Here is a 111,540-nt window from a genome sequence, read left to right on the forward strand (position 1 = left end):
CGCGGGCGGCTGCCGCGTCGATCGGCAGGAGTGCCGGGTACGAGGCGGGGCGCACCGCGGAGGCCGCGGGGAGCGGCACCCAGGGCTGGGCGCGCCAGAAGTCGCCGCGGGTCTCGGCGTCGTCGGCGACGATGACGTCGAGCAGTTCGAGGAGGTCGGCCATCGTGCGGGTGTGCGGCACGACGACGTCCATCGTCGGCACGAGCGGCCAGTTGCCGCGCACGGAGATGACCCCGCGCGAGGGCGTGTAGGCGCAGAGCGCGTTGTTCGTCGCGGGTCCCCGCCCGCTCGACCAGGTCTCCTCGCCGAGGCCGAAGGCGCCGAAGGACGCCGCGGTCGCGGTGCCGGAGCCGTTCGAGGAGCCCGAGGCGAACGCTGCGGTCAGGAAGTCGGCGTTGTACGGGCTCTCGGCGCGACCGTAGACGCCGCGCTGCATGCCGCCGTTCGCCATCGGCGGCATGTTCGTGAGGCCGATGAGCACGGCGCCGGCCTCGCGCAGCCGCTGGATCGTGAACGCGTCGCGCTGCGCGACGAGGTGCTCGAACGCGGGGCTGCCCGCCGCGGCGGTGAGCCCCTGGGCGAGGTAGCTGTCTTTCGCGGTGTACGGGATGCCGTCGAGCGGGCCGAGCGTCTCGCCGCGGGCGCGGCGGGCGTCGGATGCCTCGGCGTCGGCGCGTGCGCCGTCGTTCATCACGACGAGGGCGTTGAGCTCGGTCTCGGTGCCCGGCGCATCGTAGGCGGCGATGCGGGCGAGGTACGCGTCGAGGAGGCCGACCGCGGTGGTCTCGCCGGACTCGAGCGCGGCGCGGAGGCGCGCGATGGGCGCCTCGACGACGTCGAAGCCGCTCATCGGGCGACCCCCTCGACCGTCGGCTGCTGCTGGGTGATGCAGTGGATGCCGCCGCCGCGGGCGAAGATCGGCCGCGAGTCGACGGTGACGGCGCGGCGGCCGGGGTAGGCGGCCTCGAGGATCTCGCGGGCACGGGCATCCGCCGCCTCTTCACCGAAGCCGCAGGCGATGATGCCGTCGTTCACGACCAGGTGGTTGACGTAGCTGTAGTCGACGAAGCCCTCCTCGTCGCGCAGCGTCTCGGGGGCCGGGATGTCGACGACCTCGAAGCTGCGGCCCGCGGCATCCGTCGCCTGCTCGAGCACCGCGCGGATCTCGCGCGAGACGGCGAAGTCGGGGTGCTCGGGGTTCTGCTGCGCGTGCAGCAGCACCGTGCCGGGGGCGGTGATCGTCGCGACGATGTCGACGTGCCCGTTCGTGCCGAACTCGTCGTAGTCGCGGGTGAGGCCGCGGGGCAGCCAGACGACCTTGGTGGCACCGATCGTGCGGGCGAGCTCGGCCTCGACGCGGGCTTTGTCGGCGAAGGGGTTGCGGCGCGGGTCGAGCTGCACCGTCTCGGTGACGAGCACGGTGCCCTCGCCGTCGACGTGGATGCCGCCGCCCTCGTTCACGAGCACCGAGCTCACGAGCTCGGCGCCGGTGTGCGCGGCCGCGAAGCGCGCGATCTCGGCCGACTTGCGCCACTCGGCCCACTCGGGGGCGCCCCAGCCGTTGAAGATCCAGTCGACCGCGCCGAGCACGCCGGGGCGCTCGTCGTCGACGACGAAGGTGGGGCCGAAGTCGCGCATCCAGAACTCGTCGAGCGGCGCCTCGAGGAGCTCGATCTCGGAGCTCAGCATGCGGCGGGCCCGCTGCAGCTCGCTCGGGTCGACGACCATGGTCACCGGCTCGAACTCCGCGACGGCGTGGGCGACGGCCGTCCACGCGTCGTAGCCGGTCTGCTGGAACGCCTCGCCCTCGCCGAGCGTGAGGCCCTCGCGGGGGAACGCCATCCAGGTGCGGTCGTGCGGTGCGGTCTCAGAGGGCATGCGCCAGCTCATCGGGGAGCCTCCACTTCGAGGTCGGGATGCCGCGGGCATCACGTCAGCTTCTCAGATTCTATTGACCAAATGATCAATATCCAGGTCGAGAGTACCTAGAATGAGGGAACCATGTCAACGCCGATGCGCCAGCGCGCCCCCAGGATGTCGCCCGCCGAACGGGCGCTCTCCATCGCGAACGCCGCGCGCGAGCTCGCGCTTGAAGCCGGCCTCTCCGCGGTGACGCTGCGCGCGGTCGGGGCGCGCGCCGGCGTTGCCCCCGCGCTCGTCGCCCACTACGTGCCGAGCATGGACGTCCTCATCGCCCGCACCTTCGGCTCCGTCGTCACGGCGGAGATCTCCGAGATCGAGGCGCTGCTCGACGGCATGCCGGGACCGCGCGCGCAGCTCGGCGCGCTCGTGCGCACGATCCTCGACGGCAGCCGCGACGACGTGACGCTCGTCTGGGTCGAGGCCTGGGCGCTCGGCCGGCGCAACGAGACGCTCGCGGCCGAGGTGCGCGCGCAGATGGATGCCTGGCAGGGCGTCATCCAGGACGTCATCGAGGCCGGGGTCGCCGCCGGCGAGTTCGACACGGACGACCCGGCCGCGGTCGCATGGCAGCTGCTCGGCATGGTCGACGGCCTGAACGCGCAGGCGCTCGTGCGCTGGGGCGACACGAGCGATCGCGGCTCGCTCATCAGCCACGCCGTCGAGGGCATGCTCGGGCTGCCCCGTGGCGCCCTCGACGAGCCCGGCGCGTAGGCGCCGCGGGCGCCGCCCGCGGGCTCGCACCCGCCGCTCAGTCGGGGTGCGCGTCGAGCCACTCCCGCCCGAGCTTCGGCGGTGCCATCAGGAGCCAGGCCTCCTCGACGAGCTCCTCGAGCCGCCGCTCGGAGATGCGGTCGAGGCGCGCGAGGATCGCCGACCAGCCGTCGAAGTGGTGGATGGTGAGGAACACCGCCGGGTCCTCCTCGACGAGCGCCAGCTTCACCGCCTCGTCCTCCACCCGCGCGCCCATGATCGGCCCGGGCTGCTCGTCGAGCCCGAGCTCGGCGAGGTCGGTCTTGCGGAGCGGGCGCTCCCAGACGAAGCCCTTCCCGTGCACCCGCCAGTGCGCCGAGCCCCAGCTCGTGCCCTCGCTCGTGTCGGGCAGGGCGAGCGCGAGACGGCGCAGATCGTCCCAGTCGGCCATGGCGCACACCCTACGCCGATGACGTGTCGGACGCACCGGCTAGCGTGGAGGCATCCCGAACGAAGGAGCCCGATGTACCTGCTGAACGGCTCCGTCGTGACGAGCGCGAGCGACCTCAAGAAGGCGAGCGACTGCGAGTTCGCCTTCCTGCGGGAGCTCGACCAGAAGCTCGGCCGCGACGCGCTGTTCGCGCCACTCGACGACCCCATGCTGCGCCGCGCCGGCGAGCTGGGCGACGCGCACGAGCTGCGGGTGCTCGAGCGGTACCGGGCCGAGTTCGGCGAGGGCGTCGTCGAGATCGAGCGGCCCGACGTGCGCGACCTCGAGCAGGTGGCCGCCGCGGTCGCCGCCACGAACGCCGCGTTCGCCGCCGGTGCGCCCGTCGTGTTCCAGGCGACGTTCGCCGAGCCCGACTTCATCGGTTTCGCCGACTTCATCGTGCGCCAGCCCGACGGCGCCTACCGGGTGCAGGACTCCAAGCTCGCCCGGCACGCCCGCGTCACGGCGCTGCTCCAGCTCGGGGCCTACGCCGAGCAGCTCGCCCGCCTCGGCGTGCCCGTCGACGACACCGTCGAGCTGCTCCTCGGCGACGGCTCGGTGAGCGCGCACTCCCTCCGCGACATCCTGCCCGTGTACCGTGCACGGCTCGCCCGCCTGCGCCGCATCGTCGCCGAGCGCGAGGCCGACACCGCCGCGGTCGCCTGGGGCGACCCGCGCTACACGCACGACGGCCGCTGCCCCACGTGCGAGCTCGAGGTGCAGGCCACCCGCGACGTGCTCATGGTCGGCGGCATCCGCACGACGCAGCGCGAACCGCTCGCCGCGGCCGGCATCACGACCATCGACGAACTCGCCGCATCGGCCGGGACGGTGCCGCATCTCGCCGAGGCGACCCTCGACGCCCTGCGCGCCCAGGCGCGCCTGCAGCTGCGGGCCGAGTCCGAGCTGGCGGCGGCCGAGGCGTCCGGCGCCTGGCGCGAGGGCGATCCGCCGCTCGCGCCACCCGTGCAGCTCCGCGAGGCCCGCGCGATCGCCGCGATCCCCGAGCCGAGCCCCGGCGACCTGTTCTTCGACTTCGAGGGCGACCCGCTCTACACCGAGGGCGACGGCACGAAGTGGAACCTCGACTACCTCTGGGGCATGGTCGACAGCGGCGAGCAGTACACGGCGTTCTGGGCGCACTCCTTCGCCGAGGAGCGCGCGGCGCTGATCCGCTTCCTCGAGCTCGTGAAGCTGCGCCGGCAGGTGCACCCCGAGCTGCACATCTTCCACTACGCGAGCTACGAGCGCACGCACCTCACGGCCATCGCCGCCCGGCACGGCGTGGGCGAGGCCGAGGTCGACCAGCTGCTCGCCGACGGCGTGCTCGTCGACCTCTACTCCATCGTGAAGCGCGCGGTGCGGGTGGGCAGCCGCTCCTACTCCATCAAGAAGCTCGAGCCGCTCTACATGGGCGCCGAGCTGCGCGAGGCCGATGTGAAGTCCGGCGCCGACTCCATCACCGAGTACGTGCGGGCGAGCGAACTGCAGGCGGCGGCGCAGGTGAACGGCGACGCGGATGCCGCGGCCGAGGCGTCGCGCATCCTCGCCGACCTCGCCGACTACAACCGCTACGACTGCGTCTCCACCCTGCGGCTGCGCGACTGGCTGCTCGAGCTCGGCCGCGGCGCGGGGGTGGGTCCGGTGCCGGCGGCCCTCCTCGCCGACCGCACCCCGGGCCGCATCTACGAGGCGTCGCCGCTCGCGCTGCGCCTCCGGGCGATGGTGCAGCAGCGCGAGGCCGCGCAGCCGACGCTCGACGGGCTCCGCCGCGACGCCGACACCGAGGCCCTCGCCCTCGCCTCGGCGGCCATCGACTACCACGCCCGCGAGGCGAAGAGCTTCTGGTGGTCGCACTACCTGCGCTGCGACCAGCCCGTCGAGAGCTGGGAGGAGCACCGCGACGTGCTCGTCGTCGATCCGGCGCGTTCGCGCGAGCTGGGCAACTGGTACGAGGAGCCGCGCTGGCAGAGCGCCCGCCGCGAGCTGCTGCTCGACGGACGCATCGCTCCCGGGTCGCGGTTCAGCCCCGGGGCCGAGGTGTTCCTCCTCTACGACTGGCCGGCGCCGTTCGACGCGCAGTCGGCCCGACCGGGTCAGCGCGCCTGGTCCAACGCGGTCGTGGTCGAGGCCGGCGACGCCGGCGTGCGGGTCGAGGAGCGGGGCCAGCCCGGCCGCACCTGGCGCGACCTCCCCGTCGCGATCGCCCCGGGCGCCCCGCCGCGCGCCGACGCGCTGCGCGACGCCATCGCCGAGTGGGCCGCGACCATCCCGACGCTCGACCCGGCGCTCCCCCGCAACCCGGCGATGGACGTGCTGCGCCGGCGCCCGCCGCGCACCACGGGATCGCTCGCACCGCTCGGCGCCGAGCACGACTACCTCGGTGCCGTCGTCGACTCGGTGCGCCGCCTGGAGCACTCCTACCTCGCCGTGCAGGGCCCGCCCGGCACCGGCAAGACCTACCTCGCCGCCCACGCCATCGCGGCGCTCGTGCGCGAGCACGGCTGGCGCATCGGCGTCGTCGCGCAGTCGCACACGGTCGTCGAGCACCTGCTCGAGGCGATCGTGGGCGCCGGGCTCGATCCGGGACTCGTCGGCAAGGCCGTGAAAGACGCCGCCGAGGCCGGGCAGCGGGCGTTCACCGCCTTCGCCCGCAAAGACGAACTCACCGCCTTCGCGTCCGAGCGGCCCGACGGCTACGTCATCGGCGGCACCGCGTGGGACTTCTGCAACGTGCGCCGCGTCCCGCGGGGCTCGCTCGATCTCCTCGTCATCGACGAGGCCGGGCAGTTCTCGCTCGCCTCGACGATCGCGGTCTCGGTCGCGGCCCGCAATCTGCTGCTGCTCGGCGACCCGCAGCAGCTCCCGCAGGTGAGCCAGGCCCTGCACCCGGAGCCGGTGGATGCCTCGGCCCTCGGCTGGGTCGCCGACGGGCACGACGTGCTCCCGCCGGAGTTCGGCTACTTCCTCGCCGAGAGCCGCCGCATGCACCCGGCGGTCGCCGCCCCCGTCTCGCTCCTGTCGTACGAGGGCGAGCTGCAGTCGCATCCCGTCGCCGCGAGCCGCGCGCTCGACGGCGTCGCGCCGGGGCTCACGCCGATCCCGATCGAACACGAGGGCAACTCGACCCACTCGCCCGAAGAGGCCCGGGCCGTGGTCGAGCTCGCCCGCTCGCTGCTCGGCCGCGACTGGATCGACGCCGACGACTCCGCCGAGGGTCCGGTGCGCGCCGCGGCGCGGCCGCTCGCGGCGAGCGACCTCATCGTCGTCACGCCGTACAACGCGCAGCTCGGGGTCGTGCGCGAGGCGCTCGACGAAGCCGGGCTGCACGAGGTGCCCGTCGGCACGGTCGACAAGTTCCAGGGCCAGGAGGCGGTCGTCGCGATCGTCTCGCTCGCGGCATCCTCCGCGCGTTCGGCGCCGCGCGGGCTCGAGTTCCTCCTGCTGAAGAACCGGCTGAACGTCGCGATCTCGCGGGCGAAGTGGGCGGCGTACCTCGTCTACTCGCCTGGGCTGCTCGACGGGCTGCCGCACCGCGCCGAGGGCGTGGCGCAGCTCAGCGGGTTCATGCGCCTCGTCGGGCGGGCGTAGGCGGCGCGCGTCGGCGCCCCGGCGCGGCGCGCGGCGGCGCCCCAGCGCGGCGCACGGCGGCGTCGCCGGGCAGACGGCGGCAGCGCGCCTCGGCAGCGCCGGGCACACGTCGGCGCCGCGCGCCGGCACCGCACCTCGGCGGCGGGCGCCGGCGGCGTCAGCCCCCGAGGAGCTTCGCGACCGCGGCGTCGATCCGCCGCTGCCGCGTCTCGGCGGCCTTCGCCTGCTCGATCGCGGTGACGTGGGCCTTCTTGTGGCTCGGCGCCAGCGCCTCGAACGCGGCCGCCGCCCCGGGGGCCGCGTCCAGCGCGGCCCGGAAGTCGGCCGGCACCTCGACGGTGCGCGGCGCGGTGTCGAGTTCGAGCTCGACGACGATCGCGTCACCGCCGCCGATGCCGGTCTCCGCCCGCTTGTCGGAGCTGAACGGGATGAGCGAACGCCCGCCCATCACGCCGACCGTGCTGCGGTACTCGTAGCCGTTCACCCGCACGAGCACCGGCGGCCGTTTCCCGCCGCCGAGCGCCTCGATCACCTCGGGCGGCACCTCGATGCCGGTGTTGCTGCCCAGCTGGGACATCGTCGTCTCGAATCGCATGCCGCAAGTCTCCTCGTCCCACGGCGTTCGGGAATACCCCAGCCAGGTAATGCGTACAGTATCGATGTGACTGCTACTGCTGCGAACCCCGACCGGATCACCATGTACGGCGCCGCCTGGTGCGGCGACTGCCGCCGCTCGAAGGCGCTGCTCGACCGCCGCGGCGTCGACTACGAGTACGTCGACCTCGAGGTGCACGTCGAGGCCGCCGAGACGGCGAAGTCGATCTCCGGACGCACGAACATCCCGGTCGTCGTCTTCCCCGACGGCACCCACTTCACCGAGCCCACCGACGCGGAGCTCGGCGCGAAGCTCGACGCCGTCGGCGCCTAGCCACCGCACCTTTCCCCCGCCGACGGGGTCGGATCACGACATCCGCAGGGGCCCACTGCGCCCGCACCGTCGGAATCCGACCCCCTCGGCGGGGTGAACGCAGCGCGCGGCGCCGGCTCAGCGGAGCGCGGGGATGACCTCGCGCTCGAAGAGCTCCAGCCCGCTGCGGTCGTAGGCCGCCTCCGGGAAGTAGTGGATCGCGTAGCCGAGGCCGCGCTCGCGCATGTCCCGGAGCCGCTCCACGACGGCGTCGACCGTGCCGACGGCGATCGCGGCATCCGCCCGGAAGTCGGCGATGAACTTCTCGGCCGCCGCCTCGCCGGCCGAGCCCGCGAGGCGCGCGCGCACGGCCTCGAGCCGGCGCTCCACGTCGGCCTCGTCGACGCCGATGACGGTGTTGAAGTTCGCCGAGCGGGTGATCTCCTCGAAGGGCCGGCCGAGCCGTTCGCAGTGCCCGCGCAGCACCTCGCTCTTGTGGCTGAACTCCTCGGGGCTGCCGTAGAAGTTCGTCGCGCTCGCGTACTTCGCGGCGATGCGGAGCGTCACCTTCTCGCCGCCGCCGGCGATCCACATGGGGATGCCACCCTCCTGCAGTGGCTGCGGCTGCACGATAGCGCCCTGCACCTGGTAGTGCTCGCCGTCGAGCGTCGCGCTGCCCGTGGTCCACGCCTGGTGCATGATCTCGACGCCCTCGCGGAGCCGGGCCAGCCGCTCGGGCACCTCCGGGAAGCCGTAGCCGTACGCCCGCCACTCGTGCTCGTACCAGCCGGCGCCGATGCCCATCTCGACGCGCCCGCCGGAGACGACGTCGACCGTCGCCGCGACCTTCGCGAGGTACGCGGGAGTGCGGTAGCTCATGCAGGTGCACATCTGGCCGAGCCGCACCCGCGAGGTCGACGCCGCGAACGCGGCCATCAGCGACCACGCCTCGTGCGTCGCCTCGTGCGCCGAGGGCACCGGCACGGTGTGGAAGTGGTCGTAGACCCAGATCGACTCCCACGGCGAGCCCTCGCGGTCGGCGAACTCGGCGAGCGAGCGCATCACCGCCCACTGCTCGCGGGGATCGATGCCGACGAGGTCGTGACGCCAGCCCTGGGGGACGAACATTCCGAAGCGCATGGTCACGATCGTACGCGTGGACGCTCCGCGCACCCGTCGCGAGCGGCGCCTCGGGCGCGACCCGACCCGGGCTCCGTGTCGCCGGCCCGCTGCGTCGAGCGCCGCCGAGTCGACCAGCGCCTAGCCGAGCGCCCCCTGCGGCACGTGCACGAACTGCACCCCGCCCGCCGCGACCGCCTCGGCGATCGCCGGCCGCACGTCGACGAGCCGGTCGACCCGCCTGCCACTCGCGCCGAACGCGGCGGCGAGCGCGGCCCAGTCGGGCTGCACCAGGTCCACGCCGACCGGGCGGATGCCGCGATCGACCTCGTTCTGCTTGATCTCGGCGTAGCCGCCGTTGTCGACGCAGACGACGGTGAGGTCGAGCCGTTGCTCGATCGCCGTGACGAGCTCGTTGACGCAGAACATGAGGGCGCCGTCGCCGATCACGGTGACCACGGGCCGCTCGGTCTGCGCGACGCGGGCGCCGATCGCGGCGGGCAGGCCGTAGCCGAGGGTCGCATACGTCGGCGTGTAGAGGAGGGAGTGCGGGCGCGATTGGCGCAGGACGTTCGCGAGGGCGAGGTACACGATCTGCGAGGAGTCGCCGGCGACGATCGCATCCTCGGGCAGCGCGTCGGCGATGCGCTCGGCGAGCTCGACGGTCTCGGGGAGGATGCCGTGCACCTCCGCCGCGATCGCGGCGCGGCGCGCGTCGAGGTCCGGACGGACGCGCGGTTCGGCGTCGGTGTCCGCCGCCGAGCCGGTCCCCGCTGCGGCATCCACCGCGGGCAGCGCAGCGAGCAGCGCGCGGACGACGGCCGCCGTGTCGCCGACGATGCCGATGCTCGCCTCGAGGTTCTTGTGCAGCTGCGCCGCCGAGATGTCGACGCGCACGACCGCCCCGCCCGGTTCGAGCCGGGGCACCCACAGCTCGGCCTCGCCGAGCTTCGAGCCGAGCACGACGAGCACGTCGGCCGACTCGGCGACCTCGCGGGCGGCCGCGATCCGGAGGTTCGAGCCGAGCGACAGCGGATGCCGTTCGTCGAGCACGCCCTTGCCGTTCAGCGTCGTCAGCACGGGGCCGCCGAGCCGTTCGGCGAGCGCCGTCACCTCCGCCGCTGCGCGGGTCGATCCGCCGCCCGCGATGATGACGGGCGAACTCGCCTGCGCGATCACGGCGGCGGCCGCGCCGACCGCATCGGGATCGCCGGGCTCGGGTGCGGGGGCCGGGCGGGCGGTCCGGGCGGCGGCCGGCACCCCGGCCGGGCCCTCGAGGACATCGAGCGGGATCTCGATGTGCACGGGCCGCGGACGCCCGGTGCGGAACAGCGCGAACGCGTCGTGCACGGCATCCACCGCCTCCGCCCCGCTCGTGACGCGACGCGACCACTCGGCGATCGCCGCGACCATCGCCGTCGCGTCCTTCGTCTCGTGCAGGGTGCCGACGTCGCGGAACTCGGCGCCGAGCGCGACCCCCGGTGAGAGCACGATCAACGGCCGCGATTCGCAGAACGCGGTCCCGATGGCGCTCATCGCGTTCTGCAGCCCCGGCCCCGACGTCGTGATGACCACGCCGGGCAGCCCGGTCTGCTGCGCCCAGCCGTCGGCGCCGTAGCCGGCGCCCTGTTCGTGCCGGTTCGTCACCGCCCGCATGCCGAGTTCGGCGAGCGGGCGGTACAGCTCGAGGTTGTGCGTGCCCGGGATGCCGAAGACGGTCGCCACCCCGTACGCCCGGATCGTCTCGAGCACCGCCCGGCCCGCGGTGTCGGCGTACTGCTCCTCGCTCATGCCGTCCATCCTTCCGGCTGCGCGGCGCGGTGCCGGCGCTCCCCGCCGACCCACGTCTCGAGCACGGGGATCTCGGCGATCCGCTCGGCGTCGAACGTCAGCGGGTCGGCGCCGAGCACGACGAAGTCGGCGTACTTGCCGGCCTCGAGCGAGCCGAGGTCGTCCTCGCGCCCGAGCGACACGGCCGCCTCGTAGGTGTGGGCCCGGAGCGCTGCGGCGGCCGAGATCCGCAGGCCGTCCGAGCCGAGCCGGTGCCCGCGTCGGGTGACCCTGGTGACCGCGGTCTGGATCGCCTCGAGCGGGATCGGCTCCGCGACCGGCGCGTCGGAGGAGATCGTCATCGGCACCCCGGCGGCCTCGAACTCGCCGAGCGGGTTGAATCGCTCGCCCGGCGTGCCGATCGCCTCCTCGACGCCCTCCCCCCAGTTGTAGTAGTGCTGCGGCTGGTTCACCGGACGGATGCCGGCCGCCGCCATCCGCGCGATCTGCTCGGGCGTCGGCAAGCCGCAGTGCTCGATGCGGTGCCGGGCGTCGGCGTCGGGGCGCTCGGCGAGGGCGGCCTCGATCGCCGAGACCACCATCTCGATCGCGGTGGGCGACTGGGCGTGCGTCGCCGTCTGCAGTCCCGCGGCGTGCGCCTTCCGGATGAGCTCGGCGTAGTCGGCGGGCTCGTGATAGAGCTGCCCGGTGCGGCAGGGGTCGCCGACGTAGCCGTCGGGGAAGTAGGCCGTCCAGCCGCCGAGCGTGCCGTCGGCGTAGAACTTGATGCCCGCGAAGCTGAGGTGCGCGTTGCCGAACTGCCCGACGAGCCCCATCTCGAGGGCGTCGTCGAGGAGGTGGGAGAGGAGGTACATCGAGACCCGCAGCTCGAGCCGGCCGGCCTCGGCGAGCCGCAGGTACATGTCGAACTCGCGCCGCGAGACCTGCGCGTCGCCGATCGTCGTGACGCCGCCGGCGAGGAAGTGCCGCGTGGCGAGGTCGAGCTGGCGCAGGTGCTCCTCGGGCTCGTCGGCCAGGTGGAAGTTCGGGCCGTGGTGACCGATCTTCACGCCGTGCACGCCGGTGAGGATGTTGCACGCGGCGTCGGAGAGCTCACCGGTGAGTTCGCCGTCGGCGTCGCGGAAGAACTCGCCGCCCTCCGGGTTCGGGGTGTCGCGGTCGACGCCGTTGCGCTCGAAGGTGAAGGAATTGACGACGCCGCCGTGACCGGAGGCGTTCATCAGGTACACCTCGCGGTCGGTGGCGACCGCGTCGAGTTCGAATCGAGTGGGGTGGCGCTGCTCGGCGAGGTTCCGGTGCTCGTAGCCGTAGCCGCGCACCGGGCGGCCGGCGGGGAGCCGGCGGGCGGCCTCCTGCAGGAGGGCGACGATCTCGGGGATGCTGCCCGCCTTCGCCGGGCCGCAGTCGACCCAGGTCATCATCTGCCCGTACATGAGCGGGTGCGCGTGCGCGTCGATGAAGCCGGGGACGACGACCGCGTCGCCGAGGTCGACCCGGTCCGGGGCGAGGCCGGCGCGCTCGGCGGCGGCCTCGCACTCGGCGGGGGTGCCGATCGCGACGATCCGGCCGCGGTCGGTGAGCATCGCGGTCGCCTTGGTGCCGGCGTCGTCGACGAGGTGGATGGCCCGGGCCGTGACGAGTCGCGGGACGGTCTGGTTCGGCCGGTCGAAGGCGGTCAGCTTCCTCATGGCAGGGGCGTCTCCTTGGTGTCGAGGCGGGGGGTGAACGAGGCGGTGACGGGCGCCTCGTCGGAGTGCTGCGGTGCGAGCCGCGTGCAGATGCCGGCGAGCACGGCCATGCCGACGAACATCGCGATGACCGACCAGATGCTGCCCGTCCAGGCGATGAGCTGCGTCGCGAACCAGGGCGAGAACCCGGCCCAGATCGCCGCGCCGACGCCGTAGGAGAGGGCGATCGAGGTGTAGCGGGCCTGCGGGCGGAACATCTGCGCGAGGATCGCGGCGATGGGCGCGTAGGTGGCGCTCATGGCGATGCGGACGAGGGAGGCGAGCAGGAAGATGAGCGGCTCCACCTTGCCGGGCATCGCCAGCATGAAGGGGATGAACGTCGCCACGGAGGTGACGAGGCCGATGTACATGATGTTCTTCCTGCCCCACTTGTCGCCGAGCCAGGCGACGGGCAGGGTCACCACGAACTCGACGAAGGACGCGATCGTCATCGCGTCGAGGATGACCTGCTCGCTGAGCCCGATCGGGGCGCCGGTGGCGTAGGCGGTGGCGAAGGTCGTGGCGAGGTAGTACCCGCCGGTGGAGATCGGCAGGAGGCCGATGCCGAGGAGGATCGGCAGCCAGTTGCTGCGGAGCGCGAAGGCCAGCGGCATCGACTGCTTGCGCCCCTCCACCTTCTGCTCGAAGACGGGCGACTCCTCGACCCGGTAGCGCACCCAGAATCCGACGCCCACGAGCACGATCGAGAGCAGGAAGGGGATGCGCCATCCGCCGTTCAGGATGAAATCGTCGCCGCCGCGCGACATGATCGCGAAGATGCCGGAGGCGAGGAGGGCGCCGGCCGGGTTGCCGAGCTGGGTGAAGCCGCCGTAGAAGGTCTTCGACTTCTCGGGGGCGTGCTCGACGCTCATGAGCACGGCGCCGCCCCACTCGCCGCCGACGGCGAGGCCCTGCATCGCGCGCAGCAGGATCAGCAGCACCGGGGCGAGGAAGCCGATGTTCTCGTAGGTCGGCAGGCAGCCGACGAGCACGGTCGAGACGCCCATGAGCAGCAGCGTGATGACGAGCGAGGTGCGTCGGCCGAGCTTGTCGCCGATGTGGCCGAAGATGATGCCGCCGAGCGGGCGGACGAGGAACGCGACGGCGAAGGTCGCGAAGGCCGCGGCGGTCTCGGCGAGGGGGTCGCCGCTCGGGAAGAACAGCGGGCCGAAGACGAGCGCGGCCGCGGTCGCGTAGACGTAGAAGTCGTACCACTCGATGGTGGTGCCGACGAACGCGGCGATGCCCGCGCGGCGGGCTCTGCTGTGCGTGGTGGTCATGACCGCTCCTTCGCGGATGATTCAGGGGACAGCGATGGATGCTACGAGCCTCCGTCATCGCCAGCAAGCACAGAACTCCAGCGGGACGCCTGACCCACTGGAGTTCTGCTCGCCATCCGATGCAGAATCGTTCCGATCATCGGAGCGAGCGGGCCCTACACTGCTGTTGTGCAGGTGATCACTCGCGTTCAGCGGAATCTCAGACGGTCGGCGTAGCGCCGTGGACTTCGACGCCGAGCTCATCCGCGCGCTCCAGGAGGACGGACGCGCGAGCATCCACGCCCTCGCCGGCCGCCTCGGTCAGTCGCGCGCGGCCGTGTCCGCGCGGCTCCGCGCCATGCTCGGCGACGGCACCGTCCGCGTCGTCGCCGCAGTCGATCCGGTGTTCCTCGGCCAGCACGTGCTCGCCCATGTCTCGATCCGCACCGACGGCGCGGTCGAGCCCGTCGCCGAACAGCTCCGCGGCCTCGCCGAGACCGTGCTCGTCTCGGCCGTCGGCGGCGTCTACGATCTCGTCACCGAGCTGCGGCTCTCGTCGATGGCGGCCCTGCACCGGCTGCTCGCCCGCATCCGCGCGATGCCGAGCGTCGTCGAGATCAACACCCTCATCTATTCGAAGGTCATCCGGGGCTTCTTCGTCTCCGAGTACCACGGCGGGATCACCATCGACGCGATCGACACCGCCCTCATCGAGCAGCTGCAGCGCGACGGGCGGGCGAGCTTCCGCGCGCTCGGCGAGGCCGTGCGGCTCTCGCCCTCGGCCGTCGCCACCAGGGTGCAACGGCTCATCGACGGCGGCGTGATCAAGGTGAGCGCCGTCGAGGCGCGCGGGCTCGCGCACCGGCAGCTCTCAATGGGCGTCGGCCTGAACCTCGCCGGCGACGACGACTCCCTCATCGCCGCGCTGCACGGCTGGCGTGGCGTCGACTTCGCGGCGAAGACGCTCGGCCGATTCGACGCCATCATGACTCTCGTCGAGCCCTCGCCCGGCGCTCTCTACGCGAGCCTCGAACGCATCCGGGCCGTGCCCGGCGTCGTGCACACCGAGTCGTGGCTGCACCTCGCCGTGCTGAAGGAGCACTACGCGCGGACGCTCCGCGCACCCGTCGCGAGCGGCGCCTCGGGCGCGACCCGACCCTGAGGCCGGTTCAGCGCTCACCCTGAGGCCGGGGCGAGCGGGCCGGGGCTACCGTGTGCGGCATGACCCGGCCCATCTCCCCCGTGCTGTTCTGCGACTACCGCGCGGCCCGCTTCCGGGCGACCGCCGTGCGCTCCTGCGGTTCCCGACTGATCCGCATCGCCGGATCGGGGCTCTGCCCGAGCCCCGGCTGGACCCTCGAGCTCGTCCCCGTGAACGGCGGCGTCGTGCCGCACCCCGATGCGCTCTGGCTGGCGGTGCGCGAGACGCCGCCCGACGACGCGGTGCTCCGCGCCGACACCGCCACCGAGGTGGAGGCGATCGTCGAGGACTCCGCCGCCACCGAGATCGTCATCCATCTCCCCGGGCGGGAACCGCTCGTCGTGGCCGTCGCCGAGCCTGCACCCGACCAGGCGGCCGCGGGCGAGCTGGTGCGGGGCTGAGCCCGGGCGACGCGGACGGCGGGATGCCTCAGTCGAGGCATCCCGCCGTTCCGCGCGTGGGCGCGAGGTGACGCTCAGGCGAGGGCGAAGCGCAGCTCCGCCATCGCGGGTGCCGACCAGACGCCGTCGTCGAGTTCACTCGCCCGCACCGTGACGACCTTGCCGCCCTTCGCGACGACGAGCAGGGCGAGTTGCGGCAGCAGATCGCCGGCCGGCGTCCCGTCGGCGAGCGCGTCGCCGGCACCGTGGTCGGTGGCGTACTCGATCGCGCCCGACTCCCGGTCGAGGGTGCCGTTCACCGAGCTCGTGAAATCGAACCAGAACGTCTCCACCGCTCCGTCGGCCGCCTCGCGGGCGATCGCCGCGAGGTCGCGCTCGACCCGGCCCGCGCTGCCCTCGGCGAGCGCGCGCAGCGCACGCTCCGCCTCGCGCACGTTCAGCCGGCCGAGCTCGCGGCGGAGGATCTCGTCGAGCTCCGCCGCGCCGAGCCGGTCCGGCGAACCGGGCACCGCGACGACGCGGCGCGAGTTCCTGGTGTTCTGGAGGAAGAGGCTGAGCAGCGGCTCGGCGGCGAACACGAAGGCGGGCACCCGCTCGTCGGGGTCGCGTTCGAGCAGCTCCCGCCGGGCCACCTCGATGACGCGCTTCGAGTACTGGTCGAGGAGGGTCTTGCGGCCCTCGTCGCCGAGCAGGCGGCTGGCGCCGCCGAACTGGCTCGCGGTTCCGCGGTTCGAGCCGCGTGGCTTGTCCTCGCCGGGCTCGCGGTTCGTGGCCGCATCGAGGTTCTCGGTGCCGCGCTGATCGATCGGCAGCTTCGCGGCGCGGTCGGTCGGGGTGGCGTGCCAGAGCGCCCACTCGCTCGCCGAGATCGTGATCGCGTAGGCCTCCTGATCCTGGCTCGGCGCGCGCAGCAGCTGGCCGAGCGTGAAGTGGGAGCCGACGTGCACGGCGTCGTCGAGCCGGTTCGGCAGCACGAACACCTCGCTGACGTCGGGCGAGACGAACAGCGCGAGCGAGCGGGCGAGACCGCCCCAGAGCTGCTGGTCGCCGAGGATCCGGTCGCGTTCGGCCCGGATCGCGTCGAGCTCGGCCGCATCGGCGCCCGCGGCTTTCAGATGCTCGAGCGCCTCGTCGAAGCCGCTCTTCACCGCCACCTCGGCGCGCTCGCGCTCGCTCACCACGGGCGAGGTCGAGGCGTAGATCGTGACCGCCGGGTGATGCGCCCCCGCCAGGACCGTGAAATCCGCGGCCGTGGGCAGTTCGTAGTGGACCGTCATCCGTACCCCCTCGAGGATCGAGAGCGACGGCGATGTCGCTCCCTCCCCACCCTATGAAGGCGCGGGGTCCGCCGACACCCCCAGCTGCGGCATCCGGATGGCTTGCTCAGGATCGCCCGCTGGAATAGCCGCCGCCGCTCCCGGCGTTGGCACGAGTGATGACCACGACGCCGAAGCTCTCCGTCCTCGACCTCATTCCCGTCCGCGACGGCCAGACGAGCGCGGAGGCGGTGCGCGCGTCCATCGCGCTCGCCCGGCTCGCCGATCACGCCGGCTACGAGCGGTACTGGTTCGCGGAGCACCACAACATGCCCTCCGTCGCCTCGACGACGCCGCCCGTGCTGATCGCCGCGGCGGCGGCGAGCACCGAGCGCATCCGCGTCGGTTCCGGCGGGGTGATGCTGCCGAACCACGCCCCGCTCGTCGTCGCCGAGCAGTTCGCCGCGCTCGAGGCCCTCGCCCCGGGGCGCATCGACCTCGGCATCGGCCGGGCGCCGGGCAGCGACCCGGTGATCACGCAGTTGCTGCGCATCTCGGGTCCGACGGCCGACGTCGACCGCTTCCCCGACCACATCGCCGACATCCTGGCGCTGCTCTCCCCGGACGGCGCGACGCTCCGGCTCACGAGCGGTCGGGAGTACGCGATCCAGGCGACCCCGGCGGCGACCGAGGTGCCGACGCTGTGGCTGCTCGGCTCGAGCGACTACTCGGCGAAGCTCGCGGCCGAGCTCGGCCTGCCGTACGTGTTCGCGAACCACTTCTCGGGCGAGGGGCTGGAGCGGGCGCTCGAGCTCTACCGCAGCGGCTACCGGCCGAGCGAGGCGCACCCGGAGCCGGTGACGTTCCTCACGGCGAACGTCGTCGTCGCCCCGACCGCCCGGGAGGCCGAGGAGCGGGCCCTGCCGCAGCTGCGCGCGATGGCCCGGCTCCGACTGAACCGGCCGATGCGGCCGCTCGAGACCGTCGACCAGGCGCTCGCCGCGCCCCGCGACTCCGACGCCGAGCAGCTCATCGAGGCGATGCGGCACCGCTGGATCATCGGCGACGCGGATGCCGCGGCCGGCGAGCTGCGCGCCCTCGCGACGCGGCACGGGGTCGCCGAGATCATGGTCTCGCCCGTGGCCGGCGCCCGCGACGACGAGCCGCGCGACGCCGCCCCGGGGCGCGAGCAGTCGCTCACGCTGCTGGCCGAGGCGCTGGCGGGCTAGCCGCGGGAGGAGATTCGCGGCCGGGGAGGATGATTCGGCCGTCTCGGCCCTCCCCGCACGCGAATCTCCTCCGGCCACGCAGGAGCACCCGGCACCTGGCGCCCGGCACCCGGCACCTGGCACCCGGCACCCGGCACCGGCGCCCGCCGGCGCTCAGGCGGCGGGGAAGCGCAGCTCGACCTCGAGGCCGCCGCCGTCACGGGCGCGGAGCGCGAGCTCGGCGTCGTGGCGCTCGGCGATCGCGGCGACGATCGAGAGGCCGAGCCCGCGACCGGGCGCCCCGGCGGTCGCGACCCGCCCCGGGGCGCGGAAGAACGGCTCGACGAGGGCGTCCACCGCGTCGGCGGGCACGACCGGGCCCGTGTTCGCGACCCGCAGACGTCCGCCCGCGGCATCCGTCGCCGGGACCACCTCGACGACGACCTCGCCGCCGGGCGCGTTGTGCCGGATCCCGTTCTGCACGAGGTTCAGCACCAGCTGACGCAGGAGCGGCGCCGAGGCGGACACGGTGGCCGGGGCGAGCTCGCTGCGGACGCGGATGCCCCGCTCCGCCGCCTCGGCGCCGAGCTCCCCGAGCGCCTCGCCGACGAGCCGGTCGAGCCGCAGCCGCACCGTCTCGACCGGTCCGCCGCGCTCGATCTGGGAGAGGTCGAGCAGCGCCTCGACGGCCGCGATGCTCCGCTCGTTGACCAGGCGGAGCCGCTCGAGCAGCGCCCGCTGCTCGGCATCCGGCCGCGCCCCGATCGCGACGTCGAGCATCGTGCGGGTGGTCGCGAGGGGCGTCTGCAGCTCGTGCGAGGCGTTCGCGGCGAAGCGGCGGTGCGCGTGGAACGCGTCCTCCAGCCCGCCGAGCATCTCGTCGAACGCGTCGGCGAGGTCGGTGACCTCGTCGCGGGGGCCCGCGAGCGCGAGGCGGTGGTCGAAGCGGCCGCGCGCAGCCCGGCGCGCGGCGACGCCGATCCCGTGCAGCGGCTGCAGCACGCGTCCGGCGAGCGCCCAGCCCGCCCAGCTCCCGCCCGCGGCGAGCAGCACGAGCATCCCGGCGGCGACCCAGAGGTACAGCTGCTGCAGGTCGTCCCGGGACGCGACGACGATCCCCGGCGTCGAGGCGGTCGCGGCGAAGCCGGCGTCGTAGCTGACGCCGTCGGCGCGCACCCAGTCGGGCTCGAGCGGCATCGCGGTGGCGAGCTGGGTGGTCGACGCGTCGAGCACGGCGACGGCCGTCGTGGAGAACGCGTAGCTCGGCAGCACCCCGAGGGCGACGTAGATGAAGCCGAGCAGGAGGGCGCCCGAGCCGACGAGGAGCCCCGAGTAGGTGAGCGCGAGGCGGGCGCGGATGGTGAGGCGGAACGGGCGCACCTCAGCCATGCCGGGCGCCCTCCTCGTGCGCTGCTCCCGGCGCCGCGGCCGCCCGGGCCGTCGACGCTGCACCCGGCGCCGACGCTGCACCCGGCTCCGATGCGGGCGCCGAGGCGGGCTCGCCGATCACGTAGCCGACACCGGGCACCGTGCGGATCGCCCAGGGCTCGCCGAGCTTCCGGCGGAGCGTGCTGATCGTCACCTTCACCGAGTTCGTGAACGGGTTCGCGTGCTCGTCCCAGGCCTTCTCGAGGAGGTGCTCGGCGCTCCGCACCGTGCCGGGCTCCCGCAGCAGCACCTCGAGCACCGCGAACTCCTTCCGCGACAGGCGGATCACCCGCGGCCCGCGGAACACCTCGTGCCGCACCGGATCGAGCCGCACGTCCCCGGCGCTCAGCACCGGCGGCCGCGCCTCGAAGCGGCGCCGGGTGAGTGCCCGGAGCCGGGCGACGAGCTCGGGGAACTCGAACGGCTTCAGCAGGTAGTCGTCGGCGCCGAGCGCGAGGCCGTCGACCCGTTCCTCGAGGCGGCGGGCCGCGGTGAGCATCAGGATGGCGGGGCGGTTCGCCCGCCCCGCGAGCTCCGTGCAGACCTCGTCGCCGTGGATCACGGGCAGGTCCCGGTCGAGCACGACGGCGTCGTAGTCGTTCACCTCGATCGCGGCGAGCGCCGCCTCGCCGTCCGCCGCGACATCCGCGGCGATGGCGTACTGCGCCAGTCCCGCCCGGATCGCCTCGGCGAGCATCGCCTCGTCTTCGGCCACCAGTACGCGCATCGATCACCCTCCGGCATCCATGGAAGCAAAGCGGAGGTATGGAAAACGTCAGCGCATCCCTTGACGACGCTATGACCGCGCTTCGGATCAGCTGGGTACGCCCGCGATCCGGCGGGCCACGACCGGGAGGATCCCGCCATGCCAACGTCAACCGCCATCCGCCTGCTCGGCGCCGCATCCCTCGTCGGCTTCGCCGCGCTGCTCAGCGCGTGCAGCGCCGCGCCGGGAGCGGGCGACGGCGCCGGGAACGACGGCGCCCTGCAGAACAGCACCTACGAGCAGCAGTACGAGGACTGGCGCCTGAAGTACGACGCCTGCATGAAGAAGGCCGGCATCGAGCTGCCGAAGCCCGTCGACGCCGGGAACGGGGGCGAGGCCGTGACGCTCGACGCCGGCGAGATCGACTTCGACGCCTTCCAGGCCGCCGACGAGGACTGCCGCGCCGAGGTCGGCGACCCGCCGGTCGACCCGGACGCACCCACCGCGGAGGAGATGTACGAGCAGCAGCTCGTCTTCGCGAAGTGCATGCGCGAGGCCGGATACGACTACCCCGACCCCGAGCCGCCGAGCAAGAACGGCATGTCGGCCGCCATGGTGGCCGCCGACTACGACGAGGCCGACCTCGACCGCTGCAGCGAGGCCGCCGGATTCGGAACGGGCGAATGAGACGCCGCTGGCTCATCCCGGTCGCCGCGGTCGCGGCGGTCACGGTCGTCGCGGCCGGGATCTGGCTGCTCCGGCCGGACGCGGATGCCGAGGCGAACGCCGGAGCCGACGCCCCGCCGCCTGAGTCCGCGGAGGCGACGGTCGGCGACCTCGTCGAGACCGCTCGGGTCACCGGCGAGCTCGGTTACCGCGGCGCGCGCAAGCTGGACTCGCCCCTGCCCGGCACCGTCACCTGGCTGCCGGAGATCGGCGCGGTGATCGCCCGCGGCGGCGTGCTGCTGCGCGTCGACGACACCCCGATCGTGCAGTTCTTCGGTGAGCTGCCCGCCTGGCGGGCGTTCGGCGAGGGCATGAGCGACGGTGCCGACGTGCGCCAGCTCGAGGAGAACCTCGCCGCCCTCGGCTTCTTCGACCGCGAGCCCGACGAGGAGTTCACCTCGCGCACCGCGGCGGCGATCGAGGACTGGCAGGAGGCGCTCGGGCTCGAGGAGACCGGTGCGATCGAGCTCGGTCGCGTCGTGTTCTCGCCGGGCGAGGTGCGGGTGCGCTCCCTCGAGCTCGCCGTCGGCGGGGCATCCGGCGGGGCGGCGCTCGGCGTCAGCGACACCGCCCGCGAGGTGACCCTCGATCTCGATCCCACCCTCGCGAGCACGGCGCCGGTCGGCGGCACGGTGGAGCTGCGGCTCCCCGGCGGCGGCACGACCACCGCGACGGTGCAGTCGGTGGGCGCCCCCGTCGAGCGGGACGACGCGATGGGCGGCAGCTCGCTGAAGCTGCCGGTGCGCCTCAGCCTCGACGACCCGGCCGCCGCCTCCGCCTTCGGCGAGGTCAAGGTGACCGCGACGTTCTCGCACGTCCTCGCCGAGGACGTGCTGCTCGTGCCGGTGACGGCGCTCCTTGCGCTGCCGGGCGGCGGCTCGGCGGTCGACGTGGTCACCCCGAAGGGGCTGAAGCGCGTCGAGGTGGAGCTCGGCTCCTTCGCGAGCGGGCTCGTCGAGATCGTGTCGGGGAAGCTCGAGGCGGGCGATCGAGTGGCGGTGGGCGTATGAGCGCCGAGGCGCGCGCGGACACCGCGACGACGGATGCCGCGACCACGGATGCCGCGACGAGTGCTGCAGCGACCGCGGACGCCGGGGCCGCCCCGGTCCTCGAGCTCGTCGGGGCGAGCCGCGAGTACGGCTCCCCGCCGACGCTCGCACTGGACCGCGTCGATCTCGTCATCCGCCGCGGCGAGCTCGCCGCGATCGTCGGGCCGAGCGGCTCCGGCAAGTCGACGCTGCTGAACCTGATGGGCACCCTCGACCGGCCGACCGCGGGCACGGTGCGCGTCGACGGGATCGACGTGGGCGCGCTCGGCGACGCCGCGCTCAGCGCGCTGCGGGCACGCACGATCGGCTTCGTCTTCCAGCAGTTCCACCTCGCCGACGGGGTGTCCGCGGTCGAGAACGTCGCCACCGGGCTGCTGTACTCCGGGGTGCGCGCGAGCGTCCGGCGGCAGCGCGCCGCCGAGGCCCTCGACCGCGTCGGCCTCTCGCACCGAGCGCGCCACCTGCCGCGGCAGCTCTCGGGCGGCGAGCGCCAGCGGGTCGCGATCGCCCGAGCGATCATCGGCGATCCGGCGGTGCTGCTCGCCGACGAGCCGACGGGCAGCCTCGACAGCCGCTCCGGTGCGACCGTCGTCGGGATCCTGGAGGAGCTGCACGCCGAGGGCACCACCGTCGTCGTCATCACCCACGATCGCGATCTCGCGGCCGGGATGCCCCGACGCATCGGCATCCGCGACGGCCGGATCGACGAGGCGGATGCCGACGCCCACGAGGGCGCGGGCCGCGGGCACGGCGCAGACGCCGGATCGGAGGCGGCGGCGTGAACGCGCCGCGTTCCCGGCTCCGGGCCGCCGACCTCGTCGCACTCGGTGCGCACGGGGTGCGCGCGCACCCGCTGCGGGCGGCGCTCTCCGCGCTCGGCATCGCGATCGGCATCGCGGCGATGGTCGCCGTCGTCGGGCTGTCGAGCTCGAGCCGTGCGCTCGTGCAGCAGCAGCTCGCCGCGCTCGGCACCAACCTGCTCACGGTGACCGCGGGCGACGACCTGTTCGGCGAGGCGAGCGAGCTCCCGACGGAGGCGACGGGACGGATCCTCCGCCTCGACGGGGTCGAGACGGCCGCGTGGACGGCGGCGCTCGACAAGGTGCACGTCTACCGCAGCTCGCTCATCCCCTCGGGCGAGACCGGCGGGCTCTCGGTGCTCGCGGCCGACGCCGCGCTCCTCGAGTCGACCGGGACCGAGCTCGCAGCCGGGCGCTGGCTCGCCGAGGTGCCCGCATCGCTCGACACCGTCGTGCTCGGCGCGAAGGCCGCCGAGCGGCTCGGGGTGCACGACGCCGGCACGCAGATCTGGCTCGGCGGTCGCGAGTTCACCGTCGTCGGCATCCTGGAGCGCTCCCCGCTGACCCCGGAGCTCGACACGGCGGCCCTCGTCACGGGCGAACGGGCGTCCGAGCTGTTCGGTTTCACCGGTTCGCCGACGACGATCTACGAGCGCTCGGCGGAGGACGCCGTCGCCGAGGTCCGGGAGCTCCTCCCCGGCACGGCGAACCCGGAGGCGCCGGAGGAGGTGAAGGTGAGCCGGCCCTCGGACGCGCTCGCCGCGAAGCAGCTCATCGACCAGGCGTTCACGGGCCTCCTCATCGGGGTCGGCTCGATCGCCCTCCTCGTCGGCGGCATCGGTGTGGCCAACACGATGGTGATCACCGTGCTCGAGCGGCGCCGGGAGATCGGCCTGCGGCGGGCGCTCGGGGCGACGCGGGGGCACATCCGCTCGCAGTTCCTCGTGGAGGCGATGCTGCTCGCCGCCCTCGGCGGGGTGCTCGGGGTCGGCATCGGCTGGCTCGTCACGGCGATCGTCGCGCAGGCGAACGGATGGCTCGTCGCGATGCCGCTCGAGGTGCCGCTCGCCGGGGTCGTCGTCACGATCGCCGTCGGCGCCCTCGCGGGGGTGCTGCCCGCCCTCCGGGCCGCGCGCACCTCGCCGACCGCCGCGCTCGGGCACTAGGGGACCCGCGCGGGGATGAGGGGGAAAGGAGTCCGGCCCGGCCAGGGGGTGGCCGGGCCGGACGGGGCTCAGGCCGCGAGGCCGAGCCGCCGGAGATCGTCGCTCGAGGGCCGGTACTCGGTCCCGTCGGCGACGGACGCATCACGGGGCACGCGTGCGCCGTTGTGCACCTTGGCATCGGCGCCCACCGTCGCGTACGGGCCGACGACCGCGCTGCGGCCGACCACGGCACCGTGCCCGATGCGGGCGTTCACACCGATGACCGCGCGCTCGGCGACGATCGCGTCGGCCTCGACCCAGCCGCCGTGCTCGATGGAGGCGCCGCGCTGCACGACGGCACCCGGATCGACGTAGGCGGTCGGATCGACGTAGGCCGTCGGGTCGACCTTCGCGGTGGTCGCGACGAGGCCGCGTCCGTTCGCGTGCTTGCGGTAGCGGCGCAGAACCCCGTGCTCGTCTTCGAATTCGACGTAGCTGATTCCCACGTTCCGCCTCCTTCACTGCCAGGACGGACTCTCCGCCCCGAACATAGACACAACACGGGTAGGGGCCCGGGTATTCCCGGGCTGACCGGGCTCTCGGCATCCGCCCGGGCCACGAGGTTAGGCTTGCCTCATGCCCGACGCCCCCCTGCTGCAGCTCGCGGGCGTGCGCATCCGGCACGAGGGCGCCGAGCGGGCCACTCCGGACGGGGTCGACCTCGTCGTCCGGGCCGGCGAAGTGGTGCTCCTCCTCGGCCCCTCGGGGTGCGGCAAGTCGACGCTCGCGCTCGCGATGAACGGCCTGGTGCCGCACTCGGTGCCGGCCGAGCTCGACGGGCGCGTGCTCGTCGGCGGCCTCGACACCCGGGAGCACCGGGTGGGCGAGCTGTCCGAGCGCGTCGCGATGGTGTTCCAGGATCCCGACGCGCAGGTCGTCACGAGCTCGCTGCTCGACGAGGTCTGCTTCGGGCCCGAGAACCTGCGGCTGCCGGTCGCCGAGGTGCTCGACCGGGCCGAGCGGGCGCTGAAGCTCGTCGGGCTCTGGGAGCGTCGCGCCGACGACCCCGCCCGCCTCTCCGGCGGCGGCCGCCAGCGGCTCGCGATCGCCGCGGCGCTCGCGATGGGCTCCCCCGTGCTGGTGCTCGACGAGCCGACGGCGAACCTCGACCCGGCCGGCATCGACGAGGTCTACGCGGTGCTCCGCGAGCTCGCCTCCGACCGCGACCACGCGATCGTGCTGGTCGAGCACAACCTCGACGCCGCGGCCGACCTCGTCGACCGGGTCGTCGTGCTCGACGCCGACGGCCGGCTCGTCGCCGACGGCCCCACCCGCGAGGTGCTCGTCGGTCGCGCCGAGGAGCTCGCGGCGCTCGGCGTCTGGCTGCCGGTCTCCACCCTCGCCGCCCTGCGTCTGCGGGAGGCCGGGGTCCCGGTCGATCCGCTGCCGATCACCCCGGCCGAACTCGGCGCCGCGCTCGATGCGATCGAGGCGCTGCCGGCCCCGCGCGACCCGGCTCCTCCGGTCCTGGAGCCCGGCGCAGCGACCGCGCCGTCGGTGGTGTCGGCCCGCGGCGTCGCCGTGCGCCGCGGGGGCCGCCGGGGCCCGCTCGTCGTGCACGACGTCGACCTCGAGGTCCCGGCGGGCGACTTCCTCGCCGTCGTCGGGGTGAACGGCGCGGGCAAGTCGAGCCTGCTGCAGGCGCTCGCGGGCGTGCTCGCGCCCGCCGCGGGCCGCATCGAGGCGGCCGGGATCGACCCGGCGACCGCGGATGCCGCGACGCGCAGCCGCGCGATCGGCTACGTCTTCCAGAACCCCGAGCACCAGTTCGTGGCGGGCAGCGTGGCCGACGAGCTCGGGCAGGCGCTCGCGCTGCAGGGTGTGCCGGAGCCCGAGCGCGCCGCCGCCATCGAGGCGATGCTCGCGCGCTTCGGACTCGCCGAGGCGGCGTCGAGGCATCCGTTCCTGCTCTCCGGCGGGCAGAAGCGCCGGCTCTCCGTCGGCACCGCGCTCATCGCGGGCGCGCCGCTCCTCGTCCTAGACGAGCCGACCTTCGGCCAGGACCGCGAGCGCGCGAGCGAGCTCGTCGCGCTGCTCCGCGAGCTGAACGACGCCGGGACGACCGTGATCGCCGCGACCCACGACCTCCAACTCGTCGCCGACCACGCGACGCGCGTCGCCGTGATGTCGGAGGGGCGCATCCTCGGGATCGGCCCGACCGCCGAGGTGCTCGCCGGCCCGCTGATCGAACAGGCGGGGCTCCGGCATCCGCCGCTCGCGCGCGCGACCCGCGGGCTCGCGCGCCATCCGGAGTGGCGCGCCGTCACCCGCTGGGCGCAGCTCCCCGCACCGCGCGGCACGGGTCCCGGCACGGCAGCACCGGGCGGTGCGAGGTGAGCGCACCGGGCGAGACGAGCGTGGCGCGCGGCGGGCCGCTCCGCTCGCTGAACGCCCTCGCGAAGCTCGCCGGCCCCGTGCCGGTGATGATCGCCCTCGTCTTCACCCGCGGCGTGCCGCTGCCGCTCGCCTTCGCGGTCTTCGCCGCGCTCGTGCTGCTCCTCGGCGCCCGGCTCGGGCTGCGGTGGATCCTCGTGGTCGTGCTCGGCGTCCCGGCGCTCGCGGCGCTGCTCGGGGTGAGCTTCGGGATCTGGGTCGACCCCGCGACGCTCCCCGCCGGCGCACCGGGCGCGGAGCTCGTGCTCGCGCAACTCGGCGACTGGCGCTTCACCGGCGCCATGTACCTCGTCGGGCTCGCGACGGCGCTCCGCATCGCGGCGATCATCCTGCTGGCGTTCATCTCGGGGCTCACGACCACCGGCGCCGAGCTCGTCCGCGCCCTCGTGCAGCAGCTCCGGGTGCCCTACCGGCTCGGCTACACGGCGCTCGCGGCGATGCGCTTCGTGCCGCGCTTCGGGCACGAGCTCGAGGTGATCCGCGCGGCGCGGCGGGTGCGCGGCGTCGACCGCGGCCGCGGGCCGATCGCCTGGCTGCGCAGCACCGTCGGACTCGCGGTGCCGCTGCTCGCGAGCGCCATCCGGCACGCCGAGCGCGTCGCGCTCGCGATGGACGCGCGCGCCTTCGGCGCCTCCGGCAGCCGCACCGAGCGCACCATCAGCAGCTGGCGCGCGCGCGACACGCTCTTCGTCATCGGCTTCTGGCTCGCCGCCGGGCTGCTCTGGTGGGCGGTCGAAGCGGCGGTGGCCTGACCGCGGACACGGCTGAGGCCCGGGCGAACCGCCCGGGCCTCAGCCGTCGATGCTCGGTGCGCGGGGATCAGCCCGCCGAGGCGGTGTCGACGATCTCGACGACGAAGACGAGGGTGCGGCCGGCGAGCTCGTTCGAGTCGCTCTTCTCCGCACCGTAGCCGAGGGCCGGCGGGATGGTGACGATGAGCTTCGTGCCCACCTTCTGCCCGACGAGCGCCGCGCCGAAGCCCTGGATGACGCCCGAGGTGGAGAACGTCGCCGGCTCGCCGCGCGAGTAGCTGTCGTCGAAGACCTGACCGTCGTCCCAGGTGAGGCCGGCGTACTGCACGGTCACCTGGTCGCCGTCGGCGACCGTCTTGCCGTCACCCGGCTCGAGCACCTTCAGCTCGAGCTCGGTCGAGGCATCCGTCTTCGGGATGACGACCGTCGGGGTCTTGTCGCCGTTGAAGGTGACCTCGGGCACGTTCTGAGTCCACTCGGCCGGGGTCGGCAGCGGCTCCGGGGTGGGCTCGACGTACTCCTCGACGACGTCGGCCACGATCACGACCGTGTCGTCCGCGGTGACGCCGAGGGACTCGTTGCCCGTCTCGCCGTAGAGCGAGGCCGCGGGCGCGACGGTGACGGTGCGGGTGCCGTACGGCTGGCAGTCGATCGCCGAGCGGAACGCCTCGAGCAGGCTCGTGTCGCCCATCGCGAGCGGCACCTCCTGCGAGACGATCTGCTCGCCGCTCGTGCCGTTGAACATCGTGAGCATCACGTTCGCGCTGACGCCGGACTTCGTCTCGTCGCCGTCGCCCTCGATGGCGACGGTGGTCTGCAGCTCGTCGGCGGCGAGCGGGGTCGTGAACGTCGCCGTGGGCGTGCCGCCGAAGTCGCCCGAGACCTTGACGGCGTCGCTCACAGCGCCCGGCTTCGCCTCGAAGCAGGGCGCCGCGGTCGCGGCGGCGTCGGTGGAGGAGGCGGGGGCGTCTCCGCTGCCGGCGCATCCGGCGAGCACGAGGGCGGAGGCGGCGGCGAGCGCGATGGGCGCGGTGCGGCGCAGGGCGCGGTTCATGAGGTCTCGATTCGTGATGCGGGATCGGTGCGCGGCCGGCAGGAGGTGCGGGCCGCCGGGCGCTGCCGCCCAGTCTGCCGCATGCGCCTTTCGATTCGCTGAACGAGTGCGCGAGCGGGGTGGGTCGGCGTTCCCGCTCGGGTCAGCGGTGCCGCAGCCGGCGGGCGACCTCGCGCACTGCCGCGCCGAACGGCTCACTCCCGCCCGGCCGGCCCGTCGCTCGGGTGCCCCGCCTCGTCCGCCGCAGCCGGGCGAGTCGCCTCGATGAGCTCGGCGAGTCGCGCCGAGAACCGGGCGTCGTCATCGAGGAGCGAGAGGCTCGGGCTCAGGATCGGCACGAGTCGCTCCTGCAGGTCCCCGTCGAAGCGGATGAAGGCGACGCTCAGCTCATAGTCGGCCGCGAGCTCCGATTGCTCGGGGTCCGGAGCATCGCGGAGCTCCACGAGTTCCCCGCGAGCCGCAGCGACCTCTGCGAGCATCGCGTCGTAGCCGTCGGCGACCTCGCCCATCATGGGCGGGCCCTCGCGCAGCCGCTCGGCGAACGAGACCGACTCGGCGAGCCGGGCGAGCAGGGGGTCCCAGCCGGCCTCGCGGTCGTCGGGAGCGTTCTCGGCGCCCTCCACCAGCGCCTCGACCGCGCCGAGCACCCGCGCGGAGCCGGGGCGATGGTCCCGCACCGTTCCGTCGGGGATCCCGCGGTTCAGCTCCTCGAGCAGTGCGGCGCGTGCGGCGTCGTACTCCCCGTCCGCGGTGCCGTCGAGTTCGCGGATGCGCCACAGCATCCAGAGTCGGTCGACCGCGTGGGCCGCGCCCTCCGAGTCATGCCCCCAGGGCAGGTAGCCGTCGAGCAGGATGGCGCGGTACGCGTCGCCCGCGAACGCGCTCGCCGGGCCGCCGGACCCGGCGTCTGCTGCGAGGGTCGAGATCGTCGCAGCATGGGCCCGCCGGAGCTCGTCGGCGCGGTCGACGGAGACGCGAAACGTGGACGAGAGATCTTCGAAGCCCCAGAACTCGCCGTACCGCTCGGGCAGCAGCTCCCAGCTCTCGATCTCGGCGAGGGCGCGCTCCTCGAAGGCGCGGTCCTCCTCGTACCAGTCGATGACGAAGGCGCCGACGGAGCGCCCGATCGCCGAGTCGGGGATGAGCGGATCGTCCGATCCCCGTCCGGTCCCCCGCATCGCCTCGATCGCGGCGTCGAGGAACCCGATGCGCTCCCTGGCGAACGCGGCGTCGGACTCGCGAAGCAGCGTGCGAGCCTCGTCGGTGATGGTTCCCGCGTCGAGCGACGCCGAGTACGCCTCGAGCCGCCCGAGCGCAGGCCCGCCGAACGTCGCATCGTAGAGCTCGAACGCCACGAGGGAGGTTGCGGCGCCCGCGGCCCTGAGCTGTTTGACTTCGGCGGGCTCGAGGCTCCGCAGCTCGGCCAGCACGACGTCCACCCGCTCGGACACTGCGACGACTTCGCGGTACACGGGTGTGCGCTCGACAACGGAGGCATCGAACTCCTGAAGCACGGGCGCCTCGTCGAGCAGTCCGCCGAGGCCGACCTCCTCCGGGAGCCCGCCCTCGCTCCCGTCCGCGGCATCCGCGTCGATCTCGCTCTGCGTCCACGTCTTCGCCCTCGGCACCGCCACCGCGAGTTCATCCGACCAGTCCTGGAGCTCTGCCGCATACGCTGCCGCCGCGCGTTCGGCGGCTTCGTCGGGGGCGCTCGGCGTGCATCCGCTCAGCACACCGGCGGTAGCCAGCGCGACGAGCGCGACGGCGAAGCCCCGTTTCAGCACATCCGTCCTCCGCATGATGCGACAGGATACCAAGCCAGCTCGACCGCAGAAAGCCTGCAAACCGGGTGTCGACTGCACTCCGGCTGCGACATTCCGTCGCGTCGACATCCTTGCGGGCGTCCAGCGGGCTCTGTCAGGATGCGGGACATGGATCGCCGCGTTCCGCTTCTCCTCGGGGGTGCGTTCGCGGCGACCGTGCTGCTCGTCGGCTGCGCGCCGGCGCCCGCGGACCACCCGAGCACCCCGGCGACGCACGCCGCCAGCGCTCCGGCGACGACGCCCGCATCGAAGACCGACGAGAGCGGCGCCCTCACGGCGGACGCCGTCGCCGCCGTCGCCCCGAACTGGGAGGGCTCGCGCTTCGCGGGATTCGTCGGCGCCCCCGACGGCCATGCCTACGGGGGTGACTGTCGAGCGAGCGCCTGGGCGGTCCTCTCCCTGACGGAGCGTGCGTCGCGAGTCGCCCGAACCTTCCAGGCACCGGGCGGGGCGGCTCCGACCCCGACCCTCGTCGTCGCGGTCGTGCCGCTCGAGACCGACGAACGGCAGACGGCGCTCGACGCACTCACCCACCAGTTCACCTCCTGCGTCGGCGAGAGCCCGGACGGCTCGGTCCGGCAGCGCCCGCTCACGCTCGACGACTGGTCGGGACTCCATCAGGTGCGGGACGACCTCGACCTCATGTGGGCGTCGTACACGCAGGGCGTCGTGGTCGCGCAGCTCGCCCCCGGATCCGACACCACCTCGGCCGAGCTCGTGGACGAGGTCCGCGCGATTCTCGCGCTCCAACTAGCCGAGCTTCGCTCGCCGGCGCCCCGGCTCACAGCAGGGCGACGCTGAAGAGGAGCCAGTTCAGCAGGAAGCTCCCGAGCTGGATCACCAGGGTGAAGGCCCCGCTGACGAGCCCGCCGATGGCCGCCCAGCGCAGGCGCGGAGCGGTGCCCGGTCGCGCACCGATGGCACCGAGCAGCACGAGCAGGGCCGCGAGCAGGATCGTGGCGACGAGGATCGAGTTCGACACCACCTCGAACCCGATGCGGGATGACGCCAGCCGGAAGAGGAGCGGCGTGACCAGGATGACGGCACCCTCCACCACGAGCAGGATGAGGCAGGCGAGCCCCTGCGGATTGAGCGCCGACTGCTCCGCTGGAGGCGACGGAGCGGGAGTCGACGATGGATCGGTGTGCGTCATGCCGGTCAACGTAACCCCGTTGACCGGAACACCGGGAATAGCGCCGATTCACTGAGCCAAAGCCGCTCGCCGTCCGAATCGTTGCGCAGGACGCCCGGAAGGGGGCCACAATAGTCGGATGGGGGACGAGCAGCAGCAACCCGACGCCGCCCGGCGCTTCGTGCGGCACGCCGACGCGTTCCTCGCGATCGACGAGGAGCTCTGGCAGCCGATCTCGCTCTCGACGGTCGCGCGCAGCGAACCGCAGTTCGGCGAGACGGTGCTCGACGCCTGCTGCGGCACCGGGGCATCCGCCGTCCCGACCGCCGAGCTCGTCGGCCCCGACGGCATCGTCGACGCGGTCGATGCGGCGGCGCCCATGGTCGAACTGGCCCACGCGCGGGCCGAGTCGGTCGGCGGCCTGCCCCGGCTCCGCCTGCACGTCGGCGACGTGCTCGCCTGGGAGCCCGCCGGCTACGACCTGGTGCAGTGCGTGCTCGGCGTCTTCTTCTTCGACGAGCTCGACGCGGGCACCCGCACCCTGATCGAGCGGGCGCGTCCGGGCGGCCGCGTCGCGATCACGGTGTGGCAGCACGGCGCGTTCCACTCGTTCCGGCAGGCGCTGGCGGATGCCGTCGCGGAGGTCGGCGGCGGCTCGCCCGACGCCCCGCAGGAGGCCGACCGCACGCCGGGCACGACCGGCGCCGTCGCGGGCTGGCTGCACGGGCTCGGGCTCGAACGGGTGCGCGCCGACGCGGTTCCCCGTCACCTGCCGCTCGACGACGACCTCGCGTGGCGGCTGGTGCTCGGCACCGGCCGGCGGAGCCTCCTCGACGGGCTCGGCAAGAAGCCCCGGCGCCGGGTGCGCGAGCGCTTCACGGCGCTCCTCGCGGAACGCGGCATCGACCGGGTGGATGCCTCGACGATCACGGCCGTGGGGCACCGGCCGGCCTGAGCCGGCCGTCGACCGCGCGAGGGAAGACCGGGCGTCGACCGTCTCTCGCCCAGGGTGGCCCGGCTAGGCCGATGCACGCGGTGCCACGAGCACCTTCGCGTGCGCGGTGTTGCCGGAAGCTAGCTCTTCGAGCAGCACCGGCAGCTCGTCGAGCGGCACCGTGCCCGTGTGCAGCTCGTCGACGCGCACCGAGCCGTCGGCGATCGCGCGCATCGCGCCGGTGAAGTCCGCTCGTGACCACGCCAGGGAGCCGACGACGGTGATCTCCTTGAACTGCCATGCGCCGTAACTCACCTGCGAGTCCGTCATCGGGAAGCCGAGGAGCGACACGACGCCTCCGCGCCGGATGAGCTGCGTCGACGGCTGCAGGATCTCCGCGACGCCGGTGCACTCGTAGAGCACGTCGGCTCCGGCGCCCGAGCTGAGGTCGGCGATGCGGGCCTGTGCCTCGCCGCCGGGCGCATGCACCTCGATGAATCCGAGCTTCTCGGCCGCGATGCGGCGCTCGGGGCTCGGCTCCACGACGATGAGGGCTCCCGCGCCGGCGTGCCGGGCATGCTGGGCGGTCAGCAGGCCGATCGGGCCCGCCCCCTGCACCACCACCACCGCGCCGAGCGCCTGCGGCGTCCGCCGCACTGCGTGGAACGTGATCGCGGTCGGCTCGATCAGGGCCGCCTGGATGTCGCTCAGCTCGTCGAGCACCGGCATCACTCGACGGGCGGGCAGGACGAGCGACGTCGCGAAGCCCCCGTGCAGCGGTTCCTCCGAGGTCGTGCCCGTGGCGTCGGCGAACACCCGGTCGCAGTGCTCGGCATGACCGGACAGGCACATCGCGCACCGGCCGCACGGACCACCCGCAGCGAGGACGACCCGCTGGCCGAGGGCGACCGCACCGACGTCGTCGGCGCACCGCGAGACCGTGCCCACCCACTCGTGCCCGAAGATCGACGGCGAGACCATACCGCCGAGCGCGTAATGGTGCGTATCGGTGGCGCAGACGCCGCAATAGATGAGCTCCACCTCCACGTACCCGGGCGGCAGCTCCGCCGACGGCGGGGAGTCCTCGAATCGGATCCGGTGCGGGGCGGTGACTCGTGCGTACATTTCGCGCCTCCCGGGGTCGGGTCAGGCGAGGCTCCGGAGGATCGCCTGCGACGGTGAACTCACCGTCGGCGATCATGGTATCCCGCTTGGCCCCAGGTCGCGAAGAACCATAGCTAGTTGGTGATGTATCCTGAGCTGCCAGCCCGCTTGGCTTGGTCGCCCATTTGCTCCCGATAACTCAGGACCCGACCGGCTCTCCCCCGTCGCGACCGGGCGCCCGGAGGCGTTCGACCGCTGGCCCCAGGAGCGGGGTAGAGCGCCACGGCGACACCCGCGAGCGCGGCGACGCCGTGCGAGGCGGTGACCCCGGAACCGCAGCAATCCGCCACGGCCGTCGGAGTCCGGCCGGCCTGATCGAGGGTGGCATACCTACCTCTAGGTATGGCATGCTCGGGGCATGACCACCGAGGCACGACGCATCCTCATCGAGGCCGCGCAGGAGCTCTACGCGACGAACGGCGTCGCCGCGACGACGCCCCGCGAGGTGCTCGCCCGCAGCGGCGTCGGGCAGGGCAGCCTCTACCACCACTTCCCCTCGAAACGCGACCTCGCCGCCGCCGCCGTCGCGCAGACCGTCGACGACACGCTCGGCTCCGCCGCCGCGACGCTGCAGAGCACCGCCGAGCCGCGGCTGCGCATCACCGACTACCTCGAACGGCCGCGTGCGGCGACCGCGGGCTGCCGCGTCGGCCGACTCACCTCGGATCCCGTCGTCATGGGCGACGACGCGCTGCGCGGCGAGGTGTCCCGCTACTTCGCGGAGCTCATCGAGCTCGTCGCGACGCCCTTCGCCGAGCAGGGCCTCGACGACGCCTCCGCCCGTGACCGCGCGACGACCGCGGTGGCGGTCATCCAGGGCGGCTACGTGCTGTCCCGCGCGCTCGGCGACGACGCCGCGATGCGCTCCGCCGTGCGCGGTCTCCTCGAGCTGCTGGAACCGCCGGCCGCCGGGACACGACAGAAGGAGCAGGCATGACCGACTACGAGGTGCTCGACATCGGCGCGCTCGACACCTGGCGATCGCACCACGGCGGCTTCGACGCCGCGCGCTCCCGGGACGGGCGCCGCATCGTCGACCACGAACTCGCCATGCAGTACCTGGGCATGTCCGCCAACGCGCTCGAACCGGGCGAGGAGGCGGGCTACTGGCACGCTCATTCCCAAATCGAGGAGCTCTACGTGTTCCTGGCCGGAACCGGTCAGATGGGACTCGACGACGAGGTGGTCGACGTCGGCCCCGGCAGCGTCGTGCGCGTCGGCCAGGGCGTCTGGCGCACGTGGCGGGCGCACCCCGACAGCGCTGGCGAGCTGCGCTGGCTCTGCATCCGCGGCGGCGGCGAGCCGCTCCCCCGCTTCCCCGACGACAGCCGCCGCGACCCCGACCGGCCGTCGCCCTGGTGAGCCGGGCGACGATCAGGACGCAGCCCGACTAGCCCGGCTCCTCCCCCGTTGCGACCGGGCGCGCGTGATCGTTCGACCACTGGCTCCAGGAGCCGGGGTAGAGCGCCGCGGCGACGCCCGCGAGCGCGAGCGCGGCCACGCCGTGCGAGGCGGTGACCCCGGAGCCGCAGTAGACCGCGACGGGCTGCTCGCCGTCGACGCCGAGCGCGGCGAAGCGCTCGCGCAGCGCCTCGGGTGGGAGGAAGCGCCCGTCGGCGTCGAGGCTGCCCGCGCTCGGCGCGGAGCGGGCTCCGGGGATGTGCCCGGCGGCTGGGTCGATCGGCTCGACCTCGCCGCGGTAGCGCTCGCCGGCCCGCGCGTCCAGCAGGACGCCGTGCTCCGGCAGCGCCGCCGCGGCATCCGCGTCGATGACGGGCATCGCGCCGAAGCGCGCCGTCGCGTCGCCGGGCGCGGGGACCACCTCGTCGGTGTCGAGCGCGCCGCCGGCCGCGCGCCACGCGGCGAGCCCGCCGTCGAGGAGGCGCACGTCGGCGACGCCGGCGTGGCGGAGGAGCCACCAGGCGCGGGCGGCCGACTGGTTGCCGAGGGCGTCCATCACGACGACCGCGTCGCCCTCGCGGATGCCCCAGCGGCGCATCGCCCGGGTGAAGGCGGCCTCGTCCGGCAGGGGGTGCCGGCCCTCGGCGGCCGACGGCGGCGCGGTGAGCTCGGTCTCGAGATCGACGTAGACGGCGCCCGGGACGTGCCCGGCGAGGTACGCGGGGCGCCCGTCGGGGGCTGCGAGGCTCCAGCGCACGTCGAGCACGACGGTGCGGGATGCCTCGGCGGCGAGCCGCTCGGCGAGCTCCTCGGCGGTGATGAGGATCGACATGCCTCCAGCTTGCCCTCCCGCGCGCGCCCCCGCCCCGGGGTTGCCCGACTTTCATGAAAGTCGGGCAAGTCGGGTGTGGGGCGGAGCGGGCGTCAGTCGGCCTTGCGGGGGCGGCGCTGCACTTCCGGCACGACGAGCTCGGGCACCACGCGCTTCATGAAGGCGTCGAAGTCGGGGGCGGTGAAGGCCGCGTAGCCGTGCTCGGGCGTGTACAGCAGGCCCAGGTCGATGAGCTCGGCGCGCGTCGGCCCGACCTGCGTGGACTCGCGGTGCATGACCCGGGCGACGTCGCCGGCCTTCTGCGGCTCGGGTCCGAGCTCGGCCATCGCCCGGAGGTAGGCCGCCTGGAGGGGGGAGAGCCGATCGAGCCGCACCCGGAAGAACGAGCCGTCGAGCTTCGCCTCGTACGCCTCGCGGGCGAGCGCGACGTCGTCGCGGCGGACGCGCGGCGCGTCGGCGACGCTCCACACCTGGGAGCCGAGCTCCTGCAGGAAGCAGGGGTAGCCGTGGGTGAGTTCGAGCGCGAGCTCGAGCGCGTCGTCGTCGAACGCCACGCCCTCGAGCCGGGCGGGTTCCGCGAGCGCCCGCCGGGCGTCGTCGTCGCCGAGCGCCCCGATCCGGCAGTAGCTGAACAGCCGCTCGGCGTACGCCTTGACGTCGCCGGAGAGCTCGACCGACTGCGGCAGGCCGGCGCCGACGAACGCGACCGGGAGCTTCCGCTGCACGGTCTTGTGCACGGCCTGGACGAGCGCCTCGAGCTGCGTGCGGGCGAGGAACTGCACCTCGTCGACCAGGAGCGCGATGCCGTGGCCCTGCTCGTCGGCGGCCTCGCCGAAGGCGACGAGCACGTCGGTGAGGTCCATGCCGAGGTCGCCGTGGTCGCCGGCGCCCTCGGCGGGCGTCACGTCCCAGGAGAGGCCGAAGGCGCCCTGCTTCACGACGGGCAGCGCGAAGGCGCTCAGCACCTCGGCGGCGCGACGACCGCGTTCGGTCCACCTGGCGCGGGGCGAGAGCCGGAGCAGCGTCGACTTCAGCTGGGAGAACATCAGCTGCCGGAACCTGGTCTCGTCGTGCCGGCTCGCCTCGAACTCGACGACCTCCCAGTGCGCGGCGCGCGCGAGCTCGCCGAACTGGCCGAGCAGCACGGTCTTGCCGACGCCGCGGAGCCCGGTGATGATCATCGACTGCTCGGTGCGATGCCGCTCGAGCCGCTGGAGCAGCACTCGGAACGCCTCGAGTTGCTCGTCGCGGCCGACCACGACCTCGGGCGCCGCCCCCGCATTCGGAGTGTACGGATTGCTGACGCTGTCCATGGAGGCATCGTAGTGAGTTTGGCGCGGTTTATCCAGATTGAATAAAACTGGCTAAACCTCCGAGGCATCCGGTACGCTGGAGCCCGGACGATTGCGACGTGAGGAGGGTGGATGCTCTTCAGCCTCGTCGTGTTCGGCGCCCTCTCCCTGCTGACGCCCCTGTTGACGAGGCTGATCGGCAGGCGCGTCTTCCTCGTCATCGCCCTGCTGCCCGCCGCCGTCTTCGGCTGGCTGCTCTCCCTGCTCCCCGAGGTCGTCGCCGGCGGCGTCGTCACCGAGCGGGTCGAGTGGATCCGGGCGCTCGACGTCTCCCTCGCCTTCCGGCTCGACGGGCTGGCGCTGCTCCTCGCGCTCGTCGTCACCGGCGTCGGGGCGCTCGTGCTCGTCTACTGCACCTGGTACTTCCGCGACGACGAGCCCGCGCTCGGCCGCTTCGCCGCGCTCCTCCTCGCCTTCGCGGGCGTCATGCTGGGCCTCGTCACCTCCGACGACGTCTACGTGATGTTCATGTTCTGGGAGGCGACGAGCGTCCTCTCCTACCTCCTCATCGGCCACTACACCGGACGCCGCGAGAGCCGCGGTGCCGCGCTGCAGGCGCTCACGGTCACCACCTTCGGCGGCCTCGCGATGCTCGTCGGGCTCGTGCTGCTCACCGTCGAGGGCGGCACCACCTCGATCGCCGAGCTCGTCGCGAACCCGGTCACGGGCGTCGCCGGGGAGTGGGGCATCGCCCTCGTGCTCGTCGGCGCGATCTCGAAGAGCGCCCTCGTGCCGTTCCACTTCTGGCTGCCCGCGGCGATGGCCGCGCCGACCCCGGTCTCGGCCTACCTGCACGCCGCCGCGATGGTGAAGGCAGGCGTCTACCTCGTCGCCCGCCTCGCCCCCGGCTACGCCGAGCTCGACGTGTGGCATCCGATCGTCATCGCCCTCGGCGGCCTGACCATGCTCGTCGGCGGCTGGCGCGCGCTGCGCCAGTACGACCTGAAGCTGCTGCTCGCGCACGGCACCGTCAGCCAGCTCGGCTTCCTCGTGCTCGTCACCGGCTTCGGCACGCGCGACGCCGCCCTCGCGGGCGTCGCCCTGCTCACCGCGCACGCGCTCTTCAAGTCGGCCCTGTTCCTCGTGGTCGGCATCGTCGACCACGCCGCCGGCACCCGCGACTGGCGCAAGCTCTCGGGGCTCGGCCGGCGGATGCCGGTGGTCGCGACGATCGGCTTCGTCGCCGCGGCGTCCATGGCCGGCGTCCCCCCGCTCCTCGGCTTCGTGGCGAAGGAGGGCGTGTTCAGCTCGCTGCTCGAGGCGGGCTCGGCGACCGCCGAGGGCGGTCCCGCGGCCGGCTGGGGCTGGCTCGCGCTCGTGCTCGCGTTCCTCGGCTCGGTGCTCACCGTCGCCTACAGCGTGCGCTTCGTCTGGGGCGCCTTCTGGACCCGGCCGAAGTGCGCGCCCACCCCGCTGCACCGCGAGCCCGCGATGGTCGCCGCGAGCCCCGCGATCCTCGCCGCCGCGAGCGTCGTCGCCGCCTTCGCGATCACGCTCATCGAGCCGCTGTACACGAGCTACGCCGACGAGCTGCCGGGGCCCGACGAGTACCACCTCGCGCTCTGGCACGGCCTCGAGCCCGCGCTCTGGCTCTCCCTCGCCGTGTTCGCCCTCGGCGCCCTCCTCGTCTGGGGCCGCGCGAAGGTCGCCCGCATGCAGGCATCGCTGCCGCCGCTCATCGACTCCGGCCGCGGCTACCTCGGTGTGGTCTCGGCGATCGACCGCTTCGCCGCCGCCGTCACGACGGCCATCCAGTACCGGGGCCTGCCCGGCTACCTCGGCATGATCGTGCTCGTCTTCATCGGCGGGCTCGGCGTCTCCGCCCTCGTGAACACCGCCTGGCCCGGCAGCGTGCGCCTCTGGGACTACCCCGCGCAGCCGTTCCTCGCGCTCGTCATGGGCATCGCGGCGATCGCGGCCGCGATCGTGAAGCAGCGGATGACCGCAGTGCTCCTCGTGAGCGTCACCGGGTACGGCCTCGTGCTCATCTTCGGCATGTCCGGCGCCCCCGACCTGGCGCTCACCCAGGCGCTCGTCGAGACGATCGTGCTCGTCGTCTTCGTGCTCGTCATGCGCCGGCTGCCGAAGCAGATCGCGACGACGCATCCGCCCGTCCACCGCCTCGGCCGCGCCCTCATCGGTGCGCTCGCGGGCATCGTCATGGGCGTCATCGGCTTCATCGCGCTCGGGGCGCGCACCGCGCCGAACATCGTCGACGGCCTCGCCGAGCGGGCGCTCGAGGCGCACGGCACGAACATCGTGAACGTCATGCTCGTCGACCTCCGCGCGTGGGACACCCTCGGCGAGATCTCCGTGCTCGTCGCCGTCGCGACCGGCGTCGCGAGCCTCATCTTCGTCTCCGGCCGCACCGGCGGCGCGCCGCGCCTCGACGAGCGGCCCGACCGCCGCAACCGGCTCCGCCCGGTCCCCGAGACGGCGTCGAGCATCGGCGGCGCACGGCCCCGCCTCGCCGACGTCGAGGGCGAATCGGATGCCGCGGCCGAGGCCGCCGCGACCCGCCAGACCTGGCTGCTCGCCGGCCGCACGCTCTCGCCGCGCCGCCGCTCGATCCTCATCGAGGTGCTCGTCCGGCTGCTGTTCCACCCGGCGATCGTCGTCTCCGTCTTCCTCCTCTTCGTCGGCCACAACGCGCCGGGCGGCGGCTTCGCGGGCGGTCTGCTCGCCGGGCTCGCCCTCGTCGCCCGCTACCTCGCGGGCGGCCGCTACGAGCTCGGCGAGGCCGCGCCGATCGATGCCGGGCACCTGCTCGGCACCGGTCTGCTGCTCGCGGCGGGCACCGCGACCTCGTCGCTCTTCTTCGGCCTCGCCGTGTTCGAGTCGAGCTGGTTCGAGACCGAGGTGCCGCTGCTCGGCACGATCTCGATCGGCACCTCGACGCTCTTCGACATCGGCGTCTACCTCGTCGTCGTCGGCCTCGTGCTCGACATCCTGCGCTCGCTCGGCGCGGAGGTCGACCGCCACCAAGAGGAGAACGAGCTGGAGCAGACCGCGAACGAGCCGGGGGTGCGCGCATGACCGCCTCGCTGACCCTCGTCGTACTGATGGCCGTGCTCTTCGGCGCCGGCATCACGATCATGCTCGAGCGCAGCCTCACCCGCGTGCTCATCGGCTTCCTGCTCGTCGGCAATGCCGTGAACATCCTCATCTTCCTCATGAGCGGGGCGCCCGGGCTCGCGCCGCTGCTCAGCGAGGGCGTGACCGCCGACGAGATCTCCGACCCGGTTCCGCAAGCCTTCGTGCTCACCGCGATCGTCATCAACCTCGGCATCACCGCCTTCATGCTCGCGCTCATCTACCGCTCCTGGTGGCTCGCCCGGCTCGGCGAGAAGGGCGACCTGGTCGACGACGAGGACGATCTCGAGGAGGAGGTCGAGGAGGCCGAGGGGCTCATCCGCAGCTCCGCCGCCGACGACCTCGCCATCCAGGAGCTCATCGACGCGAGCGACGAGGAGTTCGAGCAGTCCCCCGAACGACCCGATGAGGAGGTGCGCCCGTGACCCCCGCGAGCCTCGTCCCCCTGGTCGTGCTGCTGCCGCTGCTCGGCGCCGCCGTCGCCCTCGTGCTCGGCCGGCACCGCCGCGCCCAGATGGCCGTCTCCGCGAGCGTGCTCGCCGCCGTCGCGGTCATCTCCGCCGTCCTCCTCGGCGTCGTCGACTCGACCGGCATCGGCGTCGTGGTGCAGGTCGGCGGCTGGGACCCGCCGTTCGGCATCTCCCTCGTCGTCGACCGGCTCTCCGCGATCATGCTGCTCGTCTCGGCCGTCGTGCTGCTCGGCGTGCTCGTCTACGCGGTCGGCCAGGGCGTCGCCGACCGGCACCGGGAGACCCCGGTGTCGATCTTCCACCCGGCGTACCTCATCCTCTCCGCGGGCGTCTTCAACGCGTTCATCGCGGGCGACCTGTTCAACCTCTACGTCGGCTTCGAGATCCTGCTGTCGGCGAGCTACGTGCTGCTCACCCTCGGCGGCACGGGCGAGCGCATCCGCGCCGGCGTCACCTACATCCTCGTCAGCCTCGTCTCCTCGCTCTTCTTCCTCGCCGCGATCGCGCTCATCTACGGGGCGACCGGCACGGCGAACATCGCGCAGCTCTCCGTGCGCATCGCCGAGCTGCCCGACAGCGTGCAGCTCATCCTGCACCTGCTGCTCCTCCTCGCCTTCGGCATCAAGGCCGCGGTCTTCCCGCTGTCCTTCTGGCTGCCCGATTCGTACCCGACGGCGCCGGCGCCGGTCACCGCGGTGTTCGCGGGCCTGCTCACGAAGGTCGGCGTCTACGCGATCATCCGCACCGAGACCGTCATCTTCCAGGACAGCGACGTCTCGACGCTGCTGCTCGTCATCGGCGGGCTCACCATGCTCGTGGGCATCCTCGGCGCGCTCACCCAGGCCGACATCAAGCGACTGCTGTCGTTCACCCTGGTGAGCCACATCGGCTACATGATCTTCGGCATCGGGCTCGCGACCGAGCTCGGCCTCGCCGCGACGATCTACTACGTGGTGCACCACATCACCGTGCAGACGGCGCTCTTCCTCACCACCGGGCTCATCGAGCGCTTCGGCGGCTCGACGTCGATCAACCGGCTCGCGGGCCTCCTCAAGGCCTCGCCGCTCCTCGCCATCCTGTTCTTCATCCCGGCGCTGAACCTCGGCGGCATCCCGCCGTTCTCCGGCTTCCTCGGCAAGCTCGGCCTGTTCATCGCCGGCGCCGAGGGCGCCCCCGAGGCGGTCGGCGGGCCCGCGTGGCTCACCTGGACGGTCATCGCCGCCGGCGCCGCGACCTCGCTCATCACGCTGTACGCGCTCACCCGCTTCTGGAACATGGCGTTCTGGCGCAACCGCGACGAGGTCGAGGGCTACGACTCGCCCCTGCTCAACTCGGTGCTCGAGTGGGAGGGCAGCGGCGACACGGCCGTCGCCACCCGCACCACCCCCGTGCTCATGGTCGCCGTGACCACCGCGCTCGTCGCGATCACCGTGCTCCTCACCGTGTTCGCGGGCCCGCTCTTCGACCTCGCCGGGCGCACCGCGGCCGACCTCGTCGACCCGAACGTCTACATCGGCCTCGTGTTCCCTGGGGGTGTGCGATGAGCCAGTCCCACGACGTCTCGCGCTGGGGCGCGGTGTGGCGGCAGCTGCCGCTCCTCATCGCGCTCGTGCTGCTCTGGGTGATGCTGTGGGACCACATCGACGTGCTCACCGTCGTGAGCGGCGTGGTGCTCGCGATCACGGTGACGAGGGCGCTGTACCTGCCGCCGGTGCTGCTCTCGGGCCGGTTCAACCCGTGGCGCGGCCTGCTGCTCGGGCTGCGGATGATGTTCGACGTCGCCGTGGCCTCGCTGCAGGTGGCGTTCCTCGCCGTCGCCCCGTGGTGGAAGCCGATGAACTCGATCATCGCGGTGCAGCTGCTCACCCGCAGCGACCTCGTGACGACGCTCACCGCGGAGGCGATCTCCGTGGTCCCCGGCACCGTCGTGGTCGACATCGACCGCGAGCGCGGCCTGCTCTACCTGCACGCCCTCGGCACCCGCACGCACGACGACGTCGAACGCGTGAAGCGCCAGGTGCTCGGCACGGAGGAGCGCATCGTGCTCGCCATGGGCACCCACGAGCAGGCGGTCGACGTGCGGCTCGCCCGCAAGGCCCGCCGCGCCGAGCGCGCCGCCGGGAGGACGCCGGCCGAGCCGCAGCACGACCACACCCCGAAGGAGGACGCATGACCTTCCTCACCATCGTCTCCATCGTCGCCGGCCTGATGTTCGGCGTCGGCGCGATCGCGGCGGTCTACCGGATCATCCGCGGCCCGTCGATCCTCGACCGCGCGCTCGCGACCGACGTGCTCCTCGCCATCGCGATCTGCGCCCTCGGCGCCGAGATGGCGATCAACCGCCACACCGACACCCTCGTGGTGCTGCTCGTCCTCGCGATGTTCGCGGTGGTCGGCTCGATCTCGATCGCCCGGTTCATGGCGAAGCAGGACGCCTCGTGAACGCCGCGGACGTCGCCGTCGGCCTGCTCGTGCTCGTGAGCGCGTTCCTGTCGATGGCGGCCGGCATCGGCATCGTCCGCTTCCCCGACGTGCTCACCCGGCTGCACGCCGCGACGAAGCCGCAGGTGTTCGGGCTCGCCGCGGTGCTCCTCGCCATCGTGCTGCGGGTGCCCACCTGGGGCGTGCTCACGACCGTCATCCTGATCATGACGTTCCAGCTGCTCACCCAGCCGATGACGGCGCACATGCTCGGCCGCAGCGCCTACCGCACCGACCACGTGCGGCGCGACGTGCTCATCGAGGACGAGCTCGGCCGCGACATCGAGGACCACGCGAAGGACTGAGCCCGGCGCCGCGCCCGCCCGCCCGCCCGCCCAGCCATCGAGAGGGTCGCTTTGCGACATCCCGCCGGGTGATTCCCCGTGCGGATGTCGCAAAGCGACCCCCTCGGAGATGGGGGCGGCGCAGCGCGCCGACCGCTAGTTCGCGAGCCCGCCCTGCGTGTAGCCCTCGATGAAGCGGCGCTGCAGCAGCAGGAACACCACGATCACGGGCGCGGCCATGATGAGCCCGGCCGCGCTCACGAGCGACCAGTCGACCGCGTACGACTGCTGGAACGAGTACAGCGAGAGCGACACCGGCAGCAGCTGGCTGTCCTGGATGAACGTCACCGCGAGCAGGAACTCGTTGTACGCCTGCAGCCCGGCGACGAGCGCCACGGTGAGCATACCCGGCCAGATCATCGGCACCATCACCCGGGTGAACAGCCGCCACTCGCCGGCGCCGTCGAGGCGCGCGGCCTCCTCGTACTCCTTCGGGATGGTCAAGAGGAACGAGCGCAGCAGCATCGTCGCGAACGGCGAGTACACCGCCCAGTAGATGACGATGAGGCCGAACTGGCTGTTGTAGAGCCCGAGCGTCGACCACCACGACAGCAGCGGGACGAGGAACAACTGGATCGGCACCGAGGTGGAGACCAGGATGTAGAGGATCCACGCGCTCTTGCCCGGCAGGTCGAGCCGGGTCATCGCGTACGCCGCCATGCTCGCGATCACGCAGACGCCGAGCGCCGTGCTGATCGAGATGATCGCGCTGTTCAGGAGCCCCTGACCCATGTTCGCGTCCTCGAACGCGGTGGCGAAGTTCTCCCAGCGCCACTCGGTCGGCAGCCCGATCGGCGAGCGGCTGATCTCCGCGGGCGACTTCAGCGAGTTGAAGACGAACACGGCGAGCGGCCCGGTCGCGTAGAACGCGAGCACGACGAGGATGAGCACGCTGAACGGGCGGCGCGGCCGGTGGTCGGGCCGGAAGCCGGCCCGACGCGGCGGGAGGGTCTCTGCGCGGCGGGCCCGCCTGCTCGGGGCGGGTGCGGTGAGGGTGTCGGTCTGCACGCGGATCACACGTCCCAATCGAGCTTCTTGCGGAGGATGAGGTAGCCCGCGACGACGACCGCGCTGATCGAGGAGAGCAGCATCGCCATGGCCGAGGCGTAGCCCGCGCGCTGCTCCGAGAACGCGGTGCGGTAGAGCACGGTCGCGAGCACATCGCTCGAGCCGGCCGGGCCGCCCTGGGTCAGGATGTAGACGTAGTCGAAGACGAGGAACGACCAGATGACGGTCATCAGCACGAGGAACATCAGGGTCGGGCGGATGCCGGGCAGCGTGATGTGCCAGAACTCGCGCCACGCGTTCGCGCCGTCGAGCCGGGCCGCCTCGTAGAGCGCGGGGTTCACGCCCTGCATCGCGGCGAGGAACAGCACGAGGAGGAAGCCCCACCACTGCCAGTTGTTCACGAACGCGACGGAGCCGAGCGCGAGGCTCGGGTCGCCGAGGAAGTTCACGCCGGCGAGGCCGTCGAAGCCGAGGTTCGCGAGGGCGGCGCCGATGCCGGCATCCGGGCTCAGGATCTGCCGCCAGATCGTCGCCGAGACGATCGTCGCGAGTACGTAGGGGATGAAGTAGAGGGTGCGGAACAGCACCTGGCCGCGGCGGAGCCGCGAGAGCAGGAACGCCCCGAGCAGGGCCATGCTGATCGGCACGATGAGGAAGAACAGCGTCCAGAGCAGGTTGTGCCAGATCGCGGCGAGCACGTTCGGGCTCTGGAACAGCTCGACGTAGTTGTCGATGCCGACGAAGTTGGCCTCGCCGAGGCCGTCCCAGTCGGTGAAGGAGAACAGCAGCGACGAGAACCCCGGACCGCCGATCACGAGCAGATTGACGATCGCGAGCGGCGCGATGAAGAGCCACGCCACGAGGCGACGCCGGTGGCGGGGCCGGCGCACGGCCGGCCCCGCCCCGATCCTGGCGGTCGTCGAGGTCACGCGCCCGGAACCGGCTCGAAGGGCGTGATCACCTTGCCGGCGGCGAGCTCGCCGTCGAAGACCTTCTGCAGGCCCTCGAGGTACGCCTGCGGCGTGAGGTCGCCCGTGATGATCTTGTCGAACTCCGACCAGAGGTAGGTGTCGGTCGCCGCGGGGAAGAAGGTCCAGCTGGCGTAGCCGAGGTTCCCGCTCTCGGGGGCCTCGGTGTAGAGCCGGGCCGAGCGCTCGTCGACCGTGTCGGGCATCGACGCGAGGTCGCTGAGCGGCGGCGGGTTCTGGCCGGTCGCGGCGAGGTAGTCGTACGAGCGCGCCGGGTCGTCGATGACGAAGTCGATGTACTCGGCCGCGGCATCCGCCTGCTCCGACGCGGAGTTGACCGACAGCGAGGTGCCGATCGCCATGGGGTAGACGCCGGGGGCGACGTCGTCGCTCAGCGAGGGCAGCGGCGCCCAGTCCCACTCGGCGTCGTTCCCCGCGGCCTCGCCGAAGTAGCGGCCCGCGTCGCCGAACGACCAGGTGCCGGTGATGTACATCGCGACTGTGCCGTCGGCGAGCCCGGTGAACAGGTCGGTGTCGGTGTTCGTGAACCAGCGGTCCTTGCCGCCGCCCCACCACTTCTTGTCGATCTGCTCCTGGAAGAGCGAGATCGCGTCGACGAACTCGGGGTCGGTGAACTTCGCCTCGCCGGTCAGCGCCTGGTAGAGCTTCTCGGGCCCGACGGCCATGTTCAGGAACGCCGAGAGGTACCACTCGCTCTGCGCCTGGTAGCCGCTGTTGCCCGCGCCCACCGGCATCATGCCGGCGGCCTGGGCCTCGGTGGCGACCTGCTCGAACTCGGCGAGAGTGGTCGGCACGGTCCAGCCGTGCTCCGCGAAGACGCCCGGGTTGTAGTAGAGCACGATCGAGCCGTACTCGACCGGCACGGAGTAGAGGGTGCCGTCGACCTGGCTCGCCTGGTACGCCCAGGGCTGCAGCTTGTCGGCCCAGCCGTACTCGGCGGCGTAGTCGTCGAGCGACTCGATGCGCTTCGCCGAGGCGAAGCCGAGGGCGCTGGAGGGGCCGGCCGAGTAGACGACGTCGGCGCCGCGGCCGGCGGAGACGGCGGTGTCGGTGAGCGAGCCGAGGTTCTGCAGCTGCTTCACCTCCATCTTCACGGTGGCGTCGTCGGACTGCTCGTTGAACGCGTCGACGTAGTGCTCCTGGTAGTAGCGCTCAGTGTCCTTCGAGACGAAGGCCGACCAGTAGGAGACGTCGCCGGACGAGCCCGACGAGGCGCAGCCGGCGAGGAGGCCGCCGGCGGCGATGAGGGCCACTGCGGCGCCCCAACGCTTCGACTTCTGGTGCATTGCTTACCTTTCCTGGGGGATGGGGGAGGTCGTGGAGTCGCGCACGACGAGCCGGGTCGACAGCGTGATGTGCTGCGTCGGGGCGTCGTCGCCGTCGCCGGCGAGCCGGGTGAGCAGGAGTCGGGCTGCGGTGCGGCCGATCTCGCGGGCGGGGTTCTCCACGGTGGTGAGGCTGGGGTGCACGAGGGCGGCGGCGTCGATGTCGTCGTAGCCGCTGACGGCGACGTCACCGGGGATGCTGAGACCGCGGCGGCGCAGCTCGTCCATCGCGCCGATCGCGATGAGGTCGTTGGCGCAGACGATCGCGTCCCAGTCGTCGCGGCGCGCGTACAGCGCCTCGACGCCCTCGCGCCCGCCGTCGCGGGTGAAGGCGGTGAACGCGGTCGCGGCGTCGGCGAGCTCGAGGCCGGCGGCGGCGAAGGCCTGGCGGAGGCCGCCGAGTCGGAGGCGCGAGGGGTCGGACTGCTCCTCGCCGCCGATGAAGCCGATGCGGCGGCGGCCGGTGCCGAGCAGGTGCGCGCCGATCTTCGCGAAGCCGCCGACGTCGTCGGACTCGACGTAGTCGCTGCCCTCGATGCCGATGTCGCGGCCGAGGGCGACGACGCGGGTGCCCGACTCGGCGAGGCGGGCGCGGTCGGCGTCGGAGAGGCCGTCGATGTGCAGGGCGATGCCGTCGAAGCGGCGCTCGAGCACGTGGCCGAGCAGGCGCCCGGTGCCCGACTGGCTGCCGGCGTCGAGGATCGAGAGCAGGTAGCCCTCGGGCAGCAGCACGTCCTGCATGCCGACGGCGACGAGCGGGTAGAAGGGGTTCGTGATGTCGGGCACGAGGAGGGCGATCGACTCGGTGCGGCGGCTGCGCAGGCTCCGGGCGCCGGGATGCGGCGTGTAGCCGAGCTCGGCGATGGCGGCGTTCACCTTGGCGCGCGTCGCGTCGCTCACGGGGCGGTTCCCGCTGAGCACCTGCGAGACGGTCGAAACGCTCACCCCGGCGGTCTCGGCGACCGCGGCGATGCCGGCCTTCTGCGTCACGTGCCGACCTCCCTGTCCGCATAACGTTTTGCGTGTTTGACGAGAGCAAGCATCCGTCATCTTCTGCCGCTTGTCAATGCGCTCCCGAAATCACCGGACTAGACAGGATGGGAGCGTCGCCTATAGTGGCCACCATGCACGCAAAACGATGTGGAAACGGATGAGCCGCGACCGAGCTCGCGGAGCGCTCATCGGTCTCGCCATCGGCGATGCCATGGGCGCGCCCACCGAGGGCATGACCATCGAGGAGATCGCCCGGCGCTTCGGCCGGGTCACCGGGCTCCTGCCCGGCGCCGCCGGCACCGACGACACCGAGTACGCGGTGCTCACCGCCCAGTCGCTCCTCGCGCACGGCTTCGAGCTCACCGCCGACGACGTCGCCGCCACCTGGACCGCCGCGGTCGCCGAGCAGCAGGGCGGCTTCGCCGGCGCCGGCTTCAGCGAGATGGTCGCGATCGCGAACCTCGCAGCGGGCCTCCGCCCGCCGGCCACGGGCCTGCGCAACTACGAGCGGTGGAGCGACGGTGCCGCCATGCGCGTCGCCCCGATCGGCATCCTCGCCGCCGGCGACCCCGCCGAGGCGCGCCGCCTCGCCCGCATCGACGCGAGCGTCAGCCACGCCGTCGACGGCGTGTACGCCGCCGAGGCGGTCGCCGCGGGCGTCGCCACCGCGCTCGTCGCCGCGTCGCACCGCGAGGTCGTCGAGGCCGTCGTCGCCGCGCTGCCCGCCGACTCCTGGACCGGCCGCCTCGTCGCCCGGGCGCTCGCCATCGGTGCGCGCTACGAACGCGCCGAGGACGCCGCACCCGAGCTCTACCGCGAGATCTCGCTCTTCCACTACCCCTGGGCCGACGCCGCTCCCGAGGCCCTCGCCCTCGCCATGGGGCTCTACGAGGCGGCGAAGGGCGACTTCGTCGACGCCGTCATCGCCTCGGTGAACATCGGCCGCGACTCCGACACGATCGCCGCCATGAACGGGGCGCTCGCCGGCGCGATGCACGGCTTCGAGGCGATGCCCGTCGAGTGGCGCGAACAGGTCGTGCGCGTGCACGGCCGCTGCATCCTCGCGACCGCCGGGACCGATCTGCTCGAGCTCGCCGACGGGCTCTCCGAGCGCTCCCCCGCCGCTCGCACCGCCGTCGCTGACGAAAGGACCCCCCGTGTCGGCTGACCGCGCAGACCGCATCCACGGCGCCCTCCTCGGACTCGCCGTCGGCGACGCCGTCGGGATCGCCGCCGACTACCACCGCGCCGTGCGCTCGCCGTGGGTGCGCGGCCGGCTCTGGGCGGGCTCCGCCGAGCTCGACGCGGTCCGCGTCGCGAAGCCGCTGCTCCCCTTCGACGCGACGACGGTCGACGGCGAGCGACTGGCGCCCACGGACGACACCGAGACCGCGGTGCTCGCGGCGCGCGTCGCCCTCACGACGGCGGGCGCGGCGGATGCCTCGGCGCGCCGCTTCGCCGAGTGGCGCCGCCTCACCGCCGGCGACGACGTCTGGACCGGCATCGCCGAGCGCTCGGCGATCATCAACGCCGAGCGCGGCCTCGTGCCGCCCGTCACGGGCAACGACGGTCCCGCCGACGCCTCCGACAGCGCCGTCGCCTCGGGCGTCGTGTGGGGGCTCTTCCACGCGGGCGACCCCGCGGCCGCCGCCGCAGCCGCCACCGAGTGGGCGTCGATCACCCACGCCCGCGACGGCGTGTGGGCCGCGGCCTGCATGGCCTCCGCCGTCTCGGCGCTCGCTGTCGGCGCGCCCGTCGCGCAGGCGCTCGACGACGCCGAGGCGCTCGTGCCCGACGACTCCTGGCTCGCCGAGGGGTTCCGCGCCGCTGCCCGGCTCGCCCCGGCATCCGTGCTCCTGGAGCTGCCGCGCCTCCTCGCCGAGCTGAACCCGCGCCGCTACAGCCAGCCGGGCACCGCCCCCGAGACGCTGCCGATCGCGTTCCTGCTCCTCCGCGCCGACGGGGGACGGCCCGAGCAGGCGCTCGCGAACGCGACCCTGTTCGCGCGGGAGTCCGACAGCGTGCCCGCCTTCGTGGGCGCCCTGCTCGGCGCCGCGCACGGCGCCGCCGTGTTCGGCGAGGCGTGGCCGGCCGCCGTGGACCGCGTCGAGGGCGTCTGCTACCCGGCCCTCGCCGGGGAGCGGGTCTCGGCGGTCGCCGCCGAGCTCGAGGCATCCGTCGCCGCCCGCGCGGCCGGCTGACCCGCCGGGCCGCACGACGCCGCTCCCGCTCGCGAACCACGCGCAGAACCCGAGGGGGTCGTTTTCCGACATCCCCGCTGGTTGATCCACGCACGGATGTCGCAAAGCGACCCTCTCGCGGAGTTTGCGGGGCTGCGGGGGTGCGGGGAGGGCGCGAAGCGCCGCTCAGGCGCGGCCGGTGAACTCCGGGCGGCGCTTCTGCTGGAACGCCGCGAAGCCCTCCCGGTAGTCGGCCGTATCGCAGAGCGCCGCCTGCGCCCGGTTCTCCTCCGACATCGAGGCCCAGAGCCCGAGCCGCTCGTCGCGGAGGGCGGCGACGAGCCGCTTCGAGGCGGCGAAGGCGAGGGTCGCCCCGGATGCCGCGGCGCGAGCGGCCTCGCGGGTCGCACCCAGCACCTCCTCGGCCGGGAACACCCGCGAGAAGAGCCCGGCGGCGACCGCCTCCTCCCCCGTCATGAGCCGGCCCGTGACGATCAGGTCCATGGTGCGGTGCGCGCCGAGCCGTTCGAAGAACAGGGCGTGCCCGCCCGAGTCGAGCGTCGCGCCGAGCGCGGCGAACGGCGAGCCGATCTTCGCGGTGTCGGCGACGTAGACGATGTCGCTCGCGACGAGAAGCCCGAGCCCGACGCCGAGGCACGCGCCGTGCGCGACCGCGAACGTCGGCACGGGCAGCCCGGCGAGGCGCTGCAGCAGCGGCTCCACGAGCCCGCCGAGGTAGCCCTCGACGTCGTCCTCGCGGGGGTCGACGCGCGAGATGTCGCGCCCGGCGCAGAACGCCCGGCCCTCGCCGCGGAGCACGAGTGCGCGCAGCTCGCCGGCGTCGGCGAGCCGCTCGGCCTCCGTGAGCGCCGCGGCGAGCTCGCCGAGCGCGCCCTCGTCGAGGGCGTTGAGCTTGTCGGGGGCGTCGAGCACGAGCTCGGCCACCCCGCCGTCGACCTCGAAGCGGATCATCCGTCCCCCCTCACGCCCCGGCCGGACCGGCCGGCTCACACGTCATAGTCCACCGTCACCCGCTCGCCCTTCACGTGCGACTGGCAGGTGAGCACGTAGCCGCGCTCCAGCTCCTCCGGCTCGAGCGCGTAGTTCTCGGTCATCTGCACGCTGCCGTCGACCACCCGCGCCCGGCAGGTGCCGCAGACGCCGCCGGCGCAGGCGAACGGCACGTCGGGCCGCACGCGGAGCGCCGCGTTCAGGATGCTCTCGTTCGCGGCGACCGGGCTCTCCACCGTGGACGACTGCCCGTCGAGGGTGAACTCGATTGTGATCGTCTGCTCGCCCGCGACGATCTCGACCGGGCGCCCGCTGCGCGGCTCCGCCCCGCGGTCGGCATCGGTGGTGAACAGCTCGTAGCGCACCCGCGCGGCGGGGACGCCCTTCGCCTCGAGGGCGTCGCGCGCGAGCTGCACGAGCTCGAGCGGCCCGCAGAGGAACCACTCGTCGACGGTCTCCGGCCGGATCAGGTGCTCGAGCATCGCGTCGAGCTTCTCCGCGTCGATGCGGCCCGACAGGAGCGGCGCGGTGCGCTGCTCGCGGGAGAGCACGTGGTGGAGCGCCAGGCGGGCGGGGTAGCGGTCCTTCAGCTCGGCGAGCTCCTCCAGAAACATCACGTCGAGCGTCGAGCGGTTCGTGTAGACGAGCTCGAACGTCGCGTCGGCCGAGCGGGCGAGCACCGCGTGCGCGAGCGCCATCAGCGGGGTGATGCCGCTGCCCGCGGCGATGCCGACGACGTGCTTGCCGTCGAGCTCCGCGAGCGTCGAGGTGAAGGTGCCCTGCGGGCTCATCACGTCGAGCTCGTCGCCCGCCGCCAGCTCGCTGTTCGCCCAGCTCGAGAAGACGCCGCCGAGGTCGCGCTTGATCGCGACGGAGATGCTCGTGCCGCGGCCGTCGGCGGCGGGCTCCGGCGGACGGCAGAGCGAGTAGCTGCGCCGGCGCTCGAAGCCGTCGAGCTCCTTCCGGAGGGCGACGTACTGGCCCGGGAGGTAGTCGTACTCCTCCGCGAGCTCGGCGGGCACCGCGAAGGTCACCTCGACGGCATCCGCCGTGAGCCGGCGCACCTCGGCGACGGTGAGGCGATGGAAGCGCGCGCGGGGGCGCTTCGCCGGCGCCTCGCCGCCGACCGCCGAGCGGAGCAGGGCGGAGGCGGTCGCGAGGTCCCCGCCGGGCAGCGCCGTGGCGCCGGGCGCCTGCGTCGTCGATCCGAGGTTGCGGGCGGCCATCAGAGCACCTTGAAGTAGTCGAAGGGCTCGAGGCAGTCGAGGCACTCGTAGAGCGCCTTGCACGAGGTCGAGCCGAAGCGGGCGAGCTCGCGGGTGTGCAGCGAGTCGCAGCGGGGGCACTTCACCGTGAGGGCGAGTCGCACGGGACCGGCGTCGCGGGCGGCGGCCCGGCCGGTGGGGGCCTGGATGCCGTAGCGGCGCAGCTTCTCGCGGCCGGCCTCGCTCATCCAGTCGGTCGTCCAGGCGGGGGCGAGCACGAGCTCGACGCGCACCTCGGCGTAGCCGGCCGCGGTGAGCGCGAGCAGCACGTCGTCGCGCATGGCGTCGAGGGCGGGGCATCCGCTGTACGTCGGCGTGAGCCGCACCTCGACCGCGCCGTCGGCGGCGAGCTCGACCGAGCGGAGCACGCCGAGGTCCTCGATCGTGAGCACGGGGATCTCGGGGTCGGTGACGGTCGCGGCGACGTCCCACGCCCGGCGCGCGGCCGGGTCGCTCGGCACCGGCCGCGCGACCGCCTCGGCGGTCACCACGACGCCCCCGGGTGCTGACGGGCGAGCACCTGCAGCTCCGCGAGGAGCGGCCCCAGGTGCTCGGTGTGCTCCCCCCGGCGCCCGCCGCCCGAGGCGGTGAACGCGGTGCGCCCGGCGGGCGGCTCGAGCTCCGCCTCGGCGAAGACCTGCGCGATCGCCGCCTCGGCACCGGGCCGCAGCGCGGACGGCAGCACGGCGACGCCATCGGCGGCGAGCCGGGCGACGAGCTCGTCGTCGTCGAACAGTTCGTCGAGGTACGGCCAGACGTCGGCGACGCCCTGGATCATGCGGCGGCGCGACTCCTCGGTGCCGCCGGCGAGCCGCAGCGTCCACTGCACGGCGTGGTCGCGGTGGTAGTCGACCTCCTTGACGGCCTTCGCGCCGACGGCGGCGAGGGTCGGATCGGCGGATGCCGAGAGCGCCGTGTAGAGCTCGAACCAGTAGCAGGAGGCGAGCAGCTGCCGGGCGATCGTGCACGCGAAGTCGCCGTTCGGCTGCTCGAACAGCCAGGCGTTGCGCCACTCGGGCTCGTCGCGCCAGTAGGCGAGGTCGTCCTCGCTCCGGCCTGAGGCGGTGCCGGCGTAGTGCAGCAGCGAGCGGGCGTGGCCGATGAGGTCGAGGGCGATGTTGCCGAGGGCGACGTCCTCCTCGAGCTCGGGGGCGCGGGTGATCCAGTCGCCGAGCCGCTGCGCGAGCACGAGGGCGTCGTCGCCGAGCCGGAGCGCGTACTCGGCGACGTCCGTCGAGGCGAGGCGGCCGTCGTCGCCGGGGCCGGACGCGGAGCCCGTGCCCGCGAGCTCCTCGGCGAGCGCGAGGCGGTCGACGGAGACCTCGCCGTGCGTATCGGGTGCTCCCTGATCCGGTCGAAGGGCGGCGTCCTGAGCCGGTCGAAGGGCGGTGTCCTGAGCCGGTCGAAGGATCACAGGTGCTTCACCCCCTCGCTCTTCGTGTAGTACACGGCGTGCCGGTAGTTCTTGCCCGCGGGGCTCTCGAAGAAGGCGCCCTTCGCGTCGGGGTCGCTCGTCGTCACGGCATCGGCGGGGACCACCCAGATCGACACGCCCTCGCCGCGGCGGGTGTAGAGGTCGCGGGCGTTGCGCACGGCGAGCTCGGCGTCGGGGGCGTGCAGCGAGCCGACGTGCACGTGGCTGAGGCCGCGGCCGGCGCGGACGAAGACCTCCCACAGCGGCCACTCGCGAGCCCGGTCCGCAGGGCCCGTCTGGTCCGCTGAGCTCGTCGAAGCGCCCGGCGTCGACATCAGGCCACCGCCCCGGCGAGCTCGGCGGCGCGGTCCGCCTGCTTGCGCGCGTACTCGGCGGCGGCCTCCCGCACCCAGGCGCCCGCCTCGTGCGCCTCGCGGCGGCGGCGCAGTCGCTCGGCGTTCGCGGGTCCGCGGCCGGCGAGCACCTCGTGGAACTCGGTCCAGTCGATCTCGCTCATGTCGTACGCCTGGCGCTCCTCGTTCCAGGCCAGCTCGGGGTCGGGCAGGGTGACGCCGAGCACCTCGGCCTGCGGCACGAGCATGCCGACGAAGCGCTGGCGCAGCTCGTCGTTGGAGAAGCGCTTGATGTTCCAGGCCATCGACTGGGCGGAGTTCGGCGACTCGTCGTCGGGCGGCCCGAACATCATCAGGCTCGGCCAGTACCAGCGGTTCACGGCATCCTGCGCCATCTCGCGCTGCGCCTCGGTGCCTTGCACAAGCTCCAACAGGATCTCGAAGCCCTGCCGCTGGTGGAACGACTCCTCCTTGCAGATGCGCACCATCGCCCGGCCGTAGGGCCCGTACGACGCGCGGCAGAGCGGGACCTGGTTGCAGATCGCGGCGCCGTCGACGAGCCAGCCGATCGCGCCCATGTCGGCCCACGTCGGGGTCGTGTAGTTGAAGATCGAGGAGTAGCGGGCGCGGCCCTCGATGAGCTGGCGCATCATCTCCTCGCGGCCGATGCCGAGGGTCTGCGCGGCGGAGTAGAGGTAGAGGCCGTGGCCCGCCTCGTCCTGCACCTTGGCCATCAGGATGGCCTTGCGCTTCAGGCTCGGGGCGCGGCTGATCCAGTTCGACTCGGGCTGCATGCCGATGATCTCGGAGTGCGCGTGCTGGCTGATCTGGCGGATGAGCGTCTTGCGGTAGGCCTCCGGCATCCAGTCGCGGGGCTCGATGCGGGAGTCGGCGGCGATGAGCTCGTCGAACACGGCCTGGCCGGCGAGCTCGTCGGCGGTGGGCTCGGGCTGCTCGGCCGGCTCGCTCGCTCGGCGGAGCGGTGCTGGTGCGGTCATCGTCGACTCCTGTGTCTCTGCGGGCGGCCGGTCACCGGTCGCCGTGGCGAGCGCGGGCGCTCGTGGCATCCGATATTACCAACCGATCGTTCAGTTAGTATATAGTCGATCCAGGCGCCGCAGCAACGGCGCGCTGAACTCGACGAGGAGTGCCAGATGACGGATGCCGCGACCGAACCCGCGCTCAACCGCGAGATGATGCAGCGCGATCGCGCGGCCGCCTGGCTCGGCCTCGTCGTCGAGCGCGACGACCCCGGCCACGCCGTCGTCAGCATGGTCGTGCGCGAGGAGATGACGAACGGCTTCGGCATCACCCACGGCGGCATCGTGTTCGCCCTCGCCGACACCGCCTTCGCGATCTCCTGCAACGAGGACGAGCGCGTCACCGTCGCCGCCGGCGCCGACATCGCCTTCCTGAAGTCCACCGTCCCGGGGCAGACGCTCACCGCCACCGCCGTCCGGCGCACCCGCTCGGGTCGCACCGGCCTCTACGACGTGTCCGTCGTCGACGAGCACGGTGAGCCGGTCGCCGAGTTCCGCGGCCGCTCGATCTCCACGAACCGGACGTTCTGAGCCCGGCCTCCCCGCACCTCTCCCACCCTCAGGAGCCACCAGTGTCGACGACGACCATCCCCCGCCCCGCCTCCGTCTCCGGGCTGCGCGCCCCCGCCGCAGCGGAGCTCGACCCCGAGGAGCGCCTCGACCGCGCCGGCATCGAGGCGCTCCAGCTCGAGCGCCTGCAGCGCACCGTCGCGCACGCCTACGAGCGGGTGCCGCTCTACACCCGCAAGTTCGACGAGGCCGGCGTGCACCCGCGCGACATCCGCTCGCTCGCCGATGTCGCCCGGCTGCCGTTCACCACGAAGGCCGACCTCCGCGAGACCTACCCCTTCGGGATGTTCGCCGTGCCGATGGCCGAGGTCGCCCGCATCCACGCCTCGAGCGGCACGACCGGCCGGCCCACGGTCGTCGGCTACACGAAGGGCGACCTCGAGCGCTGGGGCTCGCTCGTCGCCCGCTCGCTGCGCGCGAGCGGCATCCGGCCCGGCATGAAGGTGCACAACGCGTACGGCTACGGGCTCTTCACCGGCGGGCTCGGCGCGCACGCCGGCATCGAGGCGCTCGGTGCGACCGTCATCCCGATGTCGGGCGGGCAGACCGCCCGCCAGGTGCAGCTCATCCTGGACTTCGAGCCCGACGCCATCCTCTGCACCCCGAGCTACCTGCTGACCATCGCCGACGCCATGGCCGCGCAGGGCATCGACCCGCGCGGGACCTCCCTCAAGGTCGCCGTGCTCGGCGCCGAGCCGTGGACGAACGAGATGCGCCACGAGCTCGAGCAGCGCCTCGGCCTCGACGCACTCGACATCTACGGGCTCAGCGAGGTGATGGGGCCGGGCGTCGGCAACGAGTGCCTCGAGACGAAGGACGGCCCGCACCTCTGGGAGGACCACTTCCTGCCCGAGATCATCGACGGCGACACGGGCGCGGTGCTGCCCGACGGCGAGCGCGGCGAGCTCGTGTTCACCTCGCTGACGAAGGAGGCGTTCCCCGTCATCCGCTACCGCACGCGCGACCTCACCCGGCTGCTGCCCGGCACCGCGCGCCCCGGCATGCGGCGGATCGAGAAGATCACCGGCCGCAACGACGACATGATCATCCTGCGCGGGGTGAACCTGTTCCCGACGCAGATCGAGGAGCTCGTGCTCGGCATCGAGCAGCTCACCCCGCACTTCGTGCTCGAGCTCACGAAGGAGGGGCGGATGGATGCCCTGACCGTGCGCATCGAGCGGCATCCCGCGCTGTCCGTCGAGACCTGCGAGGCCGCGGCGGTCGTGCTCGCCGAGCGGATCAAGGTGCACATCGGCTCGACCGTCGCCGTGCGGCTCGAGGAGCCGGGCGCCCTCCCGCGCAGCGAGGGCAAGTACCGGCGGGTGTACGACCTGCGCTGAGCGCGGATGCCGCGGTGGAGCGCACCCGCGTCCGGGCGCGCACCCCCGTCCGCATCCGCTCCCGCGTCCGGTCCGGGCGCGCACGCGCCACTTCCGCGGCCATGCGCCACTTCTGCTGGCGCGTGGACGCCGAAGTGGCGCAGCCGCACGGGCGGCGCGAGTGAGAGACTGATCCCGATGACCGAGAACCAGAGCATGCGTCGCGGGCGCCCGGGGTACGACCGGCAGGGCATCCTCGACGTCGCCGTCGCCGCGTTCAACGAGTTCGGCTACGACGCCACCTCGATGGGCGTGCTCGCCGACCGGCTCGGCCTCTCGAAGTCCGCGATCTACCACCACTTCGCGTCGAAGGACGAGATCCTCGAGCAGGCGCTCGACACGGCGCTCAGCGGCCTCGAATCGGTCGTCGCCGACGCGGCCCGCCCCGAGCTCGCCGAGGGGGGCACGGGCGAACGCGCCGCCGAGCGGCTCGACCGGGTGCTGCGCGGCGCGGTGCACGTGCTCGTCGAGCAGCTCCCTTCGGTCACCCTGCTCCTGCGGGTGCGCGGCAACACCGACGTCGAGCGTCGGGCGCTCAGCCGCCGCCGCGACTTCGACAAGCGCGTCACGGCGCTCGTGGCCGAGGCCCAGCGCGAGGGCTCGCTGCGCAGCGACATCGACGCGAGCGTCGTCTCCCGCCTCGCCTTCGGCATGATCAACTCGATCGTCGAGTGGTACCGGCCCGGGGGGCGGGAGAACGCCGACGGCCTCGCCGACGACGTCATCGCGATCGCGCTCGACGGCCTGCGGATGCCGACCTCGAATCGCGTCGAGGAGCTCCTCGGCTGAGCCGTCCCGGTTCCCGTCGCGCATGACGGCAGGATTCGCGCATCCGGGGCGAGCCGCCGGCTCAGTGCGAGCGCGCCATCCGCGCCGGCGCAGCGGTGCCGACGCGGCGCCGCAGCCAGCCGCGCCGCGTCGAGACCTCGGCCCCGTCGGCCGGATGCCCCTGCCGCACATGCTCCGCCGCCTCGGCGCTCCGCTCCGCGGCCACCCGGCGCTGTTCGAGTTCCTGGACCATCCGCTCGTCCGCCGCCGCCACGAGGTGCGGGAACGCGGTCTCCGAGATGTGCATGTCGACTCCTCTTGTCGACATTCAGCCTCCGGGCTGAGGCGGGTGGGCGGCATCGGAGGATCGCCCTATTCCTGAGGGCCGGGCGCCTCAGGACCGCCGTGCGCCTCAGGCGGATGCCTCAGACGCGCGGGCGGATGCCTCAGAATGCGGCGCGCATCCGCCGGAGCACCGGGCGGATGCCCGCAGCGAGGTACCTCAGACGGATGCCGCGGACGAGGCATCCGCACCGCCGGCCGGAACGGCCTTCGCCGCGACGATGCCCTTCCGCAGCGCCATCATGAGCAGCACGAGCCCGGCCGTCACGATGATGTGCCCGAGGCCCGCGATGCCGGCGATCGCGGCGTTCGACTCCTCGCCGAGCACCGTCAGCGAGCCGTGCCACGTCATCATCGCGCTCGTGAGCAGCACCCCGGCGTTGTAGACCCAGAAGAACCAGCCGAACAGGGGCGACGCGCTGAGCGCGAAGGCCTTCTCCAGGGCGAGCACGATGAGCATCGCGAGGAAGCCGAGCGTGAGCAGATGGGTGTGCACGACCGAGAGCTGCGTCGCGCCGCCCTCGAGGAAGTCGTTCGCCTTCGTGAACTCGCGGTAGAAGAGGCCGGAGCCGAGGCCGAGCACGAGGTAGACGACGGCGGCGGTGAAGAGGCGGTTCATGGGGCATCCTTCCGATTCACGGGCGCGCCGGGCACCCGGGCACGCTCAGGTGCAGTCTGCTCCGAGGCGCCGTCCGCCGCATCCATCGAACGTTCACGGCTGCGCAGCCCCAGCCCCAGCCCCGAGAACGAACGCCGGGAACGAACCCCCGAGTTGCCCGACTTCCATGAAAGTCGGGCAACCCTTGGGCGGGCGGGCGGCGCGCTCAATAGCCCTGGATCTCGACCGGCAGCGCGTCCTCGACGGTGATCGTGACGGCGACGTCGAGGGGCGAGTCCCAGCCGACGTGCAGCACGTAGGTGACGCCACCGGGGTCGCCGTTGAACTCGTTGCGGTGCGGCGAGACGTTCGACACCCAGATGTCGGCGTCGCCGACGTGGTAGTAGAAGTCCTGGGCCGGCGCCGTCGCGGTCTTCTGCGTCGTGCCGAAGCCCACCTCGCCCGCCGTGATGTGCACGACCGACTTGGCCGTGATCACGCCCGGCCAGTTGAAGTTCTGCACGCTCCGACCGCGGATGCCGCGCCGGACGTAACGGATGGACTGTCCCATGATGCCCTCCCGGACTCGTCGGTGATGCGCCCGACGATCCGCCCGGAGGCCGGCGGCCGCCACGGGGTGGCCCCTGATGCGGGCCCGGGCGCGCACTGACCCGTCCGCCGGACTCCCGCCGGACTCCCGCCGAACCCCGCCGAACCCCGAGTTGCCCGACTTCCATGGAAGTCGGGCAACTCGGGTGCTGGGATCGGGTCATGCGGCGCGGCGGCGGCGCAGGATGCCTCCGACGAGGAGCGCGAGACCGGCGAGCAGCGCGATGCCGCCGCCGAGGAGCGCGACGCCGACGCCGTCCACGCCCGTCGAGGCGAGGTCCTCACCGCCCGTGCGGTCGAGCGTGTTCGTCAGCACGATCTCCGCGACGGTGCCGTCGCCGACGACGAGCGTGTCGGCGCTGAACCGCGCACCCGTCCACTCGGCCCCGTCGACCGCGGCGGGGGTCACCTCGCTGAGGCTCACCCGCGCGCCGTACGGGAGCGGGTCGCTCGCCGAGACGCCGCCGTCGGTCACGGTCAGCATCCCGGAGCCGGCCGCGAAGCCGTCCCCCGCGGGGTAGCTGTACCGCACCGTGAACTCGGCGCCGGCGGGCAGCAGCCCGGCACCGGTGCCCTCGACGTGCTTGCGCACGGCGAAGGACCCGGCGTTCAGCTCGAGCGGGTTCACGACGAGCACCTCGGTCGAGGCATCCTTCCCGACGGTCACGACGTTCGACTCCGAGAACCGCGGCGCGCCCCAGGTGCCGCCCTCGACGGCCGCGGGCTCGAGCTCGCGGATCGTCACGACGGCGCCGGCGGGGAGGTCGCCGATCGCGACCGCGCTGCCGTCGCCGGGCACGGCGACCTCGGTGGGGCCGACCGCGTCCCAGGCGGCGCCCGCCGGGTACTCGTAGGTGAAGCGGTACTCGCGGTCGGCGCCGACGAGGTGCGCGCCCGTGCCCTCGACCTGCTTGCGCAGTTCGATCGCGCCCACGTCCCGCGCGATCGTGTTCGTGAGGGTCACCTCGACCGTCGTGCCGTCGCCGATCGTCACGGTCTCGGGCGACAGGGTGTACCCCTCGGCCCAGGTGGCGCCGACGACGGGCGCGGGGGCCGACTCGCTCAGCCGGAGCACGGCGCCGTAGGGCAGCGGCCCGCTCGAGACGGCCTCGCCGTCGGCGTGCACGACGAGCTCGCCGGAGCCCGCCGAGAATCCGGTGCCGGCGTCGTACTCGTACTGCACGGTGAACGCGTCGGTCGCGGGGACGAGCCCCGCCCCGGTGCCCTCGAGGCGCTTCACGACCGAGAACTCGCCGGTGTTCAGGGCGAGCTCGTTGTCGAGGTCGACCGAGATGCGGGTGCCCTTCACGATCGTGAACGTCTGCTGGCTGAAGACGGGCTCCTGCCAGGTCCCGCCCTCGACGGGGTCGAGCAGCTCCTCGAGCGTCACGACCGCGCCCGCGGGCAGCCCCTCGACGGCGACCGGCTCGCCGCCGGCGGTGACGTCGACGGTGCCGCGGCCGGCCTCGTACACGCCGTTCGCCGGATCCGCCGGGTACGACCACTGCACGGTGAACGTCGGGTCGTCGACGAGGCCGGAGCCGGCGCCGTCGAGGCGCTTCAGGAGGTCGAAGGAGCCGAGGTCGCGGGTGAGCGTGTTCGTCACCCGCACCTGCACCTCGGCCGAGTCGGCGCCCACGGTGACGCGGGCCGGCTCGATGACGGGATCCTGCCAGCTGGCGCCCGGCACCGCGGCGGGGGCGCTCTCGGAGAAGTCGACGACCGCCCCGACCGGCAGCTCCGGGATCTCGACCCGGCTGCCGTCGACGGGCAGCTGCACGGCTCCGCCGCCGGCGGGGATGCCGAGTTCGGCGTTCGCCGCCCAGCGGTAGTTCAGGGTGAAGCTCGCGTCCTCGGGGATCCGCATGCCGTCGGGGTTCACGACGGTCTTCGCGGCGCCGAGCGAGGAGCGCTGGAGCGTCGCGCCGTTCTCCAGGCGGATGTCGGTGACCTGCCCCAGCTTGCCCTGCGTCCCGTCGAGGGTGAGCTCGACGCGGTCGGTCCGGGTGCCGTCGGGGAGGACGAACACGGGGTCCGCCCAGTCGACGTTCGCCGGCTCGGCGGGCTTCAGCTCGTCGAGCGTGATCGTCGTGCCGCGGAACAGCTCGTCGCTCAGGAACGACTCGCCCGCGTGGATCGTGATCGGCTGCTCCTCGGTGACGACGCCGTCGAGCTCGCTCGTGTAGTTCACGGTGAAGGCGGGCGCGAGCGAGGTGTCGCCCGCGAGCTCCTTCGTGAGCCGGAACTTGCCGAAGTTCGTGCCAACGACCGTGCCCGAGCCGGAGTACCGCGTCGCGGTGCCCGTGGTCGTGCCGCTGCGCTCGCCCTCGATCTCCCAGTTCGCGGTGTTCGTGTAGTTCTTCGCCTTCCCGAGGTCGAGCACCTTCACCGTCCAGACGACCTCGTACACGGAGCCGGTGATGCCCTGCTGCCCCTCGGGGGCGGCGCCGCCGAGCCCGGCGACGGAGGTGAACTCGACGCGGAGCCCGTCGTCCGAGACGGTGTACTCGGAGGCCGGCTTCCAGCCGAACTGCGGCGACTGGCGACCGAGCGAGTCGTAGGCGAGGGAGCGGGCCTCGAGCACACGGGGCTCGCCGACGAGCTCGAACACGGTCGTGTCGAGGACGTCCTCGACCGCGACGCGCTGGCCGGCCGGGATGCCGTCGGGGCCCGAGGGCACGCCGACCCACCACGAGATCGTGTCCTCGAGGTTCTGGTACGAGCCGCTCTTCCACGCACCCCAGCCGCCGAACTCGCAGTTCTCGGTGCAGCGGTTCGGGTTCGGGTCGACGGTCACGGGCGTCTGCACGGTACCGAACTCGAAGACGTGCTCGACGGTCTCGATGTTCTCGAGCCACACGTCGGCGAGGAAGGTGAAGGAGCCGCGCATCTCGAGCTCGTGCCCGTCGACGTAGTCGGGGTCGACGGTGCAGGTGATCCGCTCGGCGTCGACGACGCACTCACCGGCGGGCTGGCCGTCGGGGTCGAGCATCGGGAAGCGGTCGGCGAAGCCGCGCAGCCCGTCGGGCAGCTCGACGACGACCGCGACCGGGTTGGATGCCTCGCCGGGCACGCTCCAGTCGACGGTGAGCTCCTGACGAGTGCCGTCTGGGATCTTCGACGTCTCGAATCGGACGTCGTCGATGGAGATGGGGGTGCCGCTCGCGGCGTTCGCGGCGGGAACCGCGATGAACACGTTCGCTGCGACGGCGAGGAGGAGGCTGAGCACAGCCGCAATGGCTGTCCTCGCTCCGCGGTGGCGACCGGGGGTGGCCGCGCGCACGAGGCTCGACAAGACTGCATTCCTTCCTTCGGGTACGTCCGACCGAGCGGTCCGGGGACGACCGATCGGCGACCCGTCGGGAGGGTGCACTGAAGGAGCGCGTGCGGAGCACGCGCCTGCGCGCGGACGTGCCGGGCACGTCCGCGCGCAATGCGAGCGCCGGTTCGCGTTCGGGCGCGGACCGGGCGTCCTGTCGGGTCAGGACGGGCGGCCATCACTGCCGCCACTTGAGAGATGGCGGCGGGGCCGAATCATGACGCCAGTTCGACAGAACATTTTCTCGGCGCTTCGACGAGCTCAGCGCCACCCCTGGTTCGCTGAGCCCGTCGGAGCGACCCGTCAGCCGAGCTCGCGACTCGCGGCGGCCGGCACGGCTATCGGGATGGCCGCGACATCCACTCGGCGCACGCCGCAGCCGGCGCAGCGGACGTACTGCACGACGCCCTCGGAGGTGCGGTGCGCCGATTCGACGAGCCAGCCGTGCTCGTGCGCGGCCGCCCGCTCCACCGAGATCCGAGGCGCTGCGCTTCCGGTCATGCCTCCACGATGATGTAATGCCATTATGCATCTCAACCCTTACGGCGAGTACGCGGTCCTGCTGGCCGCCTCGCTCGCCGACGACTGGCCGACCGATCGCGCGGGCATCGAGGCCCGCACCCGCGAGTTCGGCATGACGATGGCGTTCCCGGTCGGCGCCGACGACCACGCCGGCACCCGACGCGTCATCGACGCCTGGCTCGAGGTCGTGGATGCGCCGAGCGATCCCGAGCGCGCCGCCATCCTGAACGCCCAGATGGCGGCCGTCGCCGCCTATCCGCGCCTCACCGAGCACGACGGCGAAGGCTGGCACCTGCACTACCGCGACGAGCTGCAGACGCTGCCCGAGGTGCTCGCTGCGGTCATCGCGGTCGGGACGGCCCTGCACCTCACGACCCGCGGCATGAGCCGGCTCGGCCGCTGCGAGGCCGCCCCGTGCGCGAACGTCGTGGTCGACGTGACCCGCAACGGGCGGCAGCGCTACTGCTCGGTGCGCTGCGCGAACCGAGCGGCCGTGCGCCGGCACCGCGAGCGGCTGCACGCCCGCTGACGGCGCCGCCCGCGTGCGCGGCCCGCCGGGCCCGGCGCGCGAAGTCGCGCGAATCGCTCACGGCGGCCCCGGCATCCAGCTGTTCGTGCGACTCCGCGACACTCGCGCGGGTGGCCACCGCGGATGTGCCGCACTCAGGCCGCGAGCGGCTCCTTCGCGACCAGCGTCAGCACGTCGTAGCTCGCCACGAGCTCGTCGCGCTGGTTGCGCAGCACCGCGTCCCAGCGCACCTCGCCGTACTCGTCGGTCTCGCGCGGGGTGATCTGCTTCGCCGTGAGCTCCACGCGGATCTCGTCGCCCGGCGACACCGGCGTCATGAAGCGCAGGTTCTCGAGCCCCGAGTTCGCGAGCACCGGGCCCGGCTCGGGGTCGACGAAGAGTCCGGCCGCCCACGACACGAGCAGGTAGCCGTGCGCCACCCGGCCCGGGAAGAACGGGTTCGCCGCGGCCGAGGTCTCATCCATGTGCGCGTAGAAGGTGTCGCCCGTGAACGCGGCGAAGGTCTCGATGTCGTCGAGCGTGACGGTGCGGGCGGCGCTCCGCACCTGGTCGCCGATGCGCAGCTCCGCGAGGGACTTGCGGAACGGGTGCCGCTCCCCGCTCGCCGCGTACGGACGGGCGGATGCCCCGGCGTGCCAGACGCCCGTAAGGGCGGTCAGCATCTCGGGCGAGCCCTGCACCGCCGTGCGCTGCATGTGGTGCAGCACGGCGCGGATGCCGCCGAGCTCCTCGCCGCCGCCGGCACGACCGGGTCCGCCGTGCACGAGGTTCGGCAGCGGCGAGCCGTGCCCGGTCGAGGTGCGGGCGTCGTCGCGATCGAGGAACAGCAGGCGGCCGTTGTAGGCGGCCACGGTGCCGGCGAGCGCGACCGCGACCTCCGGGTCGTGCGTCGCGACGCTCGTGACGAGCGACCCGCCGCCGCGGGCGACGAGCGCGGCCGCCTCGGCGAGCGAGCGGTAGCCGACGATCGAGGAGACCGGACCGAACGCCTCCACCTCGTGCAGGGCGGGGCTGTCGGCGTCCGCGAAGCGCAGCACCGTCGGGGCGACGAAGGCGCCGTCCGGCAGCGTGCCGCGGGTGCCGTCCGCGCGCAGCACCTCGGGCTCCCCCGGCGCACCGATGACGCGCTCCCCGCCGGCGGCCTCGAGCTTCGCGAGCTGGCGCAGCACCTCGTCGCGCTGCTCGGTCGAGGCGAGCGGCCCCATCGTGACCCCCTCGGCGCGCGGGTCGCCGACGACGACGCGCTCGGCGATGCGGGCGCGCACCGCCTCGATGACGTCGTCCACGGATGCCTCTGGCACGATCGCCCGGCGGATGGCGGTGCACTTCTGCCCCGCCTTCGTGGTCAGTTCGACGACGAGCTGCTTCACGTAGGCGTCGAACTCGGGCGTGCCCGCGATCGCATCGGTGCCGAGCACCGAGGCGTTGATCGAGTCGGTCTCGCTCGTGAAGCGCACGCCGCCGGTCTGCACCGAGTCGTGCGCGCGCAGCCGCTCGGCCGTCGAGGCGGAGCCGGTGAAGGCGACGAGGTCGCCGAGCCGCAGCTCGTCGAAGAGCCCGGGCACGCTCCCCGCGACGAGCTGCAGTGAGCCGGCGGGCAGCAGACCCGACTCCACGAGGATCCGCACCATCGCGACGGCGAGGTAGCCGGTCGGGGTCGCGGGCTTCACGAGCGTCGGCACGCCCGCGAGGAAGGCGGGGGCGAACTTCTCGAGCGAGCCCCACACCGGGAAGTTGAAGGCGTTGATCTGCACGGCGACGCCGGGCAGCCTGGTGTACACATGCCGTCCGAGGAATGTGCCGTCTTTCGAGAGCTGCTCGACGGCGCCGTCGACGTAGACCTTCGCGTTCGGCATCTCGCGCCGGCCCTTGCTGGAGTACGTGAAGAGCACGCCGATGCCGCCGTCGATGTCGACCCAGGAGTCCTGCTTCGTCGCCCCGGTGCGGCTCGAGAGTTCGTAGAGCTCGGCCTTCCGCTCGGTGAGCGCGAGCGCCATCCGCTTCAGCAGCACCGCGCGCTGGTGGAAGGTCAGCTCGCCGAGGCTCGCCTGGCCGACCGTGCGCGCGTGCTCGAGCGCGCCGGCGAGGTCGAGGCCCTCGGTCGAGACGCGGGCGACGACTTCGCCGGTCGCGGCGTCGCGCACCTCGCTCGTCGCGGCCGAGGCATCCGGGCTCCACCAGGCATCCCGCACGTAGCTCTGCAGCGCCGCGTCCGTCCGGATCTCGCTCATCGTGTCCCTCTCGATCGTCTGCGCGCTCACGGCGCGTCCCACAGGTAGAAGCCCTCGCCGCTCTTGCGGCCGAGGCGGCCCTCGGCGACCATCCGCCGGAGCAGGGCCGGCGGCTCGAAGCGCTCGCCGAGCGTGCCGCCGAGGTACTCCGCGATGCCGAGGCGCACGTCGAGCCCGACCAGGTCGGTGAGCCGCAGCGGACCGACGGGATGCTTGTAGCCGAGCGTCATCGCCCGGTCGATGTCCTCCGCGGAGGCGACCCCGGCCTCGAGCATGCGGATCGCCTCGAGGCCGAGCGCGACGCCGAGCCGGGAGGAGGCGAAGCCCGGCGCGTCGGCGACGACGATGGGCGTCTTGCCGATCGCGTGCACCCAGCTCTGCGCCTCGACGACGAGCGCGGCGTCGCTCGCCCGGCCGCGCACGAGCTCGACGAGCGCCGACGCCGGCACCGGGTTGAAGAAGTGCATCCCGAGGAAGCGCTCCGGCCGGTCGAGCAGCGCCGCCAGCTCGTCGATCGAGATCGAGGAGGTGTTCGTCGCGAGCGCCGCCTCGGGCGCCAGCACCGCTTCGACACGGGTGAGGGCGTCGGCCTTCAGCGCGAGCTCCTCGGGCACCGCTTCGACGACGAGACCGCACCCGGCGAAGTCGGCGAGCTCGGTGCTCGTCGCGAAGCGCGCCGCGTACGCGGCCTCGCCCTCGTCCGCGGTGCCCCGCTCGATCGACGCGGCGACGGCGTCGCGCACCCGGCGGCCCGCGGCCTCCGCGGCGTCGGCGTCGCGCTCGACGACCGTCACCCGGGAGCCGGCGAGCAGGAAGGCGTGCGCGATGCCCGCGCCCATCCGCCCGCCGCCGAGCACGCCGACTGCGGCGGGAGCGCCGGCGGGCGTCGTCCCGCTCGGCCGGCGCGCCTCGCTCACCTGGCCCGCCTCGCTCACCTGGCCCGCCTCCCTCACTTCGCCCGCCTCGCTCACTTGGCCCGCCTCTCCAGGAACTCGGTCATCCGCCGGACCTTCTCCGGGCTCTCGAAGAGCGCCGCCTGCTCCTCCAGATCCACCGCCGGATGCGCCGCGCGCGGCGCGCGGAAGACCCGCTTCGTCGCCATCGTCGCGGCGCGGTCGTTGCGGGCGATGCGGTCGGCGAGGGCGTGCGCCGCGGGGAGCAGCTCCTCGGGCGGATGCACCGTCGAGATCAGGCCGATCGCGAGCGCTTCCTCGGCGTCGACCGCGCGGCCGGTGAGCAGCAGCTCCATCGCCCGGGCATCGCCGACGATCTCGCGGAGCCGCCAGCTCGCGCCCGCAGCGGCGAGGATGCCGAGGCCCGTCTCCGGGTTGCCGATCTTCAGCGACGGGGTGCCGATGCGGAGGTCGGCCGCGTACGCGAGCTCGGCCCCGCCGCCGAGGGCGTAGCCGTCGAGTGCGGCGATGACCGGCATCGGCAGCTCGGCGATGCGGATGAAGGCGTGCGCGTTGATGCCCTTCCGGGCGTCGTCGGCGCGACGCTCCCGCAGCTCGGCGATGTCGGCGCCCGAGGCGAAGACGCCCCCGGCGCCGGTGAGGATCAGGATGCGCGGATCCGCCTCGAGCTCGGCGCAGAGCTCGTGCAGCTCGTCGATCATGGCCTGGTCGATGGCGTTGCGCTTCTCGGGGCGGTCGAGGGTCGCGACGACCCGGTCGTCGCGGCGCTCGATGCGGAGCATCCGGCTGTTCGCGCCGCTCATCGCACCGACTCCAGGATGACCGCGGCGCCCTGGCCGACGCCGACGCACATGGTGGCGAGACCGTAGCGGGAGCCCTCGCGCTCCATCCGGCCGAGGAGCGTGACGAGCAGGCGCGAGCCGGAGGAGCCGAGCGGATGCCCGAGCGCGATCGCGCCGCCGTCGGCGTTCACCCGCGCCTCGTCGAGCCCGAGCCGGCGGATGCACGCGATCGACTGGGTCGCGAACGCCTCGTTGAGCTCGACCGAGCCGATCTCGTCGAGGTCGATGCCCGAGCGCTCGAGCGCCTTCTCGGTGGCGGGCACCGGGCCGAGGCCCATGATCTCGGGCGCGAGGCCGGCGCTCGTGCCGACGACGACGCGGGCCCGGGGCACGAGGCCGTAGCGTTCGACCGCAGCGCCGCTCGCCACGACGATCGCCGAGGCGCCGTCGTTCAGGGAGCTGGAGTTGCCCGCGGTGACGACGGAGCCACCCGCCACGACCGGGCGCAGGCCGGCGAGCGCCTCGAGCGTCGTCTCCGGTCGCGGCCCCTCGTCGACGAGGACCTCGCCGGCCCGGGTGGCGACACCGACGATCTCGGCTGCGAAGCGTCCCGCGGCGATGGCGGCGGCGGCCCGCTGCTGCGAACGGAGGGCGAAGGCATCCGCCTCCTCGCGGGTGATGCCGTCGACCCGCGCGACCTCCTCGGCCGTCTCGGGCATCGCGAAGGTGGCCTTGTCGCGGGCGAGCAGCTCGGGGTTCGGGAAGCGCCAGCCGATCGAGGTGTCGTAGGCGGCCCCGGGCTTCGCCCAGGCGCGCTCGGGCTTCTGCTGCACCCAGGGCGCGCGGGTCATCGACTCGACGCCGCCGGCGACGATGAGCTCGGCGTCGCCCGCCCGGATCGCCTGCGCGGCCATGGTGACGGCGGACATCCCGGAGGCGCAGAGCCGGTTGACCGTGATGCCGGGCACCTCGTCGGGCAGGCCCGCGAGCAGCACGGCCATCCTGGCGACGTTGCGGTTGTCCTCGCCGGCCTGATTGGCGGCGCCGAGGATGACCTCGTCGAGCTCGCCCGCCTGATCGGCGCTGATCCCGGCGCGGGCGACCGCCTCGCGCACGACGAGGGCGGCGAGGTCGTCGGGGCGGACGCCGGCGAGCGCGCCGCCGTAGCGACCGACCGGCGTGCGCACGCCTCCGACGAGATAGGCCTCGACCATGCGGGTCTCCTGACTGCGTTGTCTGCGACGGCGGATCGCCTGGTCGAATTCCTGACCGAGCGTTCGGAAAGTAATTATGGCATGCCCCGCCCCACCCTGCACATCCTCCTCCGAAACCGACTTGCCCGACTTTCAGGAAAGTCGGGCAAGTCGGACTCCGCGTGCGGGTCGCGCGGGATGACGGTCAGTCGAGCAGGTCGACGCCCTTCGTCTCCTTCACGAGGGAGACGCCGATGAGGGAGATCACCGCGGCGATCGCGATGTACAGCCCGATCGTCCACGAGGCGTGGAAGGCGTTCATCAGCGCCTCGGCGATCATCGGCGCGAAGGCGCCGCCCAGGATGGCCCCGAGCGCGTAGCCGATCGAGACGCCCGAGTAGCGCACGTTCGCCGGGAACATCTCGGCGTAGAGCGCCGCCTGCGGGCCGTACGAGAGCCCGAGCCCGAAGGTCATCACGAACAGCGCGACGAAGTACCAGACGATGTTGCCGGTGTCGATGAGGAACCACATCGGCACCGCCCATAGCGCGAGGAACACGTAGCCGATCTGGAACGTGCGCACCCGGCCCAGCCGATCGGACAAGCGACCGCCCCAGAGGGTGAAGATCAGCCAGCCGAACGAGGCGAGCGTCGTGGCGAGCAGCACGGTGGGACGATCCATGCCGAGCGCCGCGACGGCGTAGGTCGCGAAGTACGCGATGAGGAGGTACCCCGCGGCGTTGTTCGCGATGAAGATGACCGCCGTGAGCAGCACCTGCTTGGTGTTGCGGCGGAAGAGCTGCCCGAGCGGCGTCGAGGACTCCTTGCGGCGGCGGAGCAGCTCCTCGAAGACCGGGCTCTCCTCGACGGCGCGGCGGATCACGTAGCCGACGATGATGAGCACGATCGACAGCAGGAACGGCACGCGCCAGCCCCACTCGAGGAACGCCTCGGGCGACATCGAGCTCGTCAGCAGCCAGAGCGTGAACGTCGCGAGGATCATGCCGACCGGGACGCCGATCTGCGGGAACGCGCCGAAGAAGCCGCGCTTGCCGGTCGGCGCGTGCTCGACGGCCATGAGCGCCGCGCCGCCCCACTCGCCGCCCGCGGAGAAGCCCTGCAGGATCCGCAGCAGGATCAGCAGCACGGGCGCGGCGATGCCGATCGCGGCATACGTCGGCAGTAGGCCGATGAGCGAGGTCGACAGCCCCATCATGATGAGCGTGAAGACGAGCATCTTCTTGCGCCCGAGCTTGTCGCCGAGGTATCCGGCGACGATGGCGCCGAGCGGGCGGAAGAGGAAGGAGATGCCGATCGTCGCGAAGGAGAGCACCTGGGCGAGGCCCGGGTTCGACTCCGCGACGGGGGCGAGGAAGAGGGGCGCGAGCACGAGGCCGGCCGCCTGGGCGTAGATGAAGAAGTCGTACCACTCGATCGAGGTGCCGACGAGGGTGCCGGCGAGCACCTTCCGCTCCTCGGGGGACATCCGCTCGGCGCGAGCGGGATCGGTGACAGCTGTCGACATGCGAACTCCGTTGTTCGTTCGGGCGGGGCCGGCACGGGGGATGCCGGGCAGGGACCCCTGCAGATCATGGGACATTTCCTGACCGATTGTTCGGTCGGGAATCCCGAGCGTAGCGCATCGGTCCCGTTTCCTGGAAGGGCGGGGACTTCCCGCCGACTGAATCGGCTGTCAGCGGGATCGGGCAGGCTGGATGCCATGACCGAACTGCGCCCCGCCGCCCTCGACGCCCTCCGCGAGCTCGTCGGCCGCGACGACGTCGACTTCCACGACGGCCAGTTCGAGGCCATCCGCGCGCTCGTCGAGGAGCGCCGCCGCGCGCTCGTCGTGCAGCGCACCGGGTGGGGCAAGTCGGCCGTCTACTTCGTGTCGACGCTGCTGCTCCGCCGCGCTGGCGCCGGGCCGACCCTGCTCGTCTCGCCGCTCATCGCCCTCATGCGCGACCAGATCGCGGCGGCCGAGCGCGCGGGCGTCCGCGCCGTCGCCATCAACTCGACCAACGCGCACGAGTGGCGCGAGGTCGAGCAGCGCCTCGCCGCCGACGAGGTCGACGTGCTGCTCGTCTCCCCCGAGCGGCTGAACAACCCCGCGTTCCGCGAGACCCAGCTGCCCGGGCTCGTCGAGCGCATCGGCCTCCTCGTCATCGACGAGGCGCACTGCATCAGCGACTGGGGGCATGACTTCCGGCCCGACTACCGGCGCCTGCGCGAGCTCATCGCCCGCATGCCCGCCGGGGTGCCGGTGCTCGCGACCACGGCGACCGCGAACAGCCGCGTCGTCGCCGACGTCGCCGAGCAGTTGGGCGCGACCGTGGCCGACGCCTCGGGCCGGCTCACGACAGGCGGGGCGGATGCCTCGGCCGAGGTGCTGACCATCCGCGGGCCGCTCGCCCGCGCCTCGTTGCGCCTGGGGGTGCTCGAGCTGCCCGACTCGCCGAGCCGGCTCGCATGGCTCCTCGGCCACCTCGACGAGCTGCCGGGCTCCGGCATCATCTACACGCTCACGGTCGCGGCGGCCGTCGACACCGCGCGGCTGCTGCGCGAGCACGGCCACGAGGTGCGCGCCTACACCGGGCAGACCGACCCCGACGAGCGCGCCGAGTCCGAGGGCATGCTGAAGCGCAACGAGGTGAAGGCGCTCGTCGCCACGAGCGCGCTCGGCATGGGCTTCGACAAGCCCGACCTCGGCTTCGTGCTGCATCTCGGCGCCCCCTCCTCGCCGGTGGCGTACTACCAGCAGGTGGGCCGCGCCGGGCGTGCGACCGACAACGCCGACGTGCTGCTCCTCCCCGGCGTCGAGGACCGCGACATCTGGCACTATTTCGCCACCGCGTCGATGCCCGACGAGGAGCGCGCGAGCCGCGTGATCGCGGCGCTCGGCGAGCAGCCGGTGTCGACTCCGGCGCTCGAGGCGATGGTCGACATCCGGCGCACCCCGCTCGAGCTGCTGCTCAAGGTGCTCGACGTCGACGGCGCGGTGCGCCGGGTGCAGGGCGGCTGGGTCGCGACCGGCGAGCCCTGGGTCTACGACGCCGAACGCTACCGCCGCATCGCCGCCGAGCGGGTCGCCGAGCAGCAGCACATGCTGGAGTACGAGCGCACCTCCGAGTGCCGCATGGCGTACCTGCAGCGCAGTCTCGACGACGACACGGCGACCCCGTGCGGGCGCTGCGACACCTGCGCCGGGCCGTGGTACCCCGCCGCGATCGGCCAGGAGGCGACCGCGGCCGCCCGCGGCGCGCTCGACCGTGTGGGCGTCCCGATCGAACCGCGCGCCCAGTGGCCGACGGGAGCCGACTCGCTCGGCGTCCCGGTGAAGGGGCGCATCCCCGTCGAGGCGCGGGCCGCCGAGGGCCGGGCGCTCGCGCGCCTCACCGATCTCGGCTGGGGCGGTGTGCTGCGGGAGCTCTTCGCGGCGGGCGCGCCCGACCAGCCGGTGCCGCCGCGCGTGCTCGACGCCTGCGTGCGCGTCCTCGCCGAGTGGGGCTGGGCCGAGCGACCGGCCGCCGTCGTCGCGATGCCGTCCCGGTCGCGCCCGCAGCTCGTCGACTCGCTCGCGCGCGGGCTCGCCGAGATCGGCCGCCTACCGTATCTCGGCGCGCTGCAGCCAGTCGACGGCGGGCCGAGCGGCGGCCCCGGCGGCAACAGCGCGTTCCGCCTCGCCGGCGTCTGGGGGCGGTTCTCGGCCGAGGGGCTCGAGCTCCCGGCCGGCCCGGTGCTGCTCGTCGACGATCAGGCCGACAGCAGGTGGACGCTCACGGTCGCCGCCCGCGCGCTGCGCGAGGCGGGCGCCGCCGAGGTGCTCCCCTTCGTGCTCGCGCTGCGCGGCTGAGGCGCCCCGCCTCAGCGGATCTGCTCGAGCACCGCCTCCGCGATGGCGGCCGGGGCGTCGTGGCTCTGCACCCGGTACACGGAGTCGCCGGCCTTGAGCAGTACCGTCGTCGCCGCACCGTCCGAGACGCGCACCACGTAGGCGGCATCCCCGTCCACGAAGCTCGGCGAGCCGCTCAGATCGAGCGGTTCGTAGACGTTCGACAGGTCGGCCTCGGCCATCAGCGCGAACTGCTCGCCGGCACCGATCACCGCGTCGATCGTGGGGCCCGGAATGCCGTCGACGGTGTACTCGCAGCGGTAGGCGCGGGATGCTGCGGCGACCGCGTCGCGGAAGCTCGTCGGTGCCGACGAGGTGGGATCGACCGCGGTCGCCTCGATCGAGTCGGCGCCGAGCGCCATGCCGATGCCCTGCGGGTCGAGGCCGCCGGTGCAGACGGCGTCGCTCTGGCGCTGCCCTGCGGCTCGCGGCCAGTCGAGCTGCTCGGCGCTCGCCTCGGCGAGCACGGGGAACGCCGCCTCGCCCACGGAGACGAGCCGCCCGTTCATCTGCTCGGCGTCGTAGTCGCCGTAGACCGACCCGCCGGTCACCAACCCGGGTGCCGTCAGGCGGATCATGACCCACGCCTCGCCGACCGGAGCGGTGAGCTCCCAGCCGGTCTCCCCCGCACCGCGGGAGGCGGTGATGCCCGCGACCTCGACCGTGTCGGTCGAGGGCGAATCCCCCAACCAGGCGGGCTGCCACTCGCCGGCTGCGCCGGGCAGCACCTCGACGCTCAGATAGGCGATCTCGCCGCTGCCGCCCAGGATGTCGCTCGGGGCGGGGCCGACGCGCCAGGAGCAGCCGAGTCCGCCGGCTGCGGCGAGCTCGATGGCGCCGAGCGCGGCGGTGCCCTGGATCGCCGCTTCGGGCTGCGGCGTGCCGTCGCCCGCCGGGCTCATCGCCGTGGCGAGGACGTCGTCCGGCACGAGCGCGGCGCAGTCGAGCGGGCCGGCGACGGAGGTCGGCTCGGGCGACTGGCTCGGCGCGGCGGTGGTCGGCGCGGGCGCGGGCGCAGCGCACCCGGCGAGCAGGAGGGCGAGGGCCGCGACGGCCGGGATGGCGAAAGCTGAGCGCATGTCGCCACGCTAGCGCCCCGCGAGGGGCCGGCAGCTCAGGGACGCCCCGGAAACGGAAGGATCCGCCCGCCGAACTGGGGCGGCGAGCGGATCCTCGACGTGCGCGGTCGCAGCGCGACCGTGGATCGTCTAGCCGGCGGCGGGCGTCTCGCCCTGCTCGACGGATGCCTCGTCGGCCTGCTCGGCGTCGGCCTGCTCAGCCTCGGCGGCCTCGACCTCGACCTCGGGCGCCGCGGCGACCGGGGCCTCGGCGGGCGCCGCGACATCGACCGGTCCGAGGTCGTACAGGAGCTCGTCGCCGAGTCGCACGTCCTCGAAGTCGACCTCGATCTCGGCGCGGTCGAGCAGCTCGTTCATGCGACGCTGCCGGTTGCGCGGGATGAGGGTCACGACCCGGCCCGTGCGTCCGGCGCGGCCCGTGCGGCCCGAGCGGTGCAGGTACGTCTTGTACTCGTCGGGCGCGTCGGCCTGGATGACGAGGTCGATGTCGTCGACGTGGATGCCGCGGGCCGCGACATCCGTGGCGACGAGCACGTCGACCCGGCCGCTCGTGAGCTGCTGCAGGTTGCGGGTGCGGCGCGACTGGTTCAGGTCGCCGTGGAGGGCGACAGCGCGGACGCCGGCATCCTCCAGGTGCTCGGTGAGGTCCTCGGCGAACGCGCGGGTGCGCGAGAAGACGAGGGTCTTGCCGTCGCGGTCGGCGAGCTGGGCGACGATGTCGCGCTTGTCGCGGTTGTCGATCACGAACACGCGGTGCTCGATCGTGCCGGAGGCCTGGTCCTCGCCGGCGACCTCGTGCACGGCCGGGTCGACGAGGAACTCGTCGACGAGCGCGGCCACGCCGGTGTCGAGCGTCGCCGAGAACAGCAGCTTCTGGCCGCCGTCGCGGGTCTGGCGGAGGATGCGCTGGACGGGCTCGAGGAAGCCGAGGTCGCACATGTGGTCGGCCTCGTCGAGCACCGTGATGCGGATGTCGGAGAGGTCGAGGTGCCCCTGCGCGAGCAGGTCCTCGATGCGGCCGGGCGTTCCGATGACGATGTCGACGCCACGACGGAGGGCGCCCACCTGGCGGGCCTGCGGCACGCCGCCGTAGACCTGCGTGGTGAAGAGCCCGACGGACTGGGCGATCGGCTGCACGGTGCGGTCGATCTGCAGCGCGAGCTCGCGCGTCGGGGCGAGGATCAGGGCGCGGGGCGCGCGACCCATCTGGCGCTTGCGGCGGCCGTCGGGGCCGTCCTCGACATCGCGCTGCTGCTCGGCCCAGAGCTGCATGAGCCGCTCGACGGTGGGTGCGCCGAACGCGATCGTCTTGCCGGAGCCGGTGCGGCCACGACCGAGGACGTCGCGGCCCTCGAGGACGACGGGGATCGTCGCGGCCTGGATCGGGAACGGCGACTCGGCGCCGAGCTCCTTCAGCGCGCGGACGATGTTGCCGCCGAGGCCGAGCTCGCCGAAGCCGATGCCGTCGACCGCGTCGGCCTGGATGGCCTGCGCCTCGAGGCGCTCGAGCACGACGTCGTCCTCCGGGGAGAAGCGGGCGCGCTCGTCCTTCGCCGGGTAGAACTCCGACGGCCGGCGCTCGGAGTCGCGGAAGCCGGGACGGTCGAAGTCGCGGCGCGGGGCGCGCTGGTTCGCTGAGCCCGTCGAAGCGCCATCACGATCGAAGGAGCGACGCGGACGGTCATCCCGATCGAACGAACGCGCGGGACGCTCATCGCGGTCGAAGCGACGCGGGGCGCGATCGTCACGATCGAAGGACCGACGCGGACGGTCGTCCCGATCGAAGCGACGCGGCGCACGCTCGTCACGGTCGTACGAACGAGTCGGCCGGTCGTCACGACGCGGGGCCCGATCGTCACGGTCGAAGCGACGCGGCGCACGGTCATCCCGATCGAAGCGACGCGGCGCACGCTCATCACGATCGAACGAACGAGCCGGACGCTCATCCCGATCGAAACGACGCGGCGCACGCTCGTCACGGTCGTACGAACGAGCCGGCCGGTCGTCACGACGCGGAGCCCGGTCATCGCGATCGAAGGAACGACGCGGCGCACGCTCATCCCGATCGAAGCGACGCGGCGCACGGTCATCACGGTCGAAGCGACGCGGCGCACGGTCGTCACGATCGAAGCGACGCGGCGCACGGTCGTCACGATCGTACGAACGACGCGGCCGCTCGTCCCGGTCGAAGGAACGCGGCGCGCGCTCGTCACGATCGTACGAACGGCCCCGACGGTCATCGCGCTCGTCCCGGCTGTCGCGCTCGGAGCGGTGCGGGGCGCGACCGCTGGCGGTGCGCTCGTCGCGAGTCCAGCGCGGCTTGCGGTCGGACGCCTCCTCGGGGCGGTAGCCGCGGTGGCCGGGGCTGCGCGAGCCGGGCTTGCCGCTGCCGGCCGGGCGACCGGCGCGGCTGCTCTTCGCGTAGGAGGGGTCGAAGTCGTGGGCTCGTCCGCCGGCGGGCTTCTTGTTCTTCGGCATGCTGGTGCTTCCTGGGTTGTATTCGAGTACATGGCGATGCCGCCGCGGGGCGCGGCGTACCGAGAACCCGGGAGCATCGTCGACCGGGGCCGTTCACATACGGTGACTATCCGCAGCCTGATGCTGCAGAACCGGCCCTCAGGACTCACAAACCCATCCGCGCACAGCGCGGTGTCCAGAACCGACCTCCCAACGATACCCGATCGCCGCTGGGAAAGCGCCGGGCATCCTGCGCGTGCGCCGAAACCGCGCGGAAACACGCGACGCATACCCTCTCCTCGTGACCAGCACCGTGTCGATCCGCATCGAAGCCCCCCGCCAGCCCGAGGTGGAGCGCCTCCTCGCCGGCAGCAGCGAGTACTCCTTCTCGCTCGGCTACCCGCCCGAGGCGTGCTTCCTGCTCGACGTCGGCCAGCTCGAGCAGCCCGGCGTGCGGCTCTTCGTCGCCCGGAACGGCGCCGGCGACGCGCTCGGCATCGCCGCGCTCGTCGAGGACGGGCACGCCGACGACGAGCACGCGGCCGTCTACGCCGGTCGCGGCGAGCTGAAGCGCATGTACGTCGACGAGGCGGCACGCGGGCTCGGCGTCGCCGGGCGCCTGCTCGAGGCGATCGAGGCGGATGCCGCGGCGCGGGGCCTGCGGGAGCTCGTGCTCGAGACCGGCACCCTGCACCTGCCCGCCCAGGCGCTGTACGCGAAGCACGGCTACCGGGTGATCCCGCACTTCGGCCCGTACGTCGGCGAGGAGTACAGCGTGTGCATGGCGAAGCCGCTGGCTTCGCATTCGGCCGACGCAGAGGTAGCATCGCTGCACCCCTGAACCCGGAGCCCCCGTGACCCGCACTCGTCCCTCCGGCGGTCGCGGCGGGCGCACGCGCCCGGTGCTCGCCGCCGCTGCCGCCCTCGCGGCGCTGGCGGTGACGGGCGTGCTCTCCGGCTTCCACCTGCCGCTCCAGCCGATCGAACCGGACGTCACCGGGGCGCGCAGCGAGATCGCGAGCGTCGAGCCGATCGGCATCCGCACCTTCGAGGCCCCCGCGGGACTCGTCGTCGAAGAGGATCTCGCCTACGGCGTGCGCGAGGACGGCACGCTGCTCACGCTCGACGTCTGCCGTCCCGCCGACGCGGGCTCGGCGACCGAGGACGGGACGGATGCCTCGACGGGCATGCGGCCCGCGGTCGTCTCGATCCACGGCGGCAGCTGGGCCCGCGGCGACAAGGCGAACGCCGACTGGCGCAACGTCTGCCTCTGGCTCGCGAGCGAGGGCTTCGTCGCGGCATCCGTGAACTACCGGCTCGTGCCGGCCGCGGTCTTCCCCGCCCAGCTCGACGACGTCGCGCTCGCGGTCGAATGGCTGCGCGATCCTGCGCAGGCCGAGCGCTTCGGCCTCGATCCCGCCCGCATCGCCGCCTTCGGCGGATCGGCGGGCGGCAGTCTCGCCGCGCTGCTCGGCACCCGCGGCGACGGGGCGCTCGACACCGGGTCGCGGGTGGCGGCGGTCGCGGAGCTATCGGGCCCCGTCGCGCTCACGGGACTCGCGCTCGACGCCGACGGCGCCTCGCCCTGGCTGCGCTCGATCGTGACCGACTACCTCGGCTGCGAACCGGGGGCGGCCGCGTGCGAGGCGGCGGCCGAGGCATCCGCGGCGACGCACCTGGATCCGAGCGACCCGCCGATGTTCGTCGCCCAGTCGGATGCCGAGGCGATCCCGCTCGGCCAGCAGACCGCGTTCGTCGCGGCGGCCGACGCCGCCGGGGTGACGGTGCAATCGCTCGTCGTGCCGGGGTCGGCGCACTCGATCGGCATCCTCGATGCCGCCATGCGCGCGCGGGTGGCGGCGTTCCTGCACGCGGCGCTCGGCGGGTGAACCGGATGGCCCGCTGAGCCGGGTTGGTCGCTGAGCCCCGTCGAAGCGGCGGCGATCACTTCGACGAGCTCAGCGAACCAGGATGCGATGGTCCGCTGAGCCCCATCGAAGCGGACTCCTCGCTTCGACAGGCTCAGCGAACCAAGCGGCTCAGCGAACCAAGCGGCTCAGCGGACCAGGATGGATGGCCCTACTCGCCGCCGATCATCGCCGCCCAGGGGTAGTTGAGCTGCACGGCGGCGGTCGGCGCCCCGGTGAGGCCCTTCCCGAGGAACACCGCGTTGTACGGGGTGTAGATCGGCAGCCAGGTCGGGTCGTCGATCTCGATCGACTGGGCCTCGATGAGCGAGGCCGCCCGCTCCGCGTCGTCGGAGCTCGCCCGGGAGGCGTCGATCGCCCGGTCGAAGTCCGCGTTCGACCATCCGGAGAGGTTGAAGAAGTTGTCGCTCTCCAGGTACTGGTAGATCTGCGTGGGGTCCGGGAAGTCCGTCTGCCAGAGCGAGAAGATCAGGTCGATGCCGTCGCGGGCGGCCGGGTCGCTGTAGAGCGCGTTGTAGCCGTCGGCGGGCAGCGAGGTGAGCTCCGCCTCGAGTCCGATCGCCTTCGCGGCGCGCTGCACCTCGGCGCCGATGATCGGCATCTCGGCCTGCGAGTTCGTCACCGCGATGGTGAGGGTCTCGCTCGGGGCGCCGGCCTCGGCGACGAGCGCCTTCGCCTCCTCGAGCCCGCCGGTCGCGTCCGCGATCTCCTGGTATGCGCGCTCGAAGTCCGCCCGCGCGAAGCCCCAGGTGCCGGGCGAGGCGGGAGCGGCGAGCGGGTCGGCCGCCCCGGCGACCGCCGCGGCGATGATGCCCTCGCGGTCGATGCTCATCGCGAGCGCCTGCCGGATGCGGGGGTCGGCGAGCGCGCCGTCGAGCGAGGTCACCATGGCGACGTAGCTGCCTGAGGTGCGGCCGAAGGCGAGCGTGCCCTGACCGCCGCCCTGGAGGCGGGCGAAGCCCGAGGCGGGGACGCCCCAGGTGCCGTCGACCTCGCCCGAGAGCAGCGCGTTCACCCGGGCCGCGGGATCGCGCACGAAGGAGAAGTCGACCTCGGCGACGAGCGAGGGCAGCGAGTCGTCCCAGTAGCCGTCGTAGCGCTCGAGGGTGATCGCCTCGCCGGCCCGCCAGGAGGCGAGCGAGTACGGGCCCGTGCAGTCGATGTCCGAGCCGGGGGTGCCGAACTCGGCGCCCTGGGCCTCGGTCGACGCGCGGTTCACGATGCGACCGGCGCCGGTCGCGAGCGCCTGCGAGAGGGTCTGGTCGGGGGCGGTGAGCGTGATCGTCACCTGGTTCGGCGCGGTCGCGACGATGTCGGCGACGTTCGCGTACACGGCGGTGTGGAACGAGCCGAGTTCGTCGCTGCGCGCGCGGTTCAGGCTGTAGACCACGTCGTCGGCGGTGAGCGGCGCACCGCTGTGGAAGGTCACCCCGTCGCGCAGCGTGTAGACGAGCGTCAGCGGGTCGGGCTGCTCGAACGACTCGGCGAGCGCGGGCTCGATCGTGAAGTCCGGCGCGATGCGCATGAGGCTCTCGCAGACGTTCGAGAGCACCTCCATCGGCGGGAAGTCGTTCGGGTAGATGGGGTCGAGCGAGGACGGCTCGGCGTAGAGCGCCCAGTCGAGGCGCTCGACCTCGGTGCTCGGGGCGGGCAGCGACTCGGTGAGCTCGGGCTTCGTCCCCTTCGAGGGGGACGGGCCGGCTGCGGTGCAGCCGGCGAGGAGCACGGCGGCGGCGAGGGCGGCGGCGCCCCCGAGCAGTCGCGGCGTGCGGCGGGACATCGGCATTGATCTCTCCTTGCGGGGGATGCGGGACGGACGGGCCGTCACGCGAGCTGACGGAGGAAGGTGCGGCGGTCCCGGGAGACCTGATCGGGGTCCCATCCGGGTCTGGGCACGCTGCTGAGGAGCAGGCGCGTGTACGGGTGCTGCGGATCGCGCAGCACCCGGCTCGTCTCGCCGGACTCGACGACCTCGCCGCGGAACATCACGATGAGCTCCTCGGTGATCGAGCGGACGACCTCGAGGTCGTGGCTGACGAAGACGATGGCGACGCCGGTGTCGGCGCGGATCCGCGCCAGTAGCCGGAGGATCTGCGCCTGCACGGAGACGTCGAGCGCGCTCGTCGCCTCGTCGAGGAGCAGGAGGCGCGGGGATGCCGCGAGCGCCCGTGCGATCGCGACGCGCTGCCGCTGCCCGCCCGAGAGCTCGCGGGGCAGGGCGCGGCGGGCGCGCTCGGGCAGGTCGACCTGGTCGAGCACCTCGCGCCGGCGGGCGGTGCGTGCGGCGCCGCGGAGCGCGGTGTGCAGCGAGATGATCTCGTCGATCGCCTCCTCCGGCGTCTGCCGGGGGTCGAGGCTCTGGTAGGGGTCCTGGAAGACCATCTGCATGATGCCGGCCCGCTCGTGGCGGGCGCGCCGGGAGGTGCGCGCCTCGAGCTCGGTGCCGGCGACGACGATGCGGCCGGCGTCGGGCTGCTCGATGCCGGTGATGAGCCGGGACAGCGTCGTCTTGCCGGAGCCGGACTCGCCGACGACGCCGAGCGATCCGCCCGCGGCCAGCTCGAAGGAGACGTCGGTGACGGCCTTCACCCGACCGTGGTCGTACGTCTTGCTCAGGCTCTCGACGGTGAGGATGCTCATGCGGCGCCTCCGATCGGCGTCGGCGCCTCGGCGTCGAGCCGGGAGGGCATCGCGTCGAGGAGCTTGCGGGTGTACGGGTGCTCGGGCCGCTCGAAGACGTCGAGGGCGGGGCCCTGCTCGACGACGACGCCGGACTGCATGACGTGGATGCGGTCGCAGCTCGCCGCGGCGAGGTCGAGGTCGTGGGTGACGAAGACGATCGCGAGCCCGCGCTCCTCGCGGAGCCGCCGCAGGAGGCCCATGATCTCGGCCTGGGTGGTGACGTCGAGCGCGGTGGTGGACTCGTCGGCGAGGAGCAGGCGCGGCTCGGTGGAGAGCGCCGAGGCGATCATGACGCGCTGCAGCATGCCGCCGGAGAGCTCGTGCGGGTAGCGCTCGGCGAGCGTCTCGGGGTCGGGCAGGCCGACCTCGTCGAGGAGGGAGACGACCTGCTGCGCGGCGCGGGCGCGGCTCCAGCCGCGGGTGCGGCGCAGCCCGTCGGCGACGAACGCGCCGATGCGCTGGTAGGGGTTCACGTGGGCGCGGGGGTCCTGGAAGATCATGGCGGCGATCTCCCGGCGCACCTGGAGCACCTCGCGGCGGCCGGCGCCGACGAGCTCGCGTCCGGCGACCCGCACCGAGCCGGTGATCCTCGCGCCCTTCGGCGAGAGGCCGACCGCGGTGCGCAGCGTCATCGACTTGCCCGAGCCCGACTCGCCGACGAGGCCGACGATCTCGCCCTCGGCGCACGAGAGGCCGACGCCGTCGAGGATCCGCGCCGCGGCCTCGCCCTGGCCGACGTCGAGCCGGAGGTCCTCGATCGCGAGCACCGGGCCATCCATCTGCTGGTTCGAGCCGCTCATGCGCTCGTCCTCCTCACACGCTCCGCGATGCCCTCGCCCAGCAGGCTGAAGCTGACGACGGCGATGACGATGACCGCGCCCGGCGCGAGCGCCGGGGCGGGCGATCCCTGGATCAGCGCGGCCTGCCCGGCGGCGACCATGGCGCCCCAGTCCGCCTCGGGCGGCTGCACGCCGAAGCCGAGGAAGGAGAGGCCCGCGAGGTCGATCATCGCGTAGCCGAAGCAGAGCGAGGCCTGCGCGAGCACGAAGGGGGCGATGTTCGGCACGAGGTGCAGCGAGGTGATCCGCCAGGCCGACATGCCCTGCAGCTCGAGCGCCCGGATGTAGGGCGTCTGCCGCTCGGCGAGTGCCACGCTCCGCGTCGTGCGCGCCATGTACGGGATGTACGCGACGGCGAGCGCGGCCACGGTCGAGGCGAGGCCCGGACCGAAGACGGCGACGATCAGGATGGCGAGCAGCACGCCCGGGAAGGCGAACAGGATCTCGACGAAGCGGGAGGCGGTCGCGTCGACCCAGCCGCCGCGCCAGGCCGAGAGCACGCCCACGGCGACGCCGATGAGCGTGGAGCCGAGCACGACGCCGAGCGGTCCGAGGAGGGAGATGCGGGCGCCCCAGATGACCCGGGAGAGCACGTCGCGGCCGGCCTCGTCGGTGCCGAGCAGGTGCGCGGCCGACGGTGGCTGCAGCGCGTCGATGAGGGAGACCTGGTTGGGGTCGTAGGGCGCGATCATCGGGGCGAGGATCGCGACGAGCACGAGCACGCCGAGCGCGATGAGCGCGGCGAGGGTGAGCGCGTTGCCGCGATGGCGGATGGCGAGCCACGACCGGCGGGTGAGCAGATGCGTCGAGCGCGTCTCGGTGGTGGGGAGCGTCACCTCGCGCCTCCCTTCGCCCGGGCGCGGGGTTCGAGCACCGGGTAGAGCAGGTCGACGACGAGGTTCGAGAGCACGAACACGGCGACGATGATGAGGATGACGGCCTGCACGACGGGGAAGTCCTTCACGTTCACGGCCTGCACGAGGAGCGAGCCGATGCCGTTCAGGCCGAACACCGTCTCGACGATGGTCGTCGTGACGAGCAGGCCGGAGATGACGAGGCCGGCGAGGGTCACGACGGGCACGATGCCGCCGCGGAACGCCTGCCCCCAGATGACGCGCGAGGAGGAGAAGCCGCGCACCCGGGCGGTCTCGACGTACTCCTTGCCGAGCGCGCCGATCATCGAGGTGCGCGTCGTCCTCAGCACGAGCGCCGCCGAGGAGAGCGCGAGCGCGATCGCCGGGAGCGTCAGGTGCCAGAGCCGGTCGCCGAAGCCCTCGCCCGCGCCGAAGGCGGGGAACCAGCCGAGGGTGACGGCGAACAGGGAGGTGAGCGCCATCGCGACCACGAAGGACGGGGTCGCCATCGCGACGGTGCTGACGACGATCGCCGTGCTGTCGACGCCGCCGCGCTTCACCGCGGCGAGGACGCCGACGAGCACGCCGACGACGAGGATCAGCACCGCGGCGTAGCCGACGAGCAGCGCGGTCGTCGGCACCCGGCTGGCGATGAGCTCCGCGACGGGCTGGCGGAACTGGATCGAGAGGCCGAAGTCGCCGTGCACGACGCCGCCGAGCCAGAGCACGTACTGCGAGAGGAACGGCTCGTCGAGGTGGTACTGGTCGCGGATCGCCTGCAGCGTCTCCTGCGTCACCGAGTTGCCGCGCACGAGGAAGGACTCGGGTGAGCCGGGCGCGAGGTACATCGCGCCGAAGACGATGAAGGAGGTCGCGAGCAGGACGAGGGCGAGGGAGCCGACGCGCCGGGCGAGCGGGAGCAGCCAGCCGCTCATCCGGCCGCCCCGATCATCGCCGCCCACGGCGAGTGCAGCTGCACGTAGGAGGCCGGGGCCCCGGTCGCACGGGCGTTCAGGAACATCGTGTTGTAGGGCGCGTAGAGCGGGATCCAGAGCGACTCGTCGACGACGATCCGCTGCGCCTCGATGATGGATGCCGCGCGCTCGGCGGGGTCGGACTGGGTGCCCGCCTGCGCGATGAGGGCGTCGTAGTCGGGGTTCGAGAAGCCGAAGAAGTTGTAGAAGTTGCCCGTCTCGAAGTAGCGGTACATCTGCAGCGGGTCGGCGAAGTCGGTGCCCCACGCGGTGAGGTAAAGGTCGATGCCCTTCCGCGCCTCGGCGTCGGTGTAGACGGCGTAGTACTGGTCGACCGGGACCGAGCTGATCTCGACGTCGAGCCCGATCTTCGCGGCGGCCGACTGGATCTCGGCGCCGATCACGGGCGTCTGCGCCTCGGCGCTCGTCGTGGCGAGCACGATGGGCTCGGTCGGGGCCGTGGTGGTGGCGAGCAGCTCCTTCGCGGCGTCGAGGTCGAGCGTGGCCGACTCGATGCCGTCCCAGGCCGATTGGAACGCGTCGCGCTCGTAGCCCCAGGTGCCCGGCACCGCGGGAGCGCGCTGCTCCTGACCGGCACCGGCGATCGCGACGTCGATGATGGCCTGCCGGTCGATGACCATCGACAGCGCCTCGCGCACGACGGGGTCGGCGAGCGGGCCGGTCGGGTCCATCACGATCGCGTTGTAGCCCTGGGTGCTCGGCCCGTAGTAGACGGTGCCGACGCCGCTGCCGGAGAGGCGGGTGATCGCGGAGGGCGCGACCTCCCAGGTGCCGTCGAGCGAGCCGGAGAGCAGCCCGTTCACGACCGCGGCGGGGTCGCGCACGATGTCGAACTCGACGGTCTCGGTCTTCGCCCGGAGCTCGGGGTCGAAGTAGTCGTCGTCGCGCACGAGGGTGATCGACTGGCCGGAGTCCCAGCTCTCGAACTCGTACGGGCCGATGCAGTTCACGCCGCCCTGCGGGGTGCCGTACGTCTCGCCGAGCTCCTGCACGGTGGCCGCGCGCTCGACGACGCCGGCGGGGCTCGACATGTACGCGTTGAACAGCTCGTCGGGCGCGCTCAGGGTGACGGTGACCTCGAGCGGACCGGTCGCGGTGATCGACGCGACGTTCGCGAACGCACCGGACCAGAACGAGCCGGCGGCGGGGTCGAGGTGGCGCTGGAGGCTGAACACGACGTCGTCGGCGGTGAGCGGCGAGCCGTCGTGGAAGGTGGCTCCGTCGCGGAGGGTGTAGACCCAGGTCGTCGCGTCGGGGTGCTCGAACGACTCGGCGAGCGCGGGCTCGAGCGAGAGGTCCGGGGCGAGCCGGAGCAGGCCCTCGCAGACGTTCGCGAGGATCGAGCCGGTCGTGTTGTCGGCGTTGTAGATCCAGTCGAGCGAGGCCGGCTCGCTCGAGACGGCCCAGGCGATGCGGTCGAGCTCGCCGGCGGGGGCCGGGGTGAGCTCGACGACGTCGACGGCCGCGGTGCTCCGTTCGGGTGCTGCGGGCGTCGCGCACCCGGCGAGCACCACGACGGCCGCGGCGCCTCCCGCGATCATGGCCCGTCGTGCGGCCTTGGCTGTGCGCCTCATCACTGCTCCTCACCTCGTCGTGGGTACGTGCGATCGACGGCGTTCCGGTTGCGGTCAGGGGGGTTCCGCCTGCGGTGGCCGATGGGGGCCGTCTGCCGATGAGTAAACACGGCGGGCTGGATCGCTGTCAAGCGAATGGAACGTTCTTTTTTTCGGATGTAACGTTCCTTTTCGTCTCGGCATGGGCTACCGTGAGGTCCGGCGACGACGTGGTCCGGTGGCTTCCCGGCACGTCGAATCCGTGATGCGAAGGAGCGAGACGTGAGCCAACCGTGGATTCTGATCACCGGCAACGGCGCGTTCGGCGACACCGCCGAACGCACCGACCTGCGCTATGCCGTCAACCCGAGTTCGGAGCTCGCCGCCGAGCTCGACGGGGAGACCGTGGCCGGGCACCTGCTGGTCGGCCGGAGCCTCGCCTGGCACCGCCACCCCGCCGAGGCGCTCGCGCCGATCCTCGACGAGGCCGCGACGCCGCCCGCCGCCATCCTCTCCACCGGGGTGTTCTCCGGCCGCAGCACCGTCTCGATCGAGCGCATCGCCGCGAACGTGCAGGACTTCCAGTTCGCCGACGACGACGGCTTCCGCCCGGCCGGCGACCCCGTCTACGCCGACGGCCCCACCGCCTACCTGGCCACCGTGCCGATCAAGGCGATCACGCACGCGATCCGCGAGCGCGGCATCCCCGCCCTGCTCTCCAACTCGGCGTCCACGCACGGCTGCAACGCCGTGATGTACACGGCGCTCCACCTCGCGGCCGAGCGCGGCCTGCCCACCCGGGCCGGGTTCATCCACCTGCCGGACACCCCGGGCCACGTGGCCCGCATCGGCAGCAACGGCCCGAGCATGGACCTCCGGCTCCAGGCCGAGGCCGTGCGCATCGCCGCCGCGGCCGCGATCGCGCACCCCGACGCCGACCTCGACGTCCCCGCGAACGAGTGGGAGTGGTGAGCGCCATGACGACGACCGGCCCCGCCCTCCGCATCACCGGCGCCGCCCTGCACGGCCGCCCCGGCGCGCACGACGTGCTGCTCCGCGACGGCGCGGTCGCCTCGATCGAGCCGAGCGGCTCCATCGGCGCCGCCGCCCTCGCCGAGTGGGCCGACCGCGCCGACGCCGAACGGCTCGACGCCGCCGGCGGGCTCCTCGCCCGCGCCTTCGTCGAACCGCACCTGCACCCCGACAAGTCGTTCAGCCTCTCCGAGCTCGACCCCGCCGAGGCATCCGGACTCGACCACTTCGCCCGCTCCAGCCGGATCAAGGCCGGCTTCACGCCCGAACGGGTCGCCCGCCGGGCGCGCCGCGCCTTCGAGCTCGCCGTCGCGAACGGCGTCACCCGGCTCCGCGCGAACATCGACATCGACTCGATCGCCGGGCTCCGCGGCTTCGAGGGCGTGCTGCAGGCCCGCGAGGAGGTGCGCGGCACCCTCGACGTCGACCTCGTCGCCTTCCCGCAGGAGGGGCTCGGCCGCGACCCCGGCGCCCTGCCCCTGCTGCGCGAGGCCCTCCGCTCGGGCGCCGACCTCATCGGCGGCTGGCCGAACGTCGAGGAGGGGGATGCCGCGCAGCGCGCGCACGTCCGCACCGTCTTCGAGCTCGCCGAGGAGTTCGACGTCGACGTCGACATCCACGCCGACTGCTGGCTCGACGAGCGCGAGCGGATGCTCGAGGTCGTCGCCGACGAGACCCTCGCCCGCGGCTTCCAGGGGCGCGTGCTCGCGAGCCACTGCTGCGGCATCGAGCGCTACTCCGACGAGGACGCGCGCCGCGTCGCCGCCCGCGTCGCCGAGGCCGACGTGCGCGTCGCGATCATCCCGCTGAACCTCGTCGACGGCGGTCCGCGCGGACTCTCCCGCCCGCACGAGCTGCGCCGCGCCGGCGCCGAGCTCGTCGTCGGCAGCGACAACCTGAACGACGGCTGGTACCCGCTCGGCACGCTGAGCCCCCTCGACCGCGCCTACATGACCCTCGTCGGCGGCGGCTACGGCGACGACGACGTCGACCTCGTCTGGCACATGGTCGCCTCGGGGGCCGCGCACGCCCTCGACGATCGCACGCGGGCGGATGCCGAGGCCTGGCGCGCCCCGGACGTGACGCCCGGGATGACCGCCGACCTCGTGCTCCTCGGCGCGCGCGACCGGCTCGAGGCGCTGCGCCGCCCGGGCGGCGCGCTCACCACGATCAAGGCCGGACGGGTCGTCGCCAGGCGGAGCGTCGACGAGTCCGTCGCGGATGCCGGCATCCGCCCCGCCGCCGGGGTGCGCGCATGAGCCGGGCCGCTCTCGCGATCGTCGGCGAGCGCGTGCTCGTCGGCGACGAGCTCGTCCCCGCGACCGTGCTCGTCGACGGCGGCCGCATCACGGCCGTGCGCCGCGGGGCCGACCGCGAGGCCGACGCCGAGCGGGTGTTCGACGCCGGCGACGACGTCGTCTCCCCCGGCTTCGTCGACCTGCACGTGCACTTCGACAACCCGGGCGACGACCTCGCCGCCGACTACCGGATCGGCACGGCGAACGCCGCGCTCGGCGGCTGCACCTTCGTCATCGAGCACCCCTTCACGACCCCGCCGACGACGACCGCCGCCCGCTACGCGGCGAAGTCGGAGCTCGGCGCGCAGGGGGCGATCGTCGACTTCGGGCTCTGGGGCGCGCTCACCGGTCCCGGGCTCGGCGAGCTCGGCGGGCAGCGCGAGCTCGGCGCCCCCGGCTACAAGGCCTTCCTGCCCGAGAACGACATGGACTACCCCTCGGCGAGCGACGACGACCTCCGCCAGGGACTCGCCGAGACCGCCCGCCACGGCGGGCTCGTGCTCGTGCACGCGGAGGACCGCGAGGGGCTGAGCGCCGCGATTGCCGCCGAGCGCGCCGCCGGCCGCACCGACTACGCCGCCGTGCTCGCCGCGCGCAGCCCGGAGCTCGAGCTCGAGGCCGTGCGCCGGGTGCTCGCGATCGCCGAGGAGACCGGCGGGGCCGTGCACTTCGTGCACCTCTCGCTGCCCGAGGCCGTCGACCTCGTCACCGCGGCGCGGGAGCGCGGCGTGACCGCGAGCTGCGAGGTCACCGCGCACCACCTGCTGCTCGACGCCGAGGACTTCCTGCGGCTCGGCTGGACGGCCCTCTGCGCGCCGCCGCTCCGGGCCCGTCCCGAGGTGGAGGGGATGTGGCAGCGGCTCCGCGACGGCGCGATCGACGCCGTGGTCTCGGATCACTGCGTCTACTCCGTCGCCGACAAGGCCGTCGCCGAGCACGACGCGCTCGGCGGCCCGTTCGGCATCCAGAGCGCCCGCGAGTTCGCTCCCCTCTTCCTCGACGAGGCGCTGCGCCGAGGGTGGACGCTCCCCGACGCGCTCGCCCTCATCACGAGCCGGCCCGCCGAACGCTGCGGCGCCGCGCCCGCGAAGGGGCGGATCGCCCCCGGCGCCGACGCCGACCTCGCGGTGCTCCAGCTCGGCGAGGCCCGAGCGGTGCAGTCGGCCGGGCAGTTCGGCCCCGACCGCTGGTCGCCGTACGAGGGCCGGCCGAGCACCGTCCGGGTGCGGGCCACGATCGCCCACGGCGAGTTCGTCGTGCTCGACGGCGGGCTCGTCACCGACCACGGCCCCGGCGCCTTCGTGCCGCTCGCGGTGCCCGCCCCCGCCCGGAGCTCCGCGTGAGCGGGCCGGCCGCGAGCAGCGCCGCGACCGGGCTCCAGCGCCCGAGCGCGTTGCCGCCCGTCAGCGACGCGGACCTCGACCGCGGGGCGCGCGAGCTCATCGACACCTGCCTCGCCGTCACCGCGGCGGACCGGGTGCTCGTCATCGCCGACGAGCCGACCCGCGGGCTCGCCGAGCGCATCGTCGCCGCGGCCTCCCGGGTCGCCGCCGACAGCCGGCTGCTCCTCGTGCCGGGCCTCGACGACGACTACCCCGCCGCCTTCGCCGCGATCGCCGCGGCCATCACGGGCGACCGCCCGAGCGTCACCGCGTTCGCCGCGCGCGACGGCGACGACCGGCTCGCGTGGGACGAGCGCTTCTGGGCGCTCCTCGACGGCGTCGGCGCCCGGCACGCCCAGCTCACCGCGCTCGACCGGCCGAGCCTCGGCATCGGCCTCGCCGCCGACTACCGCGAGGTCGCCCGCTTCAGCGAGCTCGTCCGCGCACGGCTCACGGGCGCGGCGACGGCCGAGGTCCGGAACGCCCTCGGCACCGAGATCCGCTTCGCCCTCGATCCGGCCCGGCCCTGGACCGCGTTCACCGGCCTCTACCACGCCCCCGGCGAGGGCGGGCGGCTGCCGCAGGGCGAGGTCTTCTGCTCGCCGACCGGCGCCGACGGCGTCATCGCGGCGAGCGTCCTCGGCTACCCCTTCAACGCCTCGACCGGGCTGCTCGCCGAGCCCGTGCGCTTCGAGGTGCGGGGCGGACGGCTGGTGGGCCTCGAGCACCCCGACGCGGGGCTCGCCGCCCGGCTCCGCGAGTGGTTCGACCGCGACGAGCACGCCGGCCGCATCGGCGAGTTCGCCGTGGGCACCAACCGCGCCTGCACCGCCCTCAGCGGGAACCTCCTCTTCGACGAGAACGTGCCCGGCTGCCACATCGCGTTCGGCCACCCCTTCGGCGACTACACCGGGGCGCACTGGCACTCCGAGGTGCACGTCGACCTCGTCGTCGAACGCCCCACGATCACCGTCGACGGGGCCCCGCTCCTCGTCGACGGGCGCTACCCCGACCCCGTCCCGGCCGATTGGAGCCCCGAGTGACCAGCTACCGCAACGACTACCTGAGCGCGAGCCGCGGCCGCGTCGGCGACCGCTACTACCTGATGACGCCGGACACCATGGTCGAGAACACGCTGCCCGGCCTGCCGCCGTACGCCGCGACCGTGCTCGCCGCGCCGCAGGGCAGCCCCGCCCGCTTCGGCCAGTACCTGCTGCAGCTCGAGGCCGGCGCCGCGAGCACCCTGCCCCAGGGCGCGGGCTTCGAGAACTTCCTCATCGCGCTCGACGGCGCGCTCCGCGTGCGCTCGGCCGGCGAGGAGTGGCTGCTCGAGGACGGCGGCTACCTCTTCCTCCCCGAGGGGCGCAGCTTCGAGCTCGAGGCCGTCGCGGCATCCCGCGCCCTCTGGGTGAAGAAGCGCTACCTCGCCGTCGACGGCGTCGAGGCGCCGCCGGTGGTCTCCGGCCGGCTCGGCGACATCGTCGGCATCGACGACGACGGCATCGACGGCAGCTACGGGCAGCTGCTGCCCGACGACGAGCGCTACGACCTCGCGATGAACGTCATGCGCTTCCAGGGCGGCGCCCGGTTCCGGATGGTGGAGATCCACCACCAGGAGCACGGCCTGTACCTCCTCGAGGGCGGCGGCGTGTACCACCTCGACGGCGAGCACGTCGACGTGCAGCAGGGCGACTTCATCTACATGGCGCCGTACTGCACGCAGGCGTTCACCGCGACCGGCCCCGAGGCATCCGCCTACCTGCTCTACAAGGACGTGAACCGCGATGGCTTCTGAGACGACCGCCGACCTCCTCGTGCGCGGGGCCCGGCTCGACCGGGACGCCGCCGGCGCCGGGGCGCCCGCCGACGCCGTCGTGGACGTCGTCGTCCGCGACGGCGCGATCGCCGCGATCGGACCGGATGCCGGTGCCGGCATCTCCGCGACGGAGGTGATCGACGCCGACGGCGGACTCGTGACGACCCCGTTCGTCGAGCCGCACAGCCACCCCGACAAGGTCTACAGCCGGCAGCGGATCGCCGAGCTCGGGCTCGTCGCGCACGGCCCGCGCCCCGTGCTCATGCAGCGCCAGCGCGACCTCAAGGCCGCGTTCACGGTCGACGACGTCGCCGAGCGGGCGGGCCGCTTCCTCCGCGCCTCGGCGCTCGAGGGCATCGGCCTCCTCGCCGGGCAGGCCGACATCGACTCGGTCACCGGCCTCGCCTCCGTCGAGGGCGTGCTGCGGGCCCGCGCCGACTGCGACGGCGTGATCGAGACCGTCGTCACCGCGTTCCCGCAGGAGGGGATGGTCGGCGACGCGCGCGCCTACGGGCTCGTCGCGGAGGCCCTCGCGATGGGCGCCGACCGCGTCGGCGGCTGGCCCAACAACGAGGCCGACGAGGAGGCCAGCCTCACGCACCTGCGGCTCGTCTTCGAGCTCGCCGAGCGCTTCGGCCGCCCGATCGACATCAACGTCGACTACTTCACCGACCCGAGCGAGCGCCTGCTCGAACCGCTCGCCGAGCTCACGATCGCCTACGGCATGCAGGGGCTCGTCAATGCGAACCACGTCGGGGCGCTCGAGACGTACGCCGACGACGACGCCGCCCGGGTCATCGAGAAGGTCGCCGAGGCCGGCATCGCCATCACCGTGTGCCCCTCGAACCTGCAGAGCTCGTACCCGTACCGGGGCGTCTCGCGGCCGAACGAGCTGCTCGACGCGGGCGTCACCGTGACGATCGGCACCGGCAACCACGAGGACAACTGGGAGTCGCTCGGCACCCTCGACCCGCTCGAGCGGGCGCGCTTCGCGTGGCACGCGCTGCCGCTCGCCGATCGTGCGGGCGAGGGCGTCGACGACGCCTGGCGGATGGTGACGAGCTCCGCGCGGCGCGCGGTCGGGCGGCCGGCGCCGCGGCTCGAGGCCGGAGCCGAGGCCTCCTTCGTCGTGCTCGCCGCCGGCGACCGCCTGCACGCGCTCCGCAACGAGGCCGGCTCGCGCTGGACGGTGCGTCGCGGCGCGCTCGTCGCGTCGCGACGCGTCAGCCGCGAGCTCGTCTACAGTTGATGGCGTTCCCCGCGCCTGGTGCCGACGGAGAGGTCGAGGTCCATGACGGAGCGTGATCAGCCGGCGACGAAGCGCGTCACCATCCACGACGTCGCCCGTGAGCTCGGCCTGTCCACGAGCACGGTCTCGGCCGCGCTGAACGGCAGCGGCAAGCTCCGCCAGTCGACCAGGGATCGCGTGCAGCGCACGGCCACCGAGCTCGGCTACCGGCCGAGCCGGGCGGCGCTCGCCTTCCGGCTCGGCCGCACCGGCACGATCGCCTTCGCGCTCCCCTCGGTCGACGAGGGCGCCGTGCCGATGCTCGACCTCGACTTCTACATGACCGCGGCGCGCGCGGCGGCGACGAAGGCCTTCGAGGCCGGCTACGCGCTCACGCTCACCCCGCCGACGGTCACGAGCGAGGACGGCTGGCGGCTCATCGGCGCCGACGGCGTCGTGCTCTGCGACCCCGTGCGCAACGACGAGCGGCTCGCCGCGCTCGAGCGCCTCGGCACCCCGGTCGTCACGGTGGAGCGGGATGCCGCGCGCCCCGACTGGCCCTACGCGGTCACGAGCGACCACGGCGAGAACATGCGCACCCTGCTCGACCACCTGCGCGGGCAGGGTGCGGAGCGGATCGCCCTGATCAGCGCCGACGCGAGCTGGTCGTGGGCGGAGGAGAGCGCGGCCGCGTACCGCGACTGGGCCGCCGCGCACGGGATGCCGGAGCTCGTGCGACTCATCCCGCTCGACCACGCGCACAACGACCCCTACGAATCGACCCTCGCCCTGCTCCGCGGTCCCGAGCGGCCCGACGCCGTCATCGCGACGGCCGAGCAGTACCGCGAGGGCGTGCTGCGGGCGGCTCGGGACGCCGAGGTGCGCATCCCCGAGGACGTGCTCGTCGCCGTCGGCATCGACAGCCCCGGCTCGGAACGGCACGACCCGCCGCTCACGGCGATCGACCTGCAGCCCGACCGGCAGGCCGAGCTCGCGGTCGGCATGCTGCTGCGCCGCATCGAGGGCGAGCCGATCGAGGGCCCGCTGCTCTCCGACGCCGTGCTCCGCGTGCGCGGCAGCACGGTGCGGATGGTCCGCTGAGCCCGGTTGGTTCGCTGAGCCCGTCGAACCGAGCTCAGCGAACCACGCCCTACACGCAGCGTCCGGCCTCGGCGATCTGCTCGTCGCTCGGCCGCCCGTACGCCTCGATGCCGGAACCGGGCACGTCGTAGCCCGAGGCGATCGCCCACGCCGTCGCCCACATCTCGTCGTCGCTGCCGAACACCGCGCTCTCGAAGATCGGCGTGCACTCGGGGCGCACGACCTGGGTGTGCCCGACCTCGTGCACGACGACCGCCTTGGCGTTGATGTCGTCGGCGTAGCTCCAGTCGATCGAGTAGCTGAGGTGCAGCTTCGCCCAGCCGCCGTCGCCGTACCAGTACTGCGCGGTGCCGGAGTACCACTCCTCGCTCGACAGCCCGTTCACGACGTGGTCCCACGCGAAGTCGAGGTGCACGCCGTGCGCGATCGACCGCGCGAACTCCTCGATCGGCCCGCGGCTCGCGTACTCGGGCGCCGCGCGCCGGGCCGCCTCGGCGGTCTGCGAGGCCCGCACGGCCGCGACCGCGGTGGCGAGCTGCTGGTACCCCTCGGCGCTGTCGTCCTGCTCGACGAACCAGGTGTCGCCGTCCTGGGCGATCGCGTGCATCGCGGGCACGCGCGACTCGTAGGTGGCGACGGGGCTCGCGTCGAGCACGGCCTGCGCGTCGGCGGCGGCGTCGGCGTACAGGGCGGCCCGGCCCTCGGCGAGCTGCGCCTCGGCGGCCTCGAGCCCGGCGAGCCCGGACTCGGCCTCCCGGCGGACCGCGTCGAGCTCGACGCTGCGCTCCCGCGTCGCGAACGCCTCGCCGAGGCTCGTCCAGATCGGCGCGAGCGGGACCTCGTCGTACTCGACGGCGGGCGGCAGCTCGAGCGCGGCGGCTTCGACGAGCTCGGTCGCGGATGCGGCATCCGCCCGGAGCGCCTCGGCGAGCGCCGCATCGCCGAGGCCGTCGACGACCGCGGCGGCGAGCGCCTCGCCCTCCCGGGCCTGCCCGGTGGCGAGGGTCGTCGCACCGCGCAGATCCCCGAGCGCCTCCTCGGCGTGCGCCTCGGCGACCGCCCCGGCGATGACGGCCTGCTCGGTCGCGGCCTCGCCGAGCGCACTCGTGCCGAGCACGAGGGCGATCGTGCCGAGCGCGGCCGCGCCGAGCACCGGCAGTCCGATCCTGATGCCGTCGTTCACGCGTCTCCCGCCTCGTCGCGCCATCCCCCGCGATCGCGCCTGGATGCAGCGTAGCGAGGCCGGCGATGCCGGGGCCACGGGGACCTCCCGTCCGAGGGCTCGGCGGGTCTAGACTCCGAGCGACAGCTCTGGGGGGAGGGTTGATGTTCGAAGCCGACGTGGCAGACATCGCCCAGCACGCATCGACCGGCGGGCTCCCGCCGCGCCTCGGCGAGACGGTGGCCGACGCGCACCGCCGCTACGCGGGGCTCGACGAGGGCGTCGTGGCCGACTACATCCCGATCCTCGCCGAGGCGGATCCCGCGCACTTCGGCCTCGTCGTCGCTCAGGTCGACGGCGCCGTGCACCGTGCGGGCGACGCCGATGTCGCGTTCTCGATCCAGTCGATCTCGAAGGCGTTCGTGTTCGCCCTCGTCTGCGAGGCGATCGGGCACGAGGCGGTGCACGACATCGTCGGCGTGAACAACACGGGGCTTCCGTTCAACTCGGTCATGGCGATCGAGCTGAACGGCGGCAGCCCGATGAACCCGATGGTGAACGCGGGCGCGATCGCGACGACGGCGCTCGTGCCGGGCCCGACGCCCGCCGAGCAGTGGGAGTTCGTCCGCACGGGGCTCTCCCGCTTCGCGGGTCGCGAGCTCGCCCTCGACGGCGAGGTGTACCGCTCCGAGGTGGAGACGAACCAGCGCAACCAGGCCATCGGCCGGCTGCTGCAGAGCTACGGACGGCTGGATGCCGACCCGCTCGCCGTCGTCGACGTGTACACGAAGCAGTGCGCGCTCGCCGTCACCGCCGAGGACCTCGCGGTCATGGGGGCGACCCTCGCCGACGGCGGCGTGAACCCGGTGACCGGCGAGCGGGTCGTGTCGGCGGCGGTCTGCCGGGACACGCTCGCCGTGCTCGCCTCCTGCGGCATGTACGAGCGCTCGGGCGAGTGGCTGTTCGAGATCGGCCTGCCCGCGAAGTCGGGCGTGGCGGGCGGGATCGTCGCCGTCGCGCCCGGGAAGGGCGCCGTCGGCGCGTACTCGCCGAGGCTCGACCCGGCCGGCAACAGCGTGCGCGGCCAGCGCGCGTGCGCCTACCTCTCCCGCGCGCTCGGGCTCAACCTCTTCGCCTCCGCGCCGGCGCCCGCGCCCGCGCCCGGCGAGGCATCCGCATCCCCTGCACCATCCGCACCATCCGCACCCCTCGAAGGGAGCCGAGCATGACCGCGCAGACCGCCGCACCAGCCCGAGCCGAGGAGCGCCGCTCCTGGGCGCCGATGATCGGGCTGTTCCTCGCCCAGGTGCTGATGTCGTTCAACGTCGCCGCCCTGCCGATCTCGCTCGGCGGCATGGTCGAGGACTTCGGCGTGCCGCCGACGGTCGCGAGCACCACGATCGTCGTCTACGGGCTCGCCGTCGCCGCCCTCGTGATGACCGGCGCGAAGCTCGGTCAGCGGATCGGCTGGGTGCTCATCTTCCGCTGCGTCGTGGTCGTGTTCGCCGCGTCCTCGGTGATGATGATCCTCTCGCCGACGATCGGCTGGGCGATCGCCGGGCAGGTCCTCGCGGGCGCCGCGGCCGCGATCATCGTGCCCTCCCTCGTCGCCCTCATCGCCGAGAACTACCGCGGCGCGCAGCAGGCGACCGCGGTCGGCTCGCTGGGCTCGGCGCGCGCGTTCTCCGGCATCAGCGCGTTCCTCATCGGCGGCACGCTCGGCACCCTCGTCGGCTGGCGGCCGGTGTTCATGATCACCCTCGGACTCGCGGTCGCGGTCTTCGCGCTCAGCTTCGGGCTGCGCTCGGACAAGGGGGATGCCTCGGTCCGGATCGACCTCGTCGCCTCCGCTCTCATCGGCGGGGCGATCGTGCTGCTCACGCTCGGCTTCAACAACCTGAACGCGTGGGGCATCCTGCTCGCCGAGCCGGGGGCGCCGTTCGACGTCCTCGGCATCTCGCCGGCCCCCGTGTTCGTCGTGGCGGGGCTCGTGCTCGGGCAGGCGTTCTTCCTCTGGACGAGACGCCGGATGCGGCTCGGCAAGGTGCCCCTCGTCGACCTGTCGGTGCTCGGCAGCGCCCGGGAGCGCGCCGCCGTCTACGCGATGTTCATCATCGTCGCGATGGAGGCGGCGGTGAACTTCACGGTGCCCACCTACATCCAGGTGGTGCAGGGGCGGACGCCGTTCGACACCTCCCTCGCGATGATGCCGTTCAACCTGACGGTGTTCGTCACGGCGACGCTCATCGTGCGCTTCTACCGGCGCTACAGCCCGCGCACGATCGGGCTCTTCTCGTTCGGGCTGACGACGGCCGCGCTCGTCTGGCTCGCCCTCGTCGTCACGAACAACTGGGAGACGCTGCCGACGATCCTCGGGCTCGTGGTGTTCGGCATCGGGCAGGGAGCGCTCGTGACCCTCGTGTTCAACGTGCTCGTGACGGCGGCGCCGAAGGAGCTCGCGGGCGACGTCGGCTCGATCCGCGGCACGACGCAGAACCTCGCCTCGGCCGTCGGCACGGCGGTGATGGGCGCGCTGCTCGTCACGATGCTGAGCCTGAACTTCACGCAGGCCGTCACCGAGCACCCGGAGCTGCCGGACGAACTCGTCGCCCAGGTCGACCTCGACCAGGTGAACTTCATCAGCAACGACGAGCTGCGGGAGAAGTTCGCCGAGACCGATGCGAGCGTCGAGCAGATCGACGCGGCCGTCGCGATCAACGAGGGGGAGCGGCTGCGCACCCTGCGGATGGGCTTCCTCGTGCTCGCCGGGCTGAGCCTCGCGGCGGCCCTGCCGGCATCGCGCCTGCCGCGCTACAAGCCGGAGGAGATCCCCGACCCCTCGCCCGCCGGCGAGTAGCGGCTGCGGCCGCCCCGCCACCCGGCCCGCGCCGCGCCCACTCGCATCCGCGCCGCTCTGCACCCGAGTCGCACCCGAGTCGCACATATCGCTCACCGCTCCCTCGCGCCAGGGCCGTTCGCGCGACTCCACATCGCGAAGTCGCGCGAAACGCCCCTCGGGAGTGCCCGGTTCGACCGTTTGCGCGACTTCACCGGGCTGGCGAGGGGCGGCCACCGCTCGGGCGGGTTGCCTGGGCCGATCCGACGCGCGGACGAGTAGGCCGGGAACGCCCGTCAGTGCTGGTGGAGCTCGCCGTGCGGCACGGCGAGCTCGCCGGGCTCGGTGCCCGCGAGGGCGGGCGTCGCGAGGGCCGCGACGAGCGCCGCGCCGGCGACGAGGCCGAGCGTGGCGGCCACGGGATGCCGCGTCCGGGTGGCCGCGGGCGCGGCCGGGGATGCGGGTGCCGGCGCGGCATCCCGAGTCTCTGGAGCCGGATTCCCCGGGGCCGCGGGGGCCGGATGCCCCGAGCCGTCGGCACCCGGAGCGGGACGCGCGCGCAGGCTGATCGCGGCCCCGGCCGCGACGACGAGCGCGAAGCCCGCCGCCGCGACCGCCGGGAGCCCGGCGATGCCGAGCCCGGGTGCGGCGCCCGCCCCCACGACGAGCGCCATGCCCACGATCACACCGAGGCCGGCGCCGAGCGCCGTCCTCGGCATGACCGTTCGTCCGGCCCGGAGGACCGCGACCGCCCAGGCGAGCGCGGCGAGCCCCGCCGCTCCGAGCACGGCCACGGCGAACGGGCCGTTCGCGCCGGCGGCGAGCGCGGCGAAGACGAGCCCGGCGCCGAGCGCGGCGAGCGCCGGCCAGCTGCGGAACACGGCGGGGAGCACGGCGGGCCTCAGGCGGTCGCCAGCCGGCTGCTGCGCTCGGCCCCGAGGCCGACGCCGAGCAGCACGAGCGCGCTCGCGAGGTGCAGGAAGTGGTCGGGCGTGTTCAGCGCGAGGATGTTCGCCGCGGTGCCCGCGAGGAAGAACCCGACGACGCCGAGCAGGAGGTACGCGGCACCCACGATGGTGTTGACCGTCTTCGCGGCGCGGGCGCTCGCGAGCCCGGCGACGAGGAGCGCGGCCCCGATCAGCAGGTGGGCGATGTTGTGCAGCGGGTTCACCGCGAAGATGCCGAGCAGCAGGCCGCCCTCGGTCGCGATGAACGAGACGCCGCCCGTGACGGCGAAGCCGAGCAGTCCGACGAGCAGGTAGACCGCGCCGAACACCGTGGCGACGATGCGGTTCGGTGAGTTACGCATGGTTCCTCCTTGATCCGGGCCCGTTCGGGCCGCCGGCCCGAGCGGGCCGTCAGGAGGGATTCGGAACCCTCGTCGCACCGGATTGGAGGATTCCCTCACGGCCGCGGGCTGACCGCCCGCTCGCGACCGTCCGCTCCGTCGCGCGACTCCACCGCGCGGAGTCGCGCAAACGGCGGATGCCGCGGCCGCGAGTGAGCCGAATGCGCGACGTCGCGCGCGCCGGCCAGGGACGAGACCGCCCGTCAGCCCACGGCGCGGCGGACCAGCTCGGTGACCTCGCGCTCGACGGCGTCGGTCCAGGCCCGCACGGCGAACCCGACGGGCCAGAAGTCCCCGTCGTCGAGCCGGGCGCGGTCTTCGAAGCCGATCGTCGCGTAGCGCGTCTTGAACTTCTTCGCCGGCTGCAGGAAGACGACGATCCTGCCCTCGCCGTTCGCGTAGCCCGGCATGCCGTAGTAGGTCTTCGGCACCAGCTCGGGGGCGACCTCGCGCACGACGCGGTCGAGCCCTTCAGCGAGCTCGCGGTCCTCCGGTTCGAGCGCGGCGATCGCCTCGCGCACCGCCTGCTCGCCCGCAGCCCGGTTCTTGCCCGCCTTCTCCTGCTCGCGCAGCTCCTTCGCGCGCTGCTTGACCGCCGCGCGCTCCTCCGCGCTCAGTCCGGATGAGGTCTCGTCCTTCGCCATCAGCGGCGCTCCTCCCCGCGGGCCCCCGCCCGCGTGTCGAGGCTACTCCCGCAGATCCCACCGATGGTGTACTAGTAGTACACACTGATAGTACACTCCAGTCCATGACTCGCACGGCACTCCTGCACCTCGCCATCCGCGTCCTCGGCACCACCCTCGTCGTGGTGCTGCTGAGCGCGCCGCTCTGGGTGCCCGGCTGGGGGCCGGGACTCATCGGCGAAATCGGCCTCGTGCCCTTCCCCGGCAACCTGGCGATCATCGCGGGCTTCCTCGTGCTCGTCGCGCTCTACTGCCTCACCCTGCAGCGGCTCGTCCGCCGAGCCGGCGCGGGCTCCGGGGCATCCGTCTGGTGGATGTTCGCGATCCCCGCGAACTTCGTCGAGGACTTCTACATCGTCCAACGGGTGGGCGCAGCGATCGCACCGCGCATCGGCACGGCCGAACTGGGCTGGTGGCGATGGCTCGGCTTCGGCTGGTGCATCCTGCAGCTCGTCTCGCTGCTCCCCGGCGAGCTCGGGCGGGTCGGAGGGGCCCTCGCCATCCTGCTGTGGTTGGCTCAGTGGGTGCTCACGCTCTCGATCACCCGGCGGCTGCGCTGATGCCGCTGCCGAGATTCCAGCGCCTCGCGCCGGCCGACCGGGCCCGCATCCTCGGCGTCGCCCGCGCCCACTTCGCCCGCGACGGCCAGGACGGCGCCTCCTACAACCGCATCATCGCCGACGCCGGCATCTCGAAGGCCTCCGCGTATCACTACTTCGACGGCAAGGCCGATCTCTTCGGCGCGGTCGTGGCGGATGCCTCGGCGCGCGTCGCCGCGGCGCTCGGAGCGTGGTCCCCCCAGCCCGATGCCCGGGCGTTCTGGCGGGAGCTCGCCGCCGCGAACGAGCGGTTGCTCGCCCATCTCGCCGAGCACCCGGACGACCGGGCCCTGCTCGCGGCGGCACCGGCCGAGACCGGCTCGGCCGAGACCGGCTCGGGCGAGACCGGCTCGGGCGGGACCGCGGCGGGAGCGAGCCCGTGGACCGCCGAGATCGTCACGGACGCGCGGCGCCTCGGGCTCGTCACGGTGCCGGACGAGCCCGAGCTCCTGCTCGCCGCCACCCAGGGCGTCCTCGACGCCCTCGACCGCTTCGCACTCACCGAGCCCGGGCGGGCGGAAGTCGCCGCCCACCGGCTTCCCCCGCTCCTCGCGCGGCTCTGGGGCTCGCCCGCCTCGGCCGCCTCGGCCGGCTAGACAGTCGACGTTAGCGTCGCCGCTTCGCGGGCGCCGGCTCCTCCGGCGTCGTCACGGCCTGCACCACCGTGTGCGCGGCGGCGCTCTTCGCCCACTTGCGCACCCGGTCGGCCTGCTTGCGCCGCTGCTTTAGCAGGGCGGCGCGGCGCTTGGCCGCCGCCGCGGCATCCGCGATCGCCGTGCCCGGTTCGGCCGCGGCCCCGCGAGACGCGGTCGTCGGCAGGACCCGGCGCGACCAGGCATCCAGCCCCGCCGTGGCGCGCGCCGCCGTGCGGGCGGCCCGGCGCGGCGCGCGAGTGCGGTCGGCCTTGGCGGCGCGCCGCGTCACCCGCGACTCGGCGACCAGCGCCTCCAAGCGGCGCTTGGCGCGTCCGGGCGGAAGGGTGTCCGCCAGCCGCTTCGCCTCCTTCTCCGCCGACTTCGCGTGCGCGAGCGCCGCCTTCGCGCGCCGCCGGTCGCGGCGCTCGGTGACCGTCGCCATCCTCGTCCTCCCGTTCGACGGACCTCGCCGGCGCGGTCGTCCCGCGCCTCGCATCGCTCCGTCCGTGCTTCCGGTCTACGGGCTCCGGTCCGCCACGGCAAGGGGGTTGCGGCCGAACAGTCGCGCGAGCACCACGCCCGCGACGGCGCCCGCCGTGTTGGTGATCACGTCGGTGACGTCCGTGCTGCCGATCGCGAGTGCGAACTGCGCGAGCTCGAGCGCGGCGCTGAGCGCGGCCGCCGCGGCCGCGACGCGCCACCACCCCCAGCCGGGCCGCAGCAGCGCCAGCCCGAGACCGAACGGCACGAACACGGCGACGTTCCCCGCCACCTCGCGCAGCGCGCTGGCCCCGTACCCCTCCGCGGCGATGAACGGCACGAGCTTCAGGCTGCGCCGCTCGGGCATCGCCTCCCACGGGAGGTTCAACTTCCACAGCACGAGCCAGACGAGCAGCACGAGGTAGACGGCGAACAGCCCCGCGAGGAGCGTCGCGGCCCCGCGCCCGCCGGGATGGTGGGTGGTGGTGGTCATGCGCCCAGTCCACGCCCCGCGGTGTTGCCCGCGCGTTTCGCATTCCGCATATCCCCGCGATATGCCCCGCCTCGTACCATCGGAGTCATGCGCGTGCTGATCGTCGAGGACGAACCCCTGATGGCCGAGGCCATCCGCACGGGGCTCCGCCGGGAGGCGATCGCTGCCGACGTCGCGGGCGACGGCGTCACCGCGCTCGAGCTGCTGTCGATCAACAGCTACGACATCGCGGTGCTCGACCGCGACATCCCCGGTCCGAGCGGCGACGAGATCGCCGCGAGCATCGTCGCCTCCGGCGTCGGGATGCCGATCCTGATGCTCACCGCCGCCGACCGCATCGACGACAAGGCGTCCGGCTTCGAGCTCGGCGCCGACGACTACCTGACGAAGCCGTTCGAGCTGCGCGAGCTCGTGCTGCGGCTGCGGGCGCTCGACCGGCGGCGCAGCCAGGTGCGCCCGCCCGTCCGCGAGATCGCCGGGCTCCGGCTCGACCCGTTCCGCCGCGAGGTCTACCGCGACGGCCGCTACGTGGCGCTCACCCGCAAGCAGTTCGCCGTGCTCGAGGTGCTCGTCGCCGCCGAGGGCGGGGTGATCAGCGCCGAGGAGCTGCTCGAGCGCGCCTGGGACGAGAACGCCGACCCGTTCACGAACGCGGTGCGCATCACGGTGTCCGCGCTGCGCAAGCGGCTCGGCACTCCGTGGGTGATCGCGACGGTCCCCGGCGTCGGCTACCGGATCGACGCGGGTGACGCCGGCGCGGGCGCGGATGCCGGGAACGCGGATGGCTAGGCGGCCGGGGCTCTCCGCCCGGCTGAAGCTCGCGCTCAGCTACGCCGGCTTCCTCTTCGTCGCGATGGCGCTGCTCCTCGCCGTGGTCTGGACGTTCCTGCTGCGCTACGTGCCCGCGGACGCCGCCCCCACGATGGACGGCTTCATGCCGGGTCGCGACGACCTCGTCCGAGCGTTCGCCCCCGCCGCCGCCTGGGCGCTCGTGTTCCTGCTCGCGTTCGGCCTCGTGGGCGGCTGGTTCCTCGCCGGCAGGATGCTCGCCCCCCTCACCCGCATCGCGAACGCCACCCGCAAGGCGGCGGAGGGCTCGCTCTCGCACCGGATCGAGCTCGAGGGGCGGAGCGACGAGTTCCGCGAGCTCGCCGACAGCTTCGACGCGATGCTCGCCCGGCTCGAGGCGCACGTCGCGGAGCAGCAGCGCTTCGCGGCGAACGCCTCGCATGAGCTGCGCACCCCGCTCGCCATCACGCAGACGATGCTCGAGGTCGCCCGCGACGACCCCGGCTCCGACCAGGCGCTCGTCGAACGCCTCCGGCTCGTGAACGGCCGGGCGATCGAGCTGACCGAGGCGCTGCTCCTGCTGAGCCGGGCCGATCAGCGGGCGTTCCACCGCGAGCCGGTCGACCTCTCGCTGCTCGCCGAGGAGTCGGTGGAGACCCTGTTGCCGCTCGCCGAGCGCCGCGGGGTCGCGGTCGAGGCATCCGGCGACGTCGTCGTCGCGCTCGGCTCGCCCGCGCTGCTGCTGCAGCTCACGACGAACCTCGTGCACAACGCGATCGTGCACAACCTGCCGGAGGGCGGCGAGGTGACGGTCACGACGATCGCCGTCCCCGGTCGGGCGGTGCTCGTCGTCGAGAACACCGGGCCGGCGCTCGACCCGCACCTGGTGGCGACGCTGACCGAGCCGTTCCAGCGCGGCGCCGAGCGGATCCGCGGCGACCACGCCGGCATCGGCCTCGGCCTCGCGATCGTGCAGCGCATCGTCACCGCGCACGACGGGATGCTGCAGGTCGATCCGGGCCCGCGCGGCGGCCTCCGGGTCAGCGTGCGGCTGCCGGCGGCGGTCAGCTCGCCGCCCGGCCCGAGCCGTCCTGCGTGATTGGCCGGGAGGGGGACCCTCCTCCCGTTCCCCGGCGTGCGGCATGATGGACCTTCACGTCTCCTCGAGACCGGACGCCGTGATCCGGACTTCGACCATCGAGCCGAGCCGAATCGAAAGGCCTCTCATGTCTCGACCCATCGCTCGCGCCTCGATCGCCGTGGCGACGGCCTTCGCCCTGTGCTTCGCCGTCACGTCGCTGCCCGCCACAGCCGCGGCCGCGGCCGAGGAGCGACCCGCACCCGCCGAGGCAGTCACGGTTGGCGACGGCACCGGCGCCGACACCCCCACCATGCGCGAGTATCCCGCTGAGGAGTACCTCACGGCGGCGGCCGGCCTCCCCGACGAACTGGCGAGCGCGATCGAGACCGATCTGGGGCTGACGCCGTCGGAGTACCTCGCCGAAGCCGATGCCGCCGTCGACGCCGGCGACGTGGTCGGCGCGCTCGAAGCGACCGGGATCTCTCCCGACGACGCGGTGCTGAACGGGACGGAGTTGTTCGTCCTCGTCGACGGCCCCGACCAGGAGGAGGCCGTCGTCGCTGCCGGCGCGACCCCCGTCACCGAGCCGATCGACGGCATGGGCGTCGACTTCTCCGATGTCGCGTTCGCTGCGACCGCGGATCTCGTCGGGGGGACCGGATGGACGTATTCGCTGGGCGGCGGTTCCTACACCCTCTGCTCCGTCGGGTTCAACGGTCGGGCCACGTCGAACGGCGCCCACCAGTTCGCGACCGCCGGGCACTGCCTCGAGGGGAGCTCGAACGACAGCACGCCCATTTACCAGCTCGTGCAGTCGAAGCCGAACACCGCGGGGCTCGGTGCGCAGATCGGCACTCGCGTGCCCGGAAGCGTGCAGTACGGCGGGAACGTCGACTCGGCACGAGTCGCTGTGGCGGCGGGCTGGACGCCCCGCCCCACGGTCACGACGTGGGGCGGGGGCAAGGGATCCCCGACGAGCGGCACCCCGGTCACGGTGCGCGGGGCGACGGCCGGGGTCGTCGGCGCGAAGCTGTGCAAATCGGGGCGCACGACGGGGTGGAGCTGCGGAACCGTGCAGGGCTTCCAGACGGTGCAGGTCGAAGGGCACAGCGTCAACTCCGTGATCGCCGACGTCTGCGCGATCCCCGGCGACAGCGGCGGTGCCGCGCTGATCGGCAACTACGCCGTCGGCATCTCGTCGGGCTCGAACTCGAGCCCCACGGCGTGCGCCGCCGAGCCGCTCGCCGCCTTCTTCGCCATGACGTCGACCCGCGGCCAGGACGTCCTCGAGTTCAACCGCGGCTGGGAGCTGTCGGTCGGCGTGCAGACCCCGAAGGTCGATCTGCCCGCCTCGGGCCGCGCGTACCTCGGCTCGAGCGCGACCGGCACCGTCCCCCAGGCCCCGGCCGGCACGGTCGTGTCGCTGTACCTCGACGGCTCCAGCACGCCCGCCTCGACTGCGACGCTCACCAAGACGGGTGGCTCGTTCGCCCTCCCGCTGACGGGGGCCGGCGCCGGAGCGCACACCTGGAAGGTCATCGCGCGCGTCGGCACGTACTCGGCCTCGGCACCCGTCACGGGCTCCGTCACGCTCGCCCCCGCTCCGAAGGTCGACCGGCTCGCCGGCCAGGACCGATACACGACGGCGGTCGCGATCTCGCGTTCGGCGTTCCCGTCGACGGCCCCGATCGCGTACGTCGCCTCCGGGGCGGGCTTCGCCGATGCGCTCGCCGCTGCGCCGGCCGCCGCCCGCGCCGGCGGTCCGTTGCTGCTCACCCCGGCGACGAAGCCCCCGGCCGCGCTCCTCGACGAGCTCAGGCGCCTGAAGCCCGAGCGGATCGTGGTGGTCGGCGGCACCGGGGCGATCGCGAAGTCGACCGCGGACGCCTTCGCCAAGATCGCCCCGGTGAAACGACTCGGCGGAGCAGACCGCTATGCCACCAGCCGGAAGGTCGTCGACGATGCGTTCCCCGGCACCACCACGGCGCTCTACGTCGCATCCGGTGCGAACTTCCCCGATGCGCTCGCGGCAAGCGCCGCGGCAGGGCGATTCGATTCCCCGGTGGTGCTGACGAACGGTCGCGCCCTCGACGCGGCGACCGCCGCACTCGTGAAGCGGCTCGGCCCCGGCAAGATCCGCGTCGCCGGCGGCTCCGGCGTGGTCTCCGACGCGGTGGTCGGTTCGCTGAAGAAGCTCGCGAACGATACGAAGCGGGTCGCCGGTGCCGATCGCTTCACGACGGGGCTCGCCATCAGTACCGACGCGTTCACCGGCAGCTCGCGCGCCTTCCTCGCTAACGGGTTCAACTTCCCGGACGCCCTGGCCGGGGCGGCGTTCGCCGGTTCGACCGGGTCGCCCCTGTTCCTGAGCCAGCAGAACTGCCTGGCTCCGGGGACGACGGCGGAGCTGCAGCGACTCGGAGTCACCCGGGTGACGCTGCTCGGCGCAGAGGGGGTGCTGAGCGCGAACGTCGCTCGGCTCCGCGAGTGCTGACCGGATGTCGGCCGAGGATGGCACGCTAGGTCCGTGATCGCCCTCGTCGCCGCTCCGAGCAGCCTCGGGCTCCGCCCGCCGTACCCCGGCGCGGTGCCCGGTGCGTGGCGGGCGCCCGAGGCGCTCCGCGAGGCGGGGCTCTTCGACCGCCTCGCCGCCGCCGCCGGCGCCCGCGACGCCGGCACGGTGCCCACCGCGCCCTACGTCGATGACGACGCCGTCCGCCCCGCCGGCCGCGTCCGCAACGAAGCGGCGCTGGTCGACCACTCGCGACGGCTCGCACAACGCATCGACGAGGTGCTCGACGCGGGCGATGCGCCCCTCGTCATCGGCGGCGACTGCAGCATCCTGCTCGGGGCTGGGCTCGCGCTGGCCCGCCGCGGCGGCACCGGGCTCGTGCACCTCGACGGGCACACCGACTTCCGGCATCCCGGCAACAGCGACGCCTGTGCGAGCGTCGCAGGCGAAGACCTCGCCGCCGCCGTCGGACTGCACTGGGCCGCGATCGCCGATATCGACGGCGCCGGACCCTACTTCGCCGCTGCGCGCACGGTGCACCTCGGCCACCGCGACGACGACGAGCACGCAGCGGAGGCCCGGCGCACCCTCGGGCTCGTCGTCTCGGCCGCGGAGGCCCTGGGCCGGCCGGAGACCCTCGCCCGGGCGGCGGCCCCGGGCCAGCTGGGAGCCCCGGGCCGGCCGACGGCGCAGCTCGCCGAGCGCATCAGGGCGACCGCCGGCACCGGGTACTGGCTGCAGCTCGACGTCGACCTCCTCGACCCGAGCGTGATGCCCGCGGTCGACAGCCCCGACCCCGGCGGACTCGATGCCGCGACGGTCACAGCGCTCCTCGCCGAGCTCGCCCCCGCCGCGATCGGCGCCTCGGTGACCGTGTTCGACCCCGAGCTCGACCCCGACGGTCGGTACGCACGGCTGCTCGCCGATGTGGTGGTCGAGGGGCTCGGCGGGCTCGGCTCCGCCCTGCACCGGTGACCTCACCATATCGATTTCCATTATTATCGAATATCGGTATGCTGCTGCCATGCAGACGAACACCACGCCGAACACGGCCCACGCCCTCAAGCTCGCCGACCGGGTGAGCCTCTGGCTCTTCGCGGCAGCCGGGGCGGTCATCGCGGCCTGGGTCACCTCGTCGGCCGTCGGGCGCATCATCGACGTCTTGCCGAACCGCGACGTCGCCGTGCTGGCCACCTTCGCGGGCACTCCCGCCGAGGCCCCCATCGGCCCCGACGGCGCGCCCGTGTCGGTCGCCCTGGATCAGGCGGTCCTCACGGTTCCCGCGCTCCCGGTCGCGTCGCAGTGGGCCATCGTCATCCAGCAGCTCGTGCTCATGCTCGCGGTGATCGTGAGCGTCGCCGCCCTGGTCTGGCTCATCCGGAACGTCGCCCGGGGCGTCGTCTTCTGCCGCACCAACACCGTGCTCGTCGCCACCGCCGGGTTCGTCGGCCTCGGGGGCTTCGTGGCCGTGCCCTTCTTCGGCAACATGGCGGCGAACGGCGGGTTCGCCGTGCTCAGCGAGCGCACCTTCGACAACGTGATCATGAGCGTGGACCCCTTCGCCCTCGTGCTGTGGGCGTTCGCCGTGGCCCTCCTGGGCACCGTCTTCTCGATCGGCGAGCGCCTGCAGCGCGACACCGAGGGTCTCGTCTGATGGCACCGGCCGAGGTCGAGGACGCCACCGACGTCCACTGCCGGCTCGACGAGCTGCTCGAGGCGCGGGGCATGACGCTCACCCGGCTCGCCGAGATCGTCGGCGTGACCGTCGTGAACCTCAGCGTGCTGAAGAACGACCGGGCCCGGGCCATCCGCTTCTCGACGCTGCAGGCGATCTGCCGAGCGCTCGACTGCGAGATCGGCGAACTGCTCGTGCTCCGACCGCGGGCGTGACGCTCGCCGCCGAATGGCCCGAACGGCCCGAACGACTGGACGGAAACCCGCCCGAAACGTGGCCCGGTTACACTCGCTGACGGCCGCGCCACCGCCACGAGCGGATCGCGCGCCGGCCGCGCCGCGCGCACCCGCGCGAGCCCACGAGAACTCACCACCCCCGAGGTCCCATGTCAGAGCCCATCACCGTGTCGATCCGCCGCGAGGTCGACCCCGCCCGCATCTCCGAGGCCACCGCCTGGGTGCAGACCGGCGTGAACCTCGCGAACAAGCATCCCGGCTTCCTCGGCTCCGGCTGGGTCCGCGCCGGCGAGGACTCCCAGGTCTGGCACATGCTCTACCGCTTCACGAGCGAGGAGACCCTCGAGGCCTGGGAACGCTCCCCCGAGCGCAGCTGGTGGCTCTCGATGGGCGAGGGCTTCGTGCGCAGCGAACGCTCCAAGCGCCGCACGGGCATCGAGGGATGGTTCGACGAGCCCGCCACCGGATCCATCCCCGCCGTCGACGCCGAACCCCTCGAAGCCCCGCCCGCCCCGCCGCGCTGGAAGCAGGCCGTGACGATCTGGCTCGGCTTCTTCCCGGTGAACCTCGTGTTCTCGTACCTGATGACCCCCGTGCCCGGCTGGGGCGAGGTGCCGCTGTGGCTGCGGGTGCTCGTCACGACCCTCGTGCTCACGCCGATCATGACCTACTGGGTGCTGCCGTTCGTCACCCGCTCGCTGCGCCGGTGGCTGACGCCGCGGAGCTGACTCGCCGCTTCGACGGTCTGAGACGATCGCCGAGGCATGGACAGCCGCGTGAATCTGGTCCTTAAGTGACATGCGAGTCGATGGGCCAGGTGAGTAGCATCGGGCCGCATGACGAAGAACGCACCAGGACCGCGTAGAGAAGCTGCTGCTCTCCTTCTGGCCGGGGTCACGCTGAGTTCGCTGTTGTCCGGGTGCGTTTCGACTTCGCCCTCCCCCTCGCTGACCGAGCCGGCGAGCGAGGTGGTCACTATGCCGCCCTTCGACCGCCCCAGCCCGCCGCCGAGCGAGATCAGCGACGCTGGACTCGACGCGCTGCGCGTTCAGAATCAGGACGAATTCTGGTCGACGGTCACTGGGCTGTACCCGACCGCGATCCGTCCCGAGGTGGAGTTCAGAGGGTATGTTGCTGACGCCGACCGCCTCGCAGCGCTCACCAAGTGCTATGAGGCGACTGGGCTTCCGATTGCTACCGCAACCAGCACCGACGGGACGCCGCAATCCGTGAGCGTGGGCATGGAAACGGAAGAGGCCGCCGTCGCCTGGTACAGCTGCGAGTCCGCCAATCCGTCCCGCCCAACTCCCCCGGCGAACGCCGAACAACTGGCCTGGCTGTACGGCTACCTGACCGAGTTCCTCGCACCGTGCTACGAGGCGAACGGGTACGACATCCCGCCTCCGCCGTCCGAGAGCGAGTTCGTCGCGAACTGGCCGAACCAAGGCTGGTACCCCATTATCGATGACCCCATCCCGAACCGAGAGCGGGACGAGGCGTTGAGTTCAGCCTGCCCGGCCCCGGCATAGCGACCGACCCGAGGCGTCCGCTCCCAAAGCGCGGGAGCGGACGCCTCGTGTAGCGTTAGTGCTCGCAACCGAATGCGTAGTCCTCTTCGACGCCGCCTGGATCATCCGCCATCGCGGGGACAACCACGGAACGAAACCATCCGCCCTCTGGGTCGACCACGTGCTCTCGTACCCACGGCAGGGCTTCCCAAGACCGGACCCTCTCCAAGGCATTGGCCGCTCGACTGGCATCGCCGTCGGCGAAGGCTCCGAGGTACTCGCCCTCCCACGCACATAGCCACTGGTGGTGGGCGATGCCGGCAGCGACTCCGTTCTCCGCTATCGCGCCTGGCTCAAGTTCGGGGACTGCATCTCCCTGCTCCCATGTGTCCCCCTCTGGAAAATCGAGAGCGATCCGCGCTTCGCGGTACTCGGCCGCGAAAGCCGACTGCGTCGCGATGAACCCATCGGGCACATCGGCCGGTTCGGGCGCTGAGGCCGCAGAAGCGGCTGCGGCCAGCCCGCATGTGGCGGCGACAATGCCCGCAGCGACCGCGCTGAGGATTGCGTGCTTCTCCATCGTTCTCGCCTCTCAGTATGTGAACGTGTCGCCCCACCAGTGCGGATTCCCGCACGCCGCGCCACTCAACCGCGCGTTGAAGGCGTAGTAGCCCTTTGTCAGAGCAGTGACTCCGCCTTTCGTGAACGCTTTCAGAGCCGGTGTGGTCCAAACTGTCGAGTCGGTGTACTGACTGGTCGACGAGGCACGGAAACGAAGCCCGAGCGCGGTGTAGCCACCGCATGGCGGGACCTGGGTCAGGTTCATGGTCATACCGCCGTAGTTGTTGTGGTAATACTCGGTCGCGTACTGCACGAGGCCACCAGTCGTTCTCACCTCCCCAGTCACCCAGTTCGAACCCGCCTGCGCGGGCGCTGAGACGCCCACGGTGAACCCGAGCGCCAGCGCCCCAGCGAGGCCCGCAAATGCTCGCTTCCTCATGATTCCCTCCTCAACACTGCATCGCCTGAATGAACGGTCTTGGGAGCGATGCTCTCCAGGTCAGAGCATGGAGACAATGCGCCTTTCGTCACACCGCGCAAGGCCCTGTTTGTGGGACAGACCCGCCGCGGCGCAGGAGAAGGCGCTTTTCCCACCTCGACCCGCGCGTCAGCGAGCAGTCCACTTCGGAAGCTGAGTGAACCGCGAGCGGGCGACTCCATGTGATTCAGCTCACTGCGAGGTGCTCACGGGCGCATCGATCGCGTGGCAGCGCTTGACGACCGGATCCAGACCCAGCGCGACGGGCGACCCGTCACCTGTCTGCGGAGCATGCTCATCAGGAGCGAAACCGAATGGCACACACCGACATCGCCGGTCTCGCCCGAAGCGTTCCCCACTCCGGACGAGACGGCAACCTCACGCGAAATCGGGGGCTCGACCGCGGAGCACTCGACCGTTCCAAGCACCAGGGACACCAGGAGTTCCGCCGCAGGCCAGACTTCCGTGCAGATCGTTCTGTCTCCAAGCTCTCGTAGTAGGTCAAGCTTCCTGCGAATCGGTCGACTGCATCTGTGGAGGCCACAGCCAATCTATTTTGGGATCCCAGCGGTGAATGCTGCTGTACCTTAAGACCCATCTTTCGGATACGCCGCCTGGCTCCGAGCCGCCGTACCCGGGGCATCACTGTCCTGGGCGTCAGGCCGACACTCGGGGACTCTCAGATCAGTCCGAGCGATCGCGCTCGGTTCACCGCATCGAGTCGGGAGCGCGCCTCGAGCAGGGTGAACGCGTCATTCAGATGACGCTTGACCGTGCCGGGTGCGATCGACAACTTTTGGCTGATCTCCTTGTTCGATCGGGCAGCGGCGACCAAGCGGAGCACCTCGCGCTGGCGAAGCGTCAAATCGATGCGCTGCGTCAGGCTCGCAGAGGAAGCGTCACCGAGTCCACGTTCGACCGCGTGAATCAGCCCAGCTGGATCCACGTCCGGGCCGACAAGCGTCAGCCGCGGGTTCCGCACGGCGCTCTCTCGGCCCACCGATCGAGACGACGAGACGGCGACGACCTGGACCTCATCGGGGTGCTCGAGCAGCCAGTGGATCCCGGTCGCCGTATCGCGGATCCAGCGAGAACCTAGATCGACGACGGCGACGGATCGGTACGCCTGCCCCAGGCTTCGGGTCGCGGCCTGCCGGTGCGCAGCGTCAACGAGACGGTCGACCTCCACTGCGGCCAGTATCGCCCGGACTCCTGCCCTGAAGAGACTCCTCGCAGAAACGACGACGATCTGCCGGGGTCGCGGGTCTTCCATCGGGGTGCCTCCCGTCAATCAACTGATGCTCGGCCCCCGGACACCGCGCGCTCACAGTGGGTGTTTCCACATGAGCGCTCGGCGTTACCTCAGCTCGTCAGAAATGTTCTTCAACGCTCCATTTCCCACACGTTGAGCGTCTCACGAGCCACAATTCAGACTGAGCAGGTACCAATTGCAGAGCGCCGGAACTGCACCAAGCACCGCACAGACGATCCCGGACACCAGCCAGCGTCGATGAATCGCTTCGATCAGGACCATGCCGACCAGCAGCATGACGGACGCGGTGAGGATAATGGCAGTGACCCACAGCCAGGGGTCCTCGGCGTACTCGACATGGTTGGTCGTAGGCCCCCCGAAGTAGTTCGTTCTCCTAATTCCAATCCTCAACATCCGCACGAACGCGAAGAGGCTCGTTGCGACGACGCCGAACCCGAAGACGGCGAACGAGGCGCGCCAGGTCACCCGGAAGGCGCGCTCGCCCCAGCGGTGACGCGCATTGGGTTCATCTCCCGTTCTCACGGCGAGTACACCCCCTGCAACGCGCTCTCCAATGCATCCCGGTACAGTGACGTTCCGAAGTCGTTCGGATGGATGGACTGCTGCGATACCGGGATGTCTGGCCAAGGTTTGTCGCCCGGCGTGAATTCAAGGACAAATCCGTTGATGCCCGACTGTCCGTAGTGCATCGGCCTCGGCCCCGGGAAGGAACTGCACCCCTGTCCGTCGTGCGTCCGTCTGGGTGCTCTGGCCAAGGACGTAGATGGCGTCCCCGGCTCGTTCGATTCCGATTCTTGAGAGTCGCCCAGACGCCACCGCAGTCGCTCTTCTTGGATCCCCAGCCTCGCCGAGCCAAACGCTCGCCGTCTCGGGCGAGTCCACCGTCATATACCAATTCGGTCTGCGGAGTCGACCTTGAGGCGAAAGGGCATGCCCGGAACACTCCGGAGCTCCTCGATCCCACCTGTCTCGCTTATCCGTACGATTCCCGTTCCGCTTGCGGCGACGACACCGCCGT

Annotated in this window: 106 protein-coding genes and 1 pseudogene (2 of these 107 only partly in view); 50 read left to right on the forward strand and 57 right to left on the reverse strand. The window is 73.0% G+C overall.

Features of this window, described 5'->3' with window-relative positions; translation table 11 throughout:
- Positions 1-850, reverse strand: partial view of an amidase gene (locus tag ROT00_RS04580; protein WP_404772693.1) — the start only. It extends 881 nt beyond the left edge of the window; only the first 850 of its 1,731 coding nucleotides appear in the window; its start codon is at positions 848-850; its stop codon lies beyond the left edge, outside the window.
- Positions 847-1,890, reverse strand: coding sequence for an agmatine deiminase family protein (locus tag ROT00_RS04585; RefSeq protein WP_404772695.1), 1,044 nt, complete (start codon positions 1,888-1,890; stop codon positions 847-849). Before ROT00_RS04585 ends, ROT00_RS04580 begins: the two co-directional genes overlap by 4 nt.
- Before the next feature lie 111 nt (positions 1,891-2,001).
- On the opposite strand from ROT00_RS04585, the gene ROT00_RS04590 reads away from it, so the two are divergent.
- Positions 2,002-2,634, forward strand: coding sequence for a TetR/AcrR family transcriptional regulator (locus tag ROT00_RS04590; RefSeq protein WP_404772697.1), 633 nt, complete (start codon positions 2,002-2,004; stop codon positions 2,632-2,634).
- A gap of 37 nt (positions 2,635-2,671) precedes the next feature.
- Here the strand turns inward: ROT00_RS04590 and ROT00_RS04595 are convergent, their stop codons facing one another.
- A complete protein-coding gene (locus tag ROT00_RS04595) occupies positions 2,672-3,064 on the reverse strand; it encodes an MmcQ/YjbR family DNA-binding protein (protein ID WP_404772698.1) in 393 nt (130 codons plus the stop codon).
- A 72-nt stretch (positions 3,065-3,136) separates the two neighbouring features.
- Between ROT00_RS04595 and ROT00_RS04600 the strand changes: the two genes are divergently transcribed.
- Positions 3,137-6,694 carry a TM0106 family RecB-like putative nuclease gene (locus ROT00_RS04600; RefSeq protein ID WP_404772700.1) on the forward strand — a complete coding sequence of 1,186 codons (3,558 nt, stop codon included), beginning with the start codon at positions 3,137-3,139 and terminating at the stop codon, positions 6,692-6,694.
- A gap of 157 nt (positions 6,695-6,851) precedes the next feature.
- On the opposite strand, the gene ROT00_RS04605 is transcribed toward ROT00_RS04600, so the two are convergent.
- Positions 6,852-7,289 (reverse strand): YdeI/OmpD-associated family protein, encoded by a 438-nt coding sequence (locus tag ROT00_RS04605; RefSeq protein ID WP_404772702.1) that lies wholly within the window; start codon positions 7,287-7,289, stop codon positions 6,852-6,854.
- A gap of 66 nt (positions 7,290-7,355) precedes the next feature.
- On the opposite strand from ROT00_RS04605, the gene ROT00_RS04610 reads away from it, so the two are divergent.
- On the forward strand, positions 7,356-7,622 hold the full coding sequence (locus tag ROT00_RS04610; protein ID WP_373292238.1) for a glutaredoxin family protein: 267 nt from the start codon (positions 7,356-7,358) through the stop codon (positions 7,620-7,622).
- A 117-nt stretch (positions 7,623-7,739) separates the two neighbouring features.
- Here the strand turns inward: ROT00_RS04610 and ROT00_RS04615 are convergent, their stop codons facing one another.
- The 4 genes from ROT00_RS04615 to ROT00_RS04630 form a co-directional block, all read right to left on the reverse strand.
- Positions 7,740-8,741 carry an LLM class F420-dependent oxidoreductase gene (locus ROT00_RS04615; protein WP_404772703.1) on the reverse strand — a complete coding sequence of 334 codons (1,002 nt, stop codon included), beginning with the start codon at positions 8,739-8,741 and terminating at the stop codon, positions 7,740-7,742.
- Positions 8,742-8,861: 120 nt separating this feature from the next.
- Positions 8,862-10,511 (reverse strand): thiamine pyrophosphate-binding protein, encoded by a 1,650-nt coding sequence (locus ROT00_RS04620; RefSeq protein ID WP_404772704.1) that lies wholly within the window; start codon positions 10,509-10,511, stop codon positions 8,862-8,864.
- Positions 10,508-12,199: an amidohydrolase gene (locus ROT00_RS04625; RefSeq protein ID WP_404772706.1), complete on the reverse strand. Its 1,692-nt coding sequence runs from the start codon at positions 12,197-12,199 to the stop codon at positions 10,508-10,510. The genes ROT00_RS04620 and ROT00_RS04625 overlap by 4 nt, the downstream gene beginning before the upstream one ends.
- Positions 12,196-13,518: an MFS transporter gene (locus ROT00_RS04630; RefSeq protein ID WP_404772707.1), complete on the reverse strand. Its 1,323-nt coding sequence runs from the start codon at positions 13,516-13,518 to the stop codon at positions 12,196-12,198. The genes ROT00_RS04625 and ROT00_RS04630 overlap by 4 nt, the downstream gene beginning before the upstream one ends.
- Positions 13,519-13,738: 220 nt before the next feature.
- Between ROT00_RS04630 and ROT00_RS04635 the strand changes: the two genes are divergently transcribed.
- The gene (locus ROT00_RS04635; RefSeq protein WP_404772709.1) at positions 13,739-14,659 is read left to right on the forward strand and encodes an Lrp/AsnC family transcriptional regulator; all 921 of its coding nucleotides are present in this window, start codon (positions 13,739-13,741) and stop codon (positions 14,657-14,659) included.
- 59 nt (positions 14,660-14,718) lie between these two features.
- Complete coding sequence (locus tag ROT00_RS04640) at positions 14,719-15,099, forward strand: hypothetical protein (RefSeq protein WP_404772710.1); 381 nt, start codon at positions 14,719-14,721, stop codon at positions 15,097-15,099.
- A 74-nt stretch (positions 15,100-15,173) separates the two neighbouring features.
- Here ROT00_RS04640 and ROT00_RS04645 read toward each other — a convergent pair whose 3' ends face one another.
- Complete coding sequence (locus ROT00_RS04645; protein ID WP_404772712.1) at positions 15,174-16,376, reverse strand: hypothetical protein; 1,203 nt, start codon at positions 16,374-16,376, stop codon at positions 15,174-15,176.
- A gap of 158 nt (positions 16,377-16,534) precedes the next feature.
- Between ROT00_RS04645 and ROT00_RS04650 the strand changes: the two genes are divergently transcribed.
- On the forward strand, positions 16,535-17,584 hold the full coding sequence (locus ROT00_RS04650; RefSeq protein WP_404772714.1) for an LLM class flavin-dependent oxidoreductase: 1,050 nt from the start codon (positions 16,535-16,537) through the stop codon (positions 17,582-17,584).
- A gap of 153 nt (positions 17,585-17,737) precedes the next feature.
- Here the strand turns inward: ROT00_RS04650 and ROT00_RS04655 are convergent, their stop codons facing one another.
- Positions 17,738-18,952, reverse strand: coding sequence for a sensor histidine kinase (locus ROT00_RS04655; protein WP_404772716.1), 1,215 nt, complete (start codon positions 18,950-18,952; stop codon positions 17,738-17,740).
- On the reverse strand, positions 18,945-19,718 hold the full coding sequence (locus tag ROT00_RS04660; RefSeq protein WP_472974906.1) for a response regulator transcription factor: 774 nt from the start codon (positions 19,716-19,718) through the stop codon (positions 18,945-18,947). Before ROT00_RS04660 ends, ROT00_RS04655 begins: the two co-directional genes overlap by 8 nt.
- 138 nt (positions 19,719-19,856) lie before the next feature.
- Here ROT00_RS04660 and ROT00_RS04665 point away from each other — a divergent pair, with 138 nt between their 5' ends.
- Genes ROT00_RS04665 through ROT00_RS04680 form a run of 4 tightly spaced genes read left to right on the forward strand, consistent with a single transcriptional unit; the run spans position 19,857 to position 23,438 of the window.
- Positions 19,857-20,384: a hypothetical protein gene (locus tag ROT00_RS04665; RefSeq protein WP_404772718.1), complete on the forward strand. Its 528-nt coding sequence runs from the start codon at positions 19,857-19,859 to the stop codon at positions 20,382-20,384.
- Positions 20,381-21,433 (forward strand): peptidoglycan-binding protein, encoded by a 1,053-nt coding sequence (locus ROT00_RS04670; protein ID WP_404772719.1) that lies wholly within the window; start codon positions 20,381-20,383, stop codon positions 21,431-21,433. Before ROT00_RS04665 ends, ROT00_RS04670 begins: the two co-directional genes overlap by 4 nt.
- Complete coding sequence (locus ROT00_RS04675) at positions 21,430-22,254, forward strand: ABC transporter ATP-binding protein (protein WP_404772721.1); 825 nt, start codon at positions 21,430-21,432, stop codon at positions 22,252-22,254. The genes ROT00_RS04670 and ROT00_RS04675 overlap by 4 nt, the downstream gene beginning before the upstream one ends.
- A complete protein-coding gene (locus ROT00_RS04680; RefSeq protein WP_404772723.1) occupies positions 22,251-23,438 on the forward strand; it encodes an ABC transporter permease in 1,188 nt (395 codons plus the stop codon). Before ROT00_RS04675 ends, ROT00_RS04680 begins: the two co-directional genes overlap by 4 nt.
- Positions 23,439-23,506: 68 nt before the next feature.
- On the opposite strand, the gene ROT00_RS04685 is transcribed toward ROT00_RS04680, so the two are convergent.
- The gene (locus ROT00_RS04685) at positions 23,507-23,923 is read right to left on the reverse strand and encodes a transferase (RefSeq protein ID WP_404772725.1); all 417 of its coding nucleotides are present in this window, start codon (positions 23,921-23,923) and stop codon (positions 23,507-23,509) included.
- Between the two features lie 130 nt (positions 23,924-24,053).
- Here ROT00_RS04685 and ROT00_RS04690 point away from each other — a divergent pair, with 130 nt between their 5' ends.
- Positions 24,054-25,814 (forward strand): ABC transporter ATP-binding protein, encoded by a 1,761-nt coding sequence (locus ROT00_RS04690; RefSeq protein WP_404772727.1) that lies wholly within the window; start codon positions 24,054-24,056, stop codon positions 25,812-25,814.
- Complete coding sequence (locus ROT00_RS04695) at positions 25,811-26,623, forward strand: energy-coupling factor transporter transmembrane component T (RefSeq protein WP_404772729.1); 813 nt, start codon at positions 25,811-25,813, stop codon at positions 26,621-26,623. The genes ROT00_RS04690 and ROT00_RS04695 overlap by 4 nt, the downstream gene beginning before the upstream one ends.
- A 67-nt stretch (positions 26,624-26,690) precedes the next feature.
- Here the strand turns inward: ROT00_RS04695 and ROT00_RS04700 are convergent, their stop codons facing one another.
- On the reverse strand, positions 26,691-27,677 hold the full coding sequence (locus ROT00_RS04700) for an FKBP-type peptidyl-prolyl cis-trans isomerase (RefSeq protein ID WP_404772731.1): 987 nt from the start codon (positions 27,675-27,677) through the stop codon (positions 26,691-26,693).
- A gap of 194 nt (positions 27,678-27,871) precedes the next feature.
- Positions 27,872-29,476, reverse strand: a complete 1,605-nt coding sequence (locus ROT00_RS04705; RefSeq protein WP_404772733.1) for a hypothetical protein — start codon at positions 29,474-29,476, stop codon at positions 27,872-27,874.
- A gap of 132 nt (positions 29,477-29,608) precedes the next feature.
- Here ROT00_RS04705 and ROT00_RS04710 point away from each other — a divergent pair, with 132 nt between their 5' ends.
- Complete coding sequence (locus tag ROT00_RS04710) at positions 29,609-30,301, forward strand: hypothetical protein (protein ID WP_404772735.1); 693 nt, start codon at positions 29,609-29,611, stop codon at positions 30,299-30,301.
- Here ROT00_RS04710 and ROT00_RS04715 read toward each other — a convergent pair.
- Positions 30,282-30,653: a hypothetical protein gene (locus ROT00_RS04715; RefSeq protein WP_404772737.1), complete on the reverse strand. Its 372-nt coding sequence runs from the start codon at positions 30,651-30,653 to the stop codon at positions 30,282-30,284. The two genes, ROT00_RS04710 and ROT00_RS04715, sit on opposite strands and share 20 nt — an antisense overlap.
- 118 nt (positions 30,654-30,771) lie before the next feature.
- Between ROT00_RS04715 and ROT00_RS04720 the strand changes: the two genes are divergently transcribed.
- A complete protein-coding gene (locus ROT00_RS04720; RefSeq protein ID WP_404772739.1) occupies positions 30,772-31,587 on the forward strand; it encodes a class I SAM-dependent methyltransferase in 816 nt (271 codons plus the stop codon).
- 63 nt (positions 31,588-31,650) lie between these two features.
- On the opposite strand, the gene ROT00_RS04725 is transcribed toward ROT00_RS04720, so the two are convergent.
- Positions 31,651-32,691 (reverse strand): zinc-dependent alcohol dehydrogenase, encoded by a 1,041-nt coding sequence (locus ROT00_RS04725; RefSeq protein WP_404772741.1) that lies wholly within the window; start codon positions 32,689-32,691, stop codon positions 31,651-31,653.
- Positions 32,692-33,088: 397 nt separating this feature from the next.
- Between ROT00_RS04725 and ROT00_RS04730 the strand changes: the two genes are divergently transcribed.
- Both ROT00_RS04730 and ROT00_RS04735 read left to right on the forward strand, forming a co-directional pair.
- Positions 33,089-33,667, forward strand: coding sequence for a TetR/AcrR family transcriptional regulator (locus tag ROT00_RS04730; RefSeq protein WP_404772743.1), 579 nt, complete (start codon positions 33,089-33,091; stop codon positions 33,665-33,667).
- Positions 33,664-34,092 (forward strand): cupin domain-containing protein, encoded by a 429-nt coding sequence (locus tag ROT00_RS04735; protein WP_404772745.1) that lies wholly within the window; start codon positions 33,664-33,666, stop codon positions 34,090-34,092. Before ROT00_RS04730 ends, ROT00_RS04735 begins: the two co-directional genes overlap by 4 nt.
- A gap of 28 nt (positions 34,093-34,120) precedes the next feature.
- Here ROT00_RS04735 and ROT00_RS04740 read toward each other — a convergent pair whose 3' ends face one another.
- Positions 34,121-34,963, reverse strand: coding sequence for a sulfurtransferase (locus tag ROT00_RS04740; protein WP_404772747.1), 843 nt, complete (start codon positions 34,961-34,963; stop codon positions 34,121-34,123).
- Positions 34,964-35,055: 92 nt separating this feature from the next.
- Complete coding sequence (locus tag ROT00_RS04745; protein WP_404772749.1) at positions 35,056-36,276, reverse strand: AAA family ATPase; 1,221 nt, start codon at positions 36,274-36,276, stop codon at positions 35,056-35,058.
- A gap of 111 nt (positions 36,277-36,387) precedes the next feature.
- Between ROT00_RS04745 and ROT00_RS04750 the strand changes: the two genes are divergently transcribed.
- Genes ROT00_RS04750 through mnhG form a run of 6 tightly spaced genes read left to right on the forward strand, consistent with a single transcriptional unit; the run spans position 36,388 to position 42,664 of the window.
- Positions 36,388-39,351 (forward strand): Na+/H+ antiporter subunit A, encoded by a 2,964-nt coding sequence (locus ROT00_RS04750; protein ID WP_404772751.1) that lies wholly within the window; start codon positions 36,388-36,390, stop codon positions 39,349-39,351.
- Positions 39,348-39,833, forward strand: a complete 486-nt coding sequence (locus ROT00_RS04755) for a sodium:proton antiporter (protein WP_404772753.1) — start codon at positions 39,348-39,350, stop codon at positions 39,831-39,833. The genes ROT00_RS04750 and ROT00_RS04755 overlap by 4 nt, the downstream gene beginning before the upstream one ends.
- Complete coding sequence (locus tag ROT00_RS04760; protein WP_404772755.1) at positions 39,830-41,422, forward strand: Na+/H+ antiporter subunit D; 1,593 nt, start codon at positions 39,830-39,832, stop codon at positions 41,420-41,422. Before ROT00_RS04755 ends, ROT00_RS04760 begins: the two co-directional genes overlap by 4 nt.
- Positions 41,419-42,051, forward strand: coding sequence for a Na+/H+ antiporter subunit E (locus tag ROT00_RS04765; protein ID WP_404772757.1), 633 nt, complete (start codon positions 41,419-41,421; stop codon positions 42,049-42,051). Before ROT00_RS04760 ends, ROT00_RS04765 begins: the two co-directional genes overlap by 4 nt.
- Complete coding sequence (locus ROT00_RS04770; protein ID WP_404772759.1) at positions 42,048-42,320, forward strand: MrpF/PhaF family protein; 273 nt, start codon at positions 42,048-42,050, stop codon at positions 42,318-42,320. The genes ROT00_RS04765 and ROT00_RS04770 overlap by 4 nt, the downstream gene beginning before the upstream one ends.
- Entirely contained in the window at positions 42,317-42,664 is a 348-nt protein-coding gene (gene mnhG, locus ROT00_RS04775; RefSeq protein ID WP_404772761.1) for a monovalent cation/H(+) antiporter subunit G, read from the forward strand. The genes ROT00_RS04770 and mnhG overlap by 4 nt, the downstream gene beginning before the upstream one ends.
- 135 nt (positions 42,665-42,799) lie before the next feature.
- Here the strand turns inward: mnhG and ROT00_RS04780 are convergent, their stop codons facing one another.
- From ROT00_RS04780 to ROT00_RS04795, 4 genes are read right to left on the reverse strand one after another with little or no spacing between them, the layout of a single operon-like run.
- Positions 42,800-43,720 (reverse strand): carbohydrate ABC transporter permease, encoded by a 921-nt coding sequence (locus ROT00_RS04780; protein ID WP_404772763.1) that lies wholly within the window; start codon positions 43,718-43,720, stop codon positions 42,800-42,802.
- On the reverse strand, positions 43,717-44,640 hold the full coding sequence (locus ROT00_RS04785; protein ID WP_404772765.1) for a carbohydrate ABC transporter permease: 924 nt from the start codon (positions 44,638-44,640) through the stop codon (positions 43,717-43,719). The genes ROT00_RS04780 and ROT00_RS04785 overlap by 4 nt, the downstream gene beginning before the upstream one ends.
- The gene (locus ROT00_RS04790; protein ID WP_404772767.1) at positions 44,637-45,986 is read right to left on the reverse strand and encodes an ABC transporter substrate-binding protein; all 1,350 of its coding nucleotides are present in this window, start codon (positions 45,984-45,986) and stop codon (positions 44,637-44,639) included. The genes ROT00_RS04785 and ROT00_RS04790 overlap by 4 nt, the downstream gene beginning before the upstream one ends.
- Before the next feature lie 3 nt (positions 45,987-45,989).
- Positions 45,990-47,015, reverse strand: coding sequence for a LacI family DNA-binding transcriptional regulator (locus ROT00_RS04795; protein ID WP_404772769.1), 1,026 nt, complete (start codon positions 47,013-47,015; stop codon positions 45,990-45,992).
- Between the two features lie 160 nt (positions 47,016-47,175).
- Between ROT00_RS04795 and ROT00_RS04800 the strand changes: the two genes are divergently transcribed.
- Together ROT00_RS04800 and ROT00_RS04805 are read left to right on the forward strand one after the other, a co-directional pair.
- On the forward strand, positions 47,176-48,186 hold the full coding sequence (locus ROT00_RS04800; protein ID WP_404772771.1) for an ADP-ribosylglycohydrolase family protein: 1,011 nt from the start codon (positions 47,176-47,178) through the stop codon (positions 48,184-48,186).
- A complete protein-coding gene (locus tag ROT00_RS04805; protein ID WP_404772773.1) occupies positions 48,176-49,219 on the forward strand; it encodes an ADP-ribosylglycohydrolase family protein in 1,044 nt (347 codons plus the stop codon). The genes ROT00_RS04800 and ROT00_RS04805 overlap by 11 nt, the downstream gene beginning before the upstream one ends.
- 165 nt (positions 49,220-49,384) lie before the next feature.
- Here ROT00_RS04805 and ROT00_RS04810 read toward each other — a convergent pair whose 3' ends face one another.
- From ROT00_RS04810 to paaA, 6 genes are read right to left on the reverse strand one after another with little or no spacing between them, the layout of a single operon-like run.
- Positions 49,385-50,170: an enoyl-CoA hydratase/isomerase family protein gene (locus ROT00_RS04810; protein ID WP_404772774.1), complete on the reverse strand. Its 786-nt coding sequence runs from the start codon at positions 50,168-50,170 to the stop codon at positions 49,385-49,387.
- 35 nt (positions 50,171-50,205) lie between these two features.
- A complete protein-coding gene (paaE, locus tag ROT00_RS04815; RefSeq protein WP_404772776.1) occupies positions 50,206-51,435 on the reverse strand; it encodes a 1,2-phenylacetyl-CoA epoxidase subunit PaaE in 1,230 nt (409 codons plus the stop codon).
- Complete coding sequence (gene paaD, locus ROT00_RS04820; RefSeq protein WP_404772778.1) at positions 51,435-51,962, reverse strand: 1,2-phenylacetyl-CoA epoxidase subunit PaaD; 528 nt, start codon at positions 51,960-51,962, stop codon at positions 51,435-51,437. The genes paaE and paaD overlap by 1 nt, the downstream gene beginning before the upstream one ends.
- Positions 51,959-52,885 carry a 1,2-phenylacetyl-CoA epoxidase subunit PaaC gene (gene paaC / locus ROT00_RS04825; RefSeq protein ID WP_404772967.1) on the reverse strand — a complete coding sequence of 309 codons (927 nt, stop codon included), beginning with the start codon at positions 52,883-52,885 and terminating at the stop codon, positions 51,959-51,961. Before paaC ends, paaD begins: the two co-directional genes overlap by 4 nt.
- On the reverse strand, positions 52,885-53,223 hold the full coding sequence (paaB, locus tag ROT00_RS04830) for a 1,2-phenylacetyl-CoA epoxidase subunit PaaB (RefSeq protein WP_404772780.1): 339 nt from the start codon (positions 53,221-53,223) through the stop codon (positions 52,885-52,887). The genes paaC and paaB overlap by 1 nt, the downstream gene beginning before the upstream one ends.
- Complete coding sequence (paaA, locus tag ROT00_RS04835) at positions 53,223-54,239, reverse strand: 1,2-phenylacetyl-CoA epoxidase subunit PaaA (protein ID WP_404772782.1); 1,017 nt, start codon at positions 54,237-54,239, stop codon at positions 53,223-53,225. Before paaA ends, paaB begins: the two co-directional genes overlap by 1 nt.
- Positions 54,240-54,395: 156 nt before the next feature.
- Here paaA and paaI point away from each other — a divergent pair, with 156 nt between their 5' ends.
- From paaI to ROT00_RS04850, 3 genes are all read left to right on the forward strand, one after another.
- Entirely contained in the window at positions 54,396-54,812 is a 417-nt protein-coding gene (paaI, locus tag ROT00_RS04840; protein ID WP_404772784.1) for a hydroxyphenylacetyl-CoA thioesterase PaaI, read from the forward strand.
- A gap of 41 nt (positions 54,813-54,853) precedes the next feature.
- Positions 54,854-56,191 (forward strand): phenylacetate--CoA ligase PaaK, encoded by a 1,338-nt coding sequence (gene paaK / locus ROT00_RS04845; RefSeq protein WP_404772786.1) that lies wholly within the window; start codon positions 54,854-54,856, stop codon positions 56,189-56,191.
- A gap of 177 nt (positions 56,192-56,368) precedes the next feature.
- A complete protein-coding gene (locus ROT00_RS04850) occupies positions 56,369-57,019 on the forward strand; it encodes a TetR/AcrR family transcriptional regulator (protein ID WP_404772788.1) in 651 nt (216 codons plus the stop codon).
- 61 nt (positions 57,020-57,080) lie between these two features.
- On the opposite strand, the gene ROT00_RS04855 is transcribed toward ROT00_RS04850, so the two are convergent.
- The 5 genes from ROT00_RS04855 to ROT00_RS04875 all read right to left on the reverse strand — a co-directional run bounded on the left by ROT00_RS04855 (position 57,081) and on the right by ROT00_RS04875 (position 62,367).
- Complete coding sequence (locus ROT00_RS04855) at positions 57,081-57,305, reverse strand: hypothetical protein (protein ID WP_404772790.1); 225 nt, start codon at positions 57,303-57,305, stop codon at positions 57,081-57,083.
- Positions 57,306-57,500: 195 nt separating this feature from the next.
- Positions 57,501-57,959 (reverse strand): DUF2871 domain-containing protein, encoded by a 459-nt coding sequence (locus ROT00_RS04860; protein WP_404772792.1) that lies wholly within the window; start codon positions 57,957-57,959, stop codon positions 57,501-57,503.
- A 205-nt stretch (positions 57,960-58,164) separates the two neighbouring features.
- A complete protein-coding gene (locus ROT00_RS04865; protein WP_404772794.1) occupies positions 58,165-58,509 on the reverse strand; it encodes a hypothetical protein in 345 nt (114 codons plus the stop codon).
- Between the two features lie 198 nt (positions 58,510-58,707).
- Positions 58,708-61,776 (reverse strand): DUF5979 domain-containing protein, encoded by a 3,069-nt coding sequence (locus ROT00_RS04870; protein ID WP_404772796.1) that lies wholly within the window; start codon positions 61,774-61,776, stop codon positions 58,708-58,710.
- 393 nt (positions 61,777-62,169) lie between these two features.
- Complete coding sequence (locus tag ROT00_RS04875) at positions 62,170-62,367, reverse strand: hypothetical protein (RefSeq protein ID WP_404772798.1); 198 nt, start codon at positions 62,365-62,367, stop codon at positions 62,170-62,172.
- A gap of 25 nt (positions 62,368-62,392) precedes the next feature.
- Here ROT00_RS04875 and ROT00_RS04880 point away from each other — a divergent pair, with 25 nt between their 5' ends.
- Positions 62,393-62,917 (forward strand): CGNR zinc finger domain-containing protein, encoded by a 525-nt coding sequence (locus ROT00_RS04880; RefSeq protein ID WP_404772800.1) that lies wholly within the window; start codon positions 62,393-62,395, stop codon positions 62,915-62,917.
- A 134-nt stretch (positions 62,918-63,051) separates the two neighbouring features.
- Here ROT00_RS04880 and paaZ read toward each other — a convergent pair whose 3' ends face one another.
- From paaZ to ROT00_RS04905, 5 genes are all read right to left on the reverse strand, one after another.
- On the reverse strand, positions 63,052-65,148 hold the full coding sequence (gene paaZ, locus ROT00_RS04885; protein ID WP_404772802.1) for a phenylacetic acid degradation bifunctional protein PaaZ: 2,097 nt from the start codon (positions 65,146-65,148) through the stop codon (positions 63,052-63,054).
- 26 nt (positions 65,149-65,174) lie between these two features.
- Positions 65,175-66,083, reverse strand: coding sequence for a 3-hydroxyacyl-CoA dehydrogenase family protein (locus tag ROT00_RS04890; RefSeq protein ID WP_404772804.1), 909 nt, complete (start codon positions 66,081-66,083; stop codon positions 65,175-65,177).
- A 32-nt stretch (positions 66,084-66,115) separates the two neighbouring features.
- The gene (locus tag ROT00_RS04895) at positions 66,116-66,865 is read right to left on the reverse strand and encodes an enoyl-CoA hydratase/isomerase family protein (protein ID WP_404772806.1); all 750 of its coding nucleotides are present in this window, start codon (positions 66,863-66,865) and stop codon (positions 66,116-66,118) included.
- Complete coding sequence (locus tag ROT00_RS04900; protein ID WP_404772808.1) at positions 66,862-68,058, reverse strand: acetyl-CoA C-acyltransferase; 1,197 nt, start codon at positions 68,056-68,058, stop codon at positions 66,862-66,864. The genes ROT00_RS04895 and ROT00_RS04900 overlap by 4 nt, the downstream gene beginning before the upstream one ends.
- Before the next feature lie 184 nt (positions 68,059-68,242).
- Complete coding sequence (locus tag ROT00_RS04905; RefSeq protein ID WP_404772810.1) at positions 68,243-69,562, reverse strand: MFS transporter; 1,320 nt, start codon at positions 69,560-69,562, stop codon at positions 68,243-68,245.
- 195 nt (positions 69,563-69,757) lie between these two features.
- On the opposite strand from ROT00_RS04905, the gene ROT00_RS04910 reads away from it, so the two are divergent.
- The gene (locus tag ROT00_RS04910) at positions 69,758-71,890 is read left to right on the forward strand and encodes a RecQ family ATP-dependent DNA helicase (RefSeq protein WP_404772812.1); all 2,133 of its coding nucleotides are present in this window, start codon (positions 69,758-69,760) and stop codon (positions 71,888-71,890) included.
- An 11-nt stretch (positions 71,891-71,901) separates the two neighbouring features.
- Here ROT00_RS04910 and ROT00_RS04915 read toward each other — a convergent pair whose 3' ends face one another.
- Both ROT00_RS04915 and ROT00_RS04920 read right to left on the reverse strand, forming a co-directional pair.
- Positions 71,902-73,008: a hypothetical protein gene (locus ROT00_RS04915; RefSeq protein WP_404772814.1), complete on the reverse strand. Its 1,107-nt coding sequence runs from the start codon at positions 73,006-73,008 to the stop codon at positions 71,902-71,904.
- A gap of 276 nt (positions 73,009-73,284) precedes the next feature.
- Positions 73,285-75,486, reverse strand: a pseudogene (locus ROT00_RS04920) (DEAD/DEAH box helicase); the annotation flags it as partial.
- A gap of 280 nt (positions 75,487-75,766) precedes the next feature.
- Between ROT00_RS04920 and ROT00_RS04925 the strand changes: the two are divergent.
- Complete coding sequence (locus ROT00_RS04925; RefSeq protein WP_404772816.1) at positions 75,767-76,306, forward strand: GNAT family N-acetyltransferase; 540 nt, start codon at positions 75,767-75,769, stop codon at positions 76,304-76,306.
- Between the two features lie 13 nt (positions 76,307-76,319).
- On the forward strand, positions 76,320-77,354 hold the full coding sequence (locus tag ROT00_RS04930; RefSeq protein ID WP_404772818.1) for an alpha/beta hydrolase fold domain-containing protein: 1,035 nt from the start codon (positions 76,320-76,322) through the stop codon (positions 77,352-77,354).
- A 190-nt stretch (positions 77,355-77,544) separates the two neighbouring features.
- On the opposite strand, the gene ROT00_RS04935 is transcribed toward ROT00_RS04930, so the two are convergent.
- From ROT00_RS04935 to ROT00_RS04960, 6 genes are read right to left on the reverse strand one after another with little or no spacing between them, the layout of a single operon-like run.
- Positions 77,545-79,179: an ABC transporter substrate-binding protein gene (locus tag ROT00_RS04935; protein ID WP_404772820.1), complete on the reverse strand. Its 1,635-nt coding sequence runs from the start codon at positions 79,177-79,179 to the stop codon at positions 77,545-77,547.
- A 38-nt stretch (positions 79,180-79,217) separates the two neighbouring features.
- Positions 79,218-80,033: an ABC transporter ATP-binding protein gene (locus tag ROT00_RS04940; RefSeq protein WP_230763740.1), complete on the reverse strand. Its 816-nt coding sequence runs from the start codon at positions 80,031-80,033 to the stop codon at positions 79,218-79,220.
- Positions 80,030-80,875 (reverse strand): ABC transporter ATP-binding protein, encoded by an 846-nt coding sequence (locus ROT00_RS04945; RefSeq protein WP_404772822.1) that lies wholly within the window; start codon positions 80,873-80,875, stop codon positions 80,030-80,032. Before ROT00_RS04945 ends, ROT00_RS04940 begins: the two co-directional genes overlap by 4 nt.
- The gene (locus ROT00_RS04950) at positions 80,872-81,750 is read right to left on the reverse strand and encodes an ABC transporter permease (RefSeq protein ID WP_404772825.1); all 879 of its coding nucleotides are present in this window, start codon (positions 81,748-81,750) and stop codon (positions 80,872-80,874) included. The genes ROT00_RS04945 and ROT00_RS04950 overlap by 4 nt, the downstream gene beginning before the upstream one ends.
- Positions 81,747-82,703 carry an ABC transporter permease gene (locus tag ROT00_RS04955; protein WP_404772827.1) on the reverse strand — a complete coding sequence of 319 codons (957 nt, stop codon included), beginning with the start codon at positions 82,701-82,703 and terminating at the stop codon, positions 81,747-81,749. Before ROT00_RS04955 ends, ROT00_RS04950 begins: the two co-directional genes overlap by 4 nt.
- Positions 82,700-84,337, reverse strand: a complete 1,638-nt coding sequence (locus ROT00_RS04960; RefSeq protein WP_404772829.1) for an ABC transporter substrate-binding protein — start codon at positions 84,335-84,337, stop codon at positions 82,700-82,702. The genes ROT00_RS04955 and ROT00_RS04960 overlap by 4 nt, the downstream gene beginning before the upstream one ends.
- A gap of 261 nt (positions 84,338-84,598) precedes the next feature.
- Here ROT00_RS04960 and ROT00_RS04965 point away from each other — a divergent pair, with 261 nt between their 5' ends.
- Genes ROT00_RS04965 through ROT00_RS04995 form a run of 7 tightly spaced genes read left to right on the forward strand, consistent with a single transcriptional unit; the run spans position 84,599 to position 92,173 of the window.
- A complete protein-coding gene (locus ROT00_RS04965) occupies positions 84,599-85,288 on the forward strand; it encodes a pyroglutamyl-peptidase I (protein WP_404772831.1) in 690 nt (229 codons plus the stop codon).
- Positions 85,285-86,607: an amidohydrolase family protein gene (locus tag ROT00_RS04970; protein WP_404772833.1), complete on the forward strand. Its 1,323-nt coding sequence runs from the start codon at positions 85,285-85,287 to the stop codon at positions 86,605-86,607. The genes ROT00_RS04965 and ROT00_RS04970 overlap by 4 nt, the downstream gene beginning before the upstream one ends.
- A complete protein-coding gene (locus tag ROT00_RS04975; RefSeq protein ID WP_404772835.1) occupies positions 86,604-87,989 on the forward strand; it encodes a dihydroorotase in 1,386 nt (461 codons plus the stop codon). Before ROT00_RS04970 ends, ROT00_RS04975 begins: the two co-directional genes overlap by 4 nt.
- Entirely contained in the window at positions 87,986-89,071 is a 1,086-nt protein-coding gene (locus ROT00_RS04980) for an aminopeptidase (protein WP_404772837.1), read from the forward strand. Before ROT00_RS04975 ends, ROT00_RS04980 begins: the two co-directional genes overlap by 4 nt.
- Entirely contained in the window at positions 89,068-89,823 is a 756-nt protein-coding gene (allE, locus tag ROT00_RS04985; RefSeq protein ID WP_404772839.1) for a (S)-ureidoglycine aminohydrolase, read from the forward strand. Before ROT00_RS04980 ends, allE begins: the two co-directional genes overlap by 4 nt.
- On the forward strand, positions 89,813-91,093 hold the full coding sequence (locus tag ROT00_RS04990) for an amidohydrolase family protein (protein WP_404772841.1): 1,281 nt from the start codon (positions 89,813-89,815) through the stop codon (positions 91,091-91,093). The genes allE and ROT00_RS04990 overlap by 11 nt, the downstream gene beginning before the upstream one ends.
- Positions 91,094-91,135: 42 nt before the next feature.
- Positions 91,136-92,173 carry a LacI family DNA-binding transcriptional regulator gene (locus tag ROT00_RS04995; RefSeq protein WP_404772843.1) on the forward strand — a complete coding sequence of 346 codons (1,038 nt, stop codon included), beginning with the start codon at positions 91,136-91,138 and terminating at the stop codon, positions 92,171-92,173.
- A 49-nt stretch (positions 92,174-92,222) separates the two neighbouring features.
- Here ROT00_RS04995 and ROT00_RS05000 read toward each other — a convergent pair whose 3' ends face one another.
- A complete protein-coding gene (locus ROT00_RS05000) occupies positions 92,223-93,356 on the reverse strand; it encodes a hypothetical protein (RefSeq protein WP_404772845.1) in 1,134 nt (377 codons plus the stop codon).
- A gap of 143 nt (positions 93,357-93,499) precedes the next feature.
- On the opposite strand from ROT00_RS05000, the gene glsA reads away from it, so the two are divergent.
- On the forward strand, positions 93,500-94,564 hold the full coding sequence (gene glsA / locus ROT00_RS05005; protein ID WP_404772847.1) for a glutaminase A: 1,065 nt from the start codon (positions 93,500-93,502) through the stop codon (positions 94,562-94,564).
- Entirely contained in the window at positions 94,561-96,192 is a 1,632-nt protein-coding gene (locus ROT00_RS05010; RefSeq protein ID WP_404772848.1) for an MFS transporter, read from the forward strand. Before glsA ends, ROT00_RS05010 begins: the two co-directional genes overlap by 4 nt.
- A gap of 275 nt (positions 96,193-96,467) precedes the next feature.
- Here the strand turns inward: ROT00_RS05010 and ROT00_RS05015 are convergent, their stop codons facing one another.
- The 3 genes from ROT00_RS05015 to ROT00_RS05025 form a co-directional block, all read right to left on the reverse strand.
- Positions 96,468-97,064, reverse strand: coding sequence for a hypothetical protein (locus ROT00_RS05015; protein WP_404772849.1), 597 nt, complete (start codon positions 97,062-97,064; stop codon positions 96,468-96,470).
- Between the two features lie 8 nt (positions 97,065-97,072).
- Positions 97,073-97,480 (reverse strand): DUF4383 domain-containing protein, encoded by a 408-nt coding sequence (locus tag ROT00_RS05020; RefSeq protein ID WP_404772850.1) that lies wholly within the window; start codon positions 97,478-97,480, stop codon positions 97,073-97,075.
- 242 nt (positions 97,481-97,722) lie between these two features.
- Positions 97,723-98,163: an iron chaperone gene (locus ROT00_RS05025; RefSeq protein WP_404772852.1), complete on the reverse strand. Its 441-nt coding sequence runs from the start codon at positions 98,161-98,163 to the stop codon at positions 97,723-97,725.
- Between the two features lie 104 nt (positions 98,164-98,267).
- Here ROT00_RS05025 and ROT00_RS05030 point away from each other — a divergent pair, with 104 nt between their 5' ends.
- Together ROT00_RS05030 and ROT00_RS05035 are read left to right on the forward strand one after the other, a co-directional pair.
- Positions 98,268-98,762 (forward strand): hypothetical protein, encoded by a 495-nt coding sequence (locus tag ROT00_RS05030; protein ID WP_404772854.1) that lies wholly within the window; start codon positions 98,268-98,270, stop codon positions 98,760-98,762.
- Complete coding sequence (locus tag ROT00_RS05035; RefSeq protein WP_404772855.1) at positions 98,762-99,397, forward strand: TetR/AcrR family transcriptional regulator; 636 nt, start codon at positions 98,762-98,764, stop codon at positions 99,395-99,397. The genes ROT00_RS05030 and ROT00_RS05035 overlap by 1 nt, the downstream gene beginning before the upstream one ends.
- 10 nt (positions 99,398-99,407) lie before the next feature.
- On the opposite strand, the gene ROT00_RS05040 is transcribed toward ROT00_RS05035, so the two are convergent.
- Together ROT00_RS05040 and ROT00_RS05045 are read right to left on the reverse strand one after the other, a co-directional pair.
- The gene (locus ROT00_RS05040; protein WP_404772856.1) at positions 99,408-99,878 is read right to left on the reverse strand and encodes a hypothetical protein; all 471 of its coding nucleotides are present in this window, start codon (positions 99,876-99,878) and stop codon (positions 99,408-99,410) included.
- Between the two features lie 75 nt (positions 99,879-99,953).
- Complete coding sequence (locus ROT00_RS05045) at positions 99,954-100,409, reverse strand: VanZ family protein (RefSeq protein WP_404772857.1); 456 nt, start codon at positions 100,407-100,409, stop codon at positions 99,954-99,956.
- An 87-nt stretch (positions 100,410-100,496) separates the two neighbouring features.
- Between ROT00_RS05045 and ROT00_RS05050 the strand changes: the two genes are divergently transcribed.
- The 8 genes from ROT00_RS05050 (at position 100,497) to ROT00_RS05085 (ending at position 108,231) form a co-directional block, all read left to right on the forward strand.
- Positions 100,497-101,198, forward strand: a complete 702-nt coding sequence (locus tag ROT00_RS05050; RefSeq protein WP_404772858.1) for a response regulator transcription factor — start codon at positions 100,497-100,499, stop codon at positions 101,196-101,198.
- A complete protein-coding gene (locus ROT00_RS05055; RefSeq protein ID WP_404772860.1) occupies positions 101,191-102,297 on the forward strand; it encodes a sensor histidine kinase in 1,107 nt (368 codons plus the stop codon). The genes ROT00_RS05050 and ROT00_RS05055 overlap by 8 nt, the downstream gene beginning before the upstream one ends.
- Before the next feature lie 127 nt (positions 102,298-102,424).
- Entirely contained in the window at positions 102,425-104,773 is a 2,349-nt protein-coding gene (locus ROT00_RS05060; protein WP_404772861.1) for a cell wall-binding repeat-containing protein, read from the forward strand.
- 33 nt (positions 104,774-104,806) lie between these two features.
- Complete coding sequence (locus tag ROT00_RS05065) at positions 104,807-105,766, forward strand: arginase family protein (RefSeq protein ID WP_404772862.1); 960 nt, start codon at positions 104,807-104,809, stop codon at positions 105,764-105,766.
- 49 nt (positions 105,767-105,815) lie between these two features.
- Positions 105,816-106,445 (forward strand): hypothetical protein, encoded by a 630-nt coding sequence (locus tag ROT00_RS05070; RefSeq protein ID WP_404772864.1) that lies wholly within the window; start codon positions 105,816-105,818, stop codon positions 106,443-106,445.
- The gene (locus ROT00_RS05075; RefSeq protein WP_404772866.1) at positions 106,445-106,681 is read left to right on the forward strand and encodes a helix-turn-helix domain-containing protein; all 237 of its coding nucleotides are present in this window, start codon (positions 106,445-106,447) and stop codon (positions 106,679-106,681) included. Before ROT00_RS05070 ends, ROT00_RS05075 begins: the two co-directional genes overlap by 1 nt.
- A gap of 170 nt (positions 106,682-106,851) precedes the next feature.
- The gene (locus ROT00_RS05080; protein ID WP_404772868.1) at positions 106,852-107,430 is read left to right on the forward strand and encodes an antibiotic biosynthesis monooxygenase; all 579 of its coding nucleotides are present in this window, start codon (positions 106,852-106,854) and stop codon (positions 107,428-107,430) included.
- Positions 107,431-107,538: 108 nt separating this feature from the next.
- On the forward strand, positions 107,539-108,231 hold the full coding sequence (locus tag ROT00_RS05085) for a hypothetical protein (protein ID WP_404772870.1): 693 nt from the start codon (positions 107,539-107,541) through the stop codon (positions 108,229-108,231).
- Positions 108,232-108,286: 55 nt separating this feature from the next.
- Here ROT00_RS05085 and ROT00_RS05090 read toward each other — a convergent pair whose 3' ends face one another.
- From ROT00_RS05090 to ROT00_RS05110, 5 genes are all read right to left on the reverse strand, one after another.
- Positions 108,287-108,790, reverse strand: a complete 504-nt coding sequence (locus ROT00_RS05090; protein WP_404772871.1) for a hypothetical protein — start codon at positions 108,788-108,790, stop codon at positions 108,287-108,289.
- Between the two features lie 12 nt (positions 108,791-108,802).
- Positions 108,803-109,210, reverse strand: coding sequence for a hypothetical protein (locus ROT00_RS05095; protein WP_404772872.1), 408 nt, complete (start codon positions 109,208-109,210; stop codon positions 108,803-108,805).
- Between the two features lie 718 nt (positions 109,211-109,928).
- Positions 109,929-110,438 (reverse strand): response regulator transcription factor, encoded by a 510-nt coding sequence (locus ROT00_RS05100; protein ID WP_404772873.1) that lies wholly within the window; start codon positions 110,436-110,438, stop codon positions 109,929-109,931.
- 225 nt (positions 110,439-110,663) lie between these two features.
- Positions 110,664-111,044, reverse strand: coding sequence for a hypothetical protein (locus ROT00_RS05105; protein WP_404772875.1), 381 nt, complete (start codon positions 111,042-111,044; stop codon positions 110,664-110,666).
- A gap of 362 nt (positions 111,045-111,406) precedes the next feature.
- Positions 111,407-111,540, reverse strand: partial view of a hypothetical protein gene (locus ROT00_RS05110; RefSeq protein WP_404772876.1) — the 3' end only. It continues 613 nt past the right edge of the window; only the last 134 of its 747 coding nucleotides appear in the window; its start codon lies beyond the right edge, outside the window — the gene reads right to left on this strand; it ends in the stop codon at positions 111,407-111,409.

The organism is Agromyces mediolanus (genome assembly GCF_044917495.1).
In the GTDB taxonomy this organism is placed as follows: domain Bacteria; phylum Actinomycetota; class Actinomycetes; order Actinomycetales; family Microbacteriaceae; genus Agromyces; species Agromyces mediolanus_B.

What these genes read in the sequence shown, in the direction of transcription:
- ROT00_RS04585 (WP_404772695.1), bottom strand. Translation starts at nt 1,890, where the DNA reads ATGAGCTGGCGCATGCCCTCTGAGACCGCACCGCACGACCGCACCTGG.
- ROT00_RS04590 (WP_404772697.1), top strand. Translation starts at nt 2,002, where the DNA reads ATGTCAACGCCGATGCGCCAGCGCGCCCCCAGGATGTCGCCCGCCGAA.
- ROT00_RS04595 (WP_404772698.1), bottom strand. Translation starts at nt 3,064, where the DNA reads ATGGCCGACTGGGACGATCTGCGCCGTCTCGCGCTCGCCCTGCCCGAC.
- ROT00_RS04600 (WP_404772700.1), top strand. Translation starts at nt 3,137, where the DNA reads ATGTACCTGCTGAACGGCTCCGTCGTGACGAGCGCGAGCGACCTCAAG.
- ROT00_RS04605 (WP_404772702.1), bottom strand. Translation starts at nt 7,289, where the DNA reads ATGCGATTCGAGACGACGATGTCCCAGCTGGGCAGCAACACCGGCATC.
- ROT00_RS04615 (WP_404772703.1), bottom strand. Translation starts at nt 8,741, where the DNA reads ATGCGCTTCGGAATGTTCGTCCCCCAGGGCTGGCGTCACGACCTCGTC.
- ROT00_RS04620 (WP_404772704.1), bottom strand. Translation starts at nt 10,511, where the DNA reads ATGAGCGAGGAGCAGTACGCCGACACCGCGGGCCGGGCGGTGCTCGAG.
- ROT00_RS04625 (WP_404772706.1), bottom strand. Translation starts at nt 12,199, where the DNA reads ATGAGGAAGCTGACCGCCTTCGACCGGCCGAACCAGACCGTCCCGCGA.
- ROT00_RS04630 (WP_404772707.1), bottom strand. Translation starts at nt 13,518, where the DNA reads ATGACCACCACGCACAGCAGAGCCCGCCGCGCGGGCATCGCCGCGTTC.
- ROT00_RS04640 (WP_404772710.1), top strand. Translation starts at nt 14,719, where the DNA reads ATGACCCGGCCCATCTCCCCCGTGCTGTTCTGCGACTACCGCGCGGCC.
- ROT00_RS04645 (WP_404772712.1), bottom strand. Translation starts at nt 16,376, where the DNA reads ATGACGGTCCACTACGAACTGCCCACGGCCGCGGATTTCACGGTCCTG.
- ROT00_RS04650 (WP_404772714.1), top strand. Translation starts at nt 16,535, where the DNA reads ATGACCACGACGCCGAAGCTCTCCGTCCTCGACCTCATTCCCGTCCGC.
- ROT00_RS04655 (WP_404772716.1), bottom strand. Translation starts at nt 18,952, where the DNA reads ATGGCTGAGGTGCGCCCGTTCCGCCTCACCATCCGCGCCCGCCTCGCG.
- ROT00_RS04660 (WP_472974906.1), bottom strand. Translation starts at nt 19,718, where the DNA reads ATGCGCGTACTGGTGGCCGAAGACGAGGCGATGCTCGCCGAGGCGATC.
- ROT00_RS04665 (WP_404772718.1), top strand. Translation starts at nt 19,857, where the DNA reads ATGCCAACGTCAACCGCCATCCGCCTGCTCGGCGCCGCATCCCTCGTC.
- ROT00_RS04670 (WP_404772719.1), top strand. Translation starts at nt 20,381, where the DNA reads ATGAGACGCCGCTGGCTCATCCCGGTCGCCGCGGTCGCGGCGGTCACG.
- ROT00_RS04675 (WP_404772721.1), top strand. Translation starts at nt 21,430, where the DNA reads ATGAGCGCCGAGGCGCGCGCGGACACCGCGACGACGGATGCCGCGACC.
- ROT00_RS04690 (WP_404772727.1), top strand. Translation starts at nt 24,054, where the DNA reads ATGCCCGACGCCCCCCTGCTGCAGCTCGCGGGCGTGCGCATCCGGCAC.
- ROT00_RS04700 (WP_404772731.1), bottom strand. Translation starts at nt 27,677, where the DNA reads ATGAACCGCGCCCTGCGCCGCACCGCGCCCATCGCGCTCGCCGCCGCC.
- ROT00_RS04705 (WP_404772733.1), bottom strand. Translation starts at nt 29,476, where the DNA reads ATGCGGAGGACGGATGTGCTGAAACGGGGCTTCGCCGTCGCGCTCGTC.
- ROT00_RS04710 (WP_404772735.1), top strand. Translation starts at nt 29,609, where the DNA reads ATGGATCGCCGCGTTCCGCTTCTCCTCGGGGGTGCGTTCGCGGCGACC.
- ROT00_RS04715 (WP_404772737.1), bottom strand. Translation starts at nt 30,653, where the DNA reads ATGACGCACACCGATCCATCGTCGACTCCCGCTCCGTCGCCTCCAGCG.
- ROT00_RS04720 (WP_404772739.1), top strand. Translation starts at nt 30,772, where the DNA reads ATGGGGGACGAGCAGCAGCAACCCGACGCCGCCCGGCGCTTCGTGCGG.
- ROT00_RS04725 (WP_404772741.1), bottom strand. Translation starts at nt 32,691, where the DNA reads ATGTACGCACGAGTCACCGCCCCGCACCGGATCCGATTCGAGGACTCC.
- ROT00_RS04730 (WP_404772743.1), top strand. Translation starts at nt 33,089, where the DNA reads ATGACCACCGAGGCACGACGCATCCTCATCGAGGCCGCGCAGGAGCTC.
- ROT00_RS04735 (WP_404772745.1), top strand. Translation starts at nt 33,664, where the DNA reads ATGACCGACTACGAGGTGCTCGACATCGGCGCGCTCGACACCTGGCGA.
- ROT00_RS04740 (WP_404772747.1), bottom strand. Translation starts at nt 34,963, where the DNA reads ATGTCGATCCTCATCACCGCCGAGGAGCTCGCCGAGCGGCTCGCCGCC.
- ROT00_RS04745 (WP_404772749.1), bottom strand. Translation starts at nt 36,276, where the DNA reads ATGGACAGCGTCAGCAATCCGTACACTCCGAATGCGGGGGCGGCGCCC.
- ROT00_RS04750 (WP_404772751.1), top strand. Translation starts at nt 36,388, where the DNA reads ATGCTCTTCAGCCTCGTCGTGTTCGGCGCCCTCTCCCTGCTGACGCCC.
- ROT00_RS04755 (WP_404772753.1), top strand. Translation starts at nt 39,348, where the DNA reads ATGACCGCCTCGCTGACCCTCGTCGTACTGATGGCCGTGCTCTTCGGC.
- ROT00_RS04765 (WP_404772757.1), top strand. Translation starts at nt 41,419, where the DNA reads ATGAGCCAGTCCCACGACGTCTCGCGCTGGGGCGCGGTGTGGCGGCAG.
- ROT00_RS04770 (WP_404772759.1), top strand. Translation starts at nt 42,048, where the DNA reads ATGACCTTCCTCACCATCGTCTCCATCGTCGCCGGCCTGATGTTCGGC.
- ROT00_RS04790 (WP_404772767.1), bottom strand. Translation starts at nt 45,986, where the DNA reads ATGCACCAGAAGTCGAAGCGTTGGGGCGCCGCAGTGGCCCTCATCGCC.
- ROT00_RS04800 (WP_404772771.1), top strand. Translation starts at nt 47,176, where the DNA reads ATGAGCCGCGACCGAGCTCGCGGAGCGCTCATCGGTCTCGCCATCGGC.
- ROT00_RS04810 (WP_404772774.1), bottom strand. Translation starts at nt 50,170, where the DNA reads ATGATCCGCTTCGAGGTCGACGGCGGGGTGGCCGAGCTCGTGCTCGAC.
- paaE (WP_404772776.1), bottom strand. Translation starts at nt 51,435, where the DNA reads ATGGCCGCCCGCAACCTCGGATCGACGACGCAGGCGCCCGGCGCCACG.
- paaB (WP_404772780.1), bottom strand. Translation starts at nt 53,223, where the DNA reads ATGTCGACGCCGGGCGCTTCGACGAGCTCAGCGGACCAGACGGGCCCT.
- paaA (WP_404772782.1), bottom strand. Translation starts at nt 54,239, where the DNA reads ATGACCGCACCAGCACCGCTCCGCCGAGCGAGCGAGCCGGCCGAGCAG.
- paaI (WP_404772784.1), top strand. Translation starts at nt 54,396, where the DNA reads ATGACGGATGCCGCGACCGAACCCGCGCTCAACCGCGAGATGATGCAG.
- ROT00_RS04850 (WP_404772788.1), top strand. Translation starts at nt 56,369, where the DNA reads ATGACCGAGAACCAGAGCATGCGTCGCGGGCGCCCGGGGTACGACCGG.
- ROT00_RS04855 (WP_404772790.1), bottom strand. Translation starts at nt 57,305, where the DNA reads ATGCACATCTCGGAGACCGCGTTCCCGCACCTCGTGGCGGCGGCGGAC.
- ROT00_RS04860 (WP_404772792.1), bottom strand. Translation starts at nt 57,959, where the DNA reads ATGAACCGCCTCTTCACCGCCGCCGTCGTCTACCTCGTGCTCGGCCTC.
- ROT00_RS04865 (WP_404772794.1), bottom strand. Translation starts at nt 58,509, where the DNA reads ATGGGACAGTCCATCCGTTACGTCCGGCGCGGCATCCGCGGTCGGAGC.
- ROT00_RS04875 (WP_404772798.1), bottom strand. Translation starts at nt 62,367, where the DNA reads ATGACCGGAAGCGCAGCGCCTCGGATCTCGGTGGAGCGGGCGGCCGCG.
- ROT00_RS04880 (WP_404772800.1), top strand. Translation starts at nt 62,393, where the DNA reads ATGCATCTCAACCCTTACGGCGAGTACGCGGTCCTGCTGGCCGCCTCG.
- paaZ (WP_404772802.1), bottom strand. Translation starts at nt 65,148, where the DNA reads ATGAGCGAGATCCGGACGGACGCGGCGCTGCAGAGCTACGTGCGGGAT.
- ROT00_RS04895 (WP_404772806.1), bottom strand. Translation starts at nt 66,865, where the DNA reads ATGAGCGGCGCGAACAGCCGGATGCTCCGCATCGAGCGCCGCGACGAC.
- ROT00_RS04900 (WP_404772808.1), bottom strand. Translation starts at nt 68,058, where the DNA reads ATGGTCGAGGCCTATCTCGTCGGAGGCGTGCGCACGCCGGTCGGTCGC.
- ROT00_RS04905 (WP_404772810.1), bottom strand. Translation starts at nt 69,562, where the DNA reads ATGTCGACAGCTGTCACCGATCCCGCTCGCGCCGAGCGGATGTCCCCC.
- ROT00_RS04910 (WP_404772812.1), top strand. Translation starts at nt 69,758, where the DNA reads ATGACCGAACTGCGCCCCGCCGCCCTCGACGCCCTCCGCGAGCTCGTC.
- ROT00_RS04915 (WP_404772814.1), bottom strand. Translation starts at nt 73,008, where the DNA reads ATGCGCTCAGCTTTCGCCATCCCGGCCGTCGCGGCCCTCGCCCTCCTG.
- ROT00_RS04935 (WP_404772820.1), bottom strand. Translation starts at nt 79,179, where the DNA reads ATGCCGATGTCCCGCCGCACGCCGCGACTGCTCGGGGGCGCCGCCGCC.
- ROT00_RS04940 (WP_230763740.1), bottom strand. Translation starts at nt 80,033, where the DNA reads ATGAGCATCCTCACCGTCGAGAGCCTGAGCAAGACGTACGACCACGGT.
- ROT00_RS04945 (WP_404772822.1), bottom strand. Translation starts at nt 80,875, where the DNA reads ATGAGCGGCTCGAACCAGCAGATGGATGGCCCGGTGCTCGCGATCGAG.
- ROT00_RS04955 (WP_404772827.1), bottom strand. Translation starts at nt 82,703, where the DNA reads ATGAGCGGCTGGCTGCTCCCGCTCGCCCGGCGCGTCGGCTCCCTCGCC.
- ROT00_RS04960 (WP_404772829.1), bottom strand. Translation starts at nt 84,337, where the DNA reads ATGAGGCGCACAGCCAAGGCCGCACGACGGGCCATGATCGCGGGAGGC.
- ROT00_RS04975 (WP_404772835.1), top strand. Translation starts at nt 86,604, where the DNA reads ATGAGCCGGGCCGCTCTCGCGATCGTCGGCGAGCGCGTGCTCGTCGGC.
- ROT00_RS04990 (WP_404772841.1), top strand. Translation starts at nt 89,813, where the DNA reads ATGGCTTCTGAGACGACCGCCGACCTCCTCGTGCGCGGGGCCCGGCTC.
- ROT00_RS04995 (WP_404772843.1), top strand. Translation starts at nt 91,136, where the DNA reads ATGACGGAGCGTGATCAGCCGGCGACGAAGCGCGTCACCATCCACGAC.
- glsA (WP_404772847.1), top strand. Translation starts at nt 93,500, where the DNA reads ATGTTCGAAGCCGACGTGGCAGACATCGCCCAGCACGCATCGACCGGC.
- ROT00_RS05010 (WP_404772848.1), top strand. Translation starts at nt 94,561, where the DNA reads ATGACCGCGCAGACCGCCGCACCAGCCCGAGCCGAGGAGCGCCGCTCC.
- ROT00_RS05020 (WP_404772850.1), bottom strand. Translation starts at nt 97,480, where the DNA reads ATGCGTAACTCACCGAACCGCATCGTCGCCACGGTGTTCGGCGCGGTC.
- ROT00_RS05025 (WP_404772852.1), bottom strand. Translation starts at nt 98,163, where the DNA reads ATGGCGAAGGACGAGACCTCATCCGGACTGAGCGCGGAGGAGCGCGCG.
- ROT00_RS05030 (WP_404772854.1), top strand. Translation starts at nt 98,268, where the DNA reads ATGACTCGCACGGCACTCCTGCACCTCGCCATCCGCGTCCTCGGCACC.
- ROT00_RS05035 (WP_404772855.1), top strand. Translation starts at nt 98,762, where the DNA reads ATGCCGCTGCCGAGATTCCAGCGCCTCGCGCCGGCCGACCGGGCCCGC.
- ROT00_RS05040 (WP_404772856.1), bottom strand. Translation starts at nt 99,878, where the DNA reads ATGGCGACGGTCACCGAGCGCCGCGACCGGCGGCGCGCGAAGGCGGCG.
- ROT00_RS05045 (WP_404772857.1), bottom strand. Translation starts at nt 100,409, where the DNA reads ATGACCACCACCACCCACCATCCCGGCGGGCGCGGGGCCGCGACGCTC.
- ROT00_RS05050 (WP_404772858.1), top strand. Translation starts at nt 100,497, where the DNA reads ATGCGCGTGCTGATCGTCGAGGACGAACCCCTGATGGCCGAGGCCATC.
- ROT00_RS05055 (WP_404772860.1), top strand. Translation starts at nt 101,191, where the DNA reads ATGGCTAGGCGGCCGGGGCTCTCCGCCCGGCTGAAGCTCGCGCTCAGC.
- ROT00_RS05060 (WP_404772861.1), top strand. Translation starts at nt 102,425, where the DNA reads ATGTCTCGACCCATCGCTCGCGCCTCGATCGCCGTGGCGACGGCCTTC.
- ROT00_RS05070 (WP_404772864.1), top strand. Translation starts at nt 105,816, where the DNA reads ATGCAGACGAACACCACGCCGAACACGGCCCACGCCCTCAAGCTCGCC.
- ROT00_RS05075 (WP_404772866.1), top strand. Translation starts at nt 106,445, where the DNA reads ATGGCACCGGCCGAGGTCGAGGACGCCACCGACGTCCACTGCCGGCTC.
- ROT00_RS05080 (WP_404772868.1), top strand. Translation starts at nt 106,852, where the DNA reads ATGTCAGAGCCCATCACCGTGTCGATCCGCCGCGAGGTCGACCCCGCC.
- ROT00_RS05085 (WP_404772870.1), top strand. Translation starts at nt 107,539, where the DNA reads ATGACGAAGAACGCACCAGGACCGCGTAGAGAAGCTGCTGCTCTCCTT.
- ROT00_RS05090 (WP_404772871.1), bottom strand. Translation starts at nt 108,790, where the DNA reads ATGGAGAAGCACGCAATCCTCAGCGCGGTCGCTGCGGGCATTGTCGCC.
- ROT00_RS05095 (WP_404772872.1), bottom strand. Translation starts at nt 109,210, where the DNA reads ATGAGGAAGCGAGCATTTGCGGGCCTCGCTGGGGCGCTGGCGCTCGGG.